We start from the raw sequence: 115,343 nt of genomic DNA, 5'->3' as shown, positions 1-115,343 counted from the left end.
GTCCGGGTCTCCCGCACCACGTCGCGCCCGGGTCTCCGGATGAACAGGATCCGCACGTCCGCGGCCTTCGCCCGGACGGACAGTTCGTCCGACAACTCGGCGCCGAGGGCGGTGCCGTCGAGCACGTCGCGGCCCCAGCCCGTCGGCACCTCGAGGCACACGTAGCCGGGCGCAGTGGCTGCCGTGCCGGGCAGCGGCTCGTCGAGCGCGGACAGTGCGGAACAGGTGGGGGCGGAGATGGTGGTCACGCGGACATTGTGGCCCGGACACCCTCGCGGCGGCTCGGCACCCCGTGGTGACGGGTCAGCCGCGGCGCAGGCACCCCGCGGTGACCGGTCGGCCGCGGCGCAGGCACCCCGCGGTGACCGGTCGGCCGCGGCGCAGACGCTGCAGCGCCGCACCACTCCACATCCGCAGGAATCCCTGCGACAGGTACGCGAAGCTGCCCAGCGCCAGCACCCACTTGGTGACGCTGACGGTCGAGGCGGCCCGGACCGTCCGATCGTCGATCCGGGTGCGGTGATCCAGCAGGTACAGGCCGACGATGTTCTCGACGTAGTCCCCCGCCGCGGCGACGACCGGCGCCGCCATCAGGATCCGACGCGTGCTCGGTGACAGCGGGCGGTGCTCGTCGAGTGATCGTGCGCCGGCCCGCAACGCGATCGCGAAGGTCGCCGGGTGGACCATGTCCCAGTAGTAGTGCTCCCGGTAGCGCTCGATCTCCTCGGGACCGAGATCGTCGAGGATCTTCCGGTACTTCGCGGCCGAGAAGGTGGTCTGGACGGTGCCCACCGTCGGGGCCGTGGAACCGAGAACCCGACCGATGTTCGCCTGGGACACGAGGAAGATGGCGGCAGCACCGATGAGGACGCGGTCGGCCCGGGTGAGTGTCATGCTCGTGATGCTAGGGGCAGAGAATCCGCGACCCTACGGAAGGGAGACCCGTGCAGATCACCGGAGCAGTCCTGGAGGAGATCGGACGTCAGCGGCGGTACGAGGAGTCCACTCCGCTCAGCGTGGACCTTCTCGAACTCGACCCACCGGGACCGGGTGAGGCGCTGGTCGAGATCGAATGCGCCGGTGTGTGCCACTCCGATCTGTCCGTGGTCGACGGCAACCGGCCTCGCCCGGTGCCCATGCTGCTCGGGCACGAAGCGGCCGGACGCATCGTCGAACTCGGTGACGACACCACCGGATTCTCCGTCGGCGAGCGGGTCGTCATGACCTTCATGCCCCGCTGCGGTGAGTGCGAGGGCTGCGCGAGCAACGGCATCCGCCCCTGCATCCCAGGATCGGCCGCGAACGCTGCGGGAACCCTGCTGTCGGGCGCCCGGCGGCTGCACCGCGACGGGAACGACGTCCACCACCATCTGGGAGCATCGGCCTTCGCGACCCACGCCGTCGTCGACACGCGGTCGCTCGTCGGTGTCGGCGACGACGTCCCCGCCGAGGTCGCCGCGCTGATGGGCTGCGCCGTGCTGACCGGTGGCGGTGCGGTCGTCAATGCCGCTCGTCCTCAGGCCGGGGACACGCTGGTCGTCGTCGGTCTCGGTGGAGTGGGGATGGCCGCGCTGCTCGTGGCGCTGGCCCACGACGACGTCACCGTGATCGCCGTCGACACCTCCCCCGACAAGCGCGACACGGCCCGTTCGCTGGGAGCCCGACACGTCCTCTCACCGGACGAGGCCGTCGAGCAGGGCGTGAAGGCACGGCTGGTCATCGAGGCCGCGGGGAGCGTGCCCGCGCTCGCCACGGCGGTCGCGCTCACCGGACCGGGAGGCACCACGATCACCGTCGGACTGCCCGCCCCCGACGCCCGGCTCGAGATCTCGCCCACCGCTCTCGTCGGCGAGGGCCGCTCACTGGTGGGCAGCTATCTCGGATCCGCCGTCCCGGCCCGGGACATCCCCCGCTTCGTGGACATGTGGCGCGAGGGGCGACTGCCGGTCGAGCGGCTCGTCACCGACCGTCTGCCGCTGGGCCGGATCAACGAGGCGATGGACGCCCTGGCCGACGGAACCGCCCTCCGCCAGATCCTCACCATGGACTGATCACGAGCCCACACATCAGGTTCAGATGTCGTAGTCCACGACGGTGACTCAGATGTCGTAGTCCACGACGACCGGCGCGTGATCGCTGATCCTTCGGTCCGGTGCCGGATCGCGGTCGGTCCCTGCGGAGATCGCGGTCCGGGCCAGTTGCGGCGTGGCGAGGTGGTAGTCGATCCGCCACCCGGAATCGGAGGCGAACGATTCCCCCAGCCACGACCACCACGAGTAGGGACCGTCGACCTCGGAATGATGCCGGCGGACGACGTCGACGAGCGTGCGCGGTGACAGCAGCGAATCGAACCAGGCGCGTTCCTCGGGCAGGAAACCCTCGGCCTGCCCGCGACGCCGCCAGTTGCGCACGTCGTAGCGTGTGTGGGCGACGTTGAAATCACCCATGATCAGGAACTCGCGCCCCTGGGCGCGCGCCGCGAGCCGGCTACGGGTCAGCTGCCGGGCGAAGGCCGACAGGAACCGCATCTTGCGCTGGTAGCGCACCCCGCCGTCCGGTTCGTCGCGCATGCGCCCGGGCTTCTGGAGGTGCGCCGGGAGCCCACCCTTCGGCAGGTACAGCGACGCCACGGTGATCGGTGCGTCGGCGAGATCGACCTCGACGTACCGCCCCTCGTGGGCGAATTCGGACAGTCCGCGTGCCAACGCTCCCCGATCGAACTCGATCCGGTCGACGTGTTCCTCACCGGGAAGTCGCAGCAGTGCGGTGCCGCTCCAGGTGCGCACGGCGGCGGGTTCGTGCAGGGTCAGGATCCCGACGCCGTTGCGGCCGGGAAGGGTGCCCTCGTCGTAGGCGACGTGGTACTTGCCGAAGACACCCTGCGGGATCGCAGCCGCCGGAGCGCGTACCTCCTGCAGGGCCACCACGTCGGGGTTGCGTTCACGCAGCCAGTCCTCGAATCCGCGGCGCTGTGCGGCGCGGATTCCGTTGATGTTGAAGGTCGCGATGCGCACGATCGTCCAGTCTAGGCAACCGATCGATCCGTGAGGAACGGGACGACGGCCGCTGCGAAATCGCGGGCACGGTCGCGGTGGATGCTGTGCCCGCAGCCGATCTCCTGCACGGAGGCCGAAGGCAGTGCCTCGACTGCCGCCGTCAGCAGTTGCGGGTCGACCATGCTGCCGCGCCGCACTCCGCGCAACAACAGCAGGGTCGGTGCGGCGAGGGACGGAAGGTGCTGCCACCACACCGGATTCGGCGTGTGGAACTGGGCGACGACCGACGGCGTCATCGAGCGGTCGAAGGCGGTGACCGCGCGAGGGTTGAGCGCCATGCTGGTCGCGGCGTGCCACAACTCCACCGGAGTCGGACGGTGGGCCGGCACCTCCGGAACGGGATCCCCCTCCCGCAGCGGCAGGGGTGTCTCCTCGAGGACCAGTCGCCGGACGAGTCCGGGATTCTGTTGCGCGACCAGCGATCCCACGTGCCCACCGAGCGAGTGCCCGACGAGATCGACGGTCTCGACACCGAGGTGGGCACACAGACCGGCGACGTCGGCGGCGAACTCGCCGAAACGATACGAGGCTGCCCGGCCGCTGCGTCCGTGTCCGCGCAGGTCGACGGTGATCACCCGTCGGCCCGCCTTCACCAGGGCTCCGGCGAACCGGGTCCACGTGCGCCCGTCGCCGCCCATCCCGTGCACCAGCAGGACGGGCACGGAACGGGCGGCGGCAGCGGACGGTGCGAACTCGCGATATGCGAGGGCGACCCCGTTCGGCGCGGCGGTGAGGACCGGAGATCTCATGATGCTCGAGCCTACTCAGTCGTAGACGCCCTCCACCCGCCAGCCGTCGGCACCGAAGAACACCAGCAGGGCCCGTGATTCCTCGAGCAGCACCTGCAGACGGGCGGCGCACCGGGCGACGGCCGGGTCCCACCAGTACTCGTCCACCGGCCACGGACCGGCCCATCCGATCACCGTCCAGCTGCGACTTCCCCATCGCAGCCGAGCAGGTGACCCGCTGAGCAGTCCGCGCTCGGTCACCGAGACCGGATTCCCCACGTCGTCGTCCAGCCGGATCGCGGGAGGTGTGTGCAACACCAGCGCGGGAGCGGGGGGCGGGAGCCGGCCCGGCCACGGTGCGTCCGGGTCGGAGTGCGGGATCGCCTCGTCGCCGACGGGCACGAGGACGATCCGTTCGGCGGGTCCCCGGCCACCACCGAGCACGCCGATCCGGACGGCGTCCCCACCGAGCAGGCCCTGCACCCGGACGAGCGCCCGACGTGCCCGTTCGTCCTCGTCGCCGACACCGCCCCACAACCCGAGTTGCAGCGCACCGGCGGCCACGACCTCGACCGGTTCGAGGCGCAGCAGCACGATTCCCGCCGTGGGCCGGTTGGTGTTGCGGCCGGTGAGCCATCCGTCGAGCTGCCATCGCACACGATCGGCCGTGCCCTCGGGGGTGAGCGGCTCGGCGCAGCGCCAGGTGCGCGCGCGTTCCTCACCGGCCCCGGTGCGGGCCGTCACGAGCAGTCGCGTGCACGCGACTCCCGCTGCGGCGAGCCGGGTGTGGAGCAGTTCGGCCAGTGCGCGACCGGCGAAGGCCGCGGCGTCGACCCGTTCCACCGGCGGGTCGCAGGGCTGTTCGACCGTCAGGTCCGGAGGGATCGGCCGTCCCGACGGGGGACGTTCCGGCAGGCCCCGTGCGCTCCGGTGCGCAGCCACGACGTCCGCGTCGAAGCGTGACGCCACATCGATCGAGGACAACGCGGCGAACGCTCCGATGGTGCGGATACCGAGACGGCGCAACAGATCCACCGTGTCGGCCCGCCGAGGAGCCGCCAGCGCCGGTTCCACCGCGAGATACGAGACGGGCAGCGGCGCCAGGAACTCGGCGCCCCTCCCCGTCGGGACCAGCGCGTTCCGGCGCGCGGCGAGGACCGCGGTGGACAACTCGTCGGCGACACCGACCTGGCATTCCACGCCGGTCGCCGCGACCGCGTCGATCAGGGCCTCCGCGGCGGCCTCCTCCGAGCCGAACCACCGGATCACACCGCGCGCGGCGAGGATCACCAGACCCGGGCGCAGCACCTCCACGCCCGGGGCCACCGCATCGATCGCGGCCACCACCGCCTCGAACGTCCGCGCTTCCAGGTCGGGATCCGAGCGGGCCACATGCAGTTCCGGGCAGCGGGCCTGCGCCTCACGTCGTCTCAGACCGCGCCGGACACCCGCGGACCGCGCCGAGGCCGAGCAGGCGACGACACGATTCGCCGAGACCACCGCCACCGGGACGGTCGCGGGCAACTCCGCGGCGGTGGCGGCGGCGACCGCGGGCCAGTCGGGGCACCAGAGGGCCACGACCCGCGCGGGCGCCCGTCGAGAGGACGAGTCGTTCACCGGACCGCTTTACGGAAACGCCCGTCCTCCAGCCGATTCCGCTCTTCGCTCGCCCACTCGACGGCACTGCGGTCGGCGCACACCTCCACGCGGGTGGCGCGCGGAGGGAACGCACGCCCGTGCGCCCGGACCGACAGGCGAGTCGCGCACAACCGGTCCCGGCCGGGACCGTCCACGCCCCGATAACCGTCGATCCGCGCCTCCAGTCGCACGTGGGCACCTTCCCAGCGACCGTCCGTGACCACGAGGACGGACTGCTTGCTCCGCGCCCGGGCGGCGACCGCACGAGCGCGGGACGGCGGCACCGATGCCCCGCCGAGTCCCAGCACCACCAGGTCGATCCCGTCGAGCAGCACCGCGGCGATCTCCACGGGATCCGGTCCGGGATCGGGGATCACGGCCAGCCGGTGCAGGTGGGCCCCCATCTCCGCGGCGGCGAGCAGACCCAGCCGACGCTGACCGATCACGGCGGCGTACCCGCCCGAGGCCGTCACGGACGCGAGCATCCCGAGGAGAAGGGAGGTGGCCCCCGACACCGAGACGACGCTGCCGCGCACCAATCCGCCCTGGGGCAACAGTTCCGCGAGCGGTGCCGGGACGGGCAGGATGCGGCCGGAGGGGGCCTCGACCCGGCCTCGCGCGACGGACGGGACCTCGCCCCGCGCCGGCACTGCCGCGATACGACGTCGCAACGCTTCGATCCGCTCCGCGCGACCCGCTTCCTCGTCGTCCACCGGAAATTCGGCCACCTCGCCCACTGTCACCCCTGTCATCCGCCTGCCGCCTGACACACACGACCGGCCGACCACGGGGAAGTCGTGGCCCGGCTCGCACTCTATTCGAACATACTTTCGATCTTCATCAAGTAGAACCGACCCGAATCCTTCCCGTCAAGCCGGAAGCACCGCCCCCGACGGTGACTACAGTGCAGCTCACACGTTCTTCGGCCGGGGCGAACACCTCCGATCGACTACTCTCGATCGAGTGGCGGAGCAGGCATGGGCAGGACGGGCCGTAGGGCCGGATCACTTGGTGGCCGGTCGATATCGGCTCGACTCCAAGCTCGGCGGTGGCGGCATGGGTGCCGTCTGGCTCGCCCGCGACAACCGTCTGGGCCGCGACGTCGCCGTCAAACAGGTGATCTCCACCGCAGACCTCGATCCCGACGAGGCCGAGGATCTCCGCCGCCGCGCGCTCCGGGAGGGCCGGGCCGCCGCCCAGCTCGCCCACGAGCACGCCATCTCGATGTACGACATGGCTCTGCACTACGGCGAACCGTGGCTCGTCATGGAGCACTTGCCGTCCCGCAGCCTGGCGCAGGTGATGAACGTCGTCGACACTCTCCCGCCGTACGTGGTGGCGCAGATCGGCGCGAACGTCGCCGACGCCCTGACCGCCGCGCACGCCGCCGGGATCGTCCACCGCGACGTCAAGCCCGGCAACATCCTCATCGCCGAACGCGGCCGCGACGCCGGCATCGTGAAGATCAGCGACTTCGGCATCGCCCGCGCGAAGGGCGACAACGACCCCGACGGCGTGATCATCGGCACCCCCGCCTATTTCGCGCCCGAGGTCGCACGCGGCAACGACCCCACCGAGGCCAGCGACGTCTTCTCGCTCGGCGCCACCCTCTACACCGCGGTGGAGGGGCAACCGCCCTTCGGTTTCGAGACCGACTCGATCGCGTTGCTGCACCGGGTCGCGCGGGCGGAGATCATCATGCCCACGCACACCGGTCCGCTCACCGAACCCCTGCTCGAGATGCTCCAGCCCGATCCGGCGCGACGCCCGACGATGGCGCAGGCGCGCGATCTCCTCGCCCGCGTGGTCCTCGGACCGGGCGGATCGGCGGCGGCCCTGCGCGGCCGTCCCATCCAGAACGAGGACGGCACGATCCCGTCGTGGGCACAGCGTTCCGCGCACTTCACCGAACCCGCACGCCCCCGTGGTTCCTTCGTCGACCGTCCCCTCGGTGCGGCGGCTCAGGCCACCGGTGGTCCGAAGAAGTCGGCGAAGGGTTTCGCCCCCGCGGATCTGCTCGACCGTCTGCTCCCGAAGGGTCCCGTGCCCGACAACCCGCAGGACCGCATCGTCGCCTATGCGCCCCTGGCGATGGCGGCGATGGTCGCGGTGATCCTGGTGGCGCTGCTCGTCGCCGTCATCATCGCGCTGGTCGTCTGAACCGACGTCACGCTCAGTCGATGCGGCGGCGGTGGGCCCACCGGGTCAGCGCGTTGCGGTTCGACTGCTGCGTCTTGCGCAACACGTTCGACGCGTGCGTCTCGACGGTCTTCACCGAGATCACGAGTTCCTCGGCGATCTCGCGGTAGGTGTAGCCGCGAGCGAGCAGGCGCAGCACCTCGAGTTCCCGGGGCGTCAGCGAGTCGAGCTCGGGATCGAGTGGCGGTTCCGGTGCGGCCGACCGGCCGGTGAACGAGTCGAGCACGAAACCGGCCAGACGCGGACTGAACACGGCGTCTCCCCCGGCGACCCGCCGGACGGCGTCGGCCAGATCCGGCCCGGAGATCGTCTTCGTCACGTATCCGCGGGCGCCGGCGCGGATGACGGCGATGACGTCCTCGGCCGCGTCGGACACGCTGAGCGCCAAGCAGACCGGCCCGTCCGGGATCCGCTGGAGGACGGCGACGCCGCCGCCGTCGGGCATGTGGACGTCGAGGAGCACGACATCCGGCTTGGTCGCCTCGATCCCGGCGACGGCCTCGGCGACTCCCCCGGCCTCGCCGACGATCTCCATGTCGGCCTCGCGCCCCAGTTCGGTGCGCACTCCGGAGCGGAAGACGGCGTGGTCGTCCACCAGGAAGACACGATAGGGACGGTTGTTCTCGGTGGCATCGGACGATGTCGCCGGAATCGAAGTCACTGTGTCTGCTCCTCGGGGTGGGGGTCGTTCACCCCCCACTCTAAGGTCGACTCGGTGTCCTGTTCGCGTTCGGTATCCGTCCGGCCGGCGCGCGGCACATGGATGCGCACCTCGGTTCCCTTTCCGGGACTCGACTTCACGACCGTCCGGCCGCCGCGACGTTCGATGCGCGCCCGGATGGACTTGGCCAGACCCTGCCGATCGGCCGGTACTTCGCCGGGATCGAATCCGACGCCGCGATCGCGCACGAACACGCTCACCTGATGCGGTTCCACCTCGGCGAAGAGGTCGACGCTGTCCACCCCGGCGTGCTTGGCGGCGTTGACGAGAGCCTCGCGGGTCGCGCCGAGCACGGCGGTCGCGGCCTCGGGGGTCAGATCGCTGTCGTCGGGCGCGACGTCGCCGACGATGACGGGTTGGACGGACAGACCGTACTGGTCCTCCACCTCACCGGCGATGGTGCGCAGCGTCTCGGCGAGCGAGGTGCTCGGCGTCTCGTCCCCACCGAACAGCCAGCGGCGCAGTTCGCGTTCCTGGCTGCGCGCCAGTCGCACGACCTCCTGCTGGTCGCCGGCCTGCTTCTGGATGAGCGCGAGGGTCTGGAGCACCGAGTCGTGCAGGTGCGACGCGATCTCCTCGCGCTCCTCGTTGCGCACCCGGGCGGCACGCTCGGTCTCGAGGGCACGCCACATCCGGATCCACAGCGGCACCGACAGCAGGGCGGCACCGACCAGCGTGACCACCACGGCGACCAGCGACGAGCGCAGCGCCGCGACGTCGACCTGCGCGATGACCATCACTCCGAGTCCGGTGACGACGAGGGTCAGGCCGCCGAGTACGCGGGCCCATGTGAGGACCGTCGGATGTGCGGGCAGACCGAGTACCGATCGGGGGCCTTCGACGTCGAATTCACGCCATACGAGCGCCGCACCGACGACCACCACGACGATCGGCAGCACCACGCCTGCGGCACCACCACTGAACAGCCACGAAAGACCCACCGCCAGGCCGATACCCATGAAGGCGAGGCCGATGGCGCGGCGCCGTTCGGGGCCGGTGGGGCGATCGGTGTCGGAGCCCGGAGGCACGAACATCCACAGCAGGCCGTAGGCCGCGATCCCGAACCCGCCGAGGGCGGCGAGCACCGTGAACGCGACCCGCACCTTGGTGGCGTCGATACCGAGATGGTCGGCGACACCGCCGGCCACACCGCCCACGATGCGACCGCCCACCCGCCGTTCGAGGCGGGGAACGGTCACGGGTAATCCAGGTACCGGTTGCACACCTCGATACTGGCACGGTGATCGCCGGCCCGGCATCGGGGACGAACCCTGATGTCCGGGTTCCGATCGGCCCCTCGGAAATCAGGGTTGGTCCCTGATGTGCCGCGCGCGGAAGCCCAGCAGGATGGGTGCCATGGACACGAGGAGCTTTCAGGACCAGGTGGCGGACATGTGGCGGACCCGCCCCGTGCGTCTGCCGAAGGAGGGGCACATCGCGGGTGTGTGCTCGGGTATCGGAGCGCGCTACGGCGTCGATCCCGTGCTGATCCGTGTCGTCTTCGTCGCGTCGGCGCTGTTCGGCGGTGGCGGTCTCGTCCTCTATCTGGCCGCCTGGCTGATGTTCCCCCGTCACGGCGACCAGGTCTCTTCGCTCGAATCGCTCGTCGGGCGGGGTGCGAGCTCGGACTCGACCACCAAGGTCATCGTGCTCCTCGTGGCCCTGGCGATCGCGGCGGGTGCCATCGGACCGGTGGGTGCGGGTTCGGGCGGCTCCGGATTCATCGGAACGCTCCTGCTGCTCGGCGGCTGGTGGCTGCTCTATCAGCGGCGTCCCGAACCGCCGGTGCTGCCGGCGCCCGAGGGAACCTCCTTCCCCACCCAGGCGGCCTTTCCTCAGCCTCCGGTGACGAACGCGTACTGCTCCCCGTGGGGCGCACACACCGGGGCATGGCACATGCAGGCGGGTCCGGCGGCCACGACGACACCGAGCGGGGAGGCAGCCGGCACGGAGACAACCAGCACAGCGGCCACCCCACCTGCGCAGACCACCGACGCGACGGAGGTCCTGAGCACCACCGACGCCTCGGACACCCCTGCTTCGGGCACCGACGCCACAGCGCCCACCGAGACGACGGAGAGGAAGACGTCCCCGATGCCCGACCTACGCAAGGACACCGACCGCAAGGACACCGACGTTCCGCTCCCGGGTGTCGACGAGCTCTCGCCCCACCGTTCGGCACCGCCGGCATGGGATCCCCTCGGGGTCGCCCCGTTCGCATGGGATCTGCCCGAACCGGCACCGAAGCACGAACCCGCGATCGTCACGAATCGACGTTCGCGTCTGACCACGACGGTCCTCGGCCTGGCCGTGATCGCCGCTGCGGTGACCGGCGCGCTCGGTGCCGCCGCCGACCTGGCCTGGGTGACCCCCGCCCGGGTGGGTGCCGTGGCCCTCGCGGTCGTCGGTCTGGGCCTGCTGATCGGCGCGTTCCTGCACCGCGGTCACGGACTGCTCGTCGTCACCGGTCCCCTGCTCGGATTCGTCGTTCTCGCCTCGATCGCCGGCCCGGTCGACACCTCCAACTGGGGCGACCGGACCTGGGCTCCGACCAGTACCGATCAGCTCGAGTCCGAGTACAGCTTCCAGTTCGGGGCGATGACCCTCGATCTGCGGGGACTCGAACTCACCGAGGACCGCACGGTGCAGGTCGATGGCCGGTTCGGCAGCGTCGAGGTGCTGTTGCCGGAGAACCTGGACGTCCGCGCCGACTGCACGGTCGGCCCCGGTGAGATCAGGGGATGCCCCGCCCCCGGCATCGACGGCGGCGCCGACGGAGTCGACGACGGGCCGGTCCTGGACCTGAACGCGAACATGGAATTCGGATCTCTGGAGGTGCGTCGTGGCTGATCACGAAACCGGAACACACACCGAGGATCGGACCGAGTGCACCCGCAAGGGACCGTCGCTCCTGCTCCTGCTCGCCGCACTGGCAGCGCTGGTCGTGAGCGGATGGGCCATGATCGGGCCGTTCTCGGTCGAGTTCCTCGCCGCCGTCGACCTCGGATGGGTCCTGGTGGGCGCGGCCCTGTTGATCGGAGCGGTGCTGGTCTTCCTCCCCAACCGCCGGAGGTAACCCCCCCATCTACGCGACGTCCCCCGGACCTGATCGGTCCGGGGGACGTTCGTCGTCTCACCGCTCCCGGCGAGTGAGGATCACTCCCACTCGATCGTTCCCGGGGGCTTGCTCGTCACGTCGAGCACCACTCGGTTGACCTCCGCCACCTCGTTGGTGATGCGGGTGGAGATCCGCTCGAGAGTCTCGTAGGGCAGGCGCGTCCAGTCGGCGGTCATCGCGTCCTCGCTGGAGACCGGACGCAGCACGATCGGGTGACCGTAGGTGCGGCCGTCGCCCTGCACGCCCACGCTGCGGACGTCGGCGAGCAGCACGACCGGGCACTGCCAGATCTGTCCGTCGAGGCCGGCGGAGGTGAGCTCTTCGCGGGCGATGGAGTCGGCGCGACGCAGGATCTCGAGGCGTTCGCGGGTGACCTCACCGATGATGCGGATACCGAGGCCGGGGCCGGGGAACGGCTGGCGGCCGACGATCTCCTCGGGCAGGCCGAGCTGACGTCCGACCGCGCGCACCTCGTCCTTGAACAGCAGGCGCAGCGGCTCGACGAGCTCGAACTCGAGGTCCTCGGGGAGTCCACCGACGTTGTGGTGGCTCTTGATGTTCGCGGTGCCGGAGCCGCCGCCGGACTCCACGACGTCCGGGTACAGGGTGCCCTGCACGAGGAACTTCACGGTCTCGCCCTTGTCGGCACCCTCGCCGAGCACCTCGGAGACCGCGCCCTCGAAAGAACGGATGAACTCGCGGCCGATGATCTTGCGCTTGGTCTCGGGGTCGGTGACGCCGGCGAGCTCGCGCAGGAAGGTCTCGGACGCGTCGACGGTGACCAGACGGGCACCCGTCGCGGCGACGAAGTCCTTCTCGACCTGCTGCCGTTCGCCCTCGCGCATGAGGCCGTGGTCGACGAACACACAAGTCAGACGGTCGCCGATGGCGCGCTGCACCAGCGCGGCCGCCACGGCGGAGTCAACGCCGCCGGACAGGCCGCAGATGGCACGACCGTCGCCGATCTGCTCGCGGACCTGCTCGACGAGCGCGTCGGCGATGTTCGCTGCGGTCCAGTCGCCCGGGATTCCGGCGATGTCGTGCAGGAACCGGCTCAGCACCTGCTGGCCGTGGGGCGAGTGCAGCACCTCGGGGTGGTACTGGACACCGGCGAGGCGACGGGCGCGGTCCTCGAACGCCGCGACCGGGGCGCCGGCGCTGGTGGCTGTGACCTCGAAGCCCTCGGGAGCCTCGGTGACACCGTCGCCGTGGCTCATCCAGACGGGCTGCGTCTCGGGCAGGCCGTCGTGCAGCACACCGCCGGAGACCGACAGCTCGGTGCGGCCGTACTCGCGCGAGCCGGTGTGCGCGACCGTGCCACCGAGCGCCTGCGCCATCGCCTGGAAGCCGTAGCAGATGCCGAAGACGGGGACGTCGAGATCGAACAGCGTGGGATCGAGACGCGGTGCGCCCTCCTCGTACACGCTGGCGGGGCCACCGGACAGCACCACCGCGCGCGGGTTCTTCGCCGCGATCTCCTCGACACCGGCCGTGTGGGGCACGACCTCCGAGTAGACGTTGGCCTCACGAACGCGCCGAGCGATCAGCTGCGCGTACTGAGCTCCGAAATCGACGACGACGACCGGTCTGGACTGCTGGCTTTGCGACGACACCCGAACAGTCTAAGCGGCCGCGCCGGGTGTTCCCGACGCGGCCGCTCATCCGATCACTTCCGGGTCGCTACGCGACGCCGCTGTGTTTGACCTCGACGACCGGCAGCCGCAACGCACCGGGTGCGTCGACGGGCACCACGGGGTTCTTCGGTTCGATCGGCGCGATACGACGGTAGGGCTGTCCCTGCTCGGGACGCTGGTCGTCCTCACCCTTGTTGGGCCACAACGATGCAGCGCGTTCGGCCTGCGCCGCGATGGTGAGCGAGGGGTTCACGCCGAGGTTCGCGGAGACCGCGGCGCCGTCGACGACGCTCAGCGTCGGGTAGCCGTGGACGCGGTGGTACGGATCGATGACCCCGTGGTCGCGATCGGATCCGATCACGGCGCCGCCGAGGAAGTGTGCGGTGAGCGGAATGTTGAAGATCTCACCCCACGTGCCGCCCGCGACACCGTCGATCTTCTCGGCGATGCGGCGTGTGGCCTCGTTGCCGGCCGGGATCCAGGTGGGATTCGGCTGCCCGTGTCCCTGTTTGCTGGTGACCTTGCGGCGGCCGAACAGACCCTTGGTCGTGTAGGTGGTGATGGAGTTGTCGAGGTTCTGCATCACCAGCGCGATGATGGTGCGCTCGCTCCACCGATGCACCGAGAGCATCCGCAGCATCTTCACGGGGTTCCGTACGACCTGCCCGAGGAACTTCACCCAGCGCGGGGTGCGTCCGTCGCCGTCGGTCATGAGGGTCTGCAGCAGGCCCATCGCGTTCGATCCCTTGCCGTACCGCACGGGTTCGATGTGCGTGTCGGGGGTGGGGTGGAACGACGAGGTGATCGCGACACCCTCGGTGAGCTTCAGATCGGGGTCGATCCTCATCTTCCCGGCACCGACGATCGATTCGGAGTTGGTGCGGGTCAGTTCGCCGACCTTGTCGGACAGTTCGGGCAGCGCACCGGTGTCCTTGAGGTGGTGCAGCAGGTGCTGCGTGCCCCACGTTCCGGCAGCGAGGACGACGTGCGCGGCCGTGTAGGTGCGCCGCCGCTTGCGGACCCACGCGCCGGTGCGTTCGGTGATCACGTCCCAGGTGCCGTCGGCGGCCTGACGCAGATCGGTGACGGTGGTCAGCGGGACGATCTCGGCTCCCGCTCGCTCGGCGAGACCCAGATAGTTCTTCACGAGGGTGTTCTTGGCGCCGTGGCGGCATCCCGTCATGCACTCGCCGCACTCGATGCAACCGGTGCGGTCGGGGCCCACGCCGCCGAAGTAGGGGTCGGCGACCGTGCGGCCGGGTTCGCCGAAGAACACACCCACGGGCGTCTGGATGAAGGTCTCGCCGACTCCCATGTCGTCGGCCACCGACTTGATCACCTTGTCGGCGTCGGTCATCCGGCCGTACTGCACCACTCCGAGCATCCGCTTCGCCTGGTCGTAGTAGGGGCTCAGTTCGTCCTGCCAGTCGGTGATGTGCGCCCACTGGCGGTCCTCGAAGAACGGCGCCGGAGGCTTGTACAAGGTGTTCGCGTAGTTCAGCGACCCGCCGCCCACGCCGGCACCGGCGAGGATCAGGCAGTCGCGCAGCAGGTGCACTCGCTGGATGCCGAAGCAACCGAGCTTGGGCGCCCAGAGGAAGCGGCGCAGGTCCCAGCTGGTCTTCGCGAAGTCGGCGTCGGCGTAGCGGCGGCCGGCCTCGAGAACGCCGACCTTGTAGCCCTTCTCCACGAGGCGCAACGCCGTGACGCTCCCACCGAAACCCGATCCGACGATCAGGACGTCGTAGTCCGTGACCCGTTGCTCACCCATGGAACCTCCAGCGACGAGAGTTGTTACCGGCCAGTATGCACCTCGGTGGTGTGACTACAGGCACATCTCAGACTCTACCCGTTACGTGGAGTTGCACGAAAACAAAGGGTGAGAAATGCCGATGGCCGGTCACCGCGTCCTGCGACGCTGTGACCGGCCATCGGGATGTACCGGGAAGGTCCTTATCCGCGGACCGACAGACCGACCTTCTGGAATTCCTTCAGATCGGAGTATCCGGCCTTCGCCATCGATCGACGCAGACCACCCACGAGATTGAGCGAACCGGAGGGGTCGTCGGAGGGGCCGAACAGCACCCGGCCGAGGCCCGGTCGTCCGTCCTCGGCGATCCGGACCGCAGCGCCGCGCGGCATCGACGGATGCCCGGCCACGGACGGCCAGTACCAACCCTTGCCTGCGGCCTCCTCGGCGAGAGCCAGGGGCGCGCCGAGCACCACCGCGTCGGCGCCGCACGCGATCGCCTTCGCGAGGTCGCCGGCGTTCTCGATGTCGCCGTCGGCGAGCACGTGGACGTAGCGGCCCCCGGTCTCGTCGAGGTAGTCGCGCCGGGCCGCAGCCGCGTCGGCGATGGCCGTGGCCATCGGGATACCGATGCCGAGTGAGGAGGACGTGGTGGTCGCCTGCTTCGTGGAGCCGAAGCCGACGATGACACCGGCCGCACCGGTGCGCATCAGGTGCAGCGCGGTGCGGTGGTCGCTGACGCCACCGGCGATGACCGGCACGTCGAGCTCCGAGATGAACGTCTTGAGGTTCAGCGGCTCGTCCTCACCGTGGGCCACGTGCTCGGCCGAGATGATGGTGCCCTGGACCACGAGGAGATCGATGCCCGCCTTCACGAGCTCGGGCGTGAGCGCGCGCGCGTTCTGCGGGCTGACGCGGACCGCGGTGGTGACACCCGCATCCCGCACCTGTGCGACGGCCGCGGCCAGCAGATCGCCCTGCAGCGGAGCCGCGTGCAGTTCCTGCAGGTAGCGGACGGCCGCGCGCGGATCCGTGCTCGCGATCTCCGCGAGACGGGCGACGACGGCGTCGACATCGGCATGACGACCCCACAGGCCCTCGCCGTTGATGACGCCGAGACCGCCGGCCTTGCCCAGCTCGATCGCGAAGGTGGGCGACACCAGCGCGTCGGTGGGGTGCGCCAGCACCGGGATGTCGAAACGGTAGGCGTCGATCTGCCAGGCCGTCGACACCTCCTTCGACGAACGCGTCCGGCGCGACGGGACGATGTCGACGTCGCCCAGCTCGTACGTACGTCGGGCCGTGCGACCCATGCCGATTTCAACGAGGTCGCGCACGCGCGCCCCTTTCTCCTCTTGGACGATGCTCCCGTCCTACTCGGAACGGGACCCTGCTGCGAACGCGAAAACTACCGGACCACGTAGTTCGGTGCCTCGGCGGTGATCGTGATGTCGTGCGGGTGGCTCTCCTTGAGGCCGGCGGCGGTGATCTGCACGAACTGCGCCTCCTGCAGCTGCTCGATCGTCGTCGCGCCGGTGTAGCCCATCGCTGCGCGCAGGCCACCGATGAGCTGGTGCGTGACCTGCTGCAGCGGGCCGCGGAACGGCACGCGTCCCTCGATGCCCTCGGGCACGAGCTTGTCCTCGGAGAGCACGTCGTCCTGGAAGTAGCGGTCCTTCGAGTACGACTTGGCCTGACCGCGGCTCTGCATCGCGCCGAGCGAACCCATGCCGCGGTAGCTCTTGAACTGTTTGCCGTTCACCAGGATCAGCTCACCCGGGGACTCGGTCGTGCCGGCGAGCAGCGAACCGAGCATCGCGGTGGACGCACCGGCCGCCAGAGCCTTGGCGACGTCGCCGGAGAACTGCATACCGCCGTCGGCGATGACCGGCACACCGTGGGCGCGCGCCACCGTGGACGCCTCGAGGATCGCCGTGATCTGCGGCGCGCCGACACCCGCGACGACACGCGTGGTGCAGATCGAGCCGGGGCCGATACCGACCTTGACCGCGTCGACGCCGGCATTGATGAGCGCCTCGGTGCCCTCGCGGGTCGCGACGTTGCCGCCGATGATCTGCACGCGGTCGCCGACCTCGGTCTTGAGCTTGGAGATCATCGACAGCACGTTGGCCGAGTGGCCGTGGGCGCTGTCGACGACGAGAACGTCGGCTCCGGCGTCGACCAGGGTCATGGCGCGGGTCCAGGAATCGTCGCCGACACCCACGGCGGCGCCGACGAGCAGACGGCCGTCGCGGTCCTTCGTGGCGTTGGGGTGCTGCTCGGTCTTGACGAAGTCCTTGACTGTGATCAGGCCGGTGAGCTTTCCCTGACCGTCGACGATCGGCAGCTTCTCGATCTTGTGGCGACGCAGGAGACCGAGCGCGGCCTCGGCGGTGACGCCTTCGCGGGCCGTGACCAGCGGAGCCTTCGTCATGACCTCGGCGACCGGGCGGTTCTGGTCGACCTCGAACCGCATGTCGCGGTTGGTGATGATGCCGACGAGCTGACCCTCGTCGTCGGTGACCGGCAGACCCGAGATGCGGAATCGCGCACACATCGCGTCGACCTCGGCCAGCGTGTCGGTCGGCTTGCAGGTGACGGGATCGGTGACCATGCCGGCCTCCGACCGCTTGACGGTCTCGACCTGCGCGGCCTGCACCTCGGTGGGCATGTTGCGATGCAGCACGCCCATGCCACCGGCCCGGGCCATCGCGATGGCCATGCGGGACTCGGTGACGGTGTCCATGGCGGAGCTGACCAGCGGGATCCGCAGGCGGATCTCGCGGGTGAGCTGGCTCGACGTGTCGACCTGACTCGGGACGACGTCGGAAGCCGCGGGAAGCAGCAGCACGTCGTCGAAGGTCAGACCCAGCATTGCGACCTTGTTCGGGTCGTCACCGCCGGTGTGCACGCGCCCTCCGGTACTACTCATGCGGTTCGGACCCTCCGTGACAGTCGATGGGAGCGGACGGCAGAACCGTCCGGCAGCGGGAATGAATGAAGGCTGTGCACGCTCGTCGCACCGACGGGCGGTTGGAGAGCGGCACGCACCCATTCATGTTATCTGTTCGGAGGAACAAGCTCGGCTCCCACCCTGTTCCCCGATGTTCCTCACATCACCCCGTGTGATTTCACGGCGTGTCCCCTGGCGACCGCTGGCGCAGACCCCCTCGTTCTGCGTACCGTGGAGTCGTGCGTGATCAGTTGCCTCCCGGACTCCCACCGGACCCGTTCGCAGGAGACCCCGACGATCCGTCCGCAGCACTGGACGCGATCGAGCCGGGCCAGCCCCTGGATCCTGCGGAGCGGCTCGCGGTGGAAGAGGACCTCGCAGACCTGGCCGTCTACGAGGCGCTGCTGGCTCCCCGCGGCGTCCGCGGACTCGTGGTGTGCTGCGAGGACTGCCACCAGGACCACTACCACGACTGGGACATGCTGCGAGCGAACCTGCTGCAGCTGCTCGTCGACGGCACCGTCAGACCGCACGAGCCGGCCTTCGATCCGTCCCCCGACGCCTATGTCACCTGGGACTACTGCCGCGGCTACGCGGACGCGTCCATGAACGAGGCTCTTCCCGTCGACCCCTACGGTCTGGATTCCTGACCGACCGTTCCCCACGCGGACCACGCATCACGTCACTTCCACGAACGACCCGGGCCCGACAGCACATGCTGCCGGGCCCGGGTCGTTCGGTACTTCTAGCCGCCTTCCGAAGTGGTCACGGACCCCGGAGCGAAATCTGCTCCCGGTCCGTCCTGCGTCGACCGCGGCGACGACGCGGTCGTGGTGGGTGCAGGGGTTGCGGACTCCGACGTCGCCGGCGGCGGCGGTTCGCTCGGCGGAGGTGACGGCTGCGTGCTGGAGGACGGCGGCGGCGCGGTCTGCGACGGCGTGGACGTGGCGGACACCGGAGGCGGCGCCTGCAGAATGGTCGGATCCACGGTCGTCGACGACGTGGGCGGGGCGGTGGTGCCCGTGTCGGTACCCGTTGTGGGAGCGGGCTGCTGCCCTTCCGTGCCGGGCGTCGTGACCGGCGGGGGCACGACGGCACCGGGAACCACCGGTGCCTCGGGTGCCACCGGCGCTGCCGGCGGCGGAGGCACCTGCGGCACCAACCGGCCGAGTTCCTCGGCGAGGCGTTGCGCCCAGTCGCCGAGCGCATCGCGCTCCTCTGCGTCCCGGACGTCGCCCGAACGGGACTCCGCGGACGTCAGCAACTCGCGTGCTTCTTCCGTGTGGCCCTCGGCGATGAGTTGTTCGGCACGTTGCAGGGTCGATGTGGTGTCGATCCGGGCCTCGGTGGATTGCGCCTGCTCACTGAACACGACCTGCTTGACGCCCCACAACGGGTCGCCGGGCTCGGCGCCGTAGGACACCGCGGTCGCGCTGCCGACGGCGACGGCGACGAGCGCTGCTGCACCTGCGAGCGGACGGAGCAACCGGAGTTGCCCCTTCGATCTCGGGCGCAGAGGGGTGACCTCCGGGGTCGGAGCGAGCGTTTCCCGCGTCCCCAGTTCGCGATGGACGGCGGCGACCACTTCGTCGAGGTCGGGGCCGGCGGGCATCGGTTCGGCGAGGATCTCTGCACGCCAGTCGGCGAGCAGCGTGGCGAGTTCGTACTCTTCGGTGTCCTTCGTCTCGACGAGCCCGTTACCGGAGATCGCATCGATCAGCGCGTCGTCACGACGCACGGCGGCGAGGTCCACGGAGGTTTCGCCGTCGGGAAACTCGTCGTCGAAGCCGTCGTCCGAGAAACGCCCCCTACCCATTCCGCTCACCTGCTCTCGTGACTTCCTTCTTGAGTCTCGCGATGGCCCGGTGCTGGGCCACCCTGATGGCTCCTGCAGTACTACCGACTGCTGCGGCCGTCTCCTCGGCCGACAATCCCATGACGAGACGGAGGATGAGGATCTCGCGCTGCTTCTCCGGCAGGATGCCCAGCAGCTGCTTCATCTGCCGGCCCGCCTCGGAGTTGATCGCGTATTCCTCGGGGCTGTCGTCGAGCGACATCACCTCCGGCACATCCGCCACGGGTTCCGCGCGGTTGCGGGCCGCACTGCGGTGCGCGTCGGCGACCTTGTGAGCAGCGATCCCGTACACGAACGCCATGAAGGGGCGGCCTTGGTCCTGATATCTCGGCAGAGCGGTCATCACGGCCAGGCACACCTCCTGTGCAACGTCGTCTGCAGAGAGCTGGCCGCGCTCTGCAGATCCGACCCGTGCGCGGCAGTACCGCACGACGAGGGGCCGGACACTTGCAAGAACCTGAGCGAGAGCCGCCCGGTCGCCTTGCGCAGCCGCAGCAACCGCGGAGTCCAACTCCTCACCCATAACAGTCATCGATTGCGCAAGTCCTGGCGTTACAGACGGCACCACCCCCCCGGGCGGGCTTCCACCTGACCGTGGAACACCCCCAGAGTAACTACAACGACCGACCGGTCGGGTCACCCCCCGCGCGCGAATGGAACTCAACAGGCAGACGAGGTCACGAAGCGACCCCCATGCCCCCTGATCACGGTCGCGCAGAAGTCACGGACGCGTCCCGCGTCGAGATCACGGCCGGGTGCCGCATCGTCGTCACGGACGCGACCCGCATCTCTCCCTGCCCCCAGCCCGTCGAGGAGCATCGCCGCGGCCCATTGCAACGGAATCAGTCCGTGTTCCTCCGCACGCGCGAGGACGTCGGCGGCCAGGTCCATGGCCGGACCGTGGTCGGGCAGTCCGGTCAGAGAGGCCGACCGCACGAGGTCCGACTTCACGGAGTGCCGGATCGATCCGAATCCGTCCGCAAGTTCCACTGCGCGGTCCGCCTGGCTGCGCGCACGGGTGAAGTCGCCTGCCGCGAGAGCGGATTCGGCCCCGACCCATGCGAGACGGATCCGCTGTCGCACGAAGGCCTTCTCCCCCGCTTCCGATTCGGCAGCGTCGAGAGCGGCTGCGCATCGGTCGAGGAGCGACCCGCACACCGCGAGACGGCCCCGCCCGAGCGCATCGGCCGCCAACCCCGTGGCGGCGTCGCACTGTGCAGCGACAGTGTTCCCGGAGCCGATTCGCAGCGACCCCGCCTCGGCGAGAGCACGTCCGTCCAGGACGGCGGCGGCGCGATGTCCGCCCAACTGACGGAGAAGGGAGGCCTCGGTGCTCGCGCCGAACGACGACCACACTCCTCCGGTTCCACGCACTCGGGCCAGCTCGGCCCGCGCGGCGGCGTAACGTCCCTGCCCACCGAGCGCGACGGCCCGCAACCAGTTCTGTTCGGGTCCGTGCGCCGCAGGGAGCGGGTGTGCCCCCGGGGTCGGGCCGAAGGCCGCGGCGACCAGGATCGCGTGACGGTCGGACGGTGTCGGTGCCGTGTGCCGGCGGGCGTCGGAATGTGCCATCGCGGAATCATCGCACCAGCGGATACCGGCGATACGCGGGGCTCCGGGCCGGCGCCGGGCATTTGCCGGAGAGAAATTATCACCGTGAGCGCAAATAGTCTCGATGATTGGAACGCAGGGATGCGCAGAAGACATTTCCGAACATTTTGTTAAACATCGCGTTAAAACATGCGCGGTGCATGTAGGGTGCCGCCCCTGCTCTCCAAGCCCGCGTCGGAGCCACATCAGGCCGCCGAAAGGCCGGGTTACCAGCGAGTAAGGGACCTTCTACCCATATCGGGAGCGGAGAATACCGCGGATCGCCCCCGCCCGCAGCGCACAGGCACGACTCCTCACGAAAGTAAATATTTCCGCGGTTAAATCTTGGCCGTTCGGTTATGGACTATCCCACTCATCGAAAATATTGACGACGAATCGATACAGATCCTACGGTGAGTTTGTTTGATTCGGATCACAGCGGGAATCCCGATGTGTCCACGGTCCGCTCGCACAACTCACGCGAGCTTGCTGCAAAGGAGTGCCACATGCCTGCACCACACACACTGCCCGGCCCCAACGCGGACCTCTGGGATTGGCAGATGCACGGTAAGTGTCGTGGTGTGGACTCCTCGGTGTTCTTCCATCCCGACGGAGAGCGCGGTCGTGCCCGCGCCCAGCGGGAGAACCGCGCGAAGGAGCTGTGCCGCACCTGCCCCGTGCTGGCCCGTTGCCGCGACCACGCCCTCGCCGTCGCCGAGCCGTACGGCATCTGGGGCGGTATGTCGGAGACCGAGCGGGAGATGTACACGAGGCAACGACGGCGGAAGGTCGCTGTGTGAGGCGGTTACCCGCCCCGTGACGACGCCGTCGGGTCGTGACCATGTCGACACGACCGTGACGGTACGACCGGAGGCCGGTTGGAGGAGATGCGTCGATACGACGAAGGCCCCGCAGGGAATGCGAACATTCCTTGCGGGGCCTCGCTGTATTCGTGCCGTCCGGAACGACTTTCACGTCCGGCTCGACCTACGGACCCGCCGGGCGGCGGGTCCGCGGCCCTGACCGGTCGCTCAGTGCGCGTGACCGTGGCCGTGCCCGGCCTCGGCCTCTTCCTCCGGCTTGTCGACGACGGCGCTCTCGGTGGTGAGCACCATGCGTGCAACCGACGCGGCGTTGACGACAGCGGAGCGCGTCACCTTCACCGGGTCGACGACACCCTCGGCGACGAGGTCGCCGTAGGAGAGGGTCGCGGCGTTGAAGCCCTGACCGCTCTCCTCGACCTTGCTCACGACCACCGCACCGTCGATGCCGGCGTTCGTGGCGATCCAGTACAGCGGCGCGGTGAGCGCGGTGCGCAGCGCGGCCACGCCCGTGGCGGCGTCGCCGGAGAGGGACGCCTGAAGCTCCTCGAGCGAGCGTGCGGCCTGTACGAGAGCCGACCCGCCACCCGGGACGATGCCCTCCTCGATGGCCGCCTTCGCGGCGTTGACTGCGTCCTCGACGCGGAACTTACGCTCCTTGAGGTCCGTCTCGGTCGCCGCACCCACACGGATGACCGCGACGCCACCGGCGAGCTTCGCGAGGCGCTCTTCGAGCTTCTCGCGGTCCCAGTCGGACTCGGTGGCCTCGATCTCACGACGCAGCTGAGCGGCGCGCGCCTCGATGTCCTCGGCGGTACCGGCACCGTCGACGATCGTGGTGCTGTCCTTCGTCACCACGACACGGCGGGCCGAGCCGAGCAGGTCGAGTCCGGCCTCCTTGAGGGACAGACCCAGATCGGAGTTGATGACCGTACCCGCGGTGACGACGGCGAGGTCCTCGAGGAAGGCCTTCCGGCGATCACCGAAGTACGGAGCCTTGACGGCAACGGCCTTGAGGGTCTTGCGGATCGCGTTGACCACGAGGGTCGACAGCGGCTCGCCCTCGATGTCCTCGGCAATGATCAGGACCGGCTTGCCGGACTCTGCGATCTTCTCGAGGAGCGGGAGGAAGTCGGGAAGCGAGCTGATCTTCTCGCGGTACAGCAGGACGAGCGCGTCCTCGAGGACCGCTTCCTGCGCGTCGATGTCCGTGATGAAGTAGGGCGACAGGAAGCCCTTGTCGAACTGCACGCCCTCGGTGACGACCAGTTCGGTGCTCAGCGTGGAGGATTCCTCGACGGTGACGACACCGTTCTCCCCGACGCGGGTCAGCGCTTCGCCGACCATCTCACCGATCTCCTCGTCGCGCGAGGACACGGTAGCGACCTGCGCGATGGCAGTCTTGCCCTCGACGGGAGTGGCGGCAGCGAGCAGCGCCTCGCTCACCTTGTCCGCACCCTGGGCGATACCGGCACCGAGCGCGATCGGATTGGCGCCTGCGGCAACGTTCTTCAGGCCGACCTTGACCAGCGCCTGGGCGAGAACGGTCGCGGTGGTGGTGCCGTCACCCGCGACGTCGTTGGTCTTGGTCGCGACACTCTTGACGAGCTGGGCGCCGAGGTTCTCGAACGGATCCTCCAGCTCGATCTCACGGGCGATGCTCACACCGTCGTTCGTGACGGTGGGACCACCGAAGGCCTTGGCGAGCACGACGTGCCGACCACGCGGGCCGAGCGTCACCTTGACGGCGTCGGCCAGCTGGTCGACACCGCGCTCGAGAGCCCGCCGCGCGGTCTCGTTGAACTCGATTTGCTTGGACATGTTCTGCGACTACTCCTGGACTCGGATGTTCCCCAACGTATTCCGCCCCGGGTCCGAAACGGGACACCGGGGCGGAATGCAAGCGGCCTACTTGGCGACGACAGCCAGGACGTCGCGCGCAGACAGGATCAGGTACTCCTCGCCGGCGTACTTGATCTCGGTTCCGCCGTACTTGCTGTAGATGACGACGTCGCCTTCCTTGACGTCCAGCGGGATGCGCTTGTCGCCATCTTCGTCCCAGCGGCCGGGGCCGACGGCGACGACGGTGCCCTCCTGGGGCTTCTCCTTCGCCGTGTCCGGGATGACCAGGCCGGAGGCAGTCGTCGTCTCGGCCTCGTTGGCCTGGACGAGGATCTTGTCCTCGAGCGGCTTGATGTTCACGCTCGCCACGATGAGCCCTCCACTTTCAGGGGTAATGGGGTCCGAGAACCGGTGTTCTCGAACACGGGTGTGTTCAGTCATCACGGTGACTCCGCACGCGTCCCGTCGTCGCGGGTGCCGGGCCGGCGCTCGGTGTCACTAGCACTCTATACACGAGAGTGCCAGCGCTCAAGGGCAACGTGTGCAAACACGCCGACCTGCGTGGAACCCGACGCTATGTTACGGTTGAATAACGGAAACCCATGAGCGTGATCGTTCGGTGACCTCAGCCGAGGTAGGCCCTGGACGCCTGGTCGTCGATCACGCACGGAAGGTGAACAATGCCCACGTCGCTCGGCATCTCCGTCGGCGCCTCCGGCGTCGGCTCGGCCCTGCGCGTCGATGCTGCACACGCGCCCGCAACGGAATTCCGCAGACTCGCCTCCGAGTCGCAGCCCGGGCGCGATCTCGGAGATCTCGTCTTCGACGCCGTCTCGCTCACGTCTCCTCGCGGAACCGCCCGCGGAGCCGACAGCCCGGACATCATCACAGTCGCATACCGCACCGAGGAACAGGCGAACGAGATCCGCACGGCCGCCGAGCGGACGGGCCACATGGTCCGCCTCGTTGCGGAGACCACCGCCGCCCTCGAATACCTCTACACCGTGGGGGTCCGTCGCGAACCCGGCGCGATCGCGCTCGTGGACATCGGAGCCACCGGCACGACCGTCTCCGTCCTCGACCGCGCGACCGGCACCCTGCTGCGGTCCGCACGCACCGAGACCGTCAGCGGCGACGCCCTGACCGCACGTGTGCTCGATCATGTCCGCAACGCCACCGAGCGGATGCGCACCCGGCGGCAGATCGACCCCGGCCTGCTGGCGGCCCGGTGCCACGGCGCCCAGGAGGCACTCTCCTCGGCGACGACGACCCGCATCGACATCGCCGAGGCCGGTCCCGACGCGACGGTCACCCTCACCCGAGCGCAACTGGACGAACTGACGACCGATCTCGCCGACGAAGCGGCGGCGTTCACGCGGCGCATCTGCTCGAGCACCGATCCGGTTCCCGAGACCATGGCCCTCATCGGAGGCGCGGCCGCGTCCCCCGTCCTCGCCGCGGCGATCTCGGCGGAGTTCGACGGCGAGATCGTCACCGTCCCCGAACCGGGAGCGGCTGCCGCGATCGGTGCGGCGCTGTCGGCCGATTCCCCGTCCTCGGTCGGATACACCGTGGTCGGTGCCCTGTCGCGCACCGGCAACCGATCCTCGGGTCGTGTCTCCGGTGCGGTCGCCGGGCTCCTGGTGCTCAGCGCGATCATGGCCGGCTTCGCCACCCAGCACTTCACCGAACGAGACAGCAGCGACGCCCAGGTGTCGCCGCGTTTCACGAGCGGCGACGTCCCCACGCAGGAGGCCGGTCCCGGCGGGTCGGCCGTCCCGTCCCACGACCCGCCGCCCGAACCCGTGACGTCCCGGAGCACCCAGGACGCACCCGCGCCCACGACGGTTCCCTGGCCGTTGCCGACCGTCGAGCACACCGTTCCGTCGACCCAGGATCCGTGGCCCACCGTGCCCGAGTCGTCGAGCACCACCGTGACACCCACACCGATAGATCAGGTGCCGACACCCGGGTCGACAGCGGAGGAAGAGTCCGACACGGACCGACCGTTCACGTCGCCGGATTCCGAGACCGCACCGAGGCCCGATCCGGACTCCACGGCTCCGGACACGACCACTCCGGACACCACAGCTCCGGACACGACGGCTCCCGACACCACCGAGCCGACCACGCCGCCGGAGACGACGAGCCCTGCGCCCACCGATCCGGAGACGACCGAACCGAGCACCGGCGTGAGCCCGACCCCCCCGTCGACCACATCGCCGACCGAGACGCCGTCCGCGTCGTCCACCGGCGCATATCCGACCGACGTGTCCTCCACGATCGCGTCCGTCACGGAGGAGAGCACGACCGTGCCGTCCACCGGACAGACCACGACGGGCGACACGACCACCGGGGAGACCACCACCGGATCCGGAACCTCGGAGATCGCCCCCACCTAGGCGGAGCGCCCTCCTCGGGCGACGGATCGGTCGGGAACGGTCAGGCGACGACCTGCGACACCGACACCGACAGGCCCGGATCCGTCGCAGCGCCCAGCGAGGACGGCTGCGCCCCCGCGGCGATGAGATGCGCGCCCAGCGACGCGATCATGACACCGTTGTCGGTGCACAGCTTCGGTCGCGGCACACGCAGGGTGATACCCGCGGCAGCGCACCGTTCCTCGGCGAGCGCGCGCAACCGGCTGTTGGCGGTCGCTCCACCACCGAGGACGAGCGTGTCGACACCGAGATCCTGGGCGGCCCGCACGGCTTTCATGGTGAGCACGTCCGCCACCGCCTCCTGGAAACCCGCAGCAACATCGGCGACCGGCACCGGTTCGCCCGCACGTTCCTTCGCTTCGACGAAGCGGGCCACCGCGGTCTTGAGACCGGAGAACGAGAAGTCGTGACGCGCGTCGCGCGGACTGGTCATGCCCCGCGGGAACACGACTGCGGTGGGGTCGCCCTGGCGGGCCAGCCTGTCGACCTCGGGACCGCCGGGATAACCGAGCCCCAGCAGTCGCGCGACCTTGTCGAAGGCCTCCCCGGCGGCGTCGTCGACGGTGGTGCCGAGTTCGACGATGGGCTTGCCGAGATGTTCGACGTGCAGCAGGTGGGTGTGACCACCGGAGACGAGCAGCGCCACGCAGGGCGGCATCGGTCCGTGCTCGAGGGTGTCGACCGCGACATGGCCCGCGAGGTGGTTGATCGCGAAGAACGGCACGTCCCATGCTGCCGCGTAGGCCTTGGCGGCGGCGACACCGACGAGCAGTGCTCCCGCAAGTCCCGGACCGATGGTCACGCACACCGCGTCCGGCTTCTCGATCCCGGCCTCGTCGAGGGCGCGCCGCATCGTCGGCCCCATGGCCTCGAGATGGGCGCGGGATGCGATCTCCGGCACCACACCGCCGAAGCGGGCGTGCTCGTCCACGCTCGACGCCACGGCGTCGGCCATCAGCTCGAGGGTGCCGCCACCCACCCAGCGGACGATGCCGACACCGGTCTCGTCGCACGAACTCTCGATGCCCATCACGACGGGGCGCTCGGGCAGCTCGAATCGGGGGCTGGTGGTGCTCACGCCGGTGACTCCTCTCGCGGATCCGGACGACGCATCGTGTACGCGTCCGCGCCGCTCGGCTGGTAGTAACGCTTCCTGGTTCCGACGATCTCGAAGCCCTCGCGCCGGTACAGGGCGATCGCCGCGTCGTTGTCGGTGCGCACCTCGAGGAAGACCGGTCCTCCCCAGCGGTCGGCGACGGCCAGCAACTCCCCCAGGAGGGCTCCGCCGATCCCCCGGCGGCGCGCGGCGGGGTCCACGCCGATGGTGTGCACCTCGGATTCGGGTTCGATGGCCGTACCGAGTCGCGCGAGTCCCGCGTAACCGATCAGCCGGCCCTGCGGATCGCGTGCCGCGAAGTAGCGATTGTGAGGCGAAGCCAACTCCGAACGGAAGGCATCGGCGCTCCACGGGTCGTCGCCGGGGAACAGGATCTGTTCGAGTTCGGCGCAGCGTGGTGCGTCCTCCGGACGTAGCGCGTCGATGACGACCGCGTTCTCCGCGGCCGTGTTCTCCTCGGGTGTACTGGTCATGCTCGGCGGTTCGCGGTCTCCACCGCGTCGGGGCGGCGCAGGTACAGGGGCACGAGCGGCTCCGGGGCGGCGCCCGCGCGCAGGGCGTCGGCGGCGACGATCACCAGGCCCGCCGGGGACGGCGTCTGCACGTCCACCGCCGGGAGGTCGAACAGCGCGACGTGCGACGGCGAGCCTGCCACCCGCACCGACGGCTCGGCGGGCACGTCGGCGGGCTTGCGCACCTCGGGTCCTTCGACACGGCAGCCACCGGAATAGCGTGCCCAGTAGATCTCGCGACGACGGGCGTCGGTGACGACGAGCAGATCGTCGTCCGTACCGTGTTCCCGGTGGACGTCCGCGGCGATCGCGTCGAGGCTGCACACACCGTGCACGGGGATTCCGAGAGCATCACCGAAGGCTGCAGCGGTGGCCATGCCGACACGGAGACCCGTGAACGGACCCGGTCCGATGCCGACGACGATCGCGTCGAGATCGGTGGGTGCGGCGCCGGCCTCGGCGAGGCATTCGAGGATCTGCGGGGTGAGAACTTCGGCGTGCGCTCGCGGATTGTCGAGCACGCGCGCAGCGACCGTCTCGGGCCGGGCATCGTCCCGACCGCGGTCGAGACGGACGACTCCCGAGGTCACGGCGGGGGTGGCGGTATCGACAGCGAGCACGAGCACGATGTACCAGCTTACCCCGCGCGACCTGCCCGGTCGGTGCGCAGTGACGGAAGCCACCGGCATGCGGGGTGCCGGTGGGTCAGCCGACCCACTCCCACGCGGCACGGCGGACGTCGGTGCCCGGGTCGCGCCGGAGCCGGACCCTCAGATGCCGTTCGGCGAGCTGCTCGACCAGGCCACCGCCCCATTCGACCACCACGACGGTGTCGGTCAGGTCGGTGTCGAGGTCGAGCGCGTCGAGTTCGTCGAGGGCGTTCGGTCCGTCGCCGAGACGGTAGGCATCGACGTGGACGAGCCCGACCGGTTCGCGTCCCTCCGGACTACCGGGACGGTGTTCACGGGCGATGACGAAGGTCGGGGAGGTCACGCGTCCCTCCACGCCGAGGCCGACGGCGATTCCGCGGGTCAGCGCCGTCTTGCCCGCGCCGAGCGGCCCGTCGAGCACGACGAGGTCGCCGGCCCGCAACTCGGCTGCCAGCCTGCGCCCGAACGCCTCGGTGTCCTCCACGGTCGGCAGTTCGATGCTCTGCGCCCCCACCTGCGGCCCACTCGATTGCGACTCACCCAATTGCGATCTGCCTTCCGCTCGCTCCCTGCGTGAAACTCCGCTGGATCAGGCGATCGAGGGCACGATCGACCACCTCGGGGAACTCCAGCTGCACGAGGTGCCCGGCACCACGTACCCGCTTGAGTTCGACGTCGGGCAGTTCCTCCGCCAGCGCCTCGGAACTCGCGTACGGGATGACCATGTCGGCGTCGCCGGACAGCACCAGCACGGGCACGGTGCCCAGAACCGGAAGCGCCGCGGACTCGTCGTGCAGTTCGAGGGTGCGGAGGAAGTTGACGATGGTGAGCACCGACGTCTCGTCGAGCATCCGGTCGGACAACTTCACCAGGCGGGGGCTCACGACCGTGCCGTAGGACGCCGCACGCAGGATCGGGGTTACGACGGCACGGGCCGCGCCGCGCGCGAACTGCACGAATCCCGGTGCGGTACGCGCCGCGTACCGGAACGCGTCGATCACCGGGTTCTCGAGATTGCGTCCGATACCGGTCTTGCTCAGACCTGCCGCGGTGGTCGCCAGGAGCCCGACGCCCACGATGCGTTCACCGAACAGGTCGGGTCGCTGGGAGGCGAGGGCGATCGCGGTCATGCCGCCCATCGAGTGGCCCACGACCACCACCGGACCGGTGGGCGCGACCTCGTCGATCACCCGGCCCAGGTCACGGCCGAGCTGCGCGATGGTGCACGTCGCGGCACCGGAGAAACCGGATTCGCCGTGACCACGCTGGTCGTAGAAGACGGCACGCACGTCGCGTCCCCACTGTTCGCGCAGGTGTCGGTACTGCATGTGCCAGGACTGCATGCGCAGGCAGTATCCGTGGACGAACACGACCGTGAGCGGAGCCAGCGACGAGCCGCTCTCACGGACCACGAGCGGCACACCGTCCTCGGTGGTCACGATGCGGCGCGGGAGCCGGAGGATCTCGTCGAAGTCCTCGTTCTGATAGATCTCGTGGGCGGGCGCGCCCGCGGTCTTGACCGCGTACAGTCCCGCCGACGATGCGAGCGTCGCGAGGCTCGCACCGAGGAGTCCCATCCTGTTCACGAGGGACATGACGTCACGCTCCCTTCGCTCCGACATAGGTCCGGACGGTCCGTCCGCCGATGCCGGTCACGATCTCGTAGTTGATCGTGTCCAGCTTGTCGGCCCAGTCCTGGGCGTTCGGTTCTCCATGACGCCCGTCACCGAAGAACAACGCCTCGTCGCCCTCGCTTACTCCTGCCCCGTCGGGGCCGAGGTCGACGACGACCTGATCCATGCACACGCGCCCGATCTGCGGGCACCGGCGCCCGCCGAGCTGCACCTCGATGCGCCCGCTGAGATTGCGGCGGATCCCGTCCGCATACCCCATGGGCAACAGCGCCACCGTCGTATCCGCGGGAGCGGTCCAGGTGTGCCCGTAGGACACGCCGTCTCCCGCCTTCACCTTCTTCACCAGCACCACCCTCGCCCGCACGGTCATCACCGGCCGGAAGCCCAGGTCGCCGAGTTCCGGGATCGGTGTCAACCCGTACATCGCAATTCCGGGCCGAACCATGTCGAATCGCAGGTCGGGACGGGTGACGGTGGCCGCGGAGTTCGACAGATGCACCACTTCGGGAGCCAGATGGTGCCGCCGCAGATCCGTAACGGCCTCGCTGAGCCGGTCGCGCTGCTCGGCGTTGCCCGGATGCTCGGGTTCGTCGCCGTGGGCGAGGTGCGAGAACGCTCCACGCAAGCGCACGACACCTTCGGCCTGTGCCCGGCCCAGGTCGCGCAGCATGTCGTCCCACTCGTCGGCGGCGACACCGTTGCGGTTGAGACCGGTGTCGACCTTGACCGTGACGGTCGCGGTGACCCCGACCTGCCGGGCCGCCTCGACGACGGCCGCGAGGTGGCGCGGCGAGGACAGGCCCAGTTCGACCCCGGCCTCGACGGCGGGAGCGAAATCGGAGTCGGCGGTGTGCAGCCACGACAGGATCGGCGCCTCGATACCCGCGGCGCGGAGTTCGAGTGCCTCGCCGAGCGTCGTCACACCCAGTTCGCGGGCACCTGCGGCGAGCGCGGCGCGCGCGACCGGCACGGCTCCGTGGTTGTAGGCGTCGGCCTTGACGACGGCCATGACCGCAGCCGGACCCGCGTACTCCCGGAGCGCTCGTACGTTCTCCGCCACGGCGCCGAGATCGATGACGGCTTCGGCTTGGGGAAGGACGGTACGTGCAGGTCGCGGGGTGCGTTGGGTCGTGGTCACGTCTGTCGATCCTGCCACTGTGCCGTCGAACGCCGACGTCGTGTCCCCGTGTGCCACGTCACGATTCGGCAATGTGGGTGCGCAGCAGACGAATCGAGTCGCCGATGCGGGAGAGGATCGCGCTCGCCGAGATCGGCGCCGCTCCGGGAGAATCCGGGTCCTGCGCAGCGAGATTCGCGGCGAGCGCATGGGCCCGAGCACCGGCCGCCGCGGCCAGGTCCACCGGCATGCCCGACGAGAGCAACGAGCCGATGACACCGGCCAGCACGTCCCCGGCGCCCGCGGTCGACGCCCACGACCCGCCCGCGTCGTTGACGAAGACGTGCCCGTCGGGCCGTGCCACGAGAGTCGCGCGGCCCTTGAGCAGCACGTGCACACCCCAGTCGGCGGCGAGGGAACGTACCGCCGCGACCCGGTCCGGTTCGGGACGCTGCCCGGTCAGGCGTGCGAATTCGCCGGCGTGCGGGGTGAGCAGGGTGGGCGCGGACCGGCCCCGCACGAGACCGGGTTCGCGGGCGAGGAGCGTGAGCCCGTCGGCGTCGACGAGCACCGGCAGGTCGGTGGCGAGGATGTCGCGCAGGTTCGCGCAGGCCTCGTCGTCGGTACCGGCGCCCGGCCCCACGACCCAGGCCTGCACTCGCCCGGTCTCCGCCACCGAGGGCGACACGACGACCTCGGGGAACCGCGCGAGCACCTCGGAGGCACCCGATCCGGCGTAGCGCACCATGCCGGAGGTCGCGGCGACGGCCGCGCCCGTGCACAGCACACCCGCCCCCGGATACCGGGCGCTGCCGGCACGGATACCCACCACACCCTGGGAGTACTTGTCGTCCTCGGCGCCGGGCACCGGCCAGATCGCACCGATCTCGGACGGTTCCGCCGCGACCAGCCCGGCCTCCGGGAGTGTGAGTCCGATGTCGACGAGTTCGACGCGGCCGCAGCGCGCGGCGGCGAGCGCATGGACCGGCTTGTAGGCGCCGAAGGTGACGGTCACCGCGGCCGTGATCGCCGGTCCGTCGACGGCGCCGGTATCGGGATCGACACCGCTCGGGGTGTCGACGGCGATGATCGGCACGGTGATCTCGTCCACGACCGCGGCCGCCGCCGGTCGTAGCGGGCCGCGCCCGGAGATGCCGACGATGCCGTCGAGCACGAGGTCCGGGTCGCCGACGTGCTCGGGAGTCGCCTGGACGATCCGCCCACCGGCCTTCCGCAGTGCCCGCAGACCCGCGGGGTGCACCCGGTCGGGGTCGAGCAGCAGTGCCGTGACGGACACGCCGCGGTGGCGCAGGAAGGTTCCCGCCCACAGCGCGTCGCCGCCGTTGTCGCCGGATCCGACGAGCAGGCTCACCCGCCGACCGGCGATTCCACCGGTGCGTTCGCGCAGTTCGGAAGCCACGACCCGCGCGAGTCCGTACGCCGCGCGCCGCATGAGCGTCCCCTCGGGGAGGGACGCCAGCAGCGGGGCCTCAGCCGCACGGACCACGTCGGACGGGTGAAAACTGCGCATTGTCCCCCTACCCTGTCCCTCCTGCACCGGCGGCGGGTGGGCCGCTACTCGACGGTGACCGACTTGGCGAGGTTGCGGGGCTTGTCGACGTCGTAACCGCGGGCCTGCGCGACCTCCGCGGCGAAGACCTGCAACGGCACCGTCGACAACAGCGGCTGCAGCAGCGACGCCGACGACGGGATCTCGACGAGGTGATCGGCGAACGGCCGGACCGTCTCGTCGCCTTCCTCGGCGATGACGACGGTGACGGCTCCGCGGGCCTGGATCTCGCGGATGTTGCTGAGCAGCTTGCTGTGCAGCACGGCGCGGCCCTTCGGCGACGGCATGACGACGATGACGGGCAGCCCGTCCTCGATCAGCGCGATCGGGCCGTGCTTGAGCTCACCGGCGGCAAAACCCTCGGCGTGCATGTACGCCAGTTCCTTGAGCTTGAGCGCACCCTCGAGCGCGACCGGGTAGCCCACGTGCCGACCGAGGAACAGCACGGCCGGCGAGGCCGACAGCTCCCGCGCCAGCGCCCGCACCGGCTCCATGCCGGTCAGCAGCTCGGCGATCTTCTCCGGCATCGCCGCCAGGTCCTGGTATTCGCGGGCCACCTCGTCCGGATACTTCGTGCCGCGCGCCTGCGCCAGCGCCAGACCCACGAGGTAGTTCGCGGCCATCTGCGCCAGGAACGCCTTCGTCGACGCCACACCGATCTCCGGGCCGGTACGGGTGTAGAGCACCGCGTCGGCCTCCCGCGGGATCTGCGCGCCGTTGGTGTTGCACACCGCCAGCACCCGCGCCTTCTGATCCTTGGCGTGCCGGACCGCTTCGAGGGTGTCGGCGGTCTCCCCCGACTGCGAGATCGCCACGACCAGCGTGGACCGGTCGAGCACCGGATCGCGGTAGCGGAACTCCGAGGCCAGCTCGACCTCGACGGGCAGGCGGGTCCAGTGCTCGATCGCATACTTGGCGACCAGGCCCGAGTGATACGAGCTGCCGCAGGCGACGACGAACACCTTGTCGATGTCGCGCAGTTCCTGATCGGACAGGCGCTGCTCGTCGAGCACGATGCACCCGTCGACGAAGTGACCGCGCAACGTGTCGGCGACCGCGGCCGGCTGCTCCTCGATCTCCTTGAGCATGAAGTAGTCGTGGCCGCCCTTCTCGGCGGCGGCGAGATCCCAGTCGATGGTGAACGGACGCGTCGCCACGTCGGTGTTGCCGTCGAAGTCGGTGACCTCGTAGGAGTTGTTCGTGATCACCACGACCTGGTCCTGCCCGAGCTCGACCGCCTCCCGGGTGAACTCGATGAACGCCGCGACGTCCGAGGCGATGAACATCTCACCGTCGCCGACCCCGACGACCAGCGGCGTCGACCGACGCGCCGCGACGATCGTGCCCGGATGATCGGCGTGGGCGAAGACCAGCGTGAACGCACCCTGCAACCTGCGCAGCACACTGCGGGCGCTGTCGACGAAGTTGCCCGCCGTCGGGCCCTCGGCGTAGGCGCGGGCCACCAGGTGCACCGCGACCTCGGTGTCGGTGTCGCTGGCCAGCTCCACACCCGACTTCTCGAGCTCCTCACGCAGCGGCGCGAAGTTCTCGATGATGCCGTTGTGCACCACCGCGACCTTGCCGGTCGCGTCGCGATGCGGGTGCGCATTGCGGTCGGTGGGACGACCGTGGGTGGCCCACCGGGTGTGCCCCATCCCCGCGGTACCGGCGAAGTGCTCCTCGCCGATCTCGGCGAGCTCGGCCTCCAGATTGACCAGCCGCCCCGCCTTCCGCTCGACGGCCAGAGCGCCCTTGCCGTCGAGGATGGCGATTCCCGCCGAGTCGTAACCCCGGTACTCCATCCGCCGCAGCGCTTCCACCACGACGTCGAGAGCACGACGGTGCCCGACATAGCCCACGATTCCGCACATGCCTAGCAGGGTACTGGTCGACCCCCGCCCGGGAACAACACACCGGTGAGCCCGTACACGTGCATCGGGGCACGCCGTCCGGTACGCACCGACCCCGGCGGGCAGCGCCATCCGCTAACGTTCAGGCCGTGGCGGCGAACCCCAAGAAACTGGCTCAGGAACTCTCCCGGCGCGGCCCGCACTCGGTGCTGCGCGGCGACCTGGCGCTCGCCGGTCAGCCGGGTGTCGTGTACACCCCCGCGGAAGGCTTCGACCTGCCCGCGATCGCGTTCGGGCACGGCTGGCTCACCGGGGTCACGAAGTACACGAAGCTCTTCGAGCACCTCGCGTCCTGGGGAATCGTCGTGGGCGCGCCCAACACCGAGCGCGGACCGGTGCCGTCGGCGATCGGGTTGTCGACCGACCTGCTCACCACCCTCGACATCTGCACCGGCGTGCGTCTCGGTACCGGGCGGATCAGTGTCCATCCGTCGAAGCTCGCGCTGGTAGGCCACGGCTCGGGTGCCGGGTCGGCGGTGCTCGCCGCTGCGAGGCGTGAGGTCGCGGCCGTCGCTGCGCTCTATTCCTCGCCCGTCTCCCCCGCCGCCTCCGAGGCGGCCGGCCGCGTGCGGGCACCGGGCCTCGTCCTCGTCGGTGAGAAGAGCATCGGGTCGATGACCAGCGACGCCGTTGCGGTCGCCCGGGGCTGGGGCAGCGACGACGTGCAGCTGCGGGTCGTCGACAAGGCGAACGACGAAGGACTCGTCGAGGGGCGCCGCCTGCTCGGAGCTCTCGGCGTCGGTGGTGCCGAGCGTCGCACCCAGGAACGCACTCGTGCGCTGCTCACCGGCTTCCTGCTGCACCGTCTCACGGGCGACAAGACGTACGCGATCTTCTCCGACCTCACCACCGAGCTGCCCGGCTCCACGGTGATCTCCGACCCCGACGTCGTCGATCGCGATCTCGGCACGCAGGTCAACCTGCTCCTCGGGCGCTGACGCACCGTCGTTCGCGTCACAGCGGTCCGGCTTCCGCGAGCACGACTCCCGCATCGCCCGCGTCGTTCTCGTCCTGCCGGTGGTCGTCCTCGACCGGTCCTGAGGCATGTTCGCGTCTGCGTTCGCCCGGGCGGATCCCGGGAACCGTCAGCAGTGCACCTTGATTCGGCGGATCGCTCGGTCCGTGCCGCATCGTCCCGTCGTCGACGACGGGAGCCACCGTCCCGGCACCGGACGCACCCACGGCCGCCCCGGCGCCCTCGGCGACGCGTTCGGTGGTCGTCGCCAGGTCGGTGACAGTGCCGGCGATCCGGTGGCCGGCCCCCTCACACGCCCCGAGCACCACGGCGACGGCGTCCCGGACGGCCGGGACCAGACGTTCTTCGACCCATCTCCGGCACTCGGCGGCAGGGTCGCCCACGTTGCTACCGGGCGGGTCGCCCACGTTGCTACCGGGCGGGTCGCCGAACCAGCGGGCATGCTCCTCTGGGCTCGGTCCGTGCGGGCCGCCGCTCGCTCCGGCGACGATCGTGTCGATCTCGTCCCTCGTGCGACCGTCGACGGCGCGTTCCGCGAGATCCCCGACAACGCGGGCCTTCTCACGCAACGCCGCGGCGATCGCGGTGGCGGCCGACTCCAGAGCGACCGCGAGATCGGTCAGCGACGCACACAACGCCACTCCGGCACGGACGGTGGTCGTCAGCTCGGCGCGAGCCCGGTCGGCGGCGGATCCGTCCCACGACTCGTCGAGTTGCTGCAGGAGGCGACGCTGTTCGTCGGTCCGACGACCGAGCGAGGTCGCGAGCGAGCGCGTCGTGGCGGCGTCGTCGGCGAGGGCGGGCAACGAGAGAGCACGTTCCTCGTCGTAACGTGCCCGGACGTCTGCGACGCAACAGCCGGACTCGAGCCCGAGAGTGTGCAGGGACTGCACGAGGTCGATCAGACGGGCCAGGCCGGGCGCTCCCGCGTCGAGGATGTCGCCTGCGCTCTCGGGCGAGGTCCTCACGGCTGCCGGGTCCCTGCGTCGCCGAACCCGGCACTGTCGAGGTCGGCACCGGTCACAGCGGTGAGGGCGATGACGGTCGCGTCGTCCTGGTGCCGGTAGGTGTCCGCCACGACGCGCAACGCGTCGGCATGCGCCTGCACGGTCGCCGCCCAGCTCTCACACGCAGCACGCATCCTGCGATAGCCGGTCTCGACGCGGACGCCGGCCGCCCGATGCGTCGATCCGGCACCGCCGCCGTCGAAGACGAGACCACCGAAGCCGCGACGGATCCCGGCGTCGGCGTCCTCGGCGACCTCCGCGAGTCGTGCCGCGACGGCGCGCACCGCCTCGTCGTCGAACCTGATCGTGCCGTGCTGTGTAGCTGTGTCGTGCTGCGCTGCCGTGTCGTGCTGCTGTGTGTCCATGTCCGCCCTTCGCCCACCGAACCCTCTCGAAGGGTTAGGACGCAGCGCGGGGCGATCCGGTTCCACCGCAGCGGCACTGCGAGCGGAAGGCGGCGGCGATGTGCAGGGACCGCGCAGGTCAGACGGCGGCGACGACTCCCGCGAGACGGTCGGCGACCGCCCGGGCGTGATCGTCGTCGGCGGCTTCGACCATGACGCGCACAAGCTGCTCGGTGCCCGACGGACGCAGCAGCACCCGGCCGGTCTCACCGAGTTCGCGCTCGGCCTCCGCGACCGCGTCCGCCACCGCAGGATCGTTCGCGACGGCGACCTTGTCGTGGACCCGCACGTTCACGAGGACCTGCGGAAGCGATGTCATCACCGAGGCGAGCTTCGCGAGCGGCAGACCCGTCGTGGCGATCCGCTCCATCAGGCGCAGACCCGTGAGCACGCCGTCGCCGGTCGTACCGTGCGCGGGCAGGACGATGTGACCGGACTGCTCACCGCCGAGGCCGTAGCCACCGCGGCGGAGCTCCTCGAGCACGTAGCGGTCACCCACACCGACGGTGCGCACCTGGATTCCCGCCGCCCGCATCGCGAGATGCAGACCGAGATTGCTCATCACCGTGGCGACGAGGGTGTCGTCGGGAAGTTCACCGGCTTCGTGCATGCCGAGGGCGAGGATCGCCATGATCGCGTCGCCGTCGACCACCGTGCCGGTCGCGTCGACGGCGAGGCAGCGGTCGGCGTCGCCGTCGTGCGCGAGACCGAGGTCGGCGCCGTGCTCGAGCACGGCCTGCTGCAGCACGGACAGGTGCGTGGATCCACAGCCGTCGTTGATGTTCAATCCGTCGGGTTCGGCGTTGATCGCGATCACCGTCGCACCCGCGGCCGCATAGGCGGCCGGGCCGGCCTGCGAGGCGGCGCCGTGCGCGCAGTCGACCACCACGGTCGTACCGGTGAGCGGCTTGTGCACGGCCGTCGCGAGATGCGCGAGGTAACGTTCGAGGGCGTCGGACACGACGCGTACCCGGCCGATGCCGGAGCCGGTGGGGCGTGCGGCGCTCTCGGCGTCGCCGTGCAGCACCGCTTCGATCCGGTCCTCGGCCTCGTCGTCGAGCTTGTGCCCGCCGGCCGCGAAGATCTTGATGCCGTTGTCGGGCATGGGATTGTGCGACGCGGAGATCATCACGCCGAGGTCGGCGCCGTAGTCACCCGTGAGGTACGCGACCGCAGGGGTGGGCAGCACGCCCACCGACACCACGTCGACTCCGGCTGCGGTGAGTCCGGCCGTGACGGCCGCCTCGAGCATCTCCCCGCTCGCGCGTGGATCTCGACCCACGACCGCGACCGGTCGCCGCTCGGCACCCTGCGGGGCCAGGACCGCTGCCGCAGCGCCTGCCAGGCGTACTGCCAGCTCCACTGTGAGCTCGGCGTTGGCCAAGCCCCGGACTCCGTCGGTGCCGAACAACCGACCCATGTACACAGCCTCCCAGTCGTGTGCGGCCCCCGCCGCGGGTGTCGATAGAGGACAGAATGCACGAAAGCAGGCGCCGGTAGGAGATGTCTACCGACGCCTGCTCTCGTGGTGGAACAGGTGCCGACTCTGACGAAATCAGCGTCGGCGGCACATCAGCGCTTGGAGTACTGCGATGCCTTACGGGCCTTCTTCAGGCCGTACTTCTTGCGCTCGACGGCACGCGGGTCACGCGTGAGGAAGCCGGCGCGCTTGAGCGCGGGGCGATCCTCGGGGGTGACCTCGGTGAGTGCACGCGCGATGGCGAGACGCAGCGCGCCGGCCTGGCCGGACGGGCCGCCGCCGTGCAGGCGTGCGTGGATGTCGAACGACTCGGTGCGCTCGACCGTCACCAGAGGCGACTTCACGAGCTGCTGGTGCACCTTGTTCGGGAAGTAGTCCTCGATGGTGCGGCCGTTGAGGGTGAAGTTGCCGGTGCCGGGCACGAGACGGACGCGGACGACAGCCTCCTTACGGCGACCGACGGTCTGGACCGGACGGTCGAACACGATCGGGGCAGCAGGTGCCTCGACGACGTCCTCGACGTACTCGTCTGCAGCGACCTCGACGTTCTCGACGTACTCTTCGGGGTTCACGTTCTGTTCCTCGGGCGTCGTCACTGTGCCACCTGCTTGATCTCGAACGGCACCGGCTGCTGCGCGGCGTGGGGGTGGTTCGGGCCCGCGTAGACCTTCAGCTTCTTCGCGATGGCGCGACCGAGCTTGTTCTTCGGGAGCATGCCGGTGACGGCCTTCTCCACGAGGCGGTCGGGGTTCTTCTCGAGAACCTCGCCGACGGAACGAGCCCGCAGACCGCCCGGGTGACCGGAGTGGCTGTAGAGGAACTTGTCGGTCCGCTTGTTGCCGGAGACGGCAACCTTGTCGGCGTTGATGATGACGACGAAGTCACCACCGTCGACGTGCGGCGCGAATGTGGGCTTGTGCTTTCCGCGGAGCAGGTTTGCCGCCTGCACCGCGAGGCGGCCGAGCACCACGTCGGTGGCGTCGATGACGTGCCACTGATGGGTCACGTCGCCGGCCTTCGGTGTGTACGTAGACACAGATCTTCCTCGTCTATCGTTTCGCTGCTGGCCTGCATGCCGACGGTTGCCACGCCCGGCGGCCAGTTGGGACCCGGGAGAGGTGTTCGTCGCGCCACAGGGCACGACGACGTGCGACACGCCGAGGGGACACTCTACCGGGCGGACGCAGGGCCGGTCAAAGCGCCGCAGCAACCCTGACCCCGATCACCCCCGGCCGGAGCACCCCGGAAGCAGCAGCACGTCCCGGCGGCCTCTCCACCACCGGGACGTGACAGCGCCGGATCAGCTCGGATCCGGCGGACCCGGATCAGCCCGGGAAGCGCTGCTGGTTCAGTCGCTCGACCTCCTGCATGTTGTCGTTACCGGTCGAGACCACCCGACCGATGTCGTGCAGCACCTGGATGAGGCCGGCCTCGGCCTCGTTCCAGCGCGCCTGCGTGGCGGCGTAGCGCTCCTGCGCCCCGCTGTCCCAGGTGGCGATGAGGGGCGCCACCTGCCCCTCGATGCGGTCGAGCGTCGCCTCGATCGCCTTCTGACCGGACACGAGCTGGGCGTGCAGGTCGGCGACGCCGGCGAAGTTCTGATAGATCTCGGACACGGATCGTTCTCCTTGTTCTCGAATGTGTGCCGGAGGGGCTGTGTGCCGGAAGGAGCGGGGATCAGGTGAACGACCCGTTGAGCACCGAACCACCGTCGGGGTCGATCGCCGACAGGGACTGGGCCTGCTGGTCCTCGGCCGCGGCGTACGACCGTCCACTGGTGCGCACGGCTTCTGCCAGTTCGTCCAGGGCGTTCGACAGCTTGGTGTGGTTGACGTTCCAGCGCTCCATGATTCCGGCGAACTGTTCCGCCGAGCGGCTCCGCCAGACCGACGGCGCGGACTGCACCACGCCCGTCAGGCGACCGAGGATCGCGTCGAGTTCGGCGCGGGAGTCCTGGAGTTGTCCCGCGACGACCTCCATGGTCGTCACATCGGTGGTGAGGTGATTCGAATTGCCGGTCGGTTGGGTCAACGGCGTACTCCTTCGCTCGTGCGTGGATCATCCGGCTCGGCGTCGAGCCGGTCCTGGCTCCTACATGTGGTTGGACGCACCCGATCCGGTATCGGTTCCGCGCCTTCCGAAATTCGTGGACTTTCTTTTCTCACCCGACCCGGAGGGTGTGGACGGCCTGCTCGCACTCGCTGCGGATACGGGTCCATTCCTCCTCGAGGTACTGGCACCCCACCGAGACCTGAAGTCCCGGGAAGACCAGGACCGACCACCGCACCACCGAGTAGTCGTCGGGAACCTCGGTGTACGCCACGACCTTGCGGTCGGCGAAGGTCGTGTCGGTGTCGAGGTCGCGGATGACCGGTGCGCGTTCGGCGGCTCGTTCCGCCAACGCGGAGGCGACCGAGCGCTCGTCGGTCCCGTCTGGGAGATCGCGGTACACGACCAGGATCCGGCGATCGGTTCCGCCGACCGGTATCAGTTCCGCGCGACCCGCGGGCACGGTCGCGGGGTCGCGGACGCGCCAGCCCTCCGGCAGGTCGAGGTGCAGCGGACCGGCGTCGATCCGCGTCGACGGGGAGGGACCGGTGTCGGCGGCCGACTCCGGCTCACGAGCGTCGGTCGGTGTCTCCTCTGCAGCAACGACTTCCGGTGGATCCGGAATCTCCGCGTCTCCGCCTTCTCCGGTGAGTAGCAGCCACAGGAAGATCGCAGCGGCGAGCAGGAACGGAACCGCCGCCCCGGCGACGACCAGGGTGCGCACCGTGCCGGCCCGCCCGGCACGAGGGGGATCCGGGCGTGCGCGCACCTCGCTCAACCACGGCAACGTCCTGTCGGGTACGTCGGTCGTCGGAGCGACGGCCGGGGCACTCGTGGTCGTTCCGGTTCCGGCCGGTGGCGTTGGAGGGCCGGTCACGGCGCCGAGCATCTCCGAGGCCGCGATGGGCACCACCCGCCGGCCCGCACCCACGAGATCGGTTGCAAGGGCGAACGATTCGACACCGTACGGTTCGCCCGGACCGCCGGTCACCACCACGACTTCCGGCCCTGCCCCGCCACACACCGAGGTCAGCAGGACCTCGAGTCGCGTCGCGGCGTCCGGGGAGTGCACGGACAGACCCGGATCGCGCGCGAGGCGTTCGACGGTCGGCCCGTCGGGTCCCGGCGGAGCGATGCTCACGGCGGTGGCTCCCCCGGCCGCGAATTCGAGCACCGTGCACCGCTCGTGCGGCGCAGGATCGGCGGCGCGCGCGGCAGCCACGGCGACCGGGAGCAGGATCGTATCGCCCGCGACCTGCCGCACGGCGGTCCGGAAGAGATCGCGTCGCCGCTCGTTCCACCAGGTGGGGTGTATCGCGCACGCCACCCCGCCGGTGTCCGGTGCACCCACGGTCGCTGCGGCGTAGGAGACGAGCCCGCTCAGCAGTTCTCCGAGTTCGGTCTCCCCTCCGACCGCGGCCGCATCCACGAGTTCCGTGACATCCACGACGTCTGCGACGCCGACCGGCTCCGACTGTTCCTCCGCTGCCGCTCCGTAGACCCGCCGGTCGCCGAGTTCCGCTGCGAGAGCGGGCACGCTGCGCGTGGTTCCGGGCCACCCGATGTGGACGGACCCGGGTGTCAGCGTGAACGCGACCGCGACGACCGTCTCGTCCCGAATCGCCATCACACCTCCGGCGCCCAGGCGGTCTGGACGAGCGCCGTGCCGTCGCGTCGTACGAGCGTGCCGCGGCCCGGCGGCATCGGCGACGGACGGACCGCGCCGACGAGCGCTCCCTCGTCGCGGCTACCGCTCATGATCAGACCCGGAGTCGACAACTCCCGCAGGCGCCCGAGGATCGGTTCGTACATCGCGCGTCCGGCACCACCCGAGCGACGCGCGACCACCAGGTGCAGACCGATGTCGCGTCCCTGCGGGAGATAGTCGAGCAACGGCAGCAGCGGATTCTGGCCCGAGGTGGCGACCATGTCGTAGTCGTCGATCACCACGAAGACTTCGGGTCCGGTCCACCACGATCGATCGCGCAGCTGTTGTTGCGTCGTGTCGGGGCCCGGCAACCGGCGCTCGAAGATTCCGGCGAGTTCGCGGACCATGGCCGCGAAGACCGTCGCCGACGGGGCATATCCCCCCAGATGGTCGCCGCCGACGACGCCGAGCAGCGTGCGGCGGTAGTCGCCGACGATGATCCTGGTCTGCGCACCGCTGCCGGCTTCGACCAGTCCGCGGCACAGCCCTCGCAGCAGATTGGTCTTGCCGCATTCCGAGTCGCCGAAGATCAACAGGTGCGGATGGTCGGTGAAATCCACCGATACGGGCGCGAGTTCGGATTCGTCGATGCCGATCGGGACGGAGAGCCGGGTCGCCGGGGACGCGTCGGCCGGTGGCGGCCACCCTGCGGGCAGAGCTGCGAGGAGGTCGGATCGGTCGATGCGTTCGGGCAGCATGCGCACCGGCGGCGCCGAACGCCCCGGCGTGGCAGCACGGACGGCCTCGACCGCCGCCGCGACCCCGACCGCGAGATCGGCCGGATCGGAGCTTCCGTCCACCCGGGGCAGCGCCCCCAGGATGTGCAGGCCGTCGCGGTCGATACCGCGTCCCGGCCGCCCTTCCGGCACCATCGCCGCTCTCTTTCGGCCGTACTCGGAGTCGGACGGGTCGCCGAGGCGGAGTTCGAGCCGTGTACCCAGCAGGTCGCGCATGGCGGGCCTCACGTCACCCCAACGCGGGGCGCTGAGCACCACGTGGATGCCGTAGGACAGGCCCTGAGCGGCCAGGATCCCGATCGTCTGTTCCAGCGCCTCGAAGTCCTGCCGGATGCTGGGCCAGCCGTCGACGACGAGGAAGACGTCGCCGAACGGATCGTCGGTGGCCGGTGCGACCGCGTCGGCGCGCATCCGCCGCAGCTGGGCCATGGACTCGATACCGTTCTCGGCGAAGGACCGTTCGCGACGACGCAGCAGCGACATCATCTCCGCGACCGTGCGGCGCACCCGGTCGGTGTCGTGCCGCCCCGCGACGGAACCGACGTGCGGCAGGCCGGCCAGACCGGACAACGTGCCACCACCGAAATCGAGACCGTAGAACTGCACCTGTTCGGCGGTGTGCGTGAGGGCCATCGACAGGACGAGGCTGCGCAGCAGTGTGGACTTTCCGGACTGCGGGCCGCCGACCACCACGACATTGCCGGCCGACCCGGACAGATCGACCACCAGCGGGTCGCGGCGTTGCTCGAACGGCCGGTCGACGACACCGACGACGGTGCGCAGGACTGCGTGACGCGGCACGTCGCCGGTGAGCACCGACCTGGGCAACAGCATGTCGAGCGACGGGGAGTCGTCGAGCGGAGGAAGCCACACCTCGTGCGCCGGTGTTCCGTGCCCCCGGATCCGGTCGACGACCACCTCGAGCACGCTCCGACCGTCGCCCGCGGGAAGAACCGGGAGCGGCTCCGTGACCGGGGCGGGCGGACCGGCGTCGACCGGCACCGCCCGCGCGGTGAAGAGCCGGGGCCGGGACGTGCCGGCCGGCACCGCCGATCGGGTGCGCCGGGTGGGGCGGCCGGGCTCGTACGGTCCCGAGACGTACGCCGCGGAGAAACGCTGGATGTCGGCGGAATCGGTCCGCAGATATCCGGCGCCGGGTGTCGACGGCAGATGGTAGGCGTCGGGAACACCGAGGACGCTCCGCGATTCGTTGGCGGAGAAGGTCTTCAGGCCGATGCGGTACGACAGGTGGCTGTCGAGACCGCGGAGACGCCCCTCGTCGAGTCGTTGGCTGGCGAGCAGCAGGTGCATGTGCAGCGACCGGCCCAGACGTCCGATCGCCGCGAAGAGGTCGGCGAATTCGGGCTGTTGAGAGAGCAGTTCGGAGAACTCGTCGACCACGATGAACAGCGCGGGCAGCGGGTCGAGCGGTGCACCTGCAGCCCTGGCCTTCTCGTAGTCGCCGACGTTGGCGAAATTGCCTGCGGTCCGGAGTAGTTCCTGACGGCGGTTCATCTCGCCTTCGAGGGCGTCCTTCATGCGGTCGACCATCGCGATCTCGTCGGCGAGGTTGGTGATCACCGCCGCGACGTGCGAGATCCGGTCCAGACCGAGGAAGGTCGCGCCGCCCTTGAAGTCCACGAGGACCAGGTTGAGCGCCTCCGGTGGGTGCGTCGCCACGAGACCGAGGACCAGCGTCCGCAGGAATTCGCTCTTTCCCGAACCGGTTGCGCCGATGCACAATCCGTGCGGTCCCATCCCGTTCTCGGCGGCCTCCTTGAGGTCGAGTTCGACGGGCGCACCGTCGATGCCGACACCGATCGGTACCCGCAGGCGGTCTCGTCCGCGGCGCGGCGCCCATGCCTGCGCGGGGTCGAAGCGGGCCACGTCCCCGAGTCCCAGGAGCTCCTGCCAGTTCGACGGCCGGTCGTCGCCGGCGCTCTCGTCCATCGCCCCGCTCGTCACCCGGTACGGCGCGAGGAGTCTGGCCAGCGTCTGTGTCTGCGGAGTCCCGATGCCGTCGGCATCGGCGAAGATGTCGACATCGGTGCCGGTGGCGACCCCGACCCGTCCGTCCTCGACCACCAGGCGCAGGCCGCGCGTCGCGCTGAGCCGCGTGGCGTAACCGGAGAGGTCGAGCACGGTCATCGCGTCGAGACCGTCGTCGAGCACCCCCGAACCCGATCCCGTGACCCCGCCGTCGACGACCACGACGAGATGCACGGCCCCCTCGGTGGCCGGGGCGTTCCGGACGAATCTGCTGCGACCGGCGAGGACCGCCGCGAGATCGGTCTCGAGTTCGAACAGCGAACCGAACACCGTGCGTGCACTGCCCGCACCGTCGCGCAGGACGGGGTTCTGTGCGTGCGGCAGCCACTTGATCCATTCCCATTCCGCGGCGGTGTCGGGCCCGCACACGACGGCGACCTGCAGCGTGTCGGGACCGTGGAAGGTGCACGCCTGCGCGAGCATCGCCCGCGCGAGCGAGCGCGCCGCGCCGCGATCGCCCTCGATGCCGATCGCGGCGAAACCCCGCAGCGACACGGCCGTGGGCAGCGCCTGCACCACCGAGTGCGCACGCACGAACCTGCGCAGCGAGAGGGCGGCGACGGGTTCGAGATCCTCGACCGGTCCGGTGTCCGGAGGCACGAGCCGGGTCGCGAGTCGCTGCCCGCCGCGCCCCACCCTGAGGTGGCCGAAGTCGGGATCGGTGCTGCGTCGCTCCCACATCCGGACGGTGCCGGCGAGGGTCCACAGCAGGGCCGGGTCGGGATGCGACCATTCGAGCGCCCGACGTTGTTCGTGCGCCGTCTCGGTGACCTCGCGCCGGAGCTGGTCGAGATAGCGCAGATAGTCCTTGCGGTCCTCGTTCGCCTCGGCGGTCTTCGTTGCCCCGCTGCGACCACTGTTGGCGAGCATGCCCACCAGGGACACGACCATCATGAGGGGGAAGATCATCGCCATGGGGCTGCGTGCGGCGCCGGTGGTGAACATCAGCGCGACCATCCCGATCATCGCCGCGACCATCACGAGCGGGAGCAGTCTGGTCACCAGATTGCCGGGCGTGGCCCGGGGGATGTCCGGTGGCGGTTGGACACTCACCTCGCCGCTGGGAACGCGCGGTGCCTCCCGCCGTGCTCTGCGCACGAAACGCACGGTACTCACGTTCGTCACCCCCCGGAACGCCGTCGGCCGCCCCCTACGGCCCCACGGTCGTGGAAGACTAACCCATGGCGGCGACCTTCCGTGCTCCTGCTCGCCCGTCGGTCCCTCGACGGACAACTCGGGCACGACACCGGTCGGGACGATGTCGTATGGTCTGCGTCGTTCGGACTGCAGTGACGGGGGGAACCGAGGCCGATGACATCTGTGCGTGCGCGATCCGAGACCCCGGGGCAGGTGGGCGCCCCGGATCTGTGCCGGATCACCGTGCTCGCCCGCCACACCGAGGTCGATCTCGCGCTGCCCCTCGACGTTCCGGTGGCGCTGCTGCTCCCGGGGATCGTGGATCTCGTCGCCGGCCACCGGCCCGACAACGACTTCGACGCGACACCCGAACGCTCGGAACCCGACGGCTGGGCACTCGCCCGGATCGGTCGGGCCCCGCTGTCCGGTGTGCTGAGTCTCGACGAGCACGGCGTCCGCGACGGGGAGATCCTCGTCCTGGAGGATGCCGGATCCCCCGCTCCTCCACCGTTGTTCGACGACGTCATGTACAGCGTCGCGGCCTCGGACCGGACCACGACGCCGTGGGGTGCGGGCCCGTCGGGTCTCATCGCGGCCGTCCTGGGTCCGGTCGCCCTCGCCGCGGGCTGCGTACCGTTGCTGTTCCTGCCCGACGGCGCGAGCCGTCTCACCCTCGGAGCCGTGTGCGCCGCACTGCCTCTCCTGGTGCTGCTCGCCGCAGGCATCCTCGCCCGGCTCCACGACGATCGACGGACCGCGACCGCGCTGCTGTGGTGCACCTTCCCGCTCGCAGCGACGGCCGGTGCGCTGCTCGTTCCCGGCGAATCGCCGGCGCCGCGTCTCGTCCTCGCCGCGGCACTGACCGGTGCGGTCGCAGTGCTCGCCGTACGTGTCACCCGCATCGGCCTCGCACCGTGCACGGCGGTCGCCGCGACCGCCGCGGGTGTCGTCGTGACGGCCACCCTCGCATCGACCACCGATCTCGATGCGCGCGCCCTCGGAGCCGGAACGGTGGTGGTGGCGTTGCTGGTCGCCGGCACGGCACCGCGCCTCGCGGCGATGCTCGCGAAACTTCCCATCCCTCCTGTCCCCGCTCCGGGCGCTCCGCTCGAACCGGAGACCACCGAGAGCAACGTGTCCGGGTTGCCGTCACCGGCGGAGCTCGAGCACCGCGCGGACCGGGCGCGCAGCGCGCTCACCGGGATCGTCCACGCCGTCGTCCTACTCACGGCGGGCGGAGCGTGGTGCGCCGCATTCCCGTGGGACGGAGAGGTGTCCGTCCCCGCGGTAGCACTGGCCGTGGCGTCGGCCGTGGTCCTGGTCTTCCGAGGCCGCACCTACACCGCGACTGCGCAGGCGGCTCCCCTCGTGGCGGGTGGCGCGGTACTGCTGCTCGGGCTGCTCGTCGGTGCGGCAGCGAGCCGAGCGTTGCCGCCGTGGGCGGTGTTCGCATCGGCTACGGGTCTCGCATGCGCCGGTTTCCTCTTCGGGGTGGTCGCGCCGCGACGGACGTTCACTCCGGTGCAACGCCGGATCGCCGAGATCGCCGAGTACGCGACCATCGCCACCGTCGTGCCGTTGGCCTGCTGGGTCGCCGGTGTGTACGCAGCGATCCGCGGACTGTGACGGTGCGGCTGTCAGGTCGGTTCGCGGTCCTGGTCCTCACTGCCCTGGTAGCGACCGTCACACCGGGTCTCGCGACCGCCGCGCCCCCGGTACCCGATCCGGCGCAACTACCCGTCGGCGCGACGCCTGCGCCTCCCGAGGCCACCGAGATGCGGGTGCTGTGCGCAGAACTGCCGGATGCTCCCGACGGACCGCAGACCCCTCGGGCACAACGCATCCTCGACTTCGCGTCCGTGTGGCCGATCACCCGGGGAGCCGGGCAGGTGGTCGCTGTCATCGACACCGGGGTCCATCCGCATCCGCGGTTGCCGGCCCCGATGCCGGGTGGCGACTACGTGTCCACGGGCGACGGCACCGAGGACTGCGACGCGCACGGCACCCTCGTCGCCGGGCTGATCGCAGCGCGGCCGACACCCGGATCGGGTTTCGCCGGTGGCGCACCCGACGTGGGGATCATCGCCATCCGCCAGTCGAGCGGCCATTTCTCCGACCGCTCCCGATCGGACGACGATGCCGCGCGCAACGCCTCCGGATACGGCGACGTACGGACCCTCGCAGCGGCCGTCCGACATGCGGTGGACCTCGGCGCCACCGTCGTCAACATCTCCGAGGTCGCCTGCCGGACGGTCGCAGAGGGCCTCGTCGACGGTCCGCTGGGAGCGGCGGTGCAGTACGCGACGGATGTGCACGACGCGGTCGTCGTCGCGGCGGCCGGCAACACCGACACCTGCCGCGAAGGCAATCCGCGCTCGGCGGATCCGGCCGATCCCGGTGCGGATCCGTGGGATTCGGTCGTCACCCTGGCATCACCGGCCTGGTACGACGAGTACGTCCTCACCGTCGGTGCGGTGGAGGACGACGGCACACCGGCGGAGTACAGCTTGCCCGGGCCATGGGTCGACGTCGCCGCTCCCGGGAGCGGGCTCGTCTCGCTCAATCCCGGCACCGATGGTCTGGCCGACCTGATCCCCGGCCCCCAGGGCGGCAGACCGGTGTCCGGGACGAGTTTCGCGGCGCCGCTCGTCGCGGCGACGGTCGCGCTGGTGCGCTCGCGGCACCCGCAGTTGTCCGCCCGGGAGGTGATGACGCGCATCGAGAACACCGCCCACTCCCCCGCGGAAGGATGGAATCCGCAGGTGGGGCACGGTGTCGTCGACCCGCTCGCCGCCGTCACCGCTCCGCTGCCGGCCGAGCGCGCGGAGCCGGTGCCGGCGGTTGCCGTCGCCGAGCCGACTCCTCCCCCGGTACCGGATCACCGGCCGCGCACCATCGCGCTGATCTCGGCTGCAGCCGTGATCGCCGCGACCGTCCTCGTTCTCGTCCTCACTGCACCGGCACGACGACTCGCCCGATCACGCACCTGAATCAGTTGCCCGCCCGGACGGGGACCGCCCCTGGGTCCGCGGCGACACCGTCGTGTGCGAGGAGTGCCTGTTCCCGGCCGAGCACGGGTCCCGGCGCGAGCAACTGCAGGATCGGCCACGGGACCCGGACGGGTGGATCCGTGAAGCCGAGCGCCGCAGCGGCGTCCGCATCGATGATGCCGTACCGCACACCGGTGTCGGCGACGTAGAACAACGAACCGAGACGGCCGGTGTCCGAGGTCAGCGAGGTGGTCTGCACGTATCTGCCGCGGCCCGGCGGAATGTGGATCGCGTCGACCTGCGGTCCGGCACCGTCGGCCTGGGCCGGGGCCACGGGCACCGCGTCCTTACCGGTGGGCAGGGCCGTCCCCGCGGACAACCGCAGAGCCGAGCGGTGCCGGTCGGCCTCGCCCGTGCCCGGCTGCCAGGTCGAGCACGCCACCGGTCTCTCCCCCGGATCGACGATCCGCGGGACGACCTCGGGAAAGGTGTCGACCGGCAGTTCGTGCACGACCGGCGCGGCCGCGAGGACGTCGGGCGGAACCACCGGAATCTCCGGTGCTCCTTGCGAATCCGAGAAGTGGATGAGATGCGCGGTGGCCCGCGAGACCTCCTGCACACCGTTCTCGAGCACCACGTGGAAACTCTGACCGTCCGGTTCGGACACCGCGACGACCGACCCGACTCGCACACCCGGAATCGACACGCCCGGGACACCTCCGGCGCCGGTGATGACGGGTGCCGTCAGTTTCGGCGACTCCGGCACGGCGGCGAGCAGTCCGGGGCTCGCGGGGCGCGCACGGGAGACGTCGATGCCCAGCAGGCGCACGAGCGACCGGTCGTTCGGGTCGATCTCGGCGCGCCTGCCCTCGTAGAGCAGGTGGTATCTGCCGTCCGCGGTCACGAGGAGCGCTTCGTCGCCGGCGAGTACCGAGCCTGCCCGGTGGTCGGGTGTGCCGGCGAGCACGGCGGTGGTCGAGGACTGCAGACCGTTCGGGTCGGCGACGTCGCACACCGTCCACGGCACCTCCTCTGCATCGTGGACCAGGGAGGATGGCGCACCCGGGATCCCCACCAGCGGTCCGCGTGGTCGTGTCGTCAGTTCCTCGTCGGCCACGACCGCCGGTTCGGCGGGCGATCCGAGGATCAGCCGCGCCGACGCGAGATTCAGGACGGGATGGAAGGTCGTGTCGATCGCGACGTAGAGCGCACCGGAGTCGCGTCCGACGACGACGGAAGCATCACCGATCCGGTCCTGGGGGCGGAACAGGGCAAGGGCGGCACAGCCTCCCAGCACGACACACGCGACGACGATTCCGACGACGAACGCCCGGAACTGGGAACGCATGGGATCGTGGATCATTCGTACGTCGCCCCGCACCAACGCATGATCCATGCGTCGTACCAGGAAACGGTATCCACTGACCTGCCATCGCGTGGTCGGTTGCGCTGCCATCGATCTCCCCCCGTACGGCACGCTCTCTGGCGCAACACAGTACAGTCCTGCCGGGCGCTCACCACAGGTGCTCCGCGCGGTCAGGGGGAAGGTCGGCACCGCGCCGGAATCATTGCCGGCCGTCGTTCGGGGGGATCGATGCAACGGACCGTATCCGAGTCGGAGGATTCACGGGTCGGCACAGCACCCAACGGTGCACGGATCAGCACAACAGCAGGTGGGACGAGAAGTCGTGTCGCCGTGCGGCTCGTGGGTGCGCAGTGCGTGGCCGTCCTCGTGTGGGCGCTGGCGGTGGTGTCGGGGGCGTCCGTGTGGGTGGCCTGCGCGATCGCCGTGCCGTCGGCCGCGCTGTGCCTCGTGCGGATCGGCGGGCGCGGCACAGCCGAATGGATCGCGACCGTTCTGCGCCGACGCACGGAGGCTGTCCCCGTCTCGGGTGTCCTCCGCGACTTCCATGTCGGGTCGGCGGTCCCGGTGGGGGTGCGATGGGACGGCCCGTACGCGACCGTCGTTCTCGAGCTGACCTCCCAGGCCGGCGCGATCACCCGGCTCGGGCGCGACAGCGAGGAGACGGGGCGAACCCTTCCTCTCGACGCGATCGCCGCCTGCCTGTACCGGCACGATGTCGTTCTGGACGGGATCGATGTCGTGGTGCAGGGGCGCCGGGTTCGCGACTCGACCCCCGCGGGCCACGCCTACGCGCAGTTGCTGGGCCCGCTTCCCGCCGCGGCCGAACGCACGGTGCGGGTGGTGCTCCGACTCGATGTCACGTCCTGCGCGGCCGCTGCCGCCCGTAGAGGCGGAGGCTCCGAAGGTGCGGCCCGGACCGTCGTCGCGGCGGCGCGGCGCGTGATCCGCGCGCTCGGCGACGCCGGGTACGGTGCGCGACTGCTCACCGCGAGCGAGATCGAACAGGCCGCGCTGCGTATCTCCCACGGGGTGCCGGCGACGGAGTGGGTCCCGACGCACCGACACGTCGCCCTGTCCTCTGCCTTCAATTCGGGCGGCGCCTTCGATCCCCGACGGATCGACCGCCACCACACGGCGGCGATCTGGTCGCATCCGACCCTGGCGTCGACTCTGGTCCTCCGGTTGCGACCGGGTGATGACGGGTCGGTTCGGGTCGGGGCGCTGGCACGGTTCACCACGCGCGAGGCGGACGTCCCCTCGGTGGCCGGGCTGCTCCCGGCGTACGGACGTCACGCCGAACTTCTCACAGCGGCACTGCCCCTCGGGGTTCCGCAGCTGGAGGACCGGGTTCCGTTGCGCGAATCGCGCACCGGGGAACTCGACGCCCTCGCTCTTCCGGCCGGTGGGTGTGGGCAGCTCGTCGGATCGGACGACGCCGGTCGCGCCGTCACCGCGCGTCTCACCGGTCCCGGAGTCCGCTCGGTCCACATCGCGGGTGAGTTGTATCTCGCCCAGCAGGTGGTCTTCCGCGCCGTCGCGGTGGGGGCGCGGGTCGTCGTCCACACCGACCGCCCCGGCGCGTGGCGCGGCCTGGTCGGATCCGCGGCCGGACCCGACCGGCTGCGTCTGGCGGGCGAGTACGCGGGCGACCGCGATTTCGACACGGTCGTCTACGACGGCGTCCCGCCCACCTCGTCCGTGCCGCACGCGACCGCGATCCACGTGCATATCCATCCGGACGGATGGCCGCGCGAGCGCCCCACGGTGTCGTTGCTCCAACCCGGAGCGGCCGGGGACCGTGTCGTGCTCACGGCGGGCGACGAACGCACGCCCCTCACACTCGTGACGATCGCGGCGGAGAGCACCCATCTCGGCCGGTCGCGCATGCCGGATCCGGCGTCTCAGCCGGGATAGCGGTCGAGAGCGGTTCCGGCGCGGACGGTGCGTGCCCACCACGCGAGCTGGTCGAGCATGCGTTCCGCGCCGTCGATCGCGGCCTCGTCGCTCGTGGTGCCGTCGGCAGCGAAGGCGTGCTTGACGCGGTGGAAGCTCACCGACTGCCGCACCGGCACCATGTGGACCTCGACGACGACCTGCCGCAACTGCTCGACCGCGCGCAGGCCGCCGGACAGGCCACCGTAGGAGACGAATCCGACCGGCTTGGTGCGCCATTCACGCTTGACGGTGTCGATGGCCGTCTTCAGCGCGGCGGGATAACCGTGGTTGTACTCGGAGGTCACCACCACGAAGGCATCCGCAGCACCGATGCGGCGGGTGAAGGCGTCGGCGTCGGGCCCGCCCGAGAGGTCCTGCGGGAGCGGGGTGTCGGCGAGATCGAGGACGCCGACGTCGAACTCGGGGCGACGCCGCGCTGTGGCCGCGAACCAGTCGGCGACGACCGGCGCGATGCGACCGGCGCGGACACTCGCGACGACGACCTCGAGGCGGATCGGATCGTTCGGTGCAGCCGTGGTCATAGGGTCGATCGTAGGTGCGGTGCGGCCGAGAGCCCGTGCGCGAGCAGCGCGGCGAGTTCCCGGTAGGCACGTGCGTCCTCGAGACCGGTTGCCTCGGCCACCTGCCGTTGCTGGATGCGGACCATGACCGAGGCCACGACGTCGGCGACGAACGCCGCGTGGACGTCGCGCAGTTCGCCGGCCGCAACTCCCTCGGAGATGAGCTGGCGGACGCGGTCGGCGGCGAACCGGGTGTTGCGTTCGTAGACCTCGCGCGCGACCGGCGTGTGGGCGATGTCCTCCATGAACCGCGTGGAGGCGGGTTCGAGTTCGCGCCCCACGGCCTCGAGATAGACGCCGATGCGTGCCTGGGCGTCCGCGGCCCGCGCGACGTCGGCCTCGACCCGTTCGGCGGCACCCTTGAAGAAGTGGACGGTTGCCGCGTAGACGAGCCGGTCCTTGTTCTCCGCGAGTGTGTAGAGCGTCGATTTCGAGCAGCGCAGGCGCGCGGCGATGTCGTCGAGGGTCAGGTGTGCGAAGCCTTCTGCCAGGAACAACGCGACCAGATCGTCGAACAGTTGCGCCTGCCGGGCGGTGGGTCGCCGGCTACCGACTCTTGCCATACCGAAAACAGTACTGCAGTATCGTCCTCAGTACTATTTTCGGTCCCCAGCCTTCCAGGAGGAACCACCGTGCCCGTCGAGCGTCTGCTTCCCACCCGCGAGGCCTACGACCTGATCGACCTCACCCGCGACGTCGCCGACAAGGTACTCGCCCCGCGCGTCGACGAGCACGAGCGCAAGGAGACCTTCCCCGAGGGCGTCTTCCCCGCACTCGGCGCCGCAGGACTGCTGAGCCTGCCGTACCCCGAGGAGTTCGGCGGCGGCGACCAGCCCTACGAGGTCTACCTGCAGGTCCTCGAGGAACTCGGCGCCCGCTGGGCGGCCGTGGCGGTCGCGGTGAGCGTGCACGGACTGTCGTGCTTCGCGCTCGCCACCCACGGCACCGACGAGCAGAAGAACAAGTGGCTCCCGGAGATGCTTGGCGGCAACACCATCGGCGCGTACAGCCTCTCCGAGCCGCAGGCCGGATCCGACGCCGCGGCCCTCGCGTGCCGCGCGAAGCCCGTCGACGGCGGCTACCGCATCACCGGCTCGAAGGCGTGGATCACCAACGGCGGCAAGGCCGACTTCTACACCCTGTTCGCCCGCACGGCCGACACCGGCAGCAAGGGCATCTCGTGCTTCCTCGTGCCCGCCGGCACCGAGGGCCTGTCCTTCGGCAAGCCCGAGGAGAAGATGGGCCTGCACGCCATCCCCACCACCTCCGCCCATTACGACGACGCCTTCGTCCCGGCCGAGCGCCGGATCGGCGTCGAGGGACAGGGACTGCCGATCGCGTTCAGCGCACTGGATTCCGGACGCCTGGGAATCGCCGCCGTCGCGACGGGTCTGGCCCAGGCCGCGCTCGACGAGGCGACGGCCTACGCCAAGGAACGACAGGCCTTCGGCAAGCGCATCATCGACCACCAGGGCCTCGGGTTCGTCCTCGCCGACATGGCCGCGGCCGTCGACTCGGCCCGTGCCACCTATCTCGACGCCGCCCGGCGCAAGGACGCCGGCCTGTCCTACTCGCGACAGGCATCGGTGGCCAAACTCGTCGCGACGGATGCCGCCATGAAGGTCACGACCGACGCGGTCCAGGTCCTCGGCGGATACGGCTACACCCGCGACTTCCCGGTCGAGCGCTTCATGCGCGACGCGAAGATCACCCAGATCTTCGAGGGCACCAATCAGATTCAGCGACTCGTGATCGCACGCTCCCTCGCGGGGTGATCGATCGCGAGCCGGAAGCGGCAGGGGTTCCCGCGGCGAAAGATCGCTAGAGTGCCTGCATGCCGGACGCCCTGGAGCTCACTCCACAGCAACGCCACCTGCTGACGCAACGGTTCGGCCGCATCGTCGTGGTCGCCGACATGAGTTGGGGCCTGGTGTCGACCACCGTCCTCGCGGTCGACACCGACGACGGGCGACTGGTCGTGAAGGCGGGCGGAACTCCGGACCGGCACATCGGCCGCGAGATCAGCGCCCACGAACGGTGGACCGCTCCGTGGGTCCGGTGCGGTCGCGCCGCCCGGATGGTGTTCGCCGACCGCGCGGCGAAACTCGTCGTAACGGAATACCTTCCGGGCCGGCTCGTTCAGGGCACGGCCGCGTCGTCCCGTCCGGACGTCTACGAACAGGCCGGCGCGTTGCTCGCCCAGTTCCACTGCCAGGAGCGGGTCGTGGACGAGGGGTACGAGCGATCGGCGAACACGAAGACGCTGCGGTGGCTCGCGGCACCGCACCGCATCGGTCCCGACGTCGTCGGCCGGTTGCGCTCGATGGTCGAGGGGTGGCCGACACCGACGGCCACCCTGGTGCCCACCCACGGCGACTGGCAGAGCCGCAACTGGCTCGCCGACGACGCCGGCAGGGTGAAGGTGATCGACTTCGGACGTGCCGCGATGCGCCCGGCGGGTGAGGACTTCGAGCGGCTCGCGGTGCGCGAGTTCCTCCGGGTCCCCGGCGCCGAGGAGGCCTTCCTGCGCGGCTACGGCGAGGATCCCCGTGAGGAGGACGCGTGGTTCCGCCGACGTGTCCGCACGGCGGTCGCGGTCGCGGTGTGGGCTTTCCATGTGGGCGACGACTGCTACGAGGCCGAGGGCCACCGCATGATCGCCGAAGCGCTCGCTCGTGCGTCGACAGTCGCGCGTTAACAACTTCTCGACGGATATTTGTCACATTGGCCGAGGTTGCCCGTTACCGGCAGTTTCGCTTGAATCAGCTCTGGACATACGTCCAATTCGTTTTCTACACGGAGGTCACCACATGCTTCTCGGTTCGCTCGACGCGCTCATCAGCAACGTCCTCAATTTCCTGGACTGGCTGATCTGACGAGCATGTGAGAACGCCCGAGGGGGTGAGGTCGCGGACCTCACCCCCTCGGTGACTTTTCGAGCGCAGCGCTCTCGGCTCAGGCGCCGATGGCCCCACCGAGCACGGGCCACGAATCGTGCAGGGCCTCCTGCCAGTAGCCCCAGGTGTGGGTGCCGTCGGGCCGGACCGAGTAGGTCGCCTCGACCCCGGCTGCGTCCAGCGCACCGCGCAGTCGCGTCGTGCAGTCGTTCACGCCGGCCTCGATGAGCCCGAGCAGAGCCACATCGGGAAGGACGGCGACACCGTCCTGCTCCCATGCCTTCAATTCGTACGGACCCGGGACACCACTGCTCGTGGAGACGTACACGGCCTTGCCGCGCAGCTTCTCGGCGTTGAGCACGACATCCTGTTCGGTCCAGTGCTCACCGGCGACCGGTCCCCACATGTTCTCGACTTCGCCCCCGCCGAACGCGACGACGATCTCCGCGTAGCGCGAACCGATATCCGACGCGGTCTCGGCGCATCCGCTGTACGAACCCACCGCCTGGTAGAGATCGGGCGCCTGCTGCGCCAGAGCCAGCGCCGACGTCGCCGACATCGACACACCGGCGATCGCGTTGCGGCCGCTCGCGCCGAGCGTCTCGTCGACCACCGACGGGATCTCCTCGGTGAGGAAGGTCGTCCACTTGTTGCGTCCGAGAACGGGATCGTCCTCGAGCCAGTCGGTGTAGTAGCTGAACGCGCCACCGACCGGAGTGACGACGTTGACGTTCTTGTCACCGAAGAACTCCACGATGTCGGTCTGCTCACGCCAGGTTGCGCGGTCCAGTCCCCCACCGGCACCGTTGAGCAGGTAGAAGACCGGTCGCGGCGCGCTCGTGTCGGCCGGGCGCAACACCTGAAGCTCGATGGTGCGTTCCATCGACGGCGAGTACACGAACAGCGACCAATCGCGGTCGGTGTGCTTCTCGATGCGTTCGACAGTCGCGCTCTGCGACCGGGTCTCGCCGGTCGCGGCGACCGGGAGATCCTCGGCGTGGGCGACCGCGGCACCGGGCAGGACCAGCGACGAGACGGCGACCGCCCCGATCGTCCCCATCAACGCAAACCGTCGTGCGCGCACATTCGTTCCCTTCATCCGCAACAGCCGGGCGTGATGGGCCCGCGCGTCTCCCGCGTCGCAGCGTTGCGCGCGGCCAGTTCCTCGTCAGCAGGGTAGTCGACGCGGACCAGTGACAGGCCGTGGGCCGGTGCCACCGCGACGGACGCCGCACGTTCGCGTTCGTCGAGCAGGGCCGTCATCCACTCGACACTGCGACGCCCTTCCCCCACGGCCAGGGCGGCACCGACGAGGCTGCGCACCATCGACCAGCAGAAGGCGTCGGCGCTGACGTAGGCGGTGAGGATGTCACCTTCGCGGGTCCAGTCGTATCGCTGCAGTTCGCGTACGGTCGTTGCACCCTCCCGCCGCTTGCAGAAGGCGGCGAAGTCGTGCAGGCCGAGCAGCGACTGCGACGCGCGTTGCATCGCATCGAGATCGACGGCCTTCGGCCACGCGACGGTGTCGCGGGCACGCAACGGTTCGGCGCCGTACACCGCTGTGGTGAGGCGGTATTCGTAATGACGCCGGATCGCCGAGAACCGCGCGTCGAAATGTTCGGGGGCGACGGAGATCCCGGTGACCCGCACGTCGCGGGGCAGGAACCGCGCGAGACGACGGACCCAGCGCGACGGATCGTCGGGCAACGCCGCGGTGGGGACGTCGACGTGAGCGACCTGCCCGGACGCGTGCACGCCGGCGTCGGTGCGACCGGCGACGGTGAGCAGCACGGGGGTACGGACGATCGCGGAGAGCTTCTCCTCGATCTCCCCGCACACCGTGCGACGTCCTGGTTGCCGTGCCCAGCCGGAGAAGTCGGTGCCGTCGTACGAGATGTCGAGTCGCAGACGAGTTGTCTCGTGAGAAGCCACGAGCCCGCCGCCCTCAAAAGGGACGGCGGGCTCGTGAGCTTCAGCAGATGCCGAAACCAAGTGGACTAGTCCTTCTTGGCCTCGTCCGCCTCGGGTGCGTCGGCAGCCGTGGCGTTGGTGTCCTCGACACCCTCGACGACGGCGTCGGCATTCGCGACCTCGGCGTCGGTGGCCTCGGCCTCGACGGCCTGGACCGCGTTGTCCTCGGCGGGTGCCTGCGAGGCGGCGACGCGGCGAGCGCGGTCGGCCTCGGAGGTGACGGTCTTCTCGCGCACCAGCTCGATGATGGCCATGGGGGCGTTGTCGCCCTTGCGCGGCATCGTCTTGATGATGCGGGTGTAGCCGCCGTTGCGGTCCTCGAAGGAGGGACCGATCTCCGCGAACAGCGAGTGGACGACGTCCTTGTTGCGGATGACCTTCAGCACCTCACGACGCGAGGCCAGGGTGCCGGCCTTGGCGTGCGTGACGAGCTTCTCGGCGTACGGGCGCAGGGCCTTGGCCTTGGCCTCGGTGGTGGTGATGCGGCCGTGCTCGAAGAGCGCGGTGGCCAGGTTGGCCATGAGCGCCTTCTGATGCGAGGCCGATCCGCCGAAGCGGGCGCCCTTCTTGGGCTTGGGCATGATTTTCTCCTAGTAACGGACCGTGAGCTGCTACAGCTGCTCGGTCTCGGCGTAGTCCTCGTTGCCGTCGTTGTCACCGAAGGAGCCGGCCTCGGTATCGCTCCAGGTACCGGTCGCGGCGTCGTAGCCGGCGACGGTGCTGGGATCGAACGATGCCGGGCTGTCCTTGAGGGACAGGCCGAGCGAGTGCAGCTTGACCTTGACCTCGTCGATGGACTTCTGGCCGAAGTTGCGGATGTCGAGCAGGTCGGACTCCGTCCGTGCCACGAGCTCGCCGACGGTGTGGACACCTTCGCGCTTGAGGCAGTTGTAGGACCGGACCGTGAGGTCGAGGTCCTCGATCGGAAGTCCGAAGGAGGCGATGTGGTCGGCCTCGGCGGGCGAGGGACCGATCTCGATGCCTTCTGCTTCGACGTTCAGCTCACGAGCCAGACCGAAGAGCTCCACGAGGGTCTTGCCCGCCGAGGCGAGCGCGTCCCGCGCGCTGATCGAGTTCTTGGTCTCCACGTCGAGAATGAGCCGATCGAAGTCGGTGCGCTGCTCGACGCGGGTCGCTTCCACCTTGTACGTCACCTTGAGCACCGGCGAGTAGATCGAGTCGACCGGGATACGGCCGATCTCGGCGCCGGACGCCTTGTTCTGCACGGCAGGAACATAGCCGCGACCGCGCTCGACGACGAGCTCGATCTCCAGCTTGCCCTTGTCGTTCAGGGTGGCGATGTGCAGATCCGGGTTGTGAATGGTGACACCGGCCGGGGGCACGATGTCGCCGGCCGTGACGGTGCCCGGTCCCTGCTTGCGGACGTACATGGTGACCGGCTCGTCCTCTTCCGAGCTCACCACGAGACCCTTGAGGTTCAGGATGATGTCGGTGACATCCTCCTTCACGCCGGGAACGGTGGTGAACTCGTGGAGAACACCGTCGATGCGGATGCTGGTGACAGCGGCGCCCGGGATCGACGAGAGCAGGGTGCGACGAAGCGAGTTGCCGAGGGTGTACCCGAAGCCAGGCTCGAGCGGCTCGATGACGAACTTCGAGCGGTTTTCAGCGATGACCTCTTCGGTCAGTGTGGGTCGCTGAGAGATGAGCATCTGTTGCCTCCTTGTGGGCGTCCGCCATATGACGCCCTAGTGGAATGGAGCGGTGTCCTCCCGCCCGGACGGACCGGAGGACACCACGACACCGAAGTGTCTTACTTCGAGTAGTACTCGACGATCAGCTGTTCCTGCAGCGGGATGTCGATCTGCGCGCGCTCGGGGAGCTGGTGGACCAGCACCCGCAGACGCGGGCCGACGACCTGCAGCCAACCCGGAACCGGGCGCTCGCCCTGGGTTTCGCGGGCGACCTGGAAGGGCAGCGTGCTCAGCGACTTCTCGCGGACATCGATGATGTCGTACTGCGAGACGCGGTAGCTGGGGATGTCGACCTTCTTGCCGTTGACCAGGAAGTGGCCGTGGCTCACCAGCTGGCGGGCCTGACGACGCGTGCGGGCGAGGCCGGCACGGTAGACGACGTTGTCCAGGCGCGACTCGAGGATGACCAGCAGAACCTCACCGGTCTTGCCGGGGCGGCTGGCGGCCTCTTCGTAGTAGCGACGGAACTGCTTCTCCATGACGCCGTACGAGAAGCGGGCCTTCTGCTTCTCCTGCAGCTGGAGCAGGTACTCGCTCTCCTTGATCCGCGCGCGGCCGTGCTGGCCGGGCGGGTAGGGGCGACGCTCGAAGGCCTGATCGCCTCCGACCAGGTCGACACGGAGACGACGCGACTTACGGGTAACGGGACCGGTATAACGAGCCATTATTCTTTACCTTCCTTTCCCGTTAGACGCGACGCCGCTTGGGCGGACGGCAACCGTTGTGGGGCTGCGGGGTGACATCGGAGATGGTGCCGACCTCGAGGCCTGCGGCCTGGAGGGAACGGATCGCCGTCTCGCGGCCCGAGCCCGGGCCCTTGACGAAGACGTCGACCTTCTTGACACCGTGTTCCTGCGCCTTGCGGGCGGCGTTCTCGGCGGCGAGCTGCGCGGCGAACGGGGTCGACTTGCGCGAACCCTTGAAGCCGACGTGGCCGGAGGACGCCCAGGAGATCACGTTGCCCTGCGGGTCCGTGATGGACACGATGGTGTTGTTGAACGTGCTCTTGATGTGAGCGGCACCGTGCGGGACGTTCTTCTTGTCCCTGCGCCGTGCCTTCTGGGTCTTCTTCGGACCGGTGCTGCGTGACTTGGGAGGCATTACTTCTTCTTTCCTGCGACGGTGCGCTTCGGACCCTTACGGGTGCGGGCGTTGGTCTTGGTGCGCTGTCCACGCACGGGCAGACCACGACGGTGTCGCAGGCCCTGGTAGCAGCCGATCTCGATCTTGCGGCGGATGTCCGCCTGAACCTCGCGACGGAGGTCACCCTCGACCTTGTAGCTCTCCTCGATGTACTCGCGGAGCTTGGCGAGGTCCTCGTCCGTCAGATCCTTGCTGCGCAGGTCCGGGTTGACACCCGTGGCCTCGAGGATCTCCTGGGAGCGAGTACGGCCGATGCCGTAGATGTACGTGAGTGCGATCTCCATCCGCTTTTCGCGGGGAAGATCGACACCTGCGAGACGTGCCATGTGGCATTCCTATTCGGTGTGCGGAGGTCTGCTCCCAGCCCGTCCCCTGCGTCGAAGAACTGTGTGATTCAAAAACACAGTGGGGCCCCGGCCTCCGTACCGGGGGTTGATCGCGCAGCTCCTCGACGGATCGAGGATCGTAACCACGCGACTGGTGCTGGAAGGTCTTCGTGCTTGTTGCCAAGCAGATCTTCGAGACGAAGGTGGATCTAGCCCTGACGCTGCTTGTGACGCAGGTTCTCGCAGATCACCATGACCCGACCGTTGCGGCGGATCACCTTGCACTTCTCGCAGATCTTCTTGACGCTAGGCTGAACCTTCACGTAAGTCCGATCTCCTGTATGTGCGCCGCCGGACACGGCAGAGCCGGCCCGGCGACATGATTCTCCCCGACCGTGTGGCCGGGGAAGCTTCGTTACTTGTAGCGGTAGACGATGCGTCCACGCGTGAGGTCGTAGGGAGAAAGCTCCACGACAACGCGGTCCTCGGGAAGGATACGAATGTAGTGCTGACGCATCTTTCCGCTGATGTGGGCGAGAACCTTGTGCCCGTTCTCCAGCTCGATGCGGAACATCGCATTGGGCAGCGGTTCGATTACCCGGCCCTCGACCTCGATTGCCCCGTCTTTCTTAGCCATATCCTCCGCGATCCGTTGTTCGGTGTTGTGGTTGCATCGGCATCCGTTACCGTGACGCTCGGCAACTCCGGGACCGGACACGAACCGAGATTCGAAGGAATTCGACACGGGACCGATCGGAGCGCAGCGCGCACCACCGATCAATGGTACGGGAAGTTGACCGTCCAGGACAAATGAGCTCGGGCACACCGTGCCCACGACCAGGAGGAGGACCGCACGTGCGGGCGTTGATCCAGCGGGTGACCACGGCGGCGGTGGCGGTGGACGGAGCCGAGGTGGCCCGTATCACGCCGGCCGAGGGTGGTCACGGCCTGCTCGTGCTGGTCGGCGTCACGCACGACGACGACGAGGCCACGGCCGCGACGCTCGCCCGCAAGGTGTGGACGATGCGCATCCTCGAGGACGAACGCTCCGCCTCCGACGTCGACGCCCCGATCCTGGTGGTCAGCCAGTTCACGCTCATGGCCGACACGAGGAAGAGCCGGCGTCCGTCGTGGTCGGCCGCCGCTCCCCGCCCGATCGCCGAACCCCTCGTCGATGCGTTCGCGAATGCTCTCCGAGATCTGGGGGCGACGGTGGAGACCGGGAAGTTCGGGGCCCACATGGAGGTGAGCCTCGTCAACGACGGACCGGTCACGCTCCTCGTCGAGGTCTGAACCCGCGCGGCGTGACCGCGACCGTCACTCCGGACGGACGGTGAGGATGCGGGGGCCGTCCTCGGTGACCGCGACCGTGTGCTCCCAGTGCGCGGCCCGGCTGCCGTCGACCGTCACGACCGTCCACTCGTCGTCGAGGACCTCGGTCTCGTAGGTACCGAGGGTGAGCATCGGCTCGACTGCGAGCACCGACCCGACGACGAGCTTCGGGCCCTTGCCCGGCTTGCCTTCGTTGGGGAGGAACGGATCCATGTGCATCTCGCGCCCGATGCCGTGACCGCCGTAGCCGTCGACGATGCCGTACGAGCGGCCGTGCAACTTCTCGGCGGCGTGCGTGCCCTGCTCGATCGCATGCGAGACGTCGGTCAGGCGGTTGCCCGGGAGCATCGCCGCGATACCGGCCTCGAGCGACAGACGGGTGGCCTCGCTCAGATCGATGTCGGCCTGCGACAGCTCCCCGATCCCGAAGGTCCACGCCGAGTCGCCGTGCCAGCCGTCGAGGATCGCACCGCAGTCGATCGACACGAGGTCGCCCTCGGCGAGCACCACCGACGCCGACGGGATGCCGTGGACGACGACCTCGTTGACCGACGAACAGATCGAACCGGTGAAGCCGTGGTAGCCCAGGAAGGACGGAACGGCCCCCGCATCGCGGATGACCGATTCCGCCACCTGGTCGAGTTCCAGGGTGCTCACGCCCGGCTTGGCGGCCTCGCGCACTGCGACGAGTGCGGCCCCGACCACGGCTCCCGCCGCTGCCATCGCGTCGAGTTCACCCGAGGTGCGGAACGGAACCACTGAGCGCTTGCGCCCGAAACCCATGTCGAACTACCCGTCTACTTTCCGAGTGCGGACAGAGCCCGCGAATTGATCTCCTCGACCTCACCGATCGCGTCGACCGTGATGATCGAGTCGGCGTAGTAGTCGAGCAGCGGGGCCGTCTCCTCACGGTAGACCCGGAGACGGTTGCGGATCACGTCTTCGGTGTCGTCGGCGCGACCGCGGGCGAGCATGCGCTCGACCACGACGTCCTCGTCGATGACGAAGGACAACACGCCGTCGAGCTCGACGCCGAGATCCTTCAGGATGTTCTCGAGTTCCTTGGCCTGCTCCACGCTGCGCGGGAAGCCGTCGAGGAGGAAGCCGTTGGCGGCGTCGGGCTCGGCCAGACGCTCACGCACCATGTTGTTGGTGATCTCGGCGGGAACGAGCTCCCCCGCGTCGATGTACTTCTTGGCCTCGACGCCGAGCGGGGTGCCCTGCCCGATGTTCGCGCGGAAAAGATCGCCCGTCGAGATGGCGGGGACGCCGAGCTTCTCGGACAGAATCGCGGCCTGTGTGCCCTTGCCGGCACCGGGAGGACCGAGCAGTACAAGTCTCACTTGAGGAACCCTTCGTAGTTGCGCTGCATCAGTTGACTTTCGATCTGCTTGACAGTGTCCAGCGCGACACTGACGAGAATGAGAACCGCGGCGCCACCGAAGATGCTCGAGGCCGTCTGGCTGCCGGACAGGAAGAAGTTCGGCAGCGTCGCGATGAGACCGAGGTAGATCGAGCCCGGAACCGTGATGCGGTTGAGCACGAAACTGAGATATTCGGCGGTGGGGCGACCGGGGCGGATGCCCGGGATGAAACCGCCGTACTTCTTCATCTCGTCGGCCCGCTCCTCGGGATTGAAGGTGATGGCGACGTAGAAGAAGACGAAGAACACGATCAGGGCGAAGTAGATCGCGATGTAGACCGGGTTGTTCGGATTGACCAGGTACTCGTTGATGATCCGCTGCCACCAACTCGGATCCGGGTTCGTCGTGGCACCGGTGAGCTGCGCAACGAGGTTGGGCAGGTACAGCAGCGACGACGCGAAGATCACGGGGATGATGCCCGCCTGGTTGACCTTCAACGGCAGGTAGGTCGACGACCCGCCGTACATACGACGGCCGACCATGCGCTTGGCGTACTGCACCGGGATCCGGCGCTGACCCTGCTCGATGAACACGACGCCCGTGATGAGCGCCAGGGCCACGACGCAGACGATCGCGAAGACGAGGCCGCCGCGGGATTCGAGGATCATGCGACCCTCGCTCGGCAGCGCGGCCGCGATACCGGCGAAGATCAGCAGCGACATGCCGTTGCCGACACCGCGTTCGGTGATGAGCTCACCGAACCACATGACGACGGCGGCACCGGCGGTCATCACCAGCACGATGACGACCATCCCGAAGATGCTGTCGTCGGCGAGGATCGGCTCCGAACAGCCCTGCAGCAGCTGCCCTCGGGCGGCGAGGGCGACGATGCCGGTGGCCTGGAGGACGGCGAGCGCGACGGCGAGATAACGCGTGTACTGCGTCATCTTGGCCTGGCCGGACTGGCCCTCCTTGCGCAGTTCCTCGAATCGTGGAATGACCACGGTGAGCAGCTGGACGATGATGCTCGCGGTGATGAACGGCATGATGCCGATCGCGAAGACCGACAACTGCAGTAGCGCGCCGCCGGAGAACAGATTGATCAGCGAGTAGATGCCGGCCTGCTCGCTGCCGGCGAGCTGATCGACACAGGCCTGGACGTTGCCGTAGTCGACGCCCGGGGACGGCACGGTAGCACCGAGGCGGTACAGCGCCACGAGCCCGAGGGCGATGAGAATCTTCCGCCTCAGGTCCGGTGTCCTGAGGGCCGAGACGAAGGCGGAAAGCAAAGATCCTCCTGGCGGGCCGATCGGGGACGACGGATCGAGAGGGATCCGTCGGACGGTAGACAACTCTGAAACTCTAACAGTGGGCCCCGATGAGAGGGGTAGCCCGGTAGCCTATGTCACCGCTGTGAACGCAGCCTATGACACCGCTGTGAACGCGCGAACGGCCGCGGTGCAGCTATCTGCACCGCGGCCGTTCGACAGCCGTGACTCACACGCGAAAGTACAGGTCAGGCCTGGACGGTCGCGCTGCCACCGGCTGCAGCGATCTTCTCCTGAGCGGAGGCCGAGAACTTGTCGGCGGTGACCTGCACGGCCACCGTCAGCTCGCCCTCGCCGAGGACCTTGACGAGCTGGTTCTTGCGAACCAGACCCTTCGCCACGAGGTCCGCGACACCGATCTGTCCACCCTCGGGGAACACGCGAGCGATGTCCCCGACGTTGACGATCTGGTACTCGGTACGGAATGCGTTCTTGAAGCCCTTGAGCTTCGGCAGACGCATGTGGATGGGCATCTGGCCACCCTCGAAGGCCGGCGACACGTTCTTGCGTGCCTTCGTGCCCTTCGTACCGCGGCCGGCGGTCTTGCCCTTCGAACCTTCACCGCGTCCGACGCGGGTCTTGTCCGTCTTCGCACCCGGAGCCGGGCGCAGGTGATGCAGCTTGATGGTCATTCTCAGACCTCCTCAACAGTGACGAGGTGACGCACCACGTTGATGAGGCCGCGGTTCTGCGCGTTGTCCTCGCGGACGACGGACTGGCGGATCTTCCGCAGACCGAGGGTCCGGAGGCTGTCGCGCTGATTCGACTTGGCCCCGATGGTGCTCTTGATCTGGGTGATCTTCAGCTCTGCCATTACTTCACGCTCCCAGCAGCCTGTGCACGGGCGCGCAGCATGCCGGCGGGGGCAACTTCCTCGAGGGTGAGGCCACGGCGAGCCGCGACTTCCTCGGGACGCTGCAGACCCTTGAGGGCCGCAACCGTCGCGTGCACCACATTGATGGCGTTGTCGGAGCCGAGCGACTTCGACAGGATGTCGTGGACACCCGCGCACTCCAGCACCGCGCGCACAGCGCCACCGGCGATGACACCGGTACCGGGGGAAGCCGGACGCAGCAGGACGACACCGGCTGCAGCCTCTCCCTGGACGGGGTGGGTGATGGTTCCGCCGATGAGCGGGACGCGGAAGAAGTTCTTGCGAGCTTCCTCGACACCCTTCTGGATGGCCGCGGGAACTTCCTTGGCCTTTCCGTAGCCGACACCGACCAGGCCGTTGCCGTCGCCCACGATCACCAGAGCGGTGAAGCTGAAGCGACGACCGCCCTTGACGACCTTCGACACACGGTTGATCGAGACGACACGCTCGATGTAGTTCGACTTCTCGGCAGCGTTGCCGCCGCGCGAGTCGCGGTCGCGGCGGTCGCGACCGCCACGGTTGTCACCGCTGTTGGGGTTCTGTCCGGCGGGGCCGTTGCCGCCGTCACGCCGCTGACGTCCCGGCATCAGGCGTTCCTTCCGTTCGAGAAAATGGTCATCAGAACTTCAACCCGCTTTCGCGAGCCGCGTCCGCGAGGGCCGCGATGCGTCCGCTGTAGGTGTGGCCACCGCGGTCGAAGACCACGGCTTCCACGCCGGCAGCCTTCGCGCGCTCGGCGATCAGCTGACCGACCTTCGCGCCGCGAGCCTTCTTGTCGCCCTCGAGAGCGCGCACATCGGGTTCGATGGACGACGCTGCGGCGAGGGTGGTGCCCGTCAGATCGTCGACCAGCTGCACGTGCAGGTGGCGCGACGACCGGTTGACGACGAGGCGGGGACGCTCGGCGGTGCCGGAGATCTTCTTGCGGAGGCGGAAGTGACGACGCGTCTTCGAAAGGCGACGCGTGGTGGAGGCGTCCTTGCCGCGCGGGATGCGCTTGGCCTTCTGGTTCTCGGTCTGGCTCATGATCACTTACCCGTCTTTCCGACCTTGCGACGGACCTGTTCACCCTCGTAGCGGATGCCCTTGCCCTTGTACGGGTCGGACTTGCGCAGCCGGCGGATGTTGGCCGCGATCTGGCCGACCTTCTGCTTGTCGATGCCCGAGATCGAGAAGCGCGTGGGGTTCTCGACGGCGAACGTGATGCCCTCGGGAGCCTCGATCAGCACGGGGTGGCTGTAGCCGAGCGAGAACTCGAGGTCCTTGCCCTTGAGAGCCACGCGGTAGCCGACGCCGTGGATCTCCATCTTCGTGGTGTAACCCTCGGTCACGCCGACGATGAGGTTCTGCACGAGCGTCCGCGACAGGCCGTGCAGCGCACGGCTGCGACGCTCGTCGTTCGGGCGCGTGACGTTGATTGCCCCGTCCTCGCCCTTGGCGATGGCGATCGGCTCGGCGATCGTCAGGGACAGGTTGCCCTTGGGGCCCTTGACTGCAACATCCTGGCCGTCGATGGTGACCTCGACGCCCGAAGGAACTGCAACGGGGAGTTTTCCGATTCGCGACATTGTGGTGGCCTCCCTTTACCAGACGTAGGCGAGGACTTCCCCGCCCACTCCCTGCTTGGCCGCCTGGCGATCGGTGAGCAGACCGGAGGACGTGGAGATGATCGCCACGCCGAGGCCGCCCAGGACCTTGGGCAGGTTGGTGGATTTCGCGTACACGCGCAGGCCGGGCTTCGACACGCGACGCACGCCGGCGAGGCTGCGCTCACGGGAAGGTCCGTACTTGAGGTCGACGATGAGGGTCTTGCCCACCTCGGCGTCCTCGGTGCGGTAGTCGGAGATGTAGCCCTCGCGCTTGAGGATCTCGGCGATGTTCACCTTGATCTTCGAGGACGGGAGCTTGACCTCGTCGTGGTACGCCGTGTTGGCGTTACGCAGACGCGTCAAGAAGTCTGCGATGGGGTCGGTCATGGTCATGGCTGACCTGTTCACCTTTCTCGATGCGGTTCCCATGCAACGCCGGAACGTGCCGGCCGTGGGCCTACATCGAAACTCGGTTCGATAGCGGATTCGTCGGCCGGATCGGCGACGAACCCATGACAGCGTGACAGTGGGCGGAGAACTACTCGGTCCTCCGCCCACCGCTCACGTCACCAGGAGCTCTTGTGAACTCCCGGAAGTTCTCCGCGGTGTGCCATCTCGCGAAGGCAGATGCGGCAGAGTCCGAACTTGCGGAAGACCGAGTGCGGGCGCCCGCAGCGCTGGCAGCGGGTGTAGGCGCGCACCGCGAACTTCGGCTTCTTGTTGGCCTTGTTGACCAGTGCCTTCTTAGCCATGGGCTCAGTTCTCCTTGAACGGGAAGCCGAGGTGCTTGAGCAGGGCACGGCCTTCTTCGTTGTTGGTAGCGGTGGTCACGACAGTGATGTCCATGCCGCGCGGGCGGTCGATGCGGTCCACGTCGATCTCGTGGAACATCGACTGCTCGTTCAGGCCGAACGTGTAGTTGCCGTTGCCGTCGAACTGGTTGCCGTTGAGGCCACGGAAGTCCCGGATACGGGGAAGCGCGATGGACACGAGACGGTCCAGGAACTCCCACATGCGGTCGCCGCGCAGCGTGACGCGCGCACCGATCGGCATGCCCTCGCGCAGCTTGAACTGTGCGATGGACTTGCGGGCCTTACGGATCTCCGGCTTCTGACCGGTGATGAGCGCGAGGTCGTTGACGGCTCCGTTGATGAGCTTCGCGTCGCGGGCGGCGTCGCCGACACCCATGTTGACGACGACCTTCACGACGCCGGGGATCTGCATGACGTTCGCGTAGTCGAACTCCGCGTTCAGCGCGTCCTTGATCTCGGCGCGGTAGCGGGCCTTCAGGCGCGGCTGGGTCTTGTTCTCGGTGGAAGTCATGTCAGAGGTCCTTCCCGTTCTTCCGGGAAATCCGAACGCGCTTGCCGGTTTCCTCATCGGTGCGGTAGCCCACGCGGGTGGGGTTTCCGTCCGAGTCGACGACCGCAACGTTGGAAACGTGGATCGGGGCCTCCTGCGTCACGATGCCGCCGGAGGAGGCGCCACGCTCGTTCGCAGAGACGGCGGTGTGCTTCTTGATACGGTTCACGCCCTCGACGAGGACCTTGCCGGTCGCCGGGTAGGCCGCGATGACCTTGCCCTTGGCGCCCTTGTCCTTGCCCGAGATGACGAGCACGGTGTCACCCTTGTGCACCTTCATCACAGCACCTCCGGAGCGAGCGAGACGATCTTCATGAACCGCTTGTCGCGGAGCTCGCGACCGACGGGTCCGAAGATGCGGGTGCCGCGAGGATCGTTGTCGCCCTTGATGATGACGGCAGCGTTCTCGTCGAACTTGATGTAGGAACCGTCCGGACGGCGGCGCTCCTTGGCGGTGCGCACGATCACGGCCTTGACGACATCGCCACGCTTGACGTTGCCGCCGGGGATCGCATCCTTGACGGTGGCGACGATGACGTCACCGATTCCGGCGTAGCGACGGGACGAGCCACCGAGAACGCGGATGCAGAGGATCTCCTTGGCACCCGTGTTGTCGGCGACGCGCAGTCGCGACTCCTGCTGGATCACTTACTTCTCCTTGACCTGGATTGGTGTGTACGTCAGATTTCCGACCTGGACGTACGCGGTCGTCGGCTGCCTGCAGCGCACGTGCGAATCACACACGGGTCCTGTAAGCAACCCGTCCAGAGTAGGCCATATACCGTACGCAGGGCAAATTCGCGAATTGTGATGTCACTCCCCACCCCGGCACCGGGCGTGTCGCAGCGACGTCCACCGTCCCCCACGCGAGGGCTGCACCTACTACCGGACGCACAGCACCCCACCACCCACGGTGCGGGGTGGTGGGGTGCTGCATACTCTCGGTCCTGTCGAGGACGAGGAGGCCCTACTTGGCCTTCTCGAGCACCTCGACCAGACGCCAGCGCTTCGACGCGGACAGCGGACGGGTCTCCATCAGCTGCACGCGGTCGCCGATGCCGGCCAGACCGTTCTCGTCGTGCGCCTTCACCTTGGTCGTACGGCGGATGATCTTGCCGTACAGCGGGTGCTTCACACGGTCCTCGAGCTCGACGACGATGGTCTTCTCCATCTTGTCCGAGACGACGTAACCGATGCGGACCTTGCGGCTCGCGCGCTGTTCCTGGTTGCTCACTGCCTTTTCCTCACTCATGCCACGTCACCCGCATTCGGGCCGGTGGCCAGTCCGAGCTCGCGCTCGCGCAGCACCGTGTAGATACGGGCGATCTCGTTGCGCACGACGCGGAGCCGACGGTTGTTGTCCAGCTGACCGGTGGCCATCTGGAAGCGGAGGTTGAACAGCTCTTCCTTGGCTTCGCGGAGCTTGTCGGTCAGCTCTTCGTCGCTCAGCTCGCGGAGTTCCGCGGCGGGGGTACCGGTAGCCATCAGAACTGCTCCTCCCTCGTCACGATGCGGCACTTGCAGGGGAGCTTGTGCATCGCGCGACGCAGGGCCTCGCGCGCAATCTCCTCGTTGGGGTAGCTCATCTCGAACAGCACGCGACCGGGCTTGACGTTCGCGACCCACCACTCCGGCGAACCCTTACCGGAACCCATGCGGGTCTCGGCAGGCTTCTTGGTGAGGGGGCGATCCGGGAAGATGTTGATCCAGATCTTGCCGCCACGCTTGATGTGCCGGGTCATGGCGATACGAGCGGACTCGATCTGCCGGTTGGTGATGTAGGCCGGCTCGAGAGCCTGGATGCCGTAGTCACCGAAGGCCACCTGGGTTCCGCCCTTGGCGGCACCCGTACGGCTCGGATGGTGCTGCTTGCGGTGTTTGACCCGCCGGGGGATCAACATTGCGTCAGCCCTCCTTGTTCTCGGTCGAGGCAGGGGCGTCGCTCGATGCGGCGCGGCCGGCCTCGGTGCTCGTCGCGGTGGTGCCCGACGCGCCGGAACGACGCGGGCGGCTCGGACGCTCACGACGCGGCCGGTCGGCGGGAGCAGCTGCAGCAGCAGCAAGCTCACGACGGCCACCGACGATGTCGCCCTTGTAGATCCAGACCTTCACGCCGATACGGCCGAAGGTGGTCCGTGCCTCGTAGAGGCCGTAGTCGATGTCCGCGCGCAGCGTGTGCAGCGGGACGCGACCTTCGCGGTAGAACTCCGAACGCGACATCTCGGCGCCACCGAGGCGGCCCGAGCACTGCACGCGGATGCCCTTGACGTTCGGCTGACGCATGGCCGACTGGATGGCCTTGCGCATCGCACGACGGAAGGCGACACGGTTCGAGAGCTGCTCGGCGACGCCCTGCGCCACGAGCTGAGCCTCGGACTCGGAGTTCTTGACCTCGAGGATGTTCAGCTGGACCTGCTTACCGGTCAGCTTCTCGAGCTCGGCGCGGATGCGATCGGCCTCGGCGCCGCGGCGTCCGATGACGATGCCCGGACGAGCGGTGTGGATGTCCACGCGCACACGGTCGCGGGTGCGCTCGATCTCGACCTTCGCGATGCCGGCGCGCTCGAGGCCGGAGGCCAGGAACTTGCGGATCGCGACATCTTCCTTGACGTAGTCCGCGTACTGCTTGTCCGCGTACCAACGAGACTTCCAGTCGGTGGTGACGCCCAGACGGAAGCCGTGCGGGTTGATCTTCTGGCCCACTACTGAGCTCCCTTCCGGCGGTTACGAGTCGAGGCCGACCCGACGCTTTCCACGATCACGGTGATGTGGCTCGACCGCTTGCGGATGCGGAACGCACGGCCCTGGGCACGCGGCTGGAACCGCTTCAGGGTCGCACCCTCGTCCACGTACGCAGTCGCGACGACGAGCGTGCTGGGGTCGAGGTTGTAGTTGTTCTGCGCGTTCGCAGCGGCCGACGCGATCACCTTGGCGACCGGCTCGGCCGCGGCCTGCGGCGCGAACTTGAGGATGGCCAGGGCCTCCTCGACGGACTTACCGCGAACGATGTCGACGACGCGGCGCGCCTTCATCGGGGTCACGCGCACGTGGCGCGCAACAGCCCGAGCGCTGTTGGTGGTGGTTTCAGTGCTCATCGACGCTTGCTCTTCCGGTCGTCCTTGATGTGGCCCTTGAACGTACGGGTCGGCGCGAACTCACCGAGCTTGTGACCGACCATGGACTCCGAGACGAACACCGGCACGTGCTTGCGTCCATCGTGGACAGCGAACGTATGACCGATGAAGTCGGGCAGAATCGTGGAACGGCGCGACCAGGTCTTGATGACCTGCTTGGTGCCCTTCTCGTTCTGCGTGTCCACCTTCGCCAGGAGGTGGTCGTCGACGAACGGGCCCTTCTTGAGGCTGCGTGGCATTCTCTAACTCCCTCCTTGACTAGCGCTTCTTGCCGGTACGGCGACGACGGACGATGAGCTTGTCGGACGCCTTGTTCTTGCGGGTGCGGCCCTCGGGCTTGCCCCACGGGCTGACCGGGTGGCGACCACCCGAGGTCTTGCCCTCGCCACCACCGTGCGGGTGGTCGACCGGGTTCATCACGACACCACGGACGGTCGGGCGCTTGCCCTTCCAGCGCATACGGCCGGCCTTGCCCCAGTTGATGTTCGACTGCTCGGCGTTGCCGACCTCGCCGACGGTGGCGCGGCAGCGCACGTCGACGCGACGGATCTCGCCGGAGGGCATACGCAGCGTGGCGTAGGTGCCTTCCTTACCGAGGAGCTGGATGCTCGCACCGGCGGAGCGGGCCATCTTGGCGCCGCCACCCGGACGCAGCTCGACCGCGTGGATGGTCGTACCCGTCGGGATGTTGCGCAGCGGCAGGTTGTTGCCGGGCTTGATGTCGGCGTTGGGGCCCGACTCGACCGGGGCACCCTGCACGAGGCCCTTGGGGGCGATGATGTAGCGCTTCTCGCCGTCCACGTAGTGGAGCAGCGCGATGCGCGCGGTGCGGTTGGGGTCGTACTCGATGTGAGCGACCTTGGCCGGCACGCCGTCCTTGTCGTTGCGACGGAAATCGATCAGGCGGTAGGCGCGCTTGTGTCCGCCACCCTTGTGACGGGTGGTGATGCGGCCGTGCGCGTTACGTCCACCGCGACCGTGCAGCGGGCGCACCAGCGACTTCTCGGGCGTCGACCGAGTGATCTCGGCGAAGTCCGCCACGCTGGCGCCACGACGGCCCGGCGTAGTCGGCTTGTACTTACGGATTGCCATGAGTCTTCTCGTCCTCTATCTCTCGAGAGTTCCGATCGCTAGGCGACCGGGCCTCCGAAGATCTCGATGGGCTTGCTGTCGGCCGTGAGGGTCACGAGCGCGCGCTTGGTGTTCTTGCGCTTGCCGTAACCGAACCGGGTCCGCTTGCGCTTGCCCTGACGGTTGGCGGTGTTGACGCTGCTCACCTTGACGCCGAAGACCTTCTCGACGGCAATCTTGATCTGCGTCTTGTTCGAGTCCGGGTGGACCAGGAAGGTGTAGGTGCCCTCTTCCATCAGCCCGTAGGACTTCTCGGAGACGACGGGAGCCAGCAGGATGTCGCGAGGATCGGCGATCGTGCTCACTTGCTCTCCTCCTTCACTTCCTGGCCGGACTCGGCCGGCCCGTGGATGAACGTGTTGAGCGCCTCGACGCTGAACACGACGTCATCGCTGTAGAGCACGTCGTAGGTGTTCAGCTGATCCGGCGCGAGCGCGTGGACGTTGGGAAGGTTCTGAACCGACTTCCACGCCGCCACGTCTTCACGGCCGACGACGAGCAGGACCTTCTTGCGGTCGCTGATCTCGCCCAGGAACGTGCGAGCACTCTTCGTCGACGGGGTCTGACCGGCGACGAGTTCGGTGATCACGTGGATGCGCTCGTTGCGCGCCCGGTCGGAGAGGGCTCCGCGCAGGGCGGCGGCCTTCATCTTCTTGGGGGTGCGCTGGCTGTAGTCGCGCGGCTGCGGGCCGTGGACGGTGCCACCGCCGGCGAACTGCGGCGCACGGGTCGAGCCCTGACGTGCGCGGCCGGTGCCCTTCTGGCGGTACGGCTTCTTGCCACCGCCGCGAACCTCGCCGCGGGTCTTGGTGGCGTGCGTTCCCTGGCGGGCCGCGGCGAGCTGCGCGGTGACGACCTGGTGCAGCAGCGCGATGTTCGCGGGAGCGTCGAAGATCTCGGCGGGGAGATCGACGGAGCCGGAGGTCTGGCCACCGGGGGCCTTGACGTCCAGGGTCAGCTTGGTTGCGGTCTCGGTGCTGGTCATGCCCGTGCACCACCCTTCACTGCGGTCTTGACGATCACGAGGCCGCCCTTGCGACCCGGGATCGCGCCCTTGATCAGCAGCAGACCGTTCTCGGCGTCCACCTTGTGGACCGAGAGGTTCTGCGTCGTGATGCGGTCGGAGCCCATACGGCCGGACATGCGCGTGCCCTTGAACACGCGGCCCGGGGTGGCGCAACCACCGATGGAGCCCGGACGACGGTGCACGGCCTGCGTACCGTGCGACGCACCCTGGCCGGCGAAGCCGTGACGCTTCATCGTGCCGGCGAAGCCCTTGCCCTTCGAGGTGCCGGTGACGTCGACGTAGGCGCCGTCCTCGAACACCTCTGCGGTGAGTTCCTGGCCGACCTCGTACTCGGAGGCGTCCTCGATCCGGAGCTCGACCAGGTGACGGCGCGGCGTGACGCCGGCCTTCTCGAACTGGCCGCGAACCGGCTTGTTGACCTTGCGCGGCGCGATGGCACCGTAGGCGAGCTGCACGGCGTTGTAGCCGTCGCGCTCCTCGGTGCGGATCTGCGTGACCACGTTCGGTCCGGCCTTGACGACGGTGACCGGAACGACCCGGTTGTTCTCGTCGAAGACCTGGGTCATGCCGAGCTTGGTGCCCAGGATTCCCTTGATCTGGTTAGTCATGTGTTGTCTCCGCTGCGTCTTTCACAAGCTCGCTGTAATCGAATGTCACTGAATGTTGACGTCGACACTCGCCGGGAGATCGATGCGCATGAGCGCGTCGACGGTCTTCGGCGTCGGGTCGAGGATGTCGATGAGCCGCTTGTGCGTCCGCATCTCGAAGTGCTCGCGCGAGTCCTTGTACTTGTGCGGCGAGCGGATGACGCAGTACACGTTCTTTTCAGTGGGCAACGGCACCGGGCCGACCACGCGGGCACCCGTACGGGTCACCGTCTCGACGATCTTGCGCGCAGATGCGTCGATCGCCTCGTGGTCATAGGCCTTGAGCCTGATGCGGATCTTCTGTCCCGCCACGCTTAGTGTCCTTTTCTTGCCGCGTTTCGTGATCCCCGGCGGAGCCGGAAACCACCTCGTCTGCACAGTTCCCCAGGGAACGGCGACCGAGAACAGCACTCGAAACACAGTGCGAGCCGGACGTATCCGATCCGCTTGCCGCTGTTCATCTGTCATTGTTCTCCGGTCCACGCGGTCGGGCGTGTCGGCCCGCCGCTCATTCCCCGGCGTCGATGCTCGAAGGCTTCGACACCGCAAGGAACGGAACCGGCTGCGCTCCGCAGGAGCGCACAGGGGTACTGCTTCCGTCTTGCATGTGGCCGCGACCAGGCCGTGAGGCTCGATCCGCGACTGTCACGTCTTTCCCGTTCCGAGCCGCGAAACATCCATGGCCCGGTCAAGGCAACCCGACCAGTATGCAGGAGCACGGCCGAGAGTTCAACTCACGACGGTGCGTGATGTGCACCTCGGCGATACGCCGCGCGGTCGGGTCCGCGTGGTCGAGCCTAGCCGATGGGGTTCATCGGCAGGGTCCGAACCGGAGCGGCCGCCCCGATCGTATTCGTCGGGTCGGGACCGGGGCCCGGCGGCACCAGCGCGACCTCGGGGACCCGTGCGCCGGCGGCGACGAGCTGCGGCTCGTCGCGCCAGATCGGCAGTGCCTCCTGCAGTTCGAGCCCGATGCCGATGAGACGTTCGTCCTGCCACGGCCGCGCACCGAGCTGCACACCGACCGGCATCCCCGTCGCGGCGGAGTACCCGGCAGGCAGGGTCACCACGGGGGCACCGGAGTAGTTCGCCCAGCGCACGGGGCCCGTCACTCCGGCCGTGACACTGATGCCGAGGAACTCCTGGCGTCGTGCGCCGTCGACGGAGGCGCCGGGCAGCATGATCGCGTCGAGATCCTGGTCGACGAACATCCGGTTGTAGTCGCTCTGGTAGCGCAGGCGGTCGCGTTCGAAGGTGAGGTAGTCGCCCACCGGCACGGCCAGCGAGGCCACCGCCGTGCCTGCGGCCACCGCGTTCTCGGGGCGGTACAGGCCGAGCCGATCGGTGAACTGCTGGTGGTAGGCGCCCATCTCGACCTGATCGCCGGTCGCGAGGGATTCGGGCAGCGGCGGCATCGTCACCGGGACGGTGACCGCGCCGAGCGCCTCCGCCACCCGCGCCGCGTCGTCGACGACGCGCTGCACGGCCTCGGGAGGTGCGGGATTCGTGTTCACGGGCAGTCCGATGCGCACACCGGCGAGGGGACTCGCTCCCCCGGCCGCCGTCACCGGATAACCGCCCTCGGGAACATCGGGGCCGAGTGCCGTGATCGGGTCGGCCGGGTCCGCGCCCGCGAGCACGGTCATCATCAGGGACGCGTCCGCGATGCTGCGGCCCATCGGACCCACGTGGTCGCGGGTCCAGGTCAGCGGGATCATGCCGTGCGAGGTGATGCGCCCGTAGGTCGGCTTGATCGAGGAGACACCGCAGGCGCTCGCCGGGAACCGAACCGAACCGCCGGTGTCGCTGCCGAGCGCGAGGGGCGCGAACCGCGCGGCGAGCACGGCTGCGCTGCCGCCGGACGATCCGCCGGGCGACATCTCGGTGTTCCACGGGTTGCCCACCTGCGGGGTGGCGACACCGATCGCGAATTCGTCGGTGTGCGCGTGCCCCATGAGCACCGCGCCGGCGTCCTCGAGTCGGCGCCACACACCCGAGTGCCCGGCCGCGATGTTGCCCTCGAGGACGCGACTCGACGCGGTGAGCGGAAGTCCGGAGACCGCGAAGATGTCCTTGAGCGCGATCGGAAGCCCGCACACGAGCGGTGCCGGGGCCTGGTCGCGGCGCGCGCGGGCGAGCCGCTCCCCCGCCGCGTCGGCCGCCGCGTAGGCGACCTCGGGGTAGAGCCGGATCCACGCACCGATCGCTCCGTCGTACGAGCGGGTGCGGTCCAGACAAGCGTCGAGCAGTTCCCGGGGGTGCAGTTCGCCGGCGTGCAGCAGCGCCGCCGCCTCGACCGCACTCATCCTCGCGGGATCGGTGACGGTGACGGTGTCGGGTGGAGGAAGCCTGCGTGGCGGAGCCGCACGACCGCTCCCCGCGGTCGCACCCCACGCGAACAATCCGCCGGCGGCCCCTCCCAGTAACCGTCGGCGTGATACTCCGGTGCTCACCCCGCCAACCAAACCACGAACTGCGTCACGATCCGGGCGAGGCGAGGAATGTGTGCCACATGTCACCCCCGGCCGTGATGCCGCCGAGACCGTGCGGTGATAATGCGAGCCGTCCACCAGAGGAAGGCGCATGCCATGAACTCGTCCGCTTCGTCCGGATCATCACGGTCTCCGAAGATTCGTCGGCGACCGCAGCTCTCGGACGACGTGGCGGCGCACGTGAGAAACCTCATCATGTCCGGCGGTGTGCGACCCGGCGATTTCGTCCGTCTGGACGAGACCGCGGCCGACCTCGGGGTGAGCGTGACCCCGGTGCGCGAGGCTCTGCTGACCCTCCGTGGTGAGGGGCTCGTCGAGCTCGTCCCCCATCGCGGGTACGTGGTGTCCCCGCTCGACAGATCGGACATCGACGACATCTTCTGGCTCCAGGGCAGACTCGCCGAGCGGCTCGTGGAGCGCGCCGCGACCCTGATGACGGCCGAGACCCTCGCGGAGCTCGACGAGCTGGCCGCGCGTTTCGCCGAGGCCGTGCGGGCCGGTGACGGCGCGCGCATCGAGGACCTCGAATTCGAGTTCCACCGGACGTTGAACCGGGTGGCGCGTTCGCGCAAGCTCGCGTGGTTCCTCCACAACGCGACCCGGTACACCCCCGTGCACTTCTACTCCGACGATCGCAACTGGGGGACGGCGGCGATCGCCTCGCACGAGCGGTTGCTGCAGGCGCTGCGCACCGGTGACGTCGAGGCCGCCGGACGCGAGACGCGCGAACACTTCACCGACGGAGCCCACCGACTCGTCGAACACCTCGAAGATCTCGGCGTCTGGTCCTGACCGACCGGCGTGAACACCCCGAGGGGAACGGACGTCGGCGCCGACGCGCATGTCCGTCCACCCCTCCCGGGATCGTGCGCACCGGTACGATTCCGACGGTGACGGACCGACCCGTCCCCGACGGGGACCGAGATCTACGGCGGGGTGTGATGTGAGCGATCACGACCAGGCAGTTCTCGTGGAGGACGTCCACAAGTCGTTCGGCGACGTCCACGCACTCGACGGGATCAGCTTCTCTGCACCGCCGGGCCGTGTCCTCGGCATCCTCGGCCCCAACGGCGCCGGCAAGACCACGATGGTCAAGGTGCTGTCGACACTGTTGCGTCCCACCTCGGGTCGCGCCGTGGTCGCCGGGCACGATGTGGTCGCCGACGCCGCAGCGGTCCGGCGGTCGATCATGATGACCGGCCAGTTCGCCGCGCTCGACGACACCCTCACCGGCCGGGAGAACCTGATCCTGTTCGGCCGCCTGATGGGTCTGGACAAGAAGTCGGCCACCCGGCGCGCCGACGATCTGCTCCGGGAGTTCGATCTCGTCGACGCCGGTCGTCGCCCCGTGAAGGGTTATTCCGGCGGTATGCGCCGCCGGGTCGACATCGCGTGCGGCCTCGTGGTCCGTCCCAAGGTGGTCTTCCTCGACGAGCCGACCACCGGTCTCGACCCGCGCAGCCGGCAGGGCGTGTGGTCGCTGGTGGCGGCGCTCAAGGACCAGGGCATCACGGTGCTCCTGACGACGCAGTACCTCGAAGAGGCCGACGTGCTGAGCGACAACATCATCGTCATCGACAAGGGCACCGTGATCGCGGAGGGCACCGCGAACCAGCTGAAGTCCTCCGCGGGTGGCACCCACTGCGAGATCGTTCCGGCCGACCCGCGGGCGATACCCGAGATCCTGCACGCCCTGGACGGTCTGCTCCCCCAGGACGTCCTGGTGGGTACGGTCCCCGACACGGATCGGGTGTCCGTCCCGGCACCGGACGGCGCCGCGACCCTCACCGAGGTGCTGCGGCGCATCGAACCCCTGGGCATCGAACTCGCCGACATCGGTCTGCGACGTCCCTCGCTCGACGACGTCTTCCTCCGCCTCACCGGGCACTCTGCTTCCGACGGCGGCGGTCCGACGGACGGTGGCCCCACGAACGGCGGCCCGACAGCGCCGCCCGAGGCGGAACGAGCGGTGCCTGCGCCGGCAGGTGAGCGGCCGTGACGGCCCGCACCGACGAGACGGTCCGCGGGACGGAAGCCTCCACGGTCTCGTTCACCGACTCCTCGTCCACCCTTCCCGCACGTCGGGGAGGTGTCCACCGCCGGATCACGCCGTCGGGCGTCGAGCAGTGGTGGGTGCTGACGCTCCGGTCGTTGCGCACGATGGCGCGGTACGGCGAGTTGGTCCTCGCGGTCCTGGCACCGTTCGTCTTCGGTCTCGGCTTCTATCTGCCGCTCAAGTTCGTGATGCAGTTGCAGGGCATCGACTACGCGCAGTTCCTGATGCCCATCATCGTGTTGCAATCGATGGCGTTCACCGCCATCTCCGCGGCGCAGCTGGCAGCGCAGGAGGGCACGACCGGTGTGACCTCGCGTCTGCAGACGATGCCCGTCGCCCCGGCGGCGCCCCTGGCGTCACGGATGACGGCGAGCATGGTGCGGTCGGTCATCTCCTTGGCCGCGGCGATCGGATTCGGTTATCTCATCGGTTTCCGTTTCTCCGCCGGGCCCGGGCAGGCAGCGTTGTTCTGCGCGACCGCACTGATCATCAGCCTGTTGTTGTGCCTGGGCGCCGACGCGATCGGATGTCTGTCCCGGAGCCCCGAGGCCACAGCGCAGGCGCTGACCCTGCCACAGCTGATCCTCGGGATGCTCTCGTGCGGTTTCGTGCCCGAGGAGGGATTCCCCGAGTGGATCAGACCGTTCGTCCGCAACCAGCCGATCTCACAGTTCTCCTTCGCGATGCGCGACATGGCCCAGGACGGCGTGACCTGGGAGGTCTTCCGGCCGAGCCTGTTCTGGATGATCGGGCTGGCCGTGATCTGCATCCCGGGCGCCGTGTGGGCCGCGACGAGGCGGGAGTGAGTCGATGAGCAAGACCGTCGAGACACAGCGGGCACGGGCCCGATCGCGAGAGCGGGCAGGGACTCCGGGTCGCGCCTTCGCCTATCCCGAACCGGATCGCGTCCGCAGCGAGAGTTCCCTCGGCGCACTGTGGGAGCACAGCCGCCTGCAGTGCGGTCGCCTGCTGCTCCGGTGGGCCCGCGATCCGGCCACGATGATCCAGGCGCTCATCTATCCGGCGCTCACCCTGGTGATGTTCCGCATCGTGCTCGGCGACAGCATCACCGCCGCGACCGGCTATTCGTCGATCTTCGGCACCGTGCCCATGATCGTGCTCGTCGGCGCGATGTTCGGCTCGGTCGTCAGCGCGGTGGGGCTGCGCACCGAACGCGATTCCGGCCTGCTGAGCCGGTTCCACACGCTGCCCGTCCACCGCTCGTCCGGTCTGGTGGGACGATTGATGGCGGAGATGGTGCGCGTGTTCGTCACCTCTCTCGTGATCTTCGCCGCCGGCATGGCATTGGGTTTCCGGTTCACGCAGGGCATCGGCCCCACCCTGCTCAGCCTCGTGGTCCCGCTGATCTTCGGTCTAGGATTCGCGATGATGGTGACGGCTCTGGCGACCCTGCCGGGACGCACTCCCCTGGTCGAGACCGTCTCGATCCTGTGCACCCTGCTCATGTTCTTCAACTCGGGGTTCGTGCCGGTCATGGCATATCCGAGCTGGCTGCAACCCGTGGTGGCGAACCAGCCGATGTCCTGCGCGATCGACACCATGCGCTCGCTCGCGATGGGTGGTCCGATCGCGGAACCGTTCCTGAAGACCGTCCTGTGGTCGGCCGGGATGGTGGCGATCTTCGTGGTCCCCGCCGTCGTCGGATACCGGCGCTCGGCCGAACAGAATTGATCTTCCACTCTCCGGACCACCCCGCGACCTGCTGTTACGCTGTCCCGCGATCCCGACCCGTGTGAACGCCGTACCCAGAGCGTTCGCCGAGGAGTTTCGTATGTTCCGTTTTCGTCGCAGCACACTCGTGTCCGGCGTCGCCGTCCTCGCCGTCTCCGCATCGGCACTCGTCGCGCCGGCGATCTCGGCCGCCGATCCGATCCCGTCCGACCGGCGGGCCGCCGATCCGGCGGCCACCGCCCCCGCTCCCGTACCGCTCCCCACCTCGGCGGATGCGCCGGACAGTCGCCTCGCTGCCCTGCTGAGCACGATGGGCCAGGGCGTCGACGGTGCGAACGACCTCGGGTGTGTACCGTCGCCGGAGCATCCACGTCCGGTCGTCCTCGTGCACGGCACCGGGGCGGGCATGTACCCGACATGGACCTATGTCGCGCCCGAACTCGAACGGCTCGGGTACTGCGTCTACGCATTGAACTACGGCGCCGCGCAGGGATATCTCGATCCCGATCGCACGGTGTGGGGCGTGTCGAACATCGAGAGGTCCGCCGAGGAACTCGGAACGTTCGTCGACGCGGTCCTCGAGCACACCGGCGCCGGGCAGGTCGATCTCGTCGGTCACTCCCAGGGTGGTGTCGTCTCCCGCCAGTACCTGAAGTTCGAGGGCGGCGCGAACCCGGCCGATCCCGCCCTCAACCGCGTCCGGAACCTCGTGATGCTGGGTGCGACCAACCACGGCACCACCTTCAACGGTCTCCAGCAGCTCTACACGGTGCTCGCCGTGCTCGGCCTGACTAACGGCAGCGATGCGGTGGCCGAGTTGTTGTTCCGCGGCACCGATCTCGGTGCCGCCGGCCAGCAGCAGTTGATCGGCTCGCGCATGCTCAGCAATCTCAACAAGGACGGCGACACCCGTCCCGGCGTGACGTACACGTCGATCGCCACGCGCTACGACCAGATCGTCACGCCACCGGAGAGCTCGTTCCTGCGGCCCGGACCGGGCGCCGAGGTCCGCAACGTGTGGGTCCAGGACGGCTGCCCGAGTTCCCCCGCCGACCACTCCACGATCCTCATGCGGCCCGAATCGCTCCACCTGGTGAAGGCCGCCCTCGACCCCGACTACGCGGCCGGAAACTCCGTGCCGTGCCCGGCGCCCGAGGCCGGATAGCGCCGTCGCACCTCGGTCGACCGTCGAACACCGAACACCGAACACCGAACACCGAACGCAGAAGGCCCCTACCGCTACGCGAGCGGTAGGGGCCTCTGCTCTGCTCTGTCGCAGAGCCTGTCAGTCCGAGAGACCGAGGGCCTTTTCGAGGACAGGCCACGAATCCTTCAGGTCGTCCTGCCAGTAACCCCACGAGTGGGTGCCGGAGTCGCGGAAGTTGTAGGTGGCGGGGATGCCCAGCTGGTCGAGGCGGCCACGGAGGTTGTGCGTGCAGTAGTTGGTCGCAGCCTCGATGACACCGCCGACGACGATCTGGTTGGCGAGCACGTCGACCTCACCGTCGATCTGCGGGCCGTTCAGGGTGTCGTGGACACCCGGCAGTCCGGTGCCGTTGGAGATGTACAGATCGAGCCCGCGCAGCTCCTCGGCGTGCACGTAGGGGTCGTTCTCGACCCAGGCCGGATCATTGAGCTCGCCCCACATGTTGCGGGTGTCGCCGCCACCCCAGGTCTCGACGACGAGCTTGACGAACTGCTGACCGATCGGGTCGGAGGTCTGCGCGCATCCGCTGTAGGCCGCGACGCCCTGGTACAGGCCGGGGGCAGCGATGGGCAGCTGAAGGACGGACGTACCCGAGGACGACAGACCGGCGATCGCGTTGACGCCGTTGGTGCCGAGCGCGGCGTCGATCAGCGGCGGGATCTCCTTCGTCAGGAAGGTCTCCCACTTGTTGACGCCGAGCTCCGGGTCCTCGTTCTTCCAGTCGGTGTAGTAGCTCCACTTGCCGCCGACCGGCGAGACGACGTTGACGTTCTTGTCCTTGAAGAACTCGATCGCGTCGGTACGGAAGCGCCAGGTCGCGCTGTCCTCGCCGCCGCCGGCGCCGTTGAGGAGGTACAGCGTCGGGCGCGGTTCGCTCGTGTCGGCCGGGCGCCAGACGTCGAGCAGGATCTCCTTGTCCATCGAAGCGGAGTACACGTAGACCAGCAGCTGCTGCTCGCCGTAGTTCTCGATACGGGTGATCTTGGAGCCGTTCTCGCTGGTCACCGACTCGATCGGCTGAAGCGTGTCCGCGACCGGGTCCGCCCCGGCGGTCACGCCGCCGAAGAACAACGGCAGGGCGACGACCGCCGCGGAGACCGCAGCGAACCTCACCTTCCGAGCTCGCGTCCTCGACTGGACAACCTTCATTCCGACAACCTCCTCAGACCCGCTTCCGGGCGTGGGCTACAGACCTCGGGCGGGGCCGAGGCGCGCCGTCCGGCGCAGCACAACGTGTATCGACGAATCGTTCGTGCACATTACCGCGACCGACGGTCTCCTCCACTTTCGGCGACCACCCGTGTGGTGGCGTCGAGCGCCGGCGCGATGATCTCGATGGCGGACGGCTCCATCATCTCGCCGTGCGCACCCGGCACGAACCGGGTCCGGATACGGCCCGACACGAACGGTCGCCACAGATCTGCGGCGTCCGCCTCCGTCGGGTGCTCTTCCGTCGCACTGAAGAACTCCATGTCGCCGGCGAACACCTCGGGGTCGTGACCGTTGATCAGTTCGGGCGAGGTCACGGCCGCGGAGAACAGGTCCTGCACCCGCTCCACGTCGAGGTCGATCAACCCGTCCGGCACGGCCCGGACCAATGCTTCCGCAGCTTCCTGCGGAAGACCGCCGTCGAGTGCGGTGGTGTCCACAAAGACCCCGAAGGCACGCAGGTTCTCCGCGAGTTCGGTCGCGAACCGGTCGGTGTCGATCCGCGGGATGCTGTCGATGAGGGCGAGGCCCTCGACCTGCAGTCCGCGTGCCTGCAACTCGACCGCCACGGCGTGCGCGAGCACACCGCCGAGCGACCATCCGATGAGGCGGTATCGGCCGCCGGGTGCGGCGGCGACGATCTCGTCCGTGTACCTCCGCGCGAGATCGACGAGCGAGGACGCGACGAAGCCGGGTTCGCTCAGGGCCGGCGTCTGTACGCCGTACACCGCGCTGCTCGTCGCGAGTCGCGCTGCCAGAGGCGCATACGGCCAGGCCAGTCCGATCATCGGGTGGAAGCAGAAGACCGGTGTCGTCGAATCGCCCGCACGCAGCGTGACGAGCACGTCCGACGCCGCGTTCGCGGTCCCTGCGGAATCGACGTCCGCTCCGTCCACGGCCGCGGCGAGCCGCGACGCGAGAGCCTCGACAGCCGGCGTCTCCATCAGCCACGGGACACGGACCTGCAGTCCGGTCTCGTCGCGCAGCCTCGCGACCACCTGGGTGGCCACGAGGGAGTTGCCGCCGAGGTCGAAGAAGTCGTCGTCGAGACCGACCTGCTCGGCGTCGAGGGCGTCGGCGTACACCCGCGCGACGACCTCCTCGAGGTGGGTACGCGGAGCGCGGTACGGGCGGGTCCGTGTCTCCGGTTCCGGCAACGCCGCGCGGTCGAGCTTCCCGACGTGCGTCAGCGGCACGGCGTCGAGCACGACGATGTCGTCGGGAACCATGTGCTGCGGCAACGCTCGGGCGGCCGCGCGGAGCAGGTCGTCCGTGTCGACGAGGTGACCGGCCGTCGCGGTCACGTACGAGACGAGGCGGACACTGCCGGTGTCGTACCGGCGGGCGACGGTGGCGGCGAAGTCCACGCTCGGCTCGCGTCGCAGCACGGCGTCGATCTCGTCGAGTTCGATGCGGAAGCCGCGCACCTTCACCTGGAAGTCCGACCGTCCCACATAGGCGATCTTCCCGTCGTGGGTCCAGCGGACCACGTCGCCGGTGCGGTAGAGACGTCCACCGGATCCGAACGGATCGGCGACGAAGCGCTCCGCCGTGAGACCGGGCCTGCGGTGATATCCGCGTGCGATCTGCACTCCCGACATGTACAGCTCGCCGGGCACACCGACCGGCACCGGCCGCAGGCGCCTGTCGAGCACGAGCGCGCGGACGCCCCGGATCGGTCCTCCGATCGTGATCGGATCCCCCGGCGCCAACGGTTCACTGATCGTGGTCACGATCGTGGTCTCCGTCGGACCGTAGACGTTGTGGAACGCCCGTCCGGGCGCCCAGCGCGCGACCAGTTCCGGCGGCACGGCCTCGCCGCCGGCGGCGAGCACCCGGAGCCCGTCGAGCCCCTCCGGATCGAGGGTGGCGACGGCCGCGGAGGTGATGAACGCGTGCGTCACGCGCTCGGCCCGGATCAGCTCGGCGAGTTCGCTGCCTCCGTAGATTCCCGGGGACGCGACGACGAGGGTGCCACCCCCGCCCACGGCGAGGAGCAGTTCGAGCATGGAGGCGTCGAAACTCGGTGACGCGAAGTGCAGCGCCCGCGTGTCGGCATCCAGACCGTAGTGCTCACGTTGCGCCGCAGTGAAATTCGCCAGTCCGGAGTTCGACACCACCACGCCCTTCGGAAGGCCCGTGGACCCCGAGGTGTAGATGACGTAGGCGGTGTTGTCCGCTCGGACCGGACGGACCCTCTCGTGCGCGGCGAACGGTTCGTCGGACAGGGCCTCCAGCTCCGTGAGCGTGGCGGGATCGGTCAGGTCGACCCACTGCACGTCGCCGGGCAGCCGGTCCCGCTCGGCCGAGACGGTGAGGCCGAGGACGGCCCCCGAATCGGAGAGCATGTGGGCGACACGGTCGGCCGGGTAGTTCGGGTCGACCGGCACGTAGGCGGCTCCGGCGCGGGCGACCGCCCACACGGCGGTGATGGAGTCGAACGACCGCGTCAGTCCGAGCGCGACCACGTCCTCCGTCCCGATGCCTCGGCCGACGAGCAGCCTCGCCAGTCGCGACGACCGGGCATCGAGTTCGGCGTAGGTCAGCGAGCGTCCGTCGTGGACGACCGCGACGCCGTCGGGGTTGCGGGCGGCGGTCTCCGCGAGCAGATCACCGAGCGGCACCGCGGGCAGCGCGGGTCCGCCCCACCGGTCGGCGAGATCCTCGATCTCGGCCGCGTCGAGATACGGCAGCGAGTCCACCGAGGAGTCGGGATCGGCGACGAGCGCATCGAGGATGCGGACGTACCTGCCGGCCAGCGTCGCCACGTCCTCCGCGGCCAGGATGTCGCTGCGGTACTTGAACGCGAGCGTCAACGCCTCCTCGGAGGTGACGACGGCCGTGAGCGGATAGTGCGTCGCGTCCCGGGCGTTGACGCCCGCGACGACGAGGCCGTCGATCGATCCCGCAGCCTCGATCCCGCTGCGGTCGACCGGATAGGACTCGTACACGAGCAGCGTGTCGAACAGCGCTCCCGTACCGGCACGCTGCTGGATCTCGGCGAGCCCGACGTGATGGTGATCGAGCAGTTCGGCCTGCTCGCCCTGGATGCGGCGGAGCAGATCGTGCCCGGTCTCGCCGGCGCCGAGGCGCACCCGCACCGGGAGGGTGTTGATGAACAGTCCCACCATCGCCTCGACGCCGGGGAGGTCCGCGGGCCGGCCCGACACGGTGGTGCCGAATACGACGTCGTCGCGGTCGGTCGTGCGGGCCAGGAGGACGGCCCAGGCGCCCTGCAGCACGGTGTTGACCGTGACGCCGAGCCGCGTGGCCGTGTCCGCGAGGAGGTCGGACCGTTCACGACCGAGGTCGATCCGGTGCTCGTCCGGGGTGCCGCCCGTGCCGTCGGTGTTGCCCCCGGCCAGCAGGGTGGGCTCCTCGATCCCGTCGAGCGAGCGTATCCACGCTTCGACGGAGGTCTCGTGGTCGCGACGCGCGAGCCACTCGAGATACGCCCGGTAGGACGGTGCCCGGCCGAGGACGCCCGCATCACCGCGGGTCGCGTAGAGCACCAGCAGGTCCTTCATCAACAGCGGCATCGACCAGCCGTCGAGCAGGATGTGGTGACTCGTGACGGCGAGGGTCCAACTGTCGTCACCCGTGCGGACGAGGACGAAGCGGATCAGCGGCGGCTCGGCCATGTCGAACGCGACGGCCTGTTCCGCTCGCAGCACATCGGCGAGTACTGCGGAGTCCTCGCCCCGGATGTCGACCTCGCGCCACGGCAGGGTGACCTCGTCGACGACGACCTGGACGGGGATGCCCGATTCGCTCGCGACGAATGCCGTGCGGAGGTTCGGGTAGCGCCCCAGCAGCGCCTCAGCCGCCGTGCGCAGCCGCTGCGCGTCGACCACTCCTGCGAGGTGCACGAGCACCTGCGTGCTGTAGGCATCGGAGTGCCCCTCCGCCAGGAGTGCGTGGTAGAGCAGGCCGGCCTGGAGCGGAGCGAGCGGCCAGGCGTCCGCCGCGCCGCGGTACCGCGACTCCCACAGGTCGATGTCGCGTTGGGTGACGTCGACCAGCGACAGGTCGGACGGGGTCCGTCCCCCGGCCTCCGGGCGCGTGGCGTGCGCCGCGAGGGCTTCGAGTGCACGCACCCAGCGCTGTGCGAGGTCCTCGACGTCGGCGCGGTCGAGCAGACCGGACGCGTAGCCGAAGTTCGCTCCGAGTTCGCCTCCGAGGACGACGGCGTTGATGTCGACGGCGGCGAGGGCCGGGGCGTCGGGATCATCGGTTCCGGACAGGTCCCCGAGGTCGCCGGCGGGCAGCCACCCGAGTTCCGGCACCCGGTCGGTCGAGACCTCACCGGCGTCGAGCCGGCCGAGATAGTTGAAGCTGATCTGCCCGGCGGGCGTCGCGGCGAGACGAGCGGACGTCTCGGGGTTGCAGTACCGGAGCAGGCCGTAGCCGATGCCCTTATCGGGGACGCGGCGGAGATCCTCCTTGACCACCTTCAATGCCGCACCCGCGCTCGCACCACCGGCCGCCGCGTCGTCGAGGTCGACGTCGGACAGGTCGAGCCGCACGGGGAACATCGTCGTGAACCAGCCGACGGTGCGCGAGAGGTCCGAGCCCGGGACGACGTCCTCCTCGCGACCGTGGCCCTCGAGACGGATCAGTGCCGACCGCACGTCCGTGCCCCGCGCCCGACGCCACTCGGCCAGGGCCAGCGCGAGACCCGTGAGCAGCACGTCGTTGACCGAGCCGTGGTAGAGCTCGGGCAGGGTGGTCAGCAGTGTCTCGGTGGTCGCCGCGTCGACCCGGACCGGCACCTTCACGACCGTCGACGCCAGGTCGACCGACGGGTCGAACGGGCGGTCGCCGAGCAGCGGGTCGGGTCCGTCGAGAACGGATGTCCACAACGGCAGCTCCGTCACTCGTCCGGCGGCACCGTCGACGAGGGCGTGAGCCCAGGTGCGGAACGACGTGCCGACGGGCTGGAGGGCGGGCTGCTGCCCGTGGCTGATCTGTGCCCACGCGGTGACGAAGTCGGGCACCAGGATCCGCCACGACACCCCGTCGACGACGAGGTGGTGCGCCACCACGATCAGCCGTCCGGTCCGTGCCGCCCCGGCAGCGGGGTCGAGCCAGACGAACTGCGTGACGATGCCCTGCGACGGAGCGAGACGCCCCTCGGCAGCGTCGACTTCGCGCGCGGCGATCTCCGCCCACTGCTCGTCGCCGGCCTCCGCGGGAACCTCGACGCGCGTCACGAGCGCGTCGACGTCGACACTTCCCGGCGCGGAGGTCGACAGCACCCACTCACCGGAACCGTCGTCCCGCAAGCATGCCCGGAGCATGTCGTGCCGGCCCACCACGGCGGCGATCGTCGCCACGACGTCGCTGCGTCCGATACCGGCGGGCAGTTCGAGTGCGATGGTCTGCGTGTAGCGGTCGAAACCGCCGCCACGCTCGACCATGTACCGCACGATCGGGGTGAGCGGGATCTCGCCGACGCCGCCGCCTTCGAGTTCGCGCAGCACCGGTTCGGATCCCGTTCCGGCGCGCGCCACTTCGGCGAGACCGGCCACCGTGCGCTGCTCGAACACCTCGCGCGGGGTGAACACGACACCGCGCGCCTTCGCCCGGGACACCAGCTGGATCGACACGATGCTGTCGCCACCGAGAGCGAAGAACGAGTCGTCGAGCCCGACCCGCTCGAGACCGAGCACGTCGGCGAAGACCTCGGCGATGGTCTCCTCCGTGGGGGTCCGCGGCGCCCGGAACTCGCGGTCGCTGGTGAACACCGGCTCGGGCAGCGACCTGCGGTCGAGCTTGCCGTTCGGGGTCAGCGGCAACTCGTCGAGCACGAGCACTGCGTCGGGAACCATGTAGCCGGTGAGGAACTCGCCCACCCGCTCGAGCACCTCGGACGGGGCGACCGTGTGCCCGGCCCGCGGCACGACGTAACCGACGAGCTTCTCCCCCGTGTGCTCGTCCGACCACACGGACGCGACGGCGTGCGCGACACCCTCCACACCGGTCAGTGCCGCCTCGATCTCGCCGAGTTCGATGCGGAAGCCACGCAGCTGTACCTGTAGGTCGCTGCGACCGGCGTATTCGAGCTGCCCGTGCGCGTTCCATCGGGCGACGTCACCGGTGCGGTACATGCGCGAGCCCGGCGCACCGTAGGGATCGGCGACGAACCGCCCGGAGGTCAGCTCGGCACGACCGAGATAGCCGCGTGCGAGCTGGCCACCGCGGACGTAGATCTCGCCGGGCACGCCCACCGGGACGGGCTGCAGACGGGCGTCGAGCACGTAGATGCCGAGACCGGGGATCGCGCGGCCGACGGTGCTCGCGGGGTTGTCGACGTCGGCGGAGGACAGTTCGAGATGGGAGACGTGCACGGTGGTTTCGGTGATGCCGTACATGTTGACCAGGCGCGGCGCTCGCCCTGAATCCCCGTGCCGCCGATACCAGCCGGCCAGGCGACGCAGATCGAGTGCCTCACCACCGAACACGACGTACCGCAGGGACAGCGGCTGCGCATCCGGATCCTGCTCGGCCACAACGGCGTCCGCCTCGGCGATCTGGTAGAAGGCCGACGGGGTCTGGTTGAGCACCGTGATCTTCTCGCGCCGCAGGAGGGCGTGGAAGTCCTCCGGGGACCGGGAGGTGTGGTAGTCGACGACCACGAGGCGACCACCGTGGAGCAGCGGACCCCACAGTTCCCACACGGAGAAGTCGAAGGCGTAGGAGTGGAACAGGGTCCACACGTCGTCGGCGTCGAATCCGAAGGCGGGCGCGGTGTTCTCGAACAGTTCGAGCACCGTGCGGTGCGGGATCTGCACGCCCTTGGGCCGGCCTGTGGAACCGGAGGTGTAGATGACGTAGGCGAGGTTGTCGCTGCGCAGCGGTGCCGCGCGCTCGTCGTCGGAGAGCGGATCGGCCGACCGCGTCGACAGGTCGAGCCGTTCGAGGTCGATCGCCGGGACGTCGGTGGCGGGCAGCGCATCCGGCTCCCCCGCCACGAGCACACACACCGGCGCCGCGTCCTCGAGCATGAAGGTCAGACGCTCGGCCGGGTAGGTGAGGTCGATCGGCAGATAGCCACCGCCGGCCTGCTGCACCGCGAGCAGCGCGACGACGAGTTCCTCCGTGCGCGGCAACGCGACTCCGACGAGGGTGTCGGGTCGGACACCGCGGTCGACGAGTTCGCGCGCCAGGCGGTTGACCCGCGCGGACAGTTCGGCGTAGGTGAGCTGCCGGTCGCCGAAGGTCACGGCGACCGAATCCGGATGTGCCTCGGCGGCCTCGCGGAAGCGGTCCACGAGCGTGACGTCGGGGACTCGGGTGCCGGGCTCATTCCACGCCTCGAGCACCTCGGTGCGTTCCGCCGGGTCGAGCAGTGGGACGTCGCCGATCACGGACTCGGGATCCGTCGCCACCGCCGCGAGCATCCGGCCGAGACGCTCGCCGAAGAGGCGCATGGTCGCGTCGTCGAACAGGTCGACGGCGTAGGTCAGCACGACGTCGAGGCCGCCGGGAGTGCCGTCGGCGTCGAACCTCTCGACGACGGTGACCTGCAGGTCGAACTTGGCGTGGGCGACCGGGACGTCGAAGCCTTCGACGGCCAGGCCCGGCAGTTCGAAGCGGGACTGCCCGAGATTCTGGAAGGTCAGGGCGACCTGGAACAACGGGTGGCGTGCCTGCGATCGTTCCGGGTCGAGGACCTCCACGAGGCGCTCGAACGGCAGGTCGGCGTGCCCGAACGCGCCGAGGTCGCTCTCGCGCACCCGTCCGAGGAGATCGGCGAAGGTGTCGGCGGGGCGCACCTCGCTCCGCAGTACGAGCGTGTTGACGAACATGCCGATCATGTCGTCGAGCAGCTGCTCACCGCGTCCGGCGATGGGGGCGCCGATCACGACGTCCTCGGTGCCCGACAGCCGAGCGAGGAGGGCCGCCAGGGCGCTGTGGAAGACCATGAACAGCGACGCGACGCGCTCCCGCGCGAGGCGGTCGAGCGCCGCGTGCGTCCGCGCGTCGATCTCCACGGCGGTGTTCGCACCCCGGCCCGAGGCGACGGCCGGCCGCGGACGGTCGGCGGGCAGGTCGATCTGCTCCGGGATGCCCTTCAGGGCGTGGCGCCAGTAGGCGAGCTGGCGGGCGATCGGCGACTCCGGATCGTCCTCGGAGCCGAGCACCTCCCGCTGCCACAGGGTGTAGTCGGCGTACTGGACCGGAAGCGGCGACCAGTTCGGCTGCAGCCCTTGGGTTCTGGCACCGTAGGCGACCATGACGTCGCGGGCGAGCGGGCCCATCGAGAAGCCGTCGCCGCTGATGTGGTGGAGCACCACGACGAGCACGTGGTCGTCGGCGGCGACACGCAGCAGCCGGATCCGCAGCGGAACCTCCGCGGTGACGTCGAAACCGGCGTCGAGGATCGCGGCGACCTCGTCCAGGATGTCGGTGGGATCGACCTCGGACGGTTCGATGTCGGGAACGACGGACGCCGCGGGGAGGACGACCTGGTGGGCGATGCCGTCGGTCTCCGGGTAGACGGTCCGCAGGGATTCGTGCCGCAGCACCACGTCGCCGACCGCGCCGCGCAGGGCGTCGAGGTCCAGCGATCCGCGCAGCCGGATCACGAGCGGCAGGTTGTTGACCGCCGAGTCCGGTTCGAACCGGTTGAGGAACCACATCCGCTGCTGCGCCAGCGAGAGCGGCACGTGGTCGGGTCGGGGGCGTGCCGTGAGCGGGACGGCTGCGGCACCGGCCGCCGACGACTCGATGTGGGCCGCGAGGGATTCGACCACTGGATGTTCGAAGAGCGACCGCACCGCGACGCGCGCGCCGAGGGCGGCACCGAGCCGCGCGGCGACCTGCGTCGCGACGAGCGAGTTGCCGCCGAGGTCGAAGAAGTGGTCGTCGCGTCCGACCCGCTCGACGCCGAGGACGTCGGCGTAGACGTTCGCGACGATCTCCTCGATCGGGGTGCGGGGAGCGCGGAACTCGCGGACCTCGAAGACGGGTTCCGGCAGGGCCTTGCGATCGAGCTTACCGCTGGTGTTGAGCGGGAACGCGTCGAGCACGACGACCGCCGACGGCACCATGTACGACGGCAGGACGCTGCGCACCGCGTCGAGCAGCACCGCCTTGTCGACGGTGTGCTCGGGTGCCGGCACGACGTAGGCGACCAGCTGCTCACCGGTCGGTGTCGGCACGACGAGCGCGACGGCCTGGCTCACCTCGGCGCAGCCGAGCAGCGCCGTCTCGATCTCGCCGAGTTCGATGCGCTGACCGCGGAACTTGACCTGGAAGTCGGTGCGTCCGAGATAGTCCAGGACGAGGGCACCGTCGGCGGTGCGGCGCCACCGCACGAGGTCGCCGGTGCGGTACATCCTGCTTCCCCGCACCCCGAGGGGGCTCGCGACGAACCGGTCGGACGTGAGGTCGGGGCGCTTCTCGTAGCCGCGCGCGAGTTGCACGCCGCCGAGATACAGCTCGCCCGGCGTTCCCACGGGGGTGGGACGCAGACGCGAATCCAGCACGTACACCTGCACGTTCGCTTCGGGAACACCGATCGGCACGGAATGGTCGCCGTCCTCGGCGGGCCAGTAGGTCGCCGAGACCGCGGCCTCGGTGGGGCCGTAGAGGTTGTGGACCGCCGCGTCACCGAGACGCCGGAAGGCCGTCACGGTCTCCGGCGGCAGGGCCTCGCCGATGACGAAGACGTGGCGCAGGCCGGCGCAGCTGCCCGCCGGGGCGTGGGCGGCGAAGACGGTGAGCATGGACGGGACGAAGTCCGTGAGCGTGACGCCGTACCGGACGATCGCGTCGGCCACGTAGGCCGGGTCGCGGTGACCGTCGTGGGTCGCGACGACGAGCGTTCCGCCGGTGCACAGCGGCAGGAAGTAGCCCCACAGCGACACGTCGAAGGTCGTGGCGGTCTTCTGCAGGTACACGTCGTCGGCCGAGATGTCGTACTCCGCGGCCATCCACTCGAGCTGGTTGACGATCGCCTCGTGCGGGACGGACACACCCTTCGGGCGTCCGGTGGATCCGGACGTGAAGATGACGTAGGCCGGCGAGGCGGCCTGGACGGTGCCTCGCAGTTCGTCCTCGCGCACGGGCTCGGCCGGATGGTCGGACAGAGCCGGGTCGTCGACGACGATCGTGTCGACACCGGCGGGAAGGTCCCCGGCGTCGGCGGTGGTGCTCAGTACGCACACCGGTCGTGCGGTGTCGAGGATGTGGCCGATCCGGTCGGCCGGGTGATCGGGGTCGAGCGGCACGTAGGCGCCACCCGCCGTGACGACCGCGTACATGGCGACGACGAGATCGATCGAACGCCGGATGCCCAGTGCAACGAGCGATTCGGGTCCGACACCGACCGAGATCAGGTGACGGGCGAGTCGGTTGACCCGCGCGTCGAACGCCGCATAGGTGAGCGCGTCGTCGCCGAAGACGACCGCGGTGGCGTCCGGAGTCGAGGCGACCTGCGTGCGGTAACGCGAGAGCAGGGTCTGCGGGGTGACCGGACGTTCGGTGGCGTTCACCTCGACGGTGAGCGTCTGCCGCTCCGGCGCGGCCAGCAGGTCGACGTCGCCGACGACCGTGTCGACGTCGCCGGTGAGCGCTTCGAGCACCGTCACGAGGCGGGTGGCGAGCGACCGCACCGTCGCTTCATCGAAAAGGTCCGTGGCATAGGTGAACTGGGCGCCCATACCGGCGGGTCGTCCCTCGACCTCCCGCGGTCCGACGGTGAGCTGCAGGTCGAACTTGGCGATGCTGCCACCGAGATCCACCGGCTCGACGTCCAGTCCGGGCAGGGCGAGTTCGGGTTGCTCCATGTTCTGGAAGAACAGGGCCACCTGGAAGAGCGGATGGTGACCGGCGGAACGAACGGGGTCGAGGACCTCCACGAGCCGCTCGAACGGCAGGTCGGCGTGGGCGAACGCGTCGATGTCCGAGGCGCGGACCTCGCGCAGGACGTCGGCGAACGTCCGATCGGGAGTGACGGTGGTCCGCAGCACGAGCGTGTTGACGAACATGCCGATCAGATCGTCGAGCGTCTGCTCGCCACGGCCCGCGACCGGAGTGCCGATCGCGATGTCGCTCGCACCCGAGATCCGGGACAGCAGAACGGCGAAAGCGGCGTGGACGACCATGAACGGCGAACATCCCGCCGCCCGGCCGAGTTCGACGACGGCCTCGTGCAGAGCCGGCTCGATCTCGAACTCGACGGTGGCACCGCTGCCCGACGCCTCGACCGGGCGGGGCCGGTCGGTGGGCAGTTCGAGACGATCCGGCAGATCTACGAGAACGGAAGTCCAGTAGGCGATTTCCTTCGAGACCGTCGATTCCGGATCGTCCTCGTCGCCGAGGACCGCGCGCTGCCACAGGGTGTAGTCCGCGTACTGCACGGCCAGCGGTTCCCAACCGGGCGCCGTGCCCGACGTGCGGGCGAGGTAGGCGGTGACGAGGTCGCGCACGAACGGCTCGATGGAGGTGCCGTCGGCGGCGATGTGGTGGACGACGATGATCAGGACGTGCTCGTCCTGCGCCGTCGTGACGCCGGCGGCGTCGCGCGAGATGCGGAGCAGTTCGAGGCGCAACGGGACCTCGGCGGTGACGTCGAAGCCGGTCGTCACCGCGCGCACCACTCGGCCGTGCACCTCGGCCTCGGTGACGTCCTCGGCCCGCAGCGTCGGTGTCGCTTCAGAGGCGGGCAGGATCAGCTGACTGCCCACCCCGTCGTGGTCCGGATAGACGGTGCGGAGCGTCTCATGGCGTTCGACGAGGTCGGCGACCGCGGCGCCGAGCGCATCGGTGTCGAGTGTCCCGCGCAGTCGCAGCGCGACGGGGATGTTGTTTGCGGCCGAGGCGGTGTCGAACCGGCTCAGGAACCACATGCGCTGCTGCGCGAGCGAGAGAGGGATCGTCTCGGGGCGCGGCCCGGCCACGAGGGGGATCCGGTCGTCACCGGTGAGGGGTTCGACCAGCGCCGCGAGCTGCGCGACCGTCGAACCCTCGAAGAGCAGACGGGCGGGCACCCGCACACCGAGGCGCTCGCTCAGCCGCGCCGCCACCCGCGTGGCGACCAGCGAGTTGCCGCCGAGATCGAAGAAGTCGTCGTCGAGGCCGACCCGCGTGGAGTCGAGTCCCAGCACGTCGGCGAACACCGCGGCGATGGCGATCTCGGGGCCGGTTTCCGGGGCCCGGAACTCGGTGACGATCGGCCCCGGATCGGGCAGTGCGTCGCGGTCGAGCTTGCCGGTGGGCGAGAGCGGGATCTCGTCGATCGGCACGATCGCCGAGGGCACCATGTGGGCCGGGAGCCGCTCCGCAGCGAGGGCCGACAGTTCCTGCGGGTCGACGAGCGCGCCGGGGGCCGCGTGCACGTATGCGACCAGCTGTGCCTGCCCGGACGGGCCCGTCCGCGCGAGCGTCGCCGCGAAGTCCACTGCCGGCGAGGAGGCCAGCACGGCGTCGATCTCGCCGAGTTCGATGCGGAAGCCGCGAACCTTGACCTGGAAGTCGTTCCGGCCGATGTAGACGATGGATGATGCGGCGTCGCGGGGTCCGCGGACGAGGTCGCCGGAGCGGTACATGCGCGTGCCGCCGGGGGCCGCGACGAACCGGGCGGCGGTCAGCTCCGGTCGGCGGTGGTATCCGCGGGCCACGCCCGGACCCGACAGGTAGAGCTCGCCCGTGACCCCGGCCGGAACGGCGTGCAGTCGCGTGTCCAGCACGTGCGCGGTGGTGTTGCGGATGGGCGCACCGATCGTGATCTGCTCACCCGGAACCAGCGGGTCCGAGATGTTGGTCATGATGGTCGTCTCGGTCGGACCGTAGCCGTTGAAGAACCGGCGTCCCGGCGCCCACCGCTCCACCAGGTCCGGAGGGCACGCCTCACCGCCGACGACGATGCAGTCGAGCACGTCCAGGCCCGTCGGGTCGACCGAGGCCAGCGCGGCCGGGGTGACGAAGGCGTGCGTGACCTGCTGTCGCACAACGAGTTCCGCGAACTCCTCGCCGCCGTACACGGAGGTCGGGGCGATCACCATCGTCGACGATGCGCCGATCGCCAGCAGCAGTTCGAGGATGGAGGCGTCGAAGCTCGGGGACGCGAAGTGCAGCGTGCGCGAGTCGGAGGTCAGGGCGTACCGCTCCACCTGCTCGGTGCAGAAGTTCCCCAGACCCGAATGGGTCACGACGACGCCCTTCGGACGTCCCGTCGACCCCGAGGTGTAGATGATGTAGGCCGTGTTCTCGACCCGCAGCGTCCGTACCCGTTCGTCGAACGAGACGGGCTCGGACGGAAGAGCCGCGAGCTGCTGCGCGATCGCGGGGTCGTCGAGTGCGATCCACCGGGTCGTGGAGGGCAGGGCGGGTTCGTTCTCGAGGAGGGTGAGGCCGAGTGCCGCGCCGGAGTCGACCGTCATGTGCTCGACGCGGTCGGCGGGATAGTTCGGGTCGACGGGCACGAAGGCGGCACCGGTCTTCGCGACCGCCCAGGTGGCGAGCACCGAGTCGATCGACCGGGCGATCGCGAGCGCGACGACGTCCTCGGGACCGACACCGAGGCCGATGAGATACCGCGCGAGACGCGACGACGCCTCGTCGAGCTCGGCGTAGGTGAGCGAACGGTCGTCCTCGACCACTGCGGTCGCGGAGGGGTCGCGTTCGACCGCCGCCGCGATCAGCTGGGGAAGCAGCGCGGCCCTGGCTCCGCGACGCTCGGGACGCCTGCGTGGCCGCCGCCGCTCGGCTGCCGCAGGTCGGGCATCACCGGAGGCTTCGATACGAGCACCGCCGGAGGCTCCACCGTTCCCCTCGGCCCCCTGCTCGCCGACCTTACGCAAGGCTTCACTCACCACTGGTCCCGATCCCTCGTACGTCCCGTTCCGGCCGCGGCCACCCGGTTGTTACCGGGCAGTCATGTGCCCATTAGAGCATCGGTGGCCGAGGAGCCATGTTACGGCCGTGGGCGCGCACGCCACGGTGGGACGACCCGGCGCGGGCCGCCCCACCGTGGCGGGATGTCGAGTTGTGGCCGGTCAGCGCCTCTCGTCGAGACGGCGACCGATGGCGGGTCCGATGACCGCCCACGCCTTCCTGGTGGCCATGTCCCAATGGGAGACCGGCACCTCACGTGTGGTCACCAGCCCGTTCACGTAGGGATACCAGGCCTCGGTGGAGGACATCGGACGATCGCTCTCGGCGACGAAGACCGTCAGGTCACCGTCGTAGACCTCGGGACGATGCGTCGCGAGGACCGAGTACGAGTGCCGGACGCCCTCGACGATCCGGGTGATCCGTTCCGGGGAGAGGCTGTCGAACGGCGCCGGCAGAGCCTGCACCACCTGCTGCGCGCTCTCGGCGGTGAGCTCGGTGAGGGGGATCTCCGCAGCCGGGCCCTCGGCCGGGATGCCGAGTACGTTCGCGACCGTCGGGGCGGTGGCCGCGGTGCGCTGCGCGTCGGTCCGCGCGGCCCCGGTCTCGGGGTAGGCGTCGAGGATCGCGAGGGTCGGGACCTGCTCCCCCGCCCGTCGCAGCCGGACCGCGACGGCGTGGGCCAGGATGCCGCCCATGGACCATCCGACGAGATGGTAGGGGCCGTGCGGGTGCGCCTGCCGGATGAGCCGGACGTACTCGTCCGCCCAGGCGCCGATGTCGCCGGGCAGGTTGCCCGCCTCGCCGAGCGCGGGCGACTGCAGACCGTAGACGGGACGGTCGCCGAGGTACGGCACGAGACCGGCGAAGCCCCACGCGAGGCCGGTGACGGGGTGGATGCAGAACACCGGTGCACCGTCCCCACCGGAACGCAGCGGCAGCAGCGGGTCGAGACCGGCACTCCCGAGCGTGTCCGTCTCGGACGTGCTGTGCGAGTCGATCCGGGCGGCGAGTTCCTCCACACCCGGGTGCAGGAACAGCCACGGCAGCTCGACGTGGGCGTCGAGGCGGTCCCGCAGGCGCGCGGCGACCTTGACCGCGCTGAGCGAGTTGCCGCCGATGCCGAAGAAGTCGTCGTCGAGACCGACCGGGTCGTCGCTGCCGAGCACTTCGGCGTAGACCGACGCGACCGTCGCCTCCGTGCCGGTGCGCGGGGCGCGGTAGGGCGCCGTGACGACCTCCGCCTCCGGGAGGGCCTTGCGGTCGACCTTGCCGTTGACGTTCAGCGGGAGGGCGTCGAGGGTCACGAAGCCCTGCGGGACCATGTAGGACGGCAGCGTCCGCGCCAGCGCGCCGCGGATCGCGGTGATGTCGGGGGCTCCGCCGGTGGGGACGACGAAGGCGACGATCCGGTCGCCGTGCTGCACCGTCACCACCGCGTCGCGGATCTGCGGCAGCGCCCGCAGCGCGGACTCGATCTCCCCGAGCTCGATGCGGAAACCACGCACCTTCACCTGGAAGTCGGCCCGGTCGAGGTATTCGAGCGTGCCCGACAGCTGATCGTCGTCGAACCGCCAGCGCACGAGGTCGCCGGTGCGGTACAGGCGTGTGCCGGGGTCGCCGAAGGGGTTGGCGACGAACCGCTCGGCGGTCAGTTCCGGTCGGCCGGAGTAGCCGCGCGCGAGCTGGGTTCCTGCGAGGTAGAGCTCCCCGGCCACTCCCGGGGGCACCGGGTGCAGCCGCTCGTCGAGGACGAAGACCTGCGTGTTGGGGATCGGGCCGCCGATCGGAACCGAGCTCTCCCCCGTCTCGGTGACGCGGTGCGCGGTCACCGAGACCGCCGCCTCCGTCGGCCCGTACAGGTTGACGAGGTCGGTGTCCGACCGTTCGAGGGTGCGTTCGGCCGTGTCGACGGGAAGCACCTCACCGATCGCGAGCACTCGTCGCAGCGAGTCGGGCAGTTCTCCGTCGGCGTCGTCGAGCAACGCGTCGAGCATCGAGGGCACGACGTGCAGGGTCGTCACGTGCTCGCGGCGGATCAGGTCGTTGAGGTAGGCCGGGTCGCGGTGGCCGTCGGGTGCGGCGACGACGAGTTTCGCGCCGGAGGTCAGCGACGACCAGAACTCCCACACCGACAGGTCGAAGGTCGCTGCGGTCTTGAGCAGGACGGCGTCGCCCACACCGAGGCGGTATTCCTTCCGCTTCCAGACGAGCTGGTTGACGATCGCCTCGTGCGGCACGACGACGCCCTTCGGCCGTCCCGTCGACCCGGACGTGTAGATCACGTAGGCGGCGTTGCTCGCGCGCAGCGGAGCGAGGCGGTCGGCGTTGCGGATCTCCTTGCCGCTGTAGGCGGCGAGGTCGACGGTGTCGACCTCGATGGTCGGCCGGTCGCCGGGCAGGTCGAGGCGGTCGCGGCTCGTGGTGAGGATGCAGGCGGGGTCGGCGGATCCGAGGATGTACTCGACGCGTTCGCGCGGGTGGTCGGGGTCGAGCGGCAGATACGCGCCGCCGGCCTCGACGACCGCGTACATCGCGACGACGAGGTCGATCGAACGTCGGATCGGGAGCGCGACGACCGTCTCGGGACCGACGCCGTGCTCGATCAGCATCCGCGCGAGGCGTCGGACCCGGTCCGCGAAGTCCCCGTAGGTGAGTTCGCCGTTCGCGTCGACGAGCGCGCATGCCGTGGGCGTCGTGCGGGCCTGATCGTCGAACAGGTCGGCGAGGGTCCGGCCGGGGCCCACCGCGATCTGCTCGGCCTCCCAGGCTTCGAGCATCGCGGCGAGCTGGTCGGGCTCGTGCAGGTCGATGTCGCCGACGACGACGTCGGCGTCCTCGGCGACGGAGCGCAGGATGCGCAGGTAGCGGTCGACCATTCGCCGGATCGAGGCTTCCTCGAACAGGTCGGTGGCGTAACCGAATTCGATGTCGAATCCACCCGGCCCGCCGTCGATGCCCTTGTCGACGATCGTCACGTGCAGGTCGAAACGGACCGACGAGGACGACGCGTCGAGCGCCTCCACACGCAGGCCCGGCAGCTCGAGCGTGTCGATGGTGAAGTTGTGGTACGACAACCCGACCTGGAAGAGGGGGTGCCGGGACGGCGACCGAACGGGGTCGAGCACCTCGACGAGCCGTTCGAACGGGATGTCGGCGTGGTCGAAGGCGTCGATGTCGACGGTGCGGGCCTGCTCGAGCAGATCGGCGAAGGTGCCGCCGAGATCGACCTCGGTGCGCAGCGCGAGCATGTTGACGAACATGCCCACGACACCGTCGAGTTCGGGCGCCGAACGCCCGGCGACCGGGGTCCCGATCACGACGTCGTGGGTGTTCGACAGGCGTGCGAGGAGTGCGGCGAGTGCGGCGTGCACGACCATGAACGGGGTGGTTCCCGCCCGGCGGGCGAGGCCGGTGATCGCCTCGTGGACGTCGTCCTCGAGTTCGACGCGCACGGCACCGCCGCCCGCGCCGAGGATCGCAGGTCGCACGTGGTCGGTGGCGAGATCGAGATGCTCGGGGACACCGGCGAGCGCGTCCGTCCAGTACGCGAGCTGACGGCCCGCGATCGATTCGGGGTCGTCGTCGGTGCCGAGGACCTCCCGTTGCCACAGCGTGTAGTCGGCGTACTGCACCGGCAGCGGCGCCCAGTCGGGCGCGTGCCCACCGACACGTGCGGTGTACGCGGTGACGAGGTCGCGCACGAGCGGCGCGAGCGAGGTGCCGTCGCCGGCGATGTGGTGCAGGACGAGAACGAGCACGTGCTCGTCGGGTGCGGTCGCGAACAGGTGCGCACGGACCGGAACCTCGGCCGTGACGTCGAATCCGCGGCCCGCGACGCGCGCGAGATGCTCCGGCAACTCGCCGGCGGGCACCTGCTCGACCGGAACGTCGACGACGCGTGCTCCCGGTTCGAGGATGCGCTGCTCACCCACACCGTCGATCTCGGGGTAGACGGTACGGAGGGTCTCGTGGCGCTCGACGAGGTCGGCGAACGCCGCGCGCATCGCGTCGACGTCGAGTCCACCGGTCAGACGCACCGCGAGAGGGATGTTGTACAGGGCGGATTCGGGATCGAGGCGGTTGAGGAACCACATGCGCTGTTGCGCGTAGGACAGCGGCAGGTGTGCGGGTCGCGGGCCGGCGACGAGCGGTACCGCGCGATCGGAGCCGGCCGCGTCGAGGTGCCGGGCGAGTGCCGCGACGGTCGGCTCGTCGAACAGCGCGGCCGCGCGGACGGTGACGCCGAGACGCGCCCGGAGGCGGCCGACGACGGACGTCGCGAGGAGCGAGTTGCCGCCGAGATCGAAGAAGTCGTCATCGAGTCCGACCCGGTCCACACCGAGGACATCGGCGAAGACATCGGCGACGGCCTTCTCGGAAGCGGTGACGGGAGCGCGGAATTCGGCGACGGTCGTTCCCACCTCGGGAAGTGCCGCGCGGTCGACCTTGCCGGAGGGGGTCAGCGGGATGCGGTCGAGGGGCACGACCGCGGCGGGGACCATGTACGTCGGGAGCACGCCGGCGACGTGTTCGACGAGGCTGCCCGGATCGGGCGGGCCGTCGGTGCCGTGCACGTAGGAGACGAGTTGGGTCTCCCCGGCAGGGGTCTCGCGGCCGACGGTGAGGGCGAAGTCGACCCCCGGGTGCGACGCGAGTGCGGCGTCGATCTCCCCGAGTTCGATGCGGAATCCGCGGACCTTGACCTGGAAGTCGTTACGGCCCACGTAGACGATGCCCGACGAGGGCGTCTCGGGTCCGCGCACGACGTCGCCGGTGCGGTACATCCGCGCACCTCCCGGCGCTGCGACGAATCGCGCTGCGGTGAGCCCTGGGCGACCGAGATACCCGCGGGCCACCCCCGGCCCTGCTGTGTAGAGTTCGCCCGCGACACCGACGGGGACGGGGTGGAGTCGCGAATCGAGCACGGTCTCCGTGACATTGCCGATGGGAGGTCCGATCGTCACCCGGTCGCCCGGGGTGAGGGGTTCGGAGATGTTCGAGACGATGGTCGTCTCGGTGGGTCCGTAGACGTTGTGGAAGCGGCGGCCCGGCGCCCATCGCGTCACGAGTTCGGGCGGGCACGCCTCGCCGCCCACCGCGACGGTGCCGAGTACCTCGAGACCGGCCGGGTCCACCGAGGCCAGCGCTGCGGGTGTGACGAATGCGTGTGTGACCCCGTGCTTCCGCACGACATCCGCGAACTCCGACCCGCCGAAGACGGTCAGCGGGGCGACGACCATCGTCGACGACGCACCCACCGCCAGCAGGAGTTCCAGCACGGAGGCGTCGAAACTCGGTGACGCGAAATGCAATGTGCGCGACTGCGGCGAGAGTCCGTAGCGCTCCACCTGTTCGGCGCAGAAGTTGGCGAGCCCCGAATGCGTCACCACGACGCCCTTGGGGCGACCGGTGGAGCCGGAGGTGTAGATGACGTACGCCGCGTTCTCCGCACGGACGACACCGCGTCGCTCGTCGAAGAAGACGGGCTCCGAGGACATCCCGGCCGATTCGTCGCGCACCTCGGCCGAGTCGAGCACGAGTGCGGGTACCTCACCGGGCAGCGTGCCGGCGTGTTCCTCGGTGGTCAGGACGAGCCCGGCCCCCGAATCGTCCAGCATGTAGGCGATGCGATCGGCGGGATAGGTGGGGTCGACGGGCACGAACGCCGCGCCGGTCTTCGCCACCGCCCAGGTAGCGAGGACGGATTCGAGCGAACGCGTGAGGAACGGCGCCACGCGGTCCTCGGGACCGATTCCGCGCGAGATCAGAAGACGTGCAAGGCGTGACGATGCCGCGTCGAGTTCGCGGTAGGTGAGAGCGCCGGATTCGGAGACGACGGCGATACCGTCCGGATTCCGTTCGACGGCGACGGCGAGCAGATGGGGCAACGATGCGGTCGGTGCGCTGCGGCGCAATCTCCGAGGCCTGCTCGACGTACGGATCCCGGAAACGGATCCCTCGTCCGAGTGGGCCGAGTCGAAGTCCATCGCATTCGTCGTCATACCACTCCCCGCTTCGCGCCGGGGGACGGTACGGCTGATGAACGCACGCCGAAACAGGCGCGCGTCCTAGCGCATCGACGTGATCAGGCCCCCGACTGCCGAATCACGTTCGCCGAACTACACGAGTTTTGCACAGTAGTACAGACGCTGCCACTTCAATCGCCGACACGGAGTGTCGAGTCGCGCTCATAGGCTTCACAATTCGGACATACGCGGCGGTTGCACCAGGCGGCGAGGAGCGGGCCGACGGTGCGACATGCATGCTCTCCCGTCATCGCCCAGTGGGACACGTCGATGTCGTGGCGGTGCACCCGTCCGGTGACGAACTCGGTCCAGTCCCGCCGGGAATCGTCTTCCGGCGACGGCGAACTCCGCGACCCCACGAAGAGCAGGTCGCCCTCGAAGCGTTCCGGCAGATGCCGTTCGAGGACGTCGAACGAGTGGCCGATACCGGCGAGCAACGACTCGACGGACGGGAAGACGTCGCCGCCGTGTTCGGCACGCCCGAGAATCGATGTGATATCCCCGACGTTCGGCGTGGCGCGGTCACCGTTGTCGAGACCGTTCAGTGCCGCGAGGGCCACCGACCGCGGATCGACGGACTCCGGTAGCGGAGCCGGGACGTGCGCGTCGAGCAGGACGAGGGAGCCCACGCAGCTCCCGTGTCGTTGCAGTTGCACGGCCATCTCGTGCGCGATCACTCCGCCCATCGACCACCCGACGAGGTGGTAGGGCCCGTCGGGATGTGTGCACCGGATCTCGTCCACGTACAGGGCAGCCCATTCCCGGATCGATCCGGGAAGCTCCTCGGTGCCCGACAGCGCGGGCGACTGCAGTCCGTAGACCGGACGACCGGCGTCGACGAACTCCGCGAGCCTCGAGAATCCCCAGGCGAGGCCGACGACGGGGTGGACGAAGAAGACCGGCTCACCGAAGGCGGGTCCCGTGCGCAGGGGGAACACGACGTCGAACGCCGTGGACGCCGACTCCTCACCGTCGCGCTCGCTGCGTTCGATCCGCTCCGCCAGTTCGGCGACGACGGGGTGGGCGAACAGCCACTCGAGAGGCACGGGACGCTCCAGCGCCGCCGCGAGTTCGCTGACCGCCCGGACCGCGACCAACGAGGTACCGCCCGAGCGGAAGAAGTCGTCGTCACGTCCGACCGACTCGATGCCGAGGACCTTCCCGAACACCTTCGCAACGGCGGATTCGACGGCGGTGGCGGGCGGACGGTGCTCGGCCGGCGCGGCCGGGACGAGTGGGAGGGCGTTCCGGTCGAGTTTGCCGGTGCTCCCCTTCGGCAGGCAGTCGATCGCGCGGATGTCGGCCGGGACCATGTAGTTCGGTAACCGTTCGCCGAGCGAGGTCCGCAGGGCGGCGGTGTCCGGTGCGGTGCCGTCCGAGGTGACCACGAAGGCCACCACGCGGTCGCCACGATGTGCGTCCTGCTGCACCGTTGCCGCCGCGGCAGCGACGCCGGGGCATGCCCGGAGGGCGTCCTCGATCTCACCGAGCTCGATCCGGAACCCACGGATCTTCACCTGGAGATCCCGGCGACCGACGTAGTCGAGTTCGGGTCCGCGTGCGGTCGTCACCCAGCGCACCAGGTCCCCGGTCCGGTAGAGACGCCCTCCGCTGCCGAAGGGGTCGGCGACGAACCGGCCGGCGGTCTCACCTGCCCGCGCGACGTAGCCGCGCGCGAGTTGCTCGCCGGACAGGTACAACTCCCCGACCGCGCCGAGCGGGACCGCACCGAGGCGGTCGTCGAGCACGTGGACGCCCGTGTTCCACACCGGTGTCCCGATCGGCACGCCATGGACGTCGGCGTCGGTCACCGGGTGATCGGTCACCGAGACGGCCGCTTCCGTCGGTCCGTAGAGATTGACCAGTTCGGCGTCGCTGCGGGCCGCGAACTCCCGCGCGGTCGCGGCGGGCAGGGACTCGCCGATGGACAGCACACGCTGCAACGTCGACGGAAGTCGATCCTCGACGCCCGACAGGAGCATGCCGAGCATCGTCGGAACCCCGTGGAAGGTGGTGACCCGTTCGCGTTCGAGCAGGGCGATCATGGCGCGGGGGTCGGGGTGGCGTCCCCGGTCGGCGATCACCAGCCGACCACCGCACGTCGACCAGCCCCAGAACTCCCAGACCGACAGGTCGAAGGTCGCCGGGGTGTGCAGGACCGACACGTCGTCGGGTCCGAGATCGAACCGTTCTCGCAGCCAGCGCATCTGATTGGTGACCGCACGATGGGTGACCGCAACACCCTTGGGGACCCCCGTCGAACCGGAGGTGAACAGGACGTACGCGATGTTCTCCGGTCGCAGCGGGGCGAGCCGCTCGGCATCGGTCACCGGCGCTGCGGACAGTCCGGCATGGGCGGGATCGTCGACGTCGATCACCGCGGCACCGCCGAGATCGACGGCCGCGGAGGCCCCACCCGCACGTACGACGACGGCGGGTTCGGCGGCCGCGACGATCTGCGCGATGCGTCCGGACGGCAGGGAGGGGTCGAGTGGAACGTAGGCTCCGCCGGCGACGGACACCGCGTACATCGCGACGACCAGCTCGACGGATTGCCCGATCATGAGGCCGACCCGGGTCTCGGGGCCGACACCGGCCGCGATCAGCGCACGCGCACACCGGTTGACGCGCTCGTCGAATTCCCTGTAGGACACCGACGTTCCCTCGTGGACGAGGGCGATCGCATCGGGGCGACGATCGGCGTGCGCCCGGAACGGATCGGGAAGGACGGATGCGTCCGGACTGCAGTGCTCTCCCCTGCCGATGTCGAGCAGCCTGGTCCGCTCGCTCTCTCCGATCATGTCGGCATCGCCGACGGGACGTGACGGGCAGTCCACGAGTGCGGCGAGCACGCGCGTGAACATGGACGAGAACGAGCGGGCGGTCTCCTCGTCGAACAGGTCGGCCGCATACGTGAGCCGACCCGCCAGCCCACCGCACCGTCCATCCTGGTCGACGCGTTCGCCGACGAGCAGATGCAGGTCGAACTGCGAGATACGGGTGTCGGGGACCAGACTCTCGACGGACAGACCGGGAAGGTCGAGCCGGGACGGTGCGAGGTTCTGGAACGACAGGCCCACCTGGAAGAGCGGGTGCCGTGCCAGGGATCGGGCCGGATCGAGCGCTTCGACGAGCCGCTCGAACGGCAGGTCGGCGTGGTCGAAGGCCTCCAGCACCGTCGCGCGACTGCGGTCGAGGAGTTCGTCGAAGGATTCGGCGGGGTCCACGACGGTCCGGAAGACGAGGGTGTTGACGAACATGCCGATGAGGTCGTCGAGCAGCGGATCGGTGCGCCCGGCGACGGGGGTACCGATGGCGATGTCGCGCGTCGCCGACAACCGGGCGAGCATCACCGCGAAGGCGGCCTGGGCGACCATGAACGGGGTCGCACCGTGACGCGCGGCGAGTTCGCGCAACTGCTCGTGGACGTGGGCGTCGACCTCGACGTCGACACTGCCCCCGCGGTGCGACTGCACGGTCGGCCGGGGACGGTCGGTGGGCAGATCGAGCTGGTCGGGCAACCCGTCGAGGGCGCGCCGCCAGTAGTCGAGTTGCCGCGCGGCGATCGATTCAGGGTCGGATGCATCACCGAGCGCATCCCGTTGCCACAGGGCGTAATCCGCGTACTGGACGGCCAGCGGCGGCAACTCGGCCGTGGTCCCGGTCGCGCGGGCGGCATAGAAGGCGGCGAGGTCGCGGGTCAGCGGCGCGAGCGACGCTCCGTCGGCGGCGATGTGGTGGACGACCACGACGAGCACGTGTTCCGTTGCGTCACGGTCGCTTTCGGCACTGCTGCCGCAACGCAGCAGTCGGGCCAGGACCGGAACCTCACGGGTGACGTCGAATCGGGTCGAGAGGACGGCGTCGACCTCGGACCGTACGGCGTCGGATTCGACTTCGACGGGCAGGAGGTCCGGTAGGAACGCCTCGACCGGGAGGACCTCCTGCACCGGGACACCGTCGATCTCGGGGTAGACGGTGCGGAGTGTCTCGTGCCGAACGACGAGATCGCGGACCGCCGCCTGCATCGCCGCGGCATCGAGATCTCCGGTAAGCCGGACGATGATCGGAATGTTGTATGCCGCAGAGGAATCGAATCGTCCGAGGAACCACATGCGTTGCTGCGCCAACGACAACGGCACCCGCTCCGGACGCTGCCGCGCCGCCAACACCACACTCCCGACCCCGGCACCGGCGGTGCCGGTATCGAGACGGGCCGCCAACTCCTGCACCGACGACGCCTCGAACACCACCGGCACCGCCACCCGATACCCCAACCGCGCCGACAACCGCGCCACCAACCGCGTCGCCGCCAACGAATTACCACCGAGATCGACGAACGAATCATCCAACCCGACCCGCTCGACCCCCAGCACCTGCGCGACCTCCTCGGCCACGGCCACCTCCACCGGCGTCCGCGGAGCCCGATACTCGGCCACCTCGAACACCGGCGCCGGCAACGCCGCCCGATCGACCTTCCCCACCGGCGTCAACGGCACCTCGTCGAGCACCGTCACCGACGACGGCACCATATAACCGGGCAACACCTCCCCCACCGACGCACGCACCTGCGCCGGATCGAGCACCACCCCCACCTCGGGCACCACATACGACACCAACGCCGACTCCCCCGACGCCAACGCCGCCCCCACCGTCACCGCGAAACCGACCCCCGGCACCGACGACAACACCGCATCGATCTCCCCCAGCTCGATCCGGAACCCCCGGATCTTGACCTGGAAATCACTACGCCCCACATACTCGAACACCCCATCACCGCCGCGACGCACCAGATCCCCCGTCCGATACATCCGAGCCCCCGGAGTGAACGGATCGGCTACGAACCGCGCCGCGGTCAACCCGAACCGACCGTGATAACCCCGCGCCACCTGCGCCCCGGCCACATACAACTCACCGACCACACCCTCGGGCACCGGACGCAACCGCTCATCGAGCACGAACGCCCCCACCCCCGCGATCGCCGACCCGATCACCACCGGCGCATCGGACACCAACTCCGCCGACGAGGTCGCCAGAATCGTCGTCTCCGTCGGACCATAGGCATTGAAGAACCGCCGCCGACCCGGCACCGACCACCGCCGCACCAGATCCGGGGTGAACGACTCCCCCGCCACCACCACCACACGCAGATCGTCCAAGCCCGCAGGATCCATCGACCCCAACGCACCCGGCGTCATGAACACATGCGACACCGACTGCGACGCAATCACATCCGCCAGATCCGGACCACCACCGACCCCCGCCGGCGCCACCACCACCGTCGCCCCCGCCGAGAACCCCACCCCCAACTCGAGCAACGACACATCGAAACTCGGCGAACACACATGCAACACCCGCGACGAAGCATCGACCCCGAAATGCTCACGCTCGGCCGACACCACCCCACCGACACCGGCATGCGAGACCACCACACCCTTCGGCCGCCCCGTCGACCCCGAGGTATAGATCATCCACGCCGCATCCGACAGCTCGAGCGAACGCACCCGATCCGCATACGACACCGGACGCGACGACAACTGCCCCACCTGCGCAGCCACCGACACCTCGTCGACCGCCACCACCGGCACCGACCCCGCCGCCTCAGCCACCACCTGCGCCACCGACGCCACCGTCAACGCCAACACCGCACCCGAATCGGCCACCATGAACTGCACCCGCTCGGCCGGATAACCCGGATCCACCGGCACAAAAGTCGCCCCCGACTTCGCCACCGCCCACAACACCACCACCGACTCGAGCGACCGCGGCACCGCCACCACCACCGCATCCCCCGGCCCCACCCCACGACCGATCAACCACCGCGCCCACCGCGACGACACCGCATCGAGCTCCCGATACGACAACGACCGAGAACCCTCCACCACCGCCACCGCATCACCCGCGGACTCCACCGCCGACACCAACAACTGCGGCAACAACACACCACGACGACCACGGGTCATACGCGGAGCACGAGGGCGAGCACGGTCCTGGCTCCGTGCCCTCATGCGGTGGGTTCCCCCATCCGTGTGCGCGTCCCCGAGCGTGCTCGGCCCCCGACAAGACCTTTGTGCAACACGGAACAGCTCTCCTTCCGGCCGTGGACGCCCCGAACGAACTCGGCCGGTAAGTAAAGTTACCTTTCCGCAATCATTCCTGCAGGACCCAGGGGGAACGCAGGTCGGAGAGTTTGCCGGCGAGACCGGCAGACAGCTCCGCACCGTCGTGCACCGGTCCGTCCGTGACGACGACCGCCACGAGGTCCTCGGTGTCGGGCAGAGCGGCGAGTTCCTCGGCCGGGACGAAGCCGTGGGTCACCCACTCCTCGTCGACGAGGATGCCCGGATCATGGTCGGGACCGGCGGGAACGACGACGGCGCCGGTGATCGCCGCGGCCAGGACGGCGAAGACCGTCCACTGGTCGAGGCGGGAACCGGCGAGAAGGACCCGCGACTCGTAGGTCAGATCGAGGCCCTTCCGGCCGCGCCGCAGCGCCGCGACGACCGCACCGTGGGTGAGATCGAGTTCACTGGTCCGGACGGCCGTGTCGTCGGGGCCGAGGACGCCGGAACGGTCGGTGTACGCGATCGAACGGGTCGGCTGCTCCGCGACGAGGGCGAGCGTCTCCGGATCGTCGACGAACGTCCCCGCGACCGAGGACGGCAGATCGTCGCTGCGTGTGAGGGTGGTCAGCACGTGATCTGCGGTGACCGCGGGGTCGACCGTGACGGCGGCTCCCGTCTTGACGGCGGCCCACACCGCGACGACCAGTTCGGGACCGACCGGAAGGTCGACGGCGACGGTGCGACCCGGACCCGCTCCACGGGAGATGAGGTACCGGGCCCACTGCGACGACCGGCGCTCGACGTCGACGAAGCCGAGCTCGGTGTCGCCCACCACCACGGCGGGCGCCTCGGGATCGGACTCGACCGCGATCTGCAGCTCTTGGACGACGGTCCGGTCGACCGTCTCGAGAGCGGTTTCCCGCACCGGAGCGGCGACCGCGGTGGTGGCCGCCTCGCGCTCGGTCTCGGTCCGGACCTCGATGTCGCCGACCACCGAACCGGGATCGGCGGCAACGGCGTCGAGGACCGTCACGAAGCGTTGCGCGAGTGCCTGCGCCGTCGTCTCGTCGAAGAGGTCGGCGGCGTAGGTGAGTGCGATCCGCATGCCGTCGTCGCCGGCGAGCGGCTCCACGGTCACCTGCAGGTCGAACTTCGCGGCGAGCACCCCCGAATCGAGTGCTTCCACCGTGAGCTCGGGCAGGTCGAGCCGGGCGGGTTCGAGGTTCTGGAACGAGAGCATCGTCTGGAAGACGGGATGACGTGCCGGCGACCGGGTGGCGACGACCTCGTCGACGATGCGCTCGAACGGGATGTCGGCGTGCGCGAACGCTTCGAGATCGGCGGTGCGCGCCTGTCCGAGGATGTCGGCGAAATGCGCGCCCGGATCGACGTCCGTGCGCAGCGCGAGTGTGTTCACGAACATGCCGACGATGTCGTCGAGCACCCGCGAGCCGCGTCCCGCGACAGCGGTTCCCACGACGATGTCCCGCGAACCGCTCATCCGCGCGAGCAGCACGGCGAGCGCGGCGTGGACGACCATGAACAACGACGCGCGGTTCTCGGTCGCCAGTGCCTCGAGCTGCTGCCGGGTCGACGCGTCGACCTCGGTGAAGACGGTGGCCCCGCGCAGGCTCGGTACCGCGGGGCGCGGCCGGTCGGTGGGCAGGTCGAGCAGGTCCGGTACCCCGGCCAGCTGTTGCTTCCAGTAGGCGAGCTGGCGGCCGGCCGGCGAGTCGGAGTTCTCGGCGTCGCCGAAGGTCTCCTGCTGCCACGCCGCGAAGTCCGCGTACTGCACCTCGAGCGGTGGCCGGTCGGGGCGCGATCCGGACAGCCGGGCGACGTAGGCCTCCATGAGGTCGCGCGCCAACGGCACGAGCGAGGCACCGTCGGCCGAGATGTGGTGCACCACGAGCGCGAGGACATGATCGTCGGAGACGACCGGGCCGGCGCTGCCGCCGGCAGAGATCGAGACGAGGCGACCGCGCACGGGCGGCTCGGAGGACACGTCGAATCCCTGCGAGGCGACCTCGACCACGGCCTCGAAGGCCTCCTGCTCGGAGGCCACCCGCACCACCTCGAGCAGCGGCATCGACTCCGCATCCAGAATCTTCTGGAACGGGCCCTGCTCGTCCTGCGCGTAGACGGTGCGCAACGTCTCGTGCCGCTCGACGACGTCGCGCACCGCTGCGGTCAGCGCATCGATGTCGAGCGCACCCCGCAAGCGGATGGCGAGCGGGATGTTGTAGCTCGCGGAGCCCGGATCGAGCTGGTTGAGCACCCACATGCGCTGCTGCGCGAGCGAGAGCGGGATGCGATCGGGACGCGGCCGTGCGACGAGTTCCGGCACAGCCCGATCGGAACCGCCGGCGTCGACGCGCGCCGCCAGACCCTCGACGGTGGGATCCTCGAACAGTTCCCGGATGGCCAGGCTCGCTCCGGTCGCCTCGTTGATGCGCGCGACGACCCGCGTCGCGACGAGGGAGTTGCCGCCGAGGTCGAAGAACGAGTCGTCGGCACCGACGCGTTCGATGCCCAGCACCTCGGTCCAGACCTGCGCGACGATCCGTTCCGATTCGGTGGCCGGTTCGCGGAAACGATCGGCGTCGATGTCGATGCGGGGTGCGGGGAGAGCGCGCCGGTCGAGCTTGCCGTTCACCGTGAGCGGCAGTTCGTCGAGCACGGTCACCACATCGGGAACCATGTACCCCGTGAGGAATTCGGACGCGTGCGCGCGCACCGCGGCCGCGTCGACGGTCTCACCGGTGCGGGCGACGACGTAACCGACGAGACGTTCGCCGAGTCCGTCGTCCCGGACCATGGCGACGGCCTGTGCGACACCCGGAGCCTGCAGTAGCTGCGACTCGATCTCGCCCAGTTCGATGCGGAAGCCGCGGAGCTGGACCTGCGAGTCGCTGCGACCCGCGTATTCGAGGATGCCTTCACCGTTCCACCGCGCGATGTCGCCGGTGCGGTAGAGGCGACCGCGACCGAAGGGGTTCGCGACGAAGCGCGCGACCGTCAGGTCGGGGCGTCCGAGATATCCGCGGGAGAGCTGGTCGCCGGAGATGTACAGCTCGCCCGGCACGCCGGCGGGCACGGGATGCAGGCGCCGGTCGAGGACGTAGGCGTCCAGTCCGGGAAGCGACCGTCCGATCGCGCTGGCGGCACCGGCCTTCGCGAGGGTGCGGTCGATGGGCTGGTACGACACGTGCACCGTGGTCTCGGTGATGCCGTACATGTTCACCAGTTGTGGGCCGGCGGGGTGACGATCGAACCAGCCCGCGAGCCGGGCCGGGTCGAGTGCCTCGCCGCCGAAGACGACGTAGCGCAGCGCGAGCGGTGCCGTGTCGGCGGCGAGAGTGCGATCGGCCTCGTCGAACTGGTAGAACGCCGAGGGCGTCTGGTTGAGCACCGTGACGCCCTCGCGGCGGACGAGCTGTGCGAACAGCTCGGGTGACCGGGAGGTGAGGTAGTCGACGACGACGAGCCGGCCCCCGTACAGCAGCGGTCCCCACAGCTCCCACACCGAGAAGTCGAAGGCGTAGGAGTGGAACAGCGTCCACACGTCGTCCGGGCCGAAGCCGAAGCGGGGCTCGGCGTTGGCGAACAGGGTCAGTACGTTCCGGTGGGTGACGGCGACGCCCTTGGGGCGGCCGGTGGAACCGGAGGTGAAGATGACATACGCGAGATCGTCCGGCTGCGGCGACGCGATCCGGTCGGCGTCGGTGAGCGGATCGGCCGAGACCGAGGCGTCGTTCTGTGCGGCGGCAACGTCGAGCATCTCGATTCCGCTGCCGCGCAACGCCTCCGCTCCGGGCTCGTCTCCGAGTGCATCCGAGGTGAGGATCACGCGGGGTCGCGCCTGGTCGAGGATGTACCGCACACGGTCCTGCGGGTGAGCGGTGTCGATCGGCAGGTAGGCGCCGCCGGAGAGCACGACCGCGGTGAGAGCGACCACGAGGTCCTCGGTCCGCGGCAGGGCCACCGCGACGAGAGTGCCCGGTCCGACGCCTGCGCCGACGAGCCGGCGTGCGATCCGGTTCGCGCGGGCACCGAGCTCGGCGTACGTGAGGGTCGTCTCCCCGTGGGTCACCGCGGCATTCGCGGCGTGCGCGCGGACGGCCACGTCGAAACGGGCAGCGAGCGTGGCCGGTTCGGCGACCGGGACGGACTCGCCGAGCGTGTTCCACTCGGTGAGGATGCGGTCGAGCTCGCCGTCGGTGACGAGCGGCACGTCGCCGACCGCGACGCGCGGATCGGTGGTGACCGCCTCGAGGATCCGCGAGAACCGTTCTCCGACAGCGGCGACGGTCTGATGATCGAACAGTTCGGTGGCGTAGTTGAATTCCACCACGAGGCCGGAAGGATCGCCGGCGGCGTCGACGACATCCGCGACGGTGACCTGCAGATCGAACTTGGCGACCTGCGCGTCGAAGTCGATACCGGAGACGGTCAGCTCGGGCAGTTCCAGCTGCGAGACCGGCATGTTCTGGAAGGTGAGCATCACCTGGAAGAGCGGGTGGCGCGCCTGCGAACGAGGCGGATCGAGCACCTCGACGAGCCGCTCGAACGGCACGTCGGCATGGGTGAACGCCTCGAGGTCGGCCGTGCGCACCGAGTCGAGGAAATCACCGAAGGACGCATCGGGTTCGACGGGTGTACGCAGCACCAGGGTGTTGACGAACATGCCCACCAGATCGTCGAGCGCGGCGTCGCCGCGGCCGGCGACGGGAGTGCCGATGGTGATGTCGTCGTCACCGCCGAGCCGGGCGAGAAGCACGGCGAGCGCGGCGTGGACGACCATGAATTCCGTTGCGCCGCTGCGGCGGGCGAGATCGGCGATCGCTGCGCGGACCCGCTCGCCGAGGGTGAGTCGGTGCGAGGCACCCCGATAGCTCGCGACGGCCGGCCGGGGACGATCGGACGGCAGCGTCGCCTCTTCGGGCAGATCCGCGAGGGTCCGCGTCCAGAAGTCCGTCTCGCGCGCCATGAGCGACTCGGGGTCGGACTCCTCGCCGAGGACCTCGCGCTGCCAGAGTGTGTAGTCCGCGTACTGCACCTCGAGCGGTGCCCATCCGGGTTCCCCGCCCGCGACACGCGCGGCGTAGGCCGTCACCACGTCGCGGGTCAGCGGTCCCATCGAGTAGCCGTCGGCGGAGATGTGGTGCACCACGACGACGAGCACGTGCTCGTCCGGGGCCACGGAGAACAGGCGCACTCGGATCGGAACCTGCTGCGTCACATCGAAACCGGTAGTGACCGCTTCGGCGACCCGGGCCGGGACCTCGTCGGCTCCGACGGTCTCGGGACGGACCTCGACGACCGCGTCCGCGACGGGCAGCACCTGCTGGTAGCCGACACCGTCGATCTCGGGGTAGACGGTGCGGAGCGATTCGTGACGTTCCACCACGTCGGAGACCGCCGCCTGCAGCGCATCGACGTCCAGACGTCCCGAAAGACGAATGGCCACAGGGATGTTGTTCACGGCGGAATGCGGTTCGAGTCGATTGAGGAACCACATGCGTTGCTGCGCCAACGACAACGGCACCCGCTCCGGACGCTGCCGCGCCGCCAACACCACACTCCCGACCCCGGCACCGGCGGTGCCGGTATCGAGACGGGCCGCCAACTCCTGC

At 69.4% G+C, this 115,343-nt stretch carries 95 protein-coding genes (1 of these 95 running past the window's edge); 19 read left to right on the top strand and 76 right to left on the bottom strand.

Annotated elements, in window-relative coordinates:
* Together ACWPOC_RS19650 and ACWPOC_RS19645 are read right to left on the bottom strand one after the other, a co-directional pair.
* Positions 1–248: the beginning of a sucrase ferredoxin gene (locus ACWPOC_RS19650; RefSeq protein WP_120279927.1), read on the bottom strand. It extends 631 nt beyond the left edge of the window; the window shows 248 of its 879 coding nt (coding positions 1–248); its start codon is at positions 246–248; its stop codon lies beyond the left edge, outside the window.
* Positions 249–303: 55 nt separating this feature from the next.
* Positions 304–894, bottom strand: coding sequence for a hypothetical protein (locus tag ACWPOC_RS19645; protein ID WP_455409200.1), 591 nt, complete (start codon positions 892–894; stop codon positions 304–306).
* A 50-nt stretch (positions 895–944) separates the two neighbouring features.
* On the opposite strand from ACWPOC_RS19645, the gene ACWPOC_RS19640 reads away from it, so the two are divergent.
* On the top strand, positions 945–2,051 hold the full coding sequence (locus tag ACWPOC_RS19640; RefSeq protein ID WP_120279929.1) for an alcohol dehydrogenase catalytic domain-containing protein: 1,107 nt from the start codon (positions 945–947) through the stop codon (positions 2,049–2,051).
* A 48-nt stretch (positions 2,052–2,099) separates the two neighbouring features.
* Here ACWPOC_RS19640 and ACWPOC_RS19635 read toward each other — a convergent pair whose 3' ends face one another.
* Genes ACWPOC_RS19635 through ACWPOC_RS19620 form a run of 4 tightly spaced genes read right to left on the bottom strand, consistent with a single transcriptional unit; the run spans position 2,100 to position 6,159 of the window.
* A complete protein-coding gene (locus ACWPOC_RS19635; protein ID WP_455409199.1) occupies positions 2,100–3,014 on the bottom strand; it encodes an exodeoxyribonuclease III in 915 nt (304 codons plus the stop codon).
* Positions 3,015–3,025: 11 nt separating this feature from the next.
* Positions 3,026–3,805: an alpha/beta fold hydrolase gene (locus ACWPOC_RS19630; RefSeq protein ID WP_455409198.1), complete on the bottom strand. Its 780-nt coding sequence runs from the start codon at positions 3,803–3,805 to the stop codon at positions 3,026–3,028.
* 15 nt (positions 3,806–3,820) lie between these two features.
* Positions 3,821–5,401 carry a DNA polymerase Y family protein gene (locus ACWPOC_RS19625; protein WP_159417835.1) on the bottom strand — a complete coding sequence of 527 codons (1,581 nt, stop codon included), beginning with the start codon at positions 5,399–5,401 and terminating at the stop codon, positions 3,821–3,823.
* A complete protein-coding gene (locus ACWPOC_RS19620; protein WP_159419169.1) occupies positions 5,398–6,159 on the bottom strand; it encodes a hypothetical protein in 762 nt (253 codons plus the stop codon). Before ACWPOC_RS19620 ends, ACWPOC_RS19625 begins: the two co-directional genes overlap by 4 nt.
* A 274-nt stretch (positions 6,160–6,433) precedes the next feature.
* Here ACWPOC_RS19620 and ACWPOC_RS19615 point away from each other — a divergent pair, with 274 nt between their 5' ends.
* Complete coding sequence (locus ACWPOC_RS19615) at positions 6,434–7,582, top strand: serine/threonine-protein kinase (RefSeq protein WP_159417834.1); 1,149 nt, start codon at positions 6,434–6,436, stop codon at positions 7,580–7,582.
* A gap of 13 nt (positions 7,583–7,595) precedes the next feature.
* Here ACWPOC_RS19615 and ACWPOC_RS19610 read toward each other — a convergent pair whose 3' ends face one another.
* Positions 7,596–8,282, bottom strand: a complete 687-nt coding sequence (locus tag ACWPOC_RS19610; protein ID WP_120279934.1) for a response regulator — start codon at positions 8,280–8,282, stop codon at positions 7,596–7,598.
* Positions 8,279–9,601, bottom strand: coding sequence for an ATP-binding protein (locus ACWPOC_RS19605; RefSeq protein WP_225623588.1), 1,323 nt, complete (start codon positions 9,599–9,601; stop codon positions 8,279–8,281). Before ACWPOC_RS19605 ends, ACWPOC_RS19610 begins: the two co-directional genes overlap by 4 nt.
* A gap of 97 nt (positions 9,602–9,698) precedes the next feature.
* Between ACWPOC_RS19605 and ACWPOC_RS19600 the strand changes: the two genes are divergently transcribed.
* Positions 9,699–11,192: a PspC domain-containing protein gene (locus tag ACWPOC_RS19600; RefSeq protein WP_455409197.1), complete on the top strand. Its 1,494-nt coding sequence runs from the start codon at positions 9,699–9,701 to the stop codon at positions 11,190–11,192.
* Positions 11,185–11,418 (top strand): hypothetical protein, encoded by a 234-nt coding sequence (locus tag ACWPOC_RS19595; protein WP_159417832.1) that lies wholly within the window; start codon positions 11,185–11,187, stop codon positions 11,416–11,418. Before ACWPOC_RS19600 ends, ACWPOC_RS19595 begins: the two co-directional genes overlap by 8 nt.
* 80 nt (positions 11,419–11,498) lie before the next feature.
* Here ACWPOC_RS19595 and guaA read toward each other — a convergent pair whose 3' ends face one another.
* The 4 genes from guaA to guaB all read right to left on the bottom strand — a co-directional run bounded on the left by guaA (position 11,499) and on the right by guaB (position 17,776).
* A complete protein-coding gene (gene guaA / locus ACWPOC_RS19590) occupies positions 11,499–13,073 on the bottom strand; it encodes a glutamine-hydrolyzing GMP synthase (protein WP_024101587.1) in 1,575 nt (524 codons plus the stop codon).
* A 67-nt stretch (positions 13,074–13,140) separates the two neighbouring features.
* Positions 13,141–14,865: a GMC oxidoreductase gene (locus ACWPOC_RS19585; RefSeq protein WP_455409196.1), complete on the bottom strand. Its 1,725-nt coding sequence runs from the start codon at positions 14,863–14,865 to the stop codon at positions 13,141–13,143.
* Positions 14,866–15,047: 182 nt separating this feature from the next.
* Positions 15,048–16,181 carry a GuaB3 family IMP dehydrogenase-related protein gene (locus tag ACWPOC_RS19580; RefSeq protein WP_159417830.1) on the bottom strand — a complete coding sequence of 378 codons (1,134 nt, stop codon included), beginning with the start codon at positions 16,179–16,181 and terminating at the stop codon, positions 15,048–15,050.
* 71 nt (positions 16,182–16,252) lie between these two features.
* The gene (gene guaB, locus ACWPOC_RS19575) at positions 16,253–17,776 is read right to left on the bottom strand and encodes an IMP dehydrogenase (RefSeq protein ID WP_455409195.1); all 1,524 of its coding nucleotides are present in this window, start codon (positions 17,774–17,776) and stop codon (positions 16,253–16,255) included.
* Positions 17,777–18,036: 260 nt separating this feature from the next.
* On the opposite strand from guaB, the gene ACWPOC_RS19570 reads away from it, so the two are divergent.
* The gene (locus ACWPOC_RS19570; RefSeq protein ID WP_006550077.1) at positions 18,037–18,447 is read left to right on the top strand and encodes a DUF5319 domain-containing protein; all 411 of its coding nucleotides are present in this window, start codon (positions 18,037–18,039) and stop codon (positions 18,445–18,447) included.
* A gap of 95 nt (positions 18,448–18,542) precedes the next feature.
* Here ACWPOC_RS19570 and ACWPOC_RS19565 read toward each other — a convergent pair whose 3' ends face one another.
* The 3 genes from ACWPOC_RS19565 to ACWPOC_RS19555 all read right to left on the bottom strand — a co-directional run bounded on the left by ACWPOC_RS19565 (position 18,543) and on the right by ACWPOC_RS19555 (position 21,224).
* Positions 18,543–19,613 (bottom strand): anti-sigma-D factor RsdA, encoded by a 1,071-nt coding sequence (locus tag ACWPOC_RS19565; RefSeq protein WP_183070542.1) that lies wholly within the window; start codon positions 19,611–19,613, stop codon positions 18,543–18,545.
* The gene (locus ACWPOC_RS19560; RefSeq protein WP_019288580.1) at positions 19,606–20,184 is read right to left on the bottom strand and encodes a sigma-70 family RNA polymerase sigma factor; all 579 of its coding nucleotides are present in this window, start codon (positions 20,182–20,184) and stop codon (positions 19,606–19,608) included. Before ACWPOC_RS19560 ends, ACWPOC_RS19565 begins: the two co-directional genes overlap by 8 nt.
* A 128-nt stretch (positions 20,185–20,312) precedes the next feature.
* On the bottom strand, positions 20,313–21,224 hold the full coding sequence (locus tag ACWPOC_RS19555; RefSeq protein ID WP_120279940.1) for a hypothetical protein: 912 nt from the start codon (positions 21,222–21,224) through the stop codon (positions 20,313–20,315).
* 524 nt (positions 21,225–21,748) lie between these two features.
* Here ACWPOC_RS19555 and ACWPOC_RS19550 point away from each other — a divergent pair.
* Complete coding sequence (locus ACWPOC_RS19550) at positions 21,749–22,042, top strand: WhiB family transcriptional regulator (protein WP_006550073.1); 294 nt, start codon at positions 21,749–21,751, stop codon at positions 22,040–22,042.
* Between the two features lie 231 nt (positions 22,043–22,273).
* Here ACWPOC_RS19550 and groL read toward each other — a convergent pair whose 3' ends face one another.
* Both groL and groES read right to left on the bottom strand, forming a co-directional pair.
* Complete coding sequence (gene groL / locus ACWPOC_RS19545) at positions 22,274–23,884, bottom strand: chaperonin GroEL (RefSeq protein WP_120279941.1); 1,611 nt, start codon at positions 23,882–23,884, stop codon at positions 22,274–22,276.
* 87 nt (positions 23,885–23,971) lie between these two features.
* Positions 23,972–24,274, bottom strand: coding sequence for a co-chaperone GroES (gene groES / locus ACWPOC_RS19540; protein WP_006550071.1), 303 nt, complete (start codon positions 24,272–24,274; stop codon positions 23,972–23,974).
* 311 nt (positions 24,275–24,585) lie between these two features.
* On the opposite strand from groES, the gene ACWPOC_RS19535 reads away from it, so the two are divergent.
* Complete coding sequence (locus ACWPOC_RS19535) at positions 24,586–26,307, top strand: Hsp70 family protein (RefSeq protein ID WP_455409194.1); 1,722 nt, start codon at positions 24,586–24,588, stop codon at positions 26,305–26,307.
* Positions 26,308–26,347: 40 nt separating this feature from the next.
* Here the strand turns inward: ACWPOC_RS19535 and tsaD are convergent, their stop codons facing one another.
* From tsaD to glmS, 8 genes are all read right to left on the bottom strand, one after another.
* Positions 26,348–27,376: a tRNA (adenosine(37)-N6)-threonylcarbamoyltransferase complex transferase subunit TsaD gene (gene tsaD / locus ACWPOC_RS19530; protein ID WP_455409239.1), complete on the bottom strand. Its 1,029-nt coding sequence runs from the start codon at positions 27,374–27,376 to the stop codon at positions 26,348–26,350.
* 44 nt (positions 27,377–27,420) lie between these two features.
* On the bottom strand, positions 27,421–27,936 hold the full coding sequence (gene rimI / locus ACWPOC_RS19525) for a ribosomal protein S18-alanine N-acetyltransferase (RefSeq protein WP_159417825.1): 516 nt from the start codon (positions 27,934–27,936) through the stop codon (positions 27,421–27,423).
* Positions 27,933–28,601, bottom strand: coding sequence for a tRNA (adenosine(37)-N6)-threonylcarbamoyltransferase complex dimerization subunit type 1 TsaB (gene tsaB / locus ACWPOC_RS19520; RefSeq protein ID WP_159417824.1), 669 nt, complete (start codon positions 28,599–28,601; stop codon positions 27,933–27,935). Before tsaB ends, rimI begins: the two co-directional genes overlap by 4 nt.
* Positions 28,602–28,680: 79 nt before the next feature.
* Complete coding sequence (gene tsaE / locus ACWPOC_RS19515; RefSeq protein ID WP_159417823.1) at positions 28,681–29,139, bottom strand: tRNA (adenosine(37)-N6)-threonylcarbamoyltransferase complex ATPase subunit type 1 TsaE; 459 nt, start codon at positions 29,137–29,139, stop codon at positions 28,681–28,683.
* A 22-nt stretch (positions 29,140–29,161) separates the two neighbouring features.
* Entirely contained in the window at positions 29,162–30,220 is a 1,059-nt protein-coding gene (locus tag ACWPOC_RS19510; RefSeq protein WP_159417822.1) for an alpha/beta fold hydrolase, read from the bottom strand.
* Positions 30,221–30,224: 4 nt separating this feature from the next.
* Positions 30,225–31,397, bottom strand: coding sequence for an alanine racemase (gene alr / locus ACWPOC_RS19505; protein ID WP_455409193.1), 1,173 nt, complete (start codon positions 31,395–31,397; stop codon positions 30,225–30,227).
* A 58-nt stretch (positions 31,398–31,455) separates the two neighbouring features.
* Positions 31,456–32,907: an NAD(P)H-hydrate dehydratase gene (locus ACWPOC_RS19500; protein ID WP_455409192.1), complete on the bottom strand. Its 1,452-nt coding sequence runs from the start codon at positions 32,905–32,907 to the stop codon at positions 31,456–31,458.
* 44 nt (positions 32,908–32,951) lie between these two features.
* On the bottom strand, positions 32,952–34,817 hold the full coding sequence (glmS, locus tag ACWPOC_RS19495) for a glutamine--fructose-6-phosphate transaminase (isomerizing) (protein WP_120279948.1): 1,866 nt from the start codon (positions 34,815–34,817) through the stop codon (positions 32,952–32,954).
* Positions 34,818–34,945: 128 nt separating this feature from the next.
* Here glmS and ACWPOC_RS19490 point away from each other — a divergent pair, with 128 nt between their 5' ends.
* Positions 34,946–35,794, top strand: a complete 849-nt coding sequence (locus tag ACWPOC_RS19490; RefSeq protein ID WP_120279949.1) for an alpha/beta hydrolase family protein — start codon at positions 34,946–34,948, stop codon at positions 35,792–35,794.
* A 16-nt stretch (positions 35,795–35,810) separates the two neighbouring features.
* Here ACWPOC_RS19490 and ACWPOC_RS19485 read toward each other — a convergent pair whose 3' ends face one another.
* The 9 genes from ACWPOC_RS19485 to eccCa form a co-directional block, all read right to left on the bottom strand.
* Positions 35,811–36,800, bottom strand: a complete 990-nt coding sequence (locus ACWPOC_RS19485) for a WXG100 family type VII secretion target (protein WP_455409191.1) — start codon at positions 36,798–36,800, stop codon at positions 35,811–35,813.
* The gene (locus ACWPOC_RS19480; RefSeq protein ID WP_120279951.1) at positions 36,797–37,204 is read right to left on the bottom strand and encodes a hypothetical protein; all 408 of its coding nucleotides are present in this window, start codon (positions 37,202–37,204) and stop codon (positions 36,797–36,799) included. Before ACWPOC_RS19480 ends, ACWPOC_RS19485 begins: the two co-directional genes overlap by 4 nt.
* 118 nt (positions 37,205–37,322) lie before the next feature.
* The gene (glmM, locus tag ACWPOC_RS19475; RefSeq protein ID WP_120279952.1) at positions 37,323–38,663 is read right to left on the bottom strand and encodes a phosphoglucosamine mutase; all 1,341 of its coding nucleotides are present in this window, start codon (positions 38,661–38,663) and stop codon (positions 37,323–37,325) included.
* 152 nt (positions 38,664–38,815) lie between these two features.
* A complete protein-coding gene (gene rpsI / locus ACWPOC_RS19470; protein ID WP_006550056.1) occupies positions 38,816–39,319 on the bottom strand; it encodes a 30S ribosomal protein S9 in 504 nt (167 codons plus the stop codon).
* The gene (rplM, locus tag ACWPOC_RS19465) at positions 39,316–39,759 is read right to left on the bottom strand and encodes a 50S ribosomal protein L13 (RefSeq protein WP_006550055.1); all 444 of its coding nucleotides are present in this window, start codon (positions 39,757–39,759) and stop codon (positions 39,316–39,318) included. The genes rpsI and rplM overlap by 4 nt, the downstream gene beginning before the upstream one ends.
* A gap of 289 nt (positions 39,760–40,048) precedes the next feature.
* Positions 40,049–40,339: a WXG100 family type VII secretion target gene (locus ACWPOC_RS19460; RefSeq protein ID WP_016690931.1), complete on the bottom strand. Its 291-nt coding sequence runs from the start codon at positions 40,337–40,339 to the stop codon at positions 40,049–40,051.
* Positions 40,340–40,400: 61 nt separating this feature from the next.
* Positions 40,401–40,754, bottom strand: coding sequence for a WXG100 family type VII secretion target (locus ACWPOC_RS19455; protein WP_225623589.1), 354 nt, complete (start codon positions 40,752–40,754; stop codon positions 40,401–40,403).
* Between the two features lie 130 nt (positions 40,755–40,884).
* Positions 40,885–42,399: a type VII secretion-associated protein gene (locus ACWPOC_RS19450; protein ID WP_455409190.1), complete on the bottom strand. Its 1,515-nt coding sequence runs from the start codon at positions 42,397–42,399 to the stop codon at positions 40,885–40,887.
* Complete coding sequence (gene eccCa / locus ACWPOC_RS19445; RefSeq protein ID WP_455409189.1) at positions 42,399–46,382, bottom strand: type VII secretion protein EccCa; 3,984 nt, start codon at positions 46,380–46,382, stop codon at positions 42,399–42,401. The genes ACWPOC_RS19450 and eccCa overlap by 1 nt, the downstream gene beginning before the upstream one ends.
* 195 nt (positions 46,383–46,577) lie before the next feature.
* Here eccCa and eccD point away from each other — a divergent pair, with 195 nt between their 5' ends.
* Positions 46,578–48,029, top strand: coding sequence for a type VII secretion integral membrane protein EccD (gene eccD, locus ACWPOC_RS19440; protein WP_455409188.1), 1,452 nt, complete (start codon positions 46,578–46,580; stop codon positions 48,027–48,029).
* Entirely contained in the window at positions 48,026–49,393 is a 1,368-nt protein-coding gene (gene mycP, locus ACWPOC_RS19435) for a type VII secretion-associated serine protease mycosin (RefSeq protein WP_183070544.1), read from the top strand. Before eccD ends, mycP begins: the two co-directional genes overlap by 4 nt.
* A gap of 1 nt (position 49,394) precedes the next feature.
* On the opposite strand, the gene eccB is transcribed toward mycP, so the two are convergent.
* Positions 49,395–50,849, bottom strand: a complete 1,455-nt coding sequence (gene eccB, locus ACWPOC_RS19430; protein WP_120279955.1) for a type VII secretion protein EccB — start codon at positions 50,847–50,849, stop codon at positions 49,395–49,397.
* Between the two features lie 240 nt (positions 50,850–51,089).
* Between eccB and eccE the strand changes: the two genes are divergently transcribed.
* The gene (gene eccE / locus ACWPOC_RS19425) at positions 51,090–52,673 is read left to right on the top strand and encodes a type VII secretion protein EccE (RefSeq protein WP_455409187.1); all 1,584 of its coding nucleotides are present in this window, start codon (positions 51,090–51,092) and stop codon (positions 52,671–52,673) included.
* On the opposite strand, the gene ACWPOC_RS19420 is transcribed toward eccE, so the two are convergent.
* Both ACWPOC_RS19420 and ACWPOC_RS19415 read right to left on the bottom strand, forming a co-directional pair.
* Positions 52,661–53,236 carry an NADPH-dependent FMN reductase gene (locus ACWPOC_RS19420; protein WP_120279956.1) on the bottom strand — a complete coding sequence of 192 codons (576 nt, stop codon included), beginning with the start codon at positions 53,234–53,236 and terminating at the stop codon, positions 52,661–52,663. The two genes, eccE and ACWPOC_RS19420, sit on opposite strands and share 13 nt — an antisense overlap.
* Positions 53,233–53,838, bottom strand: coding sequence for a TetR/AcrR family transcriptional regulator (locus tag ACWPOC_RS19415; protein WP_120279957.1), 606 nt, complete (start codon positions 53,836–53,838; stop codon positions 53,233–53,235). The genes ACWPOC_RS19420 and ACWPOC_RS19415 overlap by 4 nt, the downstream gene beginning before the upstream one ends.
* Before the next feature lie 69 nt (positions 53,839–53,907).
* On the opposite strand from ACWPOC_RS19415, the gene ACWPOC_RS19410 reads away from it, so the two are divergent.
* Both ACWPOC_RS19410 and ACWPOC_RS19405 read left to right on the top strand, forming a co-directional pair.
* Positions 53,908–55,050 (top strand): acyl-CoA dehydrogenase family protein, encoded by a 1,143-nt coding sequence (locus ACWPOC_RS19410; RefSeq protein WP_120279958.1) that lies wholly within the window; start codon positions 53,908–53,910, stop codon positions 55,048–55,050.
* Positions 55,051–55,109: 59 nt separating this feature from the next.
* Complete coding sequence (locus tag ACWPOC_RS19405; RefSeq protein WP_455409186.1) at positions 55,110–55,973, top strand: phosphotransferase; 864 nt, start codon at positions 55,110–55,112, stop codon at positions 55,971–55,973.
* A gap of 257 nt (positions 55,974–56,230) precedes the next feature.
* Here ACWPOC_RS19405 and ACWPOC_RS19400 read toward each other — a convergent pair whose 3' ends face one another.
* The 9 genes from ACWPOC_RS19400 to infA form a co-directional block, all read right to left on the bottom strand.
* Positions 56,231–57,232, bottom strand: coding sequence for an alpha/beta hydrolase (locus ACWPOC_RS19400; RefSeq protein WP_120279960.1), 1,002 nt, complete (start codon positions 57,230–57,232; stop codon positions 56,231–56,233).
* Between the two features lie 35 nt (positions 57,233–57,267).
* Positions 57,268–58,104: a tRNA pseudouridine(38-40) synthase TruA gene (gene truA / locus ACWPOC_RS19395; protein ID WP_225623593.1), complete on the bottom strand. Its 837-nt coding sequence runs from the start codon at positions 58,102–58,104 to the stop codon at positions 57,268–57,270.
* Positions 58,105–58,169: 65 nt separating this feature from the next.
* Complete coding sequence (rplQ, locus tag ACWPOC_RS19390) at positions 58,170–58,724, bottom strand: 50S ribosomal protein L17 (RefSeq protein WP_006554582.1); 555 nt, start codon at positions 58,722–58,724, stop codon at positions 58,170–58,172.
* 30 nt (positions 58,725–58,754) lie between these two features.
* Positions 58,755–59,816: a DNA-directed RNA polymerase subunit alpha gene (locus tag ACWPOC_RS19385; RefSeq protein WP_016694607.1), complete on the bottom strand. Its 1,062-nt coding sequence runs from the start codon at positions 59,814–59,816 to the stop codon at positions 58,755–58,757.
* 101 nt (positions 59,817–59,917) lie between these two features.
* Positions 59,918–60,523, bottom strand: a complete 606-nt coding sequence (gene rpsD, locus ACWPOC_RS19380; protein ID WP_006554584.1) for a 30S ribosomal protein S4 — start codon at positions 60,521–60,523, stop codon at positions 59,918–59,920.
* A 22-nt stretch (positions 60,524–60,545) separates the two neighbouring features.
* Entirely contained in the window at positions 60,546–60,959 is a 414-nt protein-coding gene (gene rpsK, locus ACWPOC_RS19375; RefSeq protein WP_006554585.1) for a 30S ribosomal protein S11, read from the bottom strand.
* Complete coding sequence (gene rpsM, locus ACWPOC_RS19370; protein WP_006554586.1) at positions 60,959–61,327, bottom strand: 30S ribosomal protein S13; 369 nt, start codon at positions 61,325–61,327, stop codon at positions 60,959–60,961. The genes rpsK and rpsM overlap by 1 nt, the downstream gene beginning before the upstream one ends.
* A 209-nt stretch (positions 61,328–61,536) precedes the next feature.
* On the bottom strand, positions 61,537–61,650 hold the full coding sequence (gene rpmJ / locus ACWPOC_RS19365; protein ID WP_003938068.1) for a 50S ribosomal protein L36: 114 nt from the start codon (positions 61,648–61,650) through the stop codon (positions 61,537–61,539).
* Between the two features lie 92 nt (positions 61,651–61,742).
* On the bottom strand, positions 61,743–61,964 hold the full coding sequence (gene infA / locus ACWPOC_RS19360) for a translation initiation factor IF-1 (protein ID WP_006554587.1): 222 nt from the start codon (positions 61,962–61,964) through the stop codon (positions 61,743–61,745).
* Between the two features lie 218 nt (positions 61,965–62,182).
* Between infA and dtd the strand changes: the two genes are divergently transcribed.
* On the top strand, positions 62,183–62,620 hold the full coding sequence (dtd, locus tag ACWPOC_RS19355; RefSeq protein WP_120279962.1) for a D-aminoacyl-tRNA deacylase: 438 nt from the start codon (positions 62,183–62,185) through the stop codon (positions 62,618–62,620).
* A gap of 24 nt (positions 62,621–62,644) precedes the next feature.
* Here dtd and map read toward each other — a convergent pair whose 3' ends face one another.
* The 25 genes from map to ACWPOC_RS19230 all read right to left on the bottom strand — a co-directional run bounded on the left by map (position 62,645) and on the right by ACWPOC_RS19230 (position 77,421).
* Positions 62,645–63,442 carry a type I methionyl aminopeptidase gene (gene map, locus ACWPOC_RS19350; RefSeq protein WP_026061662.1) on the bottom strand — a complete coding sequence of 266 codons (798 nt, stop codon included), beginning with the start codon at positions 63,440–63,442 and terminating at the stop codon, positions 62,645–62,647.
* Positions 63,443–63,456: 14 nt separating this feature from the next.
* Complete coding sequence (locus tag ACWPOC_RS19345) at positions 63,457–64,002, bottom strand: adenylate kinase (RefSeq protein WP_006554590.1); 546 nt, start codon at positions 64,000–64,002, stop codon at positions 63,457–63,459.
* A complete protein-coding gene (secY, locus tag ACWPOC_RS19340) occupies positions 63,999–65,312 on the bottom strand; it encodes a preprotein translocase subunit SecY (protein WP_006554591.1) in 1,314 nt (437 codons plus the stop codon). Before secY ends, ACWPOC_RS19345 begins: the two co-directional genes overlap by 4 nt.
* A 227-nt stretch (positions 65,313–65,539) precedes the next feature.
* Positions 65,540–65,983 carry a 50S ribosomal protein L15 gene (rplO, locus tag ACWPOC_RS19335; RefSeq protein ID WP_006554592.1) on the bottom strand — a complete coding sequence of 148 codons (444 nt, stop codon included), beginning with the start codon at positions 65,981–65,983 and terminating at the stop codon, positions 65,540–65,542.
* 2 nt (positions 65,984–65,985) lie between these two features.
* Positions 65,986–66,165 carry a 50S ribosomal protein L30 gene (gene rpmD, locus ACWPOC_RS19330; protein WP_006554593.1) on the bottom strand — a complete coding sequence of 60 codons (180 nt, stop codon included), beginning with the start codon at positions 66,163–66,165 and terminating at the stop codon, positions 65,986–65,988.
* Positions 66,165–66,812 (bottom strand): 30S ribosomal protein S5, encoded by a 648-nt coding sequence (rpsE, locus tag ACWPOC_RS19325; RefSeq protein WP_006554594.1) that lies wholly within the window; start codon positions 66,810–66,812, stop codon positions 66,165–66,167. The genes rpmD and rpsE overlap by 1 nt, the downstream gene beginning before the upstream one ends.
* Before the next feature lie 31 nt (positions 66,813–66,843).
* Positions 66,844–67,251 (bottom strand): 50S ribosomal protein L18, encoded by a 408-nt coding sequence (gene rplR, locus ACWPOC_RS19320; RefSeq protein WP_006554595.1) that lies wholly within the window; start codon positions 67,249–67,251, stop codon positions 66,844–66,846.
* A 2-nt stretch (positions 67,252–67,253) separates the two neighbouring features.
* Entirely contained in the window at positions 67,254–67,793 is a 540-nt protein-coding gene (rplF, locus tag ACWPOC_RS19315; RefSeq protein ID WP_060654861.1) for a 50S ribosomal protein L6, read from the bottom strand.
* Positions 67,794–67,808: 15 nt separating this feature from the next.
* Entirely contained in the window at positions 67,809–68,207 is a 399-nt protein-coding gene (gene rpsH, locus ACWPOC_RS19310) for a 30S ribosomal protein S8 (RefSeq protein ID WP_006554597.1), read from the bottom strand.
* 173 nt (positions 68,208–68,380) lie between these two features.
* Complete coding sequence (locus ACWPOC_RS19305) at positions 68,381–68,566, bottom strand: type Z 30S ribosomal protein S14 (RefSeq protein WP_006554598.1); 186 nt, start codon at positions 68,564–68,566, stop codon at positions 68,381–68,383.
* Positions 68,567–68,570: 4 nt separating this feature from the next.
* Complete coding sequence (rplE, locus tag ACWPOC_RS19300) at positions 68,571–69,137, bottom strand: 50S ribosomal protein L5 (RefSeq protein WP_120279963.1); 567 nt, start codon at positions 69,135–69,137, stop codon at positions 68,571–68,573.
* 1 nt (position 69,138) lies between these two features.
* Complete coding sequence (gene rplX, locus ACWPOC_RS19295) at positions 69,139–69,456, bottom strand: 50S ribosomal protein L24 (RefSeq protein ID WP_006554600.1); 318 nt, start codon at positions 69,454–69,456, stop codon at positions 69,139–69,141.
* Complete coding sequence (rplN, locus tag ACWPOC_RS19290; RefSeq protein WP_006554601.1) at positions 69,456–69,824, bottom strand: 50S ribosomal protein L14; 369 nt, start codon at positions 69,822–69,824, stop codon at positions 69,456–69,458. The genes rplX and rplN overlap by 1 nt, the downstream gene beginning before the upstream one ends.
* A gap of 319 nt (positions 69,825–70,143) precedes the next feature.
* A complete protein-coding gene (gene rpsQ / locus ACWPOC_RS19285; protein ID WP_024101619.1) occupies positions 70,144–70,428 on the bottom strand; it encodes a 30S ribosomal protein S17 in 285 nt (94 codons plus the stop codon).
* A complete protein-coding gene (gene rpmC, locus ACWPOC_RS19280) occupies positions 70,425–70,661 on the bottom strand; it encodes a 50S ribosomal protein L29 (protein WP_006554603.1) in 237 nt (78 codons plus the stop codon). Before rpmC ends, rpsQ begins: the two co-directional genes overlap by 4 nt.
* Positions 70,661–71,077, bottom strand: a complete 417-nt coding sequence (gene rplP, locus ACWPOC_RS19275) for a 50S ribosomal protein L16 (protein WP_006554604.1) — start codon at positions 71,075–71,077, stop codon at positions 70,661–70,663. Before rplP ends, rpmC begins: the two co-directional genes overlap by 1 nt.
* 4 nt (positions 71,078–71,081) lie before the next feature.
* Complete coding sequence (gene rpsC / locus ACWPOC_RS19270) at positions 71,082–71,879, bottom strand: 30S ribosomal protein S3 (RefSeq protein WP_006554605.1); 798 nt, start codon at positions 71,877–71,879, stop codon at positions 71,082–71,084.
* Positions 71,879–72,271: a 50S ribosomal protein L22 gene (gene rplV, locus ACWPOC_RS19265; protein WP_006554606.1), complete on the bottom strand. Its 393-nt coding sequence runs from the start codon at positions 72,269–72,271 to the stop codon at positions 71,879–71,881. Before rplV ends, rpsC begins: the two co-directional genes overlap by 1 nt.
* On the bottom strand, positions 72,268–72,549 hold the full coding sequence (rpsS, locus tag ACWPOC_RS19260) for a 30S ribosomal protein S19 (protein ID WP_003938088.1): 282 nt from the start codon (positions 72,547–72,549) through the stop codon (positions 72,268–72,270). The genes rplV and rpsS overlap by 4 nt, the downstream gene beginning before the upstream one ends.
* 19 nt (positions 72,550–72,568) lie before the next feature.
* A complete protein-coding gene (gene rplB, locus ACWPOC_RS19255) occupies positions 72,569–73,402 on the bottom strand; it encodes a 50S ribosomal protein L2 (protein WP_024101620.1) in 834 nt (277 codons plus the stop codon).
* Positions 73,403–73,440: 38 nt separating this feature from the next.
* A complete protein-coding gene (rplW, locus tag ACWPOC_RS19250) occupies positions 73,441–73,746 on the bottom strand; it encodes a 50S ribosomal protein L23 (protein WP_006554608.1) in 306 nt (101 codons plus the stop codon).
* Entirely contained in the window at positions 73,743–74,426 is a 684-nt protein-coding gene (gene rplD / locus ACWPOC_RS19245) for a 50S ribosomal protein L4 (protein ID WP_006554609.1), read from the bottom strand. Before rplD ends, rplW begins: the two co-directional genes overlap by 4 nt.
* Positions 74,423–75,076, bottom strand: coding sequence for a 50S ribosomal protein L3 (gene rplC / locus ACWPOC_RS19240; protein WP_006554610.1), 654 nt, complete (start codon positions 75,074–75,076; stop codon positions 74,423–74,425). The genes rplD and rplC overlap by 4 nt, the downstream gene beginning before the upstream one ends.
* 45 nt (positions 75,077–75,121) lie before the next feature.
* Positions 75,122–75,427 carry a 30S ribosomal protein S10 gene (gene rpsJ, locus ACWPOC_RS19235; RefSeq protein ID WP_003938093.1) on the bottom strand — a complete coding sequence of 102 codons (306 nt, stop codon included), beginning with the start codon at positions 75,425–75,427 and terminating at the stop codon, positions 75,122–75,124.
* Between the two features lie 485 nt (positions 75,428–75,912).
* The gene (locus ACWPOC_RS19230; protein ID WP_120279964.1) at positions 75,913–77,421 is read right to left on the bottom strand and encodes an amidase; all 1,509 of its coding nucleotides are present in this window, start codon (positions 77,419–77,421) and stop codon (positions 75,913–75,915) included.
* Positions 77,422–77,703: 282 nt separating this feature from the next.
* Between ACWPOC_RS19230 and ACWPOC_RS19225 the strand changes: the two genes are divergently transcribed.
* From ACWPOC_RS19225 to ACWPOC_RS19205, 5 genes are all read left to right on the top strand, one after another.
* Entirely contained in the window at positions 77,704–78,399 is a 696-nt protein-coding gene (locus tag ACWPOC_RS19225) for a GntR family transcriptional regulator (protein ID WP_051424840.1), read from the top strand.
* Positions 78,400–78,550: 151 nt separating this feature from the next.
* On the top strand, positions 78,551–79,606 hold the full coding sequence (locus ACWPOC_RS19220) for an ATP-binding cassette domain-containing protein (protein ID WP_088897612.1): 1,056 nt from the start codon (positions 78,551–78,553) through the stop codon (positions 79,604–79,606).
* Positions 79,603–80,469, top strand: a complete 867-nt coding sequence (locus ACWPOC_RS19215; protein WP_033096988.1) for an ABC transporter permease — start codon at positions 79,603–79,605, stop codon at positions 80,467–80,469. The genes ACWPOC_RS19220 and ACWPOC_RS19215 overlap by 4 nt, the downstream gene beginning before the upstream one ends.
* Before the next feature lie 4 nt (positions 80,470–80,473).
* The gene (locus ACWPOC_RS19210) at positions 80,474–81,355 is read left to right on the top strand and encodes an ABC transporter permease (protein ID WP_088897611.1); all 882 of its coding nucleotides are present in this window, start codon (positions 80,474–80,476) and stop codon (positions 81,353–81,355) included.
* Positions 81,356–81,455: 100 nt separating this feature from the next.
* A complete protein-coding gene (locus ACWPOC_RS19205; protein ID WP_120279965.1) occupies positions 81,456–82,520 on the top strand; it encodes an esterase/lipase family protein in 1,065 nt (354 codons plus the stop codon).
* A gap of 120 nt (positions 82,521–82,640) precedes the next feature.
* On the opposite strand, the gene ACWPOC_RS19200 is transcribed toward ACWPOC_RS19205, so the two are convergent.
* The 5 genes from ACWPOC_RS19200 to ACWPOC_RS19180 form a co-directional block, all read right to left on the bottom strand.
* Positions 82,641–83,711 (bottom strand): alpha/beta hydrolase, encoded by a 1,071-nt coding sequence (locus ACWPOC_RS19200; RefSeq protein ID WP_174247007.1) that lies wholly within the window; start codon positions 83,709–83,711, stop codon positions 82,641–82,643.
* Positions 83,712–83,821: 110 nt separating this feature from the next.
* Positions 83,822–97,594, bottom strand: a complete 13,773-nt coding sequence (locus tag ACWPOC_RS19195) for an amino acid adenylation domain-containing protein (RefSeq protein WP_455409185.1) — start codon at positions 97,592–97,594, stop codon at positions 83,822–83,824.
* Positions 97,595–97,777: 183 nt separating this feature from the next.
* On the bottom strand, positions 97,778–103,618 hold the full coding sequence (locus tag ACWPOC_RS19190) for a non-ribosomal peptide synthetase (protein ID WP_120279967.1): 5,841 nt from the start codon (positions 103,616–103,618) through the stop codon (positions 97,778–97,780).
* A gap of 155 nt (positions 103,619–103,773) precedes the next feature.
* The gene (locus tag ACWPOC_RS19185) at positions 103,774–109,605 is read right to left on the bottom strand and encodes an amino acid adenylation domain-containing protein (RefSeq protein WP_455409184.1); all 5,832 of its coding nucleotides are present in this window, start codon (positions 109,603–109,605) and stop codon (positions 103,774–103,776) included.
* Between the two features lie 187 nt (positions 109,606–109,792).
* The coding region (locus tag ACWPOC_RS19180) for an amino acid adenylation domain-containing protein (RefSeq protein WP_455409183.1) at positions 109,793–115,343 on the bottom strand (5,551 nt) is incomplete at its 5' end.

The organism is Rhodococcus sp. 5G237 (assembly GCF_053764735.1).
The sequence above is the reverse complement of the archived record's forward strand: the minus strand, read 5'-3'. Positions and strand labels throughout refer to the sequence as shown.

What these genes read in the sequence shown, in the direction of transcription:
- rplO (WP_006554592.1), bottom strand. Translation starts at nt 65,983, where the DNA reads ATGACCATCAAGCTGCATCACCTGCGCCCGGCTCCGGGTGCGAAGACG.
- ACWPOC_RS19565 (WP_183070542.1), bottom strand. Translation starts at nt 19,613, where the DNA reads ATGGGTAGGGGGCGTTTCTCGGACGACGGCTTCGACGACGAGTTTCCC.
- ACWPOC_RS19510 (WP_159417822.1), bottom strand. Translation starts at nt 30,220, where the DNA reads ATGTCCCTCGTGAACAGGATGGGACTCCTCGGTGCGAGCCTCGCGACG.
- rimI (WP_159417825.1), bottom strand. Translation starts at nt 27,936, where the DNA reads ATGACCAGTACACCCGAGGAGAACACGGCCGCGGAGAACGCGGTCGTC.
- eccD (WP_455409188.1), top strand. Translation starts at nt 46,578, where the DNA reads ATGACATCTGTGCGTGCGCGATCCGAGACCCCGGGGCAGGTGGGCGCC.
- glmS (WP_120279948.1), bottom strand. Translation starts at nt 34,817, where the DNA reads ATGTGCGGAATCGTGGGCTATGTCGGGCACCGTCGTGCTCTCGACGTC.
- rplD (WP_006554609.1), bottom strand. Translation starts at nt 74,426, where the DNA reads ATGACCAGCACCGAGACCGCAACCAAGCTGACCCTGGACGTCAAGGCC.
- ACWPOC_RS19200 (WP_174247007.1), bottom strand. Translation starts at nt 83,711, where the DNA reads ATGAAGGTTGTCCAGTCGAGGACGCGAGCTCGGAAGGTGAGGTTCGCT.
- ACWPOC_RS19500 (WP_455409192.1), bottom strand. Translation starts at nt 32,907, where the DNA reads ATGCGCAGTTTTCACCCGTCCGACGTGGTCCGTGCGGCTGAGGCCCCG.
- rplB (WP_024101620.1), bottom strand. Translation starts at nt 73,402, where the DNA reads ATGGCAATCCGTAAGTACAAGCCGACTACGCCGGGCCGTCGTGGCGCC.
- ACWPOC_RS19550 (WP_006550073.1), top strand. Translation starts at nt 21,749, where the DNA reads ATGCCTGCACCACACACACTGCCCGGCCCCAACGCGGACCTCTGGGAT.
- rpsK (WP_006554585.1), bottom strand. Translation starts at nt 60,959, where the DNA reads ATGCCTCCCAAGTCACGCAGCACCGGTCCGAAGAAGACCCAGAAGGCA.
- ACWPOC_RS19560 (WP_019288580.1), bottom strand. Translation starts at nt 20,184, where the DNA reads ATGACTGTTATGGGTGAGGAGTTGGACTCCGCGGTTGCTGCGGCTGCG.
- rpmD (WP_006554593.1), bottom strand. Translation starts at nt 66,165, where the DNA reads ATGGCAGAGCTGAAGATCACCCAGATCAAGAGCACCATCGGGGCCAAG.
- rpmC (WP_006554603.1), bottom strand. Translation starts at nt 70,661, where the DNA reads ATGGCTACCGGTACCCCCGCCGCGGAACTCCGCGAGCTGAGCGACGAA.
- ACWPOC_RS19480 (WP_120279951.1), bottom strand. Translation starts at nt 37,204, where the DNA reads ATGGACACACAGCAGCACGACACGGCAGCGCAGCACGACACAGCTACA.
- ACWPOC_RS19415 (WP_120279957.1), bottom strand. Translation starts at nt 53,838, where the DNA reads ATGGCAAGAGTCGGTAGCCGGCGACCCACCGCCCGGCAGGCGCAACTG.
- glmM (WP_120279952.1), bottom strand. Translation starts at nt 38,663, where the DNA reads ATGGGTCGGTTGTTCGGCACCGACGGAGTCCGGGGCTTGGCCAACGCC.
- ACWPOC_RS19405 (WP_455409186.1), top strand. Translation starts at nt 55,110, where the DNA reads ATGCCGGACGCCCTGGAGCTCACTCCACAGCAACGCCACCTGCTGACG.
- ACWPOC_RS19385 (WP_016694607.1), bottom strand. Translation starts at nt 59,816, where the DNA reads ATGCTCATCTCTCAGCGACCCACACTGACCGAAGAGGTCATCGCTGAA.
- rpsQ (WP_024101619.1), bottom strand. Translation starts at nt 70,428, where the DNA reads ATGAGTGAGGAAAAGGCAGTGAGCAACCAGGAACAGCGCGCGAGCCGC.
- ACWPOC_RS19210 (WP_088897611.1), top strand. Translation starts at nt 80,474, where the DNA reads ATGAGCAAGACCGTCGAGACACAGCGGGCACGGGCCCGATCGCGAGAG.
- ACWPOC_RS19535 (WP_455409194.1), top strand. Translation starts at nt 24,586, where the DNA reads ATGCCCACGTCGCTCGGCATCTCCGTCGGCGCCTCCGGCGTCGGCTCG.
- map (WP_026061662.1), bottom strand. Translation starts at nt 63,442, where the DNA reads ATGGGTTTCGGGCGCAAGCGCTCAGTGGTTCCGTTCCGCACCTCGGGT.
- eccB (WP_120279955.1), bottom strand. Translation starts at nt 50,849, where the DNA reads ATGGCAGCGCAACCGACCACGCGATGGCAGGTCAGTGGATACCGTTTC.
- ACWPOC_RS19400 (WP_120279960.1), bottom strand. Translation starts at nt 57,232, where the DNA reads ATGGGGACGATCGGGGCGGTCGCCGTCTCGTCGCTGGTCCTGCCCGGT.
- rplQ (WP_006554582.1), bottom strand. Translation starts at nt 58,724, where the DNA reads ATGCCCAAGCCCAAGAAGGGCGCCCGCTTCGGCGGATCGGCCTCGCAT.
- ACWPOC_RS19185 (WP_455409184.1), bottom strand. Translation starts at nt 109,605, where the DNA reads ATGACCCGTGGTCGTCGTGGTGTGTTGTTGCCGCAGTTGTTGGTGTCG.
- rpsM (WP_006554586.1), bottom strand. Translation starts at nt 61,327, where the DNA reads ATGGCACGTCTCGCAGGTGTCGATCTTCCCCGCGAAAAGCGGATGGAG.
- rpsD (WP_006554584.1), bottom strand. Translation starts at nt 60,523, where the DNA reads ATGGCTCGTTATACCGGTCCCGTTACCCGTAAGTCGCGTCGTCTCCGT.
- ACWPOC_RS19645 (WP_455409200.1), bottom strand. Translation starts at nt 894, where the DNA reads ATGACACTCACCCGGGCCGACCGCGTCCTCATCGGTGCTGCCGCCATC.
- ACWPOC_RS19205 (WP_120279965.1), top strand. Translation starts at nt 81,456, where the DNA reads ATGTTCCGTTTTCGTCGCAGCACACTCGTGTCCGGCGTCGCCGTCCTC.
- rpsH (WP_006554597.1), bottom strand. Translation starts at nt 68,207, where the DNA reads ATGACCATGACCGACCCCATCGCAGACTTCTTGACGCGTCTGCGTAAC.
- ACWPOC_RS19190 (WP_120279967.1), bottom strand. Translation starts at nt 103,618, where the DNA reads ATGACGACGAATGCGATGGACTTCGACTCGGCCCACTCGGACGAGGGA.
- rplR (WP_006554595.1), bottom strand. Translation starts at nt 67,251, where the DNA reads ATGAGCCAGACCGAGAACCAGAAGGCCAAGCGCATCCCGCGCGGCAAG.
- tsaD (WP_455409239.1), bottom strand. Translation starts at nt 27,376, where the DNA reads ATGGGCATCGAGAGTTCGTGCGACGAGACCGGTGTCGGCATCGTCCGC.
- ACWPOC_RS19605 (WP_225623588.1), bottom strand. Translation starts at nt 9,601, where the DNA reads ATGCCGGGCCGGCGATCACCGTGCCAGTATCGAGGTGTGCAACCGGTA.
- groL (WP_120279941.1), bottom strand. Translation starts at nt 23,884, where the DNA reads ATGTCCAAGCAAATCGAGTTCAACGAGACCGCGCGGCGGGCTCTCGAG.
- rplF (WP_060654861.1), bottom strand. Translation starts at nt 67,793, where the DNA reads ATGTCGCGAATCGGAAAACTCCCCGTTGCAGTTCCTTCGGGCGTCGAG.
- infA (WP_006554587.1), bottom strand. Translation starts at nt 61,964, where the DNA reads ATGGCTAAGAAAGACGGGGCAATCGAGGTCGAGGGCCGGGTAATCGAA.
- ACWPOC_RS19225 (WP_051424840.1), top strand. Translation starts at nt 77,704, where the DNA reads ATGAACTCGTCCGCTTCGTCCGGATCATCACGGTCTCCGAAGATTCGT.
- ACWPOC_RS19630 (WP_455409198.1), bottom strand. Translation starts at nt 3,805, where the DNA reads ATGAGATCTCCGGTCCTCACCGCCGCGCCGAACGGGGTCGCCCTCGCA.
- ACWPOC_RS19420 (WP_120279956.1), bottom strand. Translation starts at nt 53,236, where the DNA reads ATGACCACGGCTGCACCGAACGATCCGATCCGCCTCGAGGTCGTCGTC.
- rplX (WP_006554600.1), bottom strand. Translation starts at nt 69,456, where the DNA reads ATGAAGGTGCACAAGGGTGACACCGTGCTCGTCATCTCGGGCAAGGAC.
- ACWPOC_RS19305 (WP_006554598.1), bottom strand. Translation starts at nt 68,566, where the DNA reads ATGGCTAAGAAGGCACTGGTCAACAAGGCCAACAAGAAGCCGAAGTTC.
- guaB (WP_455409195.1), bottom strand. Translation starts at nt 17,776, where the DNA reads ATGAGTAGTACCGGAGGGCGCGTGCACACCGGCGGTGACGACCCGAAC.
- rplE (WP_120279963.1), bottom strand. Translation starts at nt 69,137, where the DNA reads ATGACTTCCACCGAGAACAAGACCCAGCCGCGCCTGAAGGCCCGCTAC.
- ACWPOC_RS19585 (WP_455409196.1), bottom strand. Translation starts at nt 14,865, where the DNA reads ATGGGTGAGCAACGGGTCACGGACTACGACGTCCTGATCGTCGGATCG.
- ACWPOC_RS19230 (WP_120279964.1), bottom strand. Translation starts at nt 77,421, where the DNA reads ATGAGTGCGGTCGAGGCGGCGGCGCTGCTGCACGCCGGCGAACTGCAC.
- rplC (WP_006554610.1), bottom strand. Translation starts at nt 75,076, where the DNA reads ATGACTAACCAGATCAAGGGAATCCTGGGCACCAAGCTCGGCATGACC.
- ACWPOC_RS19555 (WP_120279940.1), bottom strand. Translation starts at nt 21,224, where the DNA reads ATGGCACATTCCGACGCCCGCCGGCACACGGCACCGACACCGTCCGAC.
- rpsS (WP_003938088.1), bottom strand. Translation starts at nt 72,549, where the DNA reads ATGCCACGCAGCCTCAAGAAGGGCCCGTTCGTCGACGACCACCTCCTG.
- ACWPOC_RS19450 (WP_455409190.1), bottom strand. Translation starts at nt 42,399, where the DNA reads ATGGCGATTCGGGACGAGACGGTCGTCGCGGTCGCGTTCACGCTGACA.
- rplV (WP_006554606.1), bottom strand. Translation starts at nt 72,271, where the DNA reads ATGAGCACTGAAACCACCACCAACAGCGCTCGGGCTGTTGCGCGCCAC.
- rplP (WP_006554604.1), bottom strand. Translation starts at nt 71,077, where the DNA reads ATGTTGATCCCCCGGCGGGTCAAACACCGCAAGCAGCACCATCCGAGC.
- ACWPOC_RS19600 (WP_455409197.1), top strand. Translation starts at nt 9,699, where the DNA reads ATGGACACGAGGAGCTTTCAGGACCAGGTGGCGGACATGTGGCGGACC.
- rpsE (WP_006554594.1), bottom strand. Translation starts at nt 66,812, where the DNA reads ATGCCGGGACGTCAGCGGCGTGACGGCGGCAACGGCCCCGCCGGACAG.